The organism is Chelatococcus daeguensis, from assembly GCF_001887265.1.
GTDB lineage: Bacteria > Pseudomonadota > Alphaproteobacteria > Rhizobiales > Beijerinckiaceae > Chelatococcus_A > Chelatococcus_A sambhunathii.
In genome coordinates this window covers 225814-338111 of record NZ_CP018095.1, presented here as the reverse complement: position 1 = coordinate 338111, position 112298 = coordinate 225814, and the positions used below count along the sequence as shown (strand labels likewise).

Annotated in this window: 106 protein-coding genes, 1 tRNA gene and 1 pseudogene (2 of these 108 only partly in view); 53 read left to right on the top strand and 55 right to left on the bottom strand. The window is 68.3% G+C overall.

The features are described 5' to 3' along the window. From BOQ54_RS01560 to BOQ54_RS01550, 3 genes are all read right to left on the bottom strand, one after another. Window positions 1–868: the 5' portion of a mannitol dehydrogenase family protein gene (locus BOQ54_RS01560; RefSeq protein WP_071923116.1), read on the bottom strand. It extends 617 nt beyond the left edge of the window; 868 of the gene's 1485 nt are visible here — the first part of the coding sequence; it begins with the start codon at window positions 866–868; its stop codon lies off the left edge, out of view. Next, entirely contained in the window at window positions 865–2286 is a 1422-nt protein-coding gene (gene uxaC / locus BOQ54_RS01555) for a glucuronate isomerase (RefSeq protein WP_071923115.1), read from the bottom strand. Before uxaC ends, BOQ54_RS01560 begins: the two co-directional genes overlap by 4 nt. A 229-nt stretch (window positions 2287–2515) precedes the next feature. Next, complete coding sequence (locus tag BOQ54_RS01550; RefSeq protein ID WP_055459665.1) at window positions 2516–3187, bottom strand: GntR family transcriptional regulator; 672 nt, start codon at window positions 3185–3187, stop codon at window positions 2516–2518. A 310-nt stretch (window positions 3188–3497) separates the two neighbouring features. Here BOQ54_RS01550 and BOQ54_RS01545 point away from each other — a divergent pair, with 310 nt between their 5' ends. The 10 genes from BOQ54_RS01545 (at window position 3498) to BOQ54_RS01500 (ending at window position 11955) form a co-directional block, all read left to right on the top strand. Then, window positions 3498–4496, top strand: coding sequence for a sialic acid TRAP transporter substrate-binding protein SiaP (locus tag BOQ54_RS01545; protein ID WP_055459619.1), 999 nt, complete (start codon window positions 3498–3500; stop codon window positions 4494–4496). A 113-nt stretch (window positions 4497–4609) separates the two neighbouring features. Further along, window positions 4610–5107, top strand: coding sequence for a TRAP transporter small permease (locus tag BOQ54_RS01540; RefSeq protein ID WP_019402755.1), 498 nt, complete (start codon window positions 4610–4612; stop codon window positions 5105–5107). Further along, window positions 5104–6399: a TRAP transporter large permease gene (locus BOQ54_RS01535; RefSeq protein ID WP_055459618.1), complete on the top strand. Its 1296-nt coding sequence runs from the start codon at window positions 5104–5106 to the stop codon at window positions 6397–6399. The genes BOQ54_RS01540 and BOQ54_RS01535 overlap by 4 nt, the downstream gene beginning before the upstream one ends. 11 nt (window positions 6400–6410) lie before the next feature. Then, window positions 6411–7445: an aldo/keto reductase gene (locus tag BOQ54_RS01530; RefSeq protein ID WP_063186580.1), complete on the top strand. Its 1035-nt coding sequence runs from the start codon at window positions 6411–6413 to the stop codon at window positions 7443–7445. A 23-nt stretch (window positions 7446–7468) separates the two neighbouring features. Beyond that, window positions 7469–7918 (top strand): RbsD/FucU family protein, encoded by a 450-nt coding sequence (locus BOQ54_RS01525; protein WP_071923114.1) that lies wholly within the window; start codon window positions 7469–7471, stop codon window positions 7916–7918. Window positions 7919–8020: 102 nt separating this feature from the next. After that, window positions 8021–9547: a UxaA family hydrolase gene (locus tag BOQ54_RS01520; RefSeq protein WP_071923113.1), complete on the top strand. Its 1527-nt coding sequence runs from the start codon at window positions 8021–8023 to the stop codon at window positions 9545–9547. 70 nt (window positions 9548–9617) lie between these two features. Continuing rightward, complete coding sequence (locus tag BOQ54_RS01515) at window positions 9618–9830, top strand: antitoxin MazE family protein (protein WP_055459614.1); 213 nt, start codon at window positions 9618–9620, stop codon at window positions 9828–9830. Further along, window positions 9827–10150: a type II toxin-antitoxin system PemK/MazF family toxin gene (locus BOQ54_RS01510; protein WP_055459613.1), complete on the top strand. Its 324-nt coding sequence runs from the start codon at window positions 9827–9829 to the stop codon at window positions 10148–10150. Before BOQ54_RS01515 ends, BOQ54_RS01510 begins: the two co-directional genes overlap by 4 nt. A gap of 6 nt (window positions 10151–10156) precedes the next feature. After that, complete coding sequence (locus BOQ54_RS01505; protein WP_071923112.1) at window positions 10157–11299, top strand: glycosyltransferase; 1143 nt, start codon at window positions 10157–10159, stop codon at window positions 11297–11299. Further along, window positions 11296–11955 carry a class I SAM-dependent methyltransferase gene (locus BOQ54_RS01500; protein ID WP_055459611.1) on the top strand — a complete coding sequence of 220 codons (660 nt, stop codon included), beginning with the start codon at window positions 11296–11298 and terminating at the stop codon, window positions 11953–11955. The genes BOQ54_RS01505 and BOQ54_RS01500 overlap by 4 nt, the downstream gene beginning before the upstream one ends. A 2-nt stretch (window positions 11956–11957) precedes the next feature. On the opposite strand, the gene BOQ54_RS01495 is transcribed toward BOQ54_RS01500, so the two are convergent. The 3 genes from BOQ54_RS01495 to BOQ54_RS01485 are packed head-to-tail and all read right to left on the bottom strand — an operon-like array spanning window position 11958 to window position 14398. Next, window positions 11958–12503, bottom strand: coding sequence for an O-acetyl-ADP-ribose deacetylase (locus BOQ54_RS01495; protein ID WP_055459610.1), 546 nt, complete (start codon window positions 12501–12503; stop codon window positions 11958–11960). Window positions 12504–12524: 21 nt separating this feature from the next. Then, complete coding sequence (locus tag BOQ54_RS01490) at window positions 12525–13616, bottom strand: patatin-like phospholipase family protein (RefSeq protein ID WP_082464821.1); 1092 nt, start codon at window positions 13614–13616, stop codon at window positions 12525–12527. Then, window positions 13613–14398 carry a 3-hydroxybutyrate dehydrogenase gene (locus tag BOQ54_RS01485; RefSeq protein ID WP_071924356.1) on the bottom strand — a complete coding sequence of 262 codons (786 nt, stop codon included), beginning with the start codon at window positions 14396–14398 and terminating at the stop codon, window positions 13613–13615. The genes BOQ54_RS01490 and BOQ54_RS01485 overlap by 4 nt, the downstream gene beginning before the upstream one ends. 330 nt (window positions 14399–14728) lie before the next feature. On the opposite strand from BOQ54_RS01485, the gene BOQ54_RS01480 reads away from it, so the two are divergent. The 3 genes from BOQ54_RS01480 to BOQ54_RS01470 all read left to right on the top strand — a co-directional run bounded on the left by BOQ54_RS01480 (window position 14729) and on the right by BOQ54_RS01470 (window position 18787). Beyond that, the gene (locus BOQ54_RS01480) at window positions 14729–15280 is read left to right on the top strand and encodes a Fur family transcriptional regulator (RefSeq protein ID WP_245280540.1); all 552 of its coding nucleotides are present in this window, start codon (window positions 14729–14731) and stop codon (window positions 15278–15280) included. 59 nt (window positions 15281–15339) lie between these two features. Continuing rightward, complete coding sequence (ispG, locus tag BOQ54_RS01475) at window positions 15340–16632, top strand: flavodoxin-dependent (E)-4-hydroxy-3-methylbut-2-enyl-diphosphate synthase (protein ID WP_245316261.1); 1293 nt, start codon at window positions 15340–15342, stop codon at window positions 16630–16632. 274 nt (window positions 16633–16906) lie between these two features. Then, a complete protein-coding gene (locus BOQ54_RS01470; RefSeq protein WP_055459660.1) occupies window positions 16907–18787 on the top strand; it encodes a potassium transporter Kup in 1881 nt (626 codons plus the stop codon). A gap of 77 nt (window positions 18788–18864) precedes the next feature. Here BOQ54_RS01470 and BOQ54_RS01465 read toward each other — a convergent pair whose 3' ends face one another. Beyond that, complete coding sequence (locus tag BOQ54_RS01465; protein ID WP_071923111.1) at window positions 18865–19785, bottom strand: polyprenyl synthetase family protein; 921 nt, start codon at window positions 19783–19785, stop codon at window positions 18865–18867. Window positions 19786–19884: 99 nt separating this feature from the next. Between BOQ54_RS01465 and mtgA the strand changes: the two genes are divergently transcribed. The 3 genes from mtgA (at window position 19885) to BOQ54_RS01450 (ending at window position 22846) form a co-directional block, all read left to right on the top strand. Further along, a complete protein-coding gene (mtgA, locus tag BOQ54_RS01460; protein ID WP_425349133.1) occupies window positions 19885–20592 on the top strand; it encodes a monofunctional biosynthetic peptidoglycan transglycosylase in 708 nt (235 codons plus the stop codon). Window positions 20593–20740: 148 nt separating this feature from the next. Further along, window positions 20741–20926: a 50S ribosomal protein L32 gene (gene rpmF / locus BOQ54_RS01455; RefSeq protein ID WP_055459608.1), complete on the top strand. Its 186-nt coding sequence runs from the start codon at window positions 20741–20743 to the stop codon at window positions 20924–20926. 204 nt (window positions 20927–21130) lie between these two features. Continuing rightward, window positions 21131–22846, top strand: a complete 1716-nt coding sequence (locus BOQ54_RS01450; protein WP_071923110.1) for a bifunctional diguanylate cyclase/phosphodiesterase — start codon at window positions 21131–21133, stop codon at window positions 22844–22846. Window positions 22847–22854: 8 nt separating this feature from the next. Here BOQ54_RS01450 and BOQ54_RS01445 read toward each other — a convergent pair whose 3' ends face one another. The 3 genes from BOQ54_RS01445 to soxR all read right to left on the bottom strand — a co-directional run bounded on the left by BOQ54_RS01445 (window position 22855) and on the right by soxR (window position 25809). After that, on the bottom strand, window positions 22855–23928 hold the full coding sequence (locus BOQ54_RS01445; protein WP_055459606.1) for a lysylphosphatidylglycerol synthase domain-containing protein: 1074 nt from the start codon (window positions 23926–23928) through the stop codon (window positions 22855–22857). Between the two features lie 193 nt (window positions 23929–24121). Further along, a complete protein-coding gene (locus tag BOQ54_RS01440; protein WP_055459605.1) occupies window positions 24122–25216 on the bottom strand; it encodes an acyltransferase family protein in 1095 nt (364 codons plus the stop codon). 131 nt (window positions 25217–25347) lie between these two features. Beyond that, entirely contained in the window at window positions 25348–25809 is a 462-nt protein-coding gene (gene soxR / locus BOQ54_RS01435) for a redox-sensitive transcriptional activator SoxR (protein WP_063186567.1), read from the bottom strand. A gap of 126 nt (window positions 25810–25935) precedes the next feature. Between soxR and BOQ54_RS01430 the strand changes: the two genes are divergently transcribed. After that, window positions 25936–26514: an NADPH-dependent FMN reductase gene (locus tag BOQ54_RS01430; protein ID WP_055459603.1), complete on the top strand. Its 579-nt coding sequence runs from the start codon at window positions 25936–25938 to the stop codon at window positions 26512–26514. After that, entirely contained in the window at window positions 26511–27725 is a 1215-nt protein-coding gene (locus BOQ54_RS01425; RefSeq protein ID WP_245316260.1) for an MFS transporter, read from the top strand. Before BOQ54_RS01430 ends, BOQ54_RS01425 begins: the two co-directional genes overlap by 4 nt. On the opposite strand, the gene BOQ54_RS01420 is transcribed toward BOQ54_RS01425, so the two are convergent. The 8 genes from BOQ54_RS01420 to rpmH form a co-directional block, all read right to left on the bottom strand. Beyond that, window positions 27726–28472: a pyrimidine 5'-nucleotidase gene (locus BOQ54_RS01420; RefSeq protein WP_186438013.1), complete on the bottom strand. Its 747-nt coding sequence runs from the start codon at window positions 28470–28472 to the stop codon at window positions 27726–27728. It abuts the gene before it with no gap. Window positions 28473–28551: 79 nt separating this feature from the next. Beyond that, window positions 28552–28887, bottom strand: a complete 336-nt coding sequence (locus BOQ54_RS01415) for a DMT family transporter (RefSeq protein WP_055459601.1) — start codon at window positions 28885–28887, stop codon at window positions 28552–28554. Between the two features lie 45 nt (window positions 28888–28932). Continuing rightward, the gene (argB, locus tag BOQ54_RS01410; protein WP_055459600.1) at window positions 28933–29832 is read right to left on the bottom strand and encodes an acetylglutamate kinase; all 900 of its coding nucleotides are present in this window, start codon (window positions 29830–29832) and stop codon (window positions 28933–28935) included. A gap of 114 nt (window positions 29833–29946) precedes the next feature. Next, window positions 29947–30312 carry a DUF423 domain-containing protein gene (locus BOQ54_RS01405; RefSeq protein WP_055459599.1) on the bottom strand — a complete coding sequence of 122 codons (366 nt, stop codon included), beginning with the start codon at window positions 30310–30312 and terminating at the stop codon, window positions 29947–29949. A 39-nt stretch (window positions 30313–30351) separates the two neighbouring features. Further along, on the bottom strand, window positions 30352–31026 hold the full coding sequence (gene yihA / locus BOQ54_RS01400; RefSeq protein WP_071923109.1) for a ribosome biogenesis GTP-binding protein YihA/YsxC: 675 nt from the start codon (window positions 31024–31026) through the stop codon (window positions 30352–30354). Between the two features lie 201 nt (window positions 31027–31227). Beyond that, a complete protein-coding gene (yidC, locus tag BOQ54_RS01395) occupies window positions 31228–33057 on the bottom strand; it encodes a membrane protein insertase YidC (RefSeq protein WP_063186565.1) in 1830 nt (609 codons plus the stop codon). Next, complete coding sequence (gene rnpA / locus BOQ54_RS01390) at window positions 33054–33530, bottom strand: ribonuclease P protein component (RefSeq protein WP_063186563.1); 477 nt, start codon at window positions 33528–33530, stop codon at window positions 33054–33056. The genes yidC and rnpA overlap by 4 nt, the downstream gene beginning before the upstream one ends. 20 nt (window positions 33531–33550) lie before the next feature. Beyond that, the gene (rpmH, locus tag BOQ54_RS01385) at window positions 33551–33685 is read right to left on the bottom strand and encodes a 50S ribosomal protein L34 (protein ID WP_055459595.1); all 135 of its coding nucleotides are present in this window, start codon (window positions 33683–33685) and stop codon (window positions 33551–33553) included. A 381-nt stretch (window positions 33686–34066) separates the two neighbouring features. Between rpmH and BOQ54_RS01380 the strand changes: the two genes are divergently transcribed. The 4 genes from BOQ54_RS01380 to BOQ54_RS01365 all read left to right on the top strand — a co-directional run bounded on the left by BOQ54_RS01380 (window position 34067) and on the right by BOQ54_RS01365 (window position 38165). Continuing rightward, on the top strand, window positions 34067–34912 hold the full coding sequence (locus BOQ54_RS01380) for a TVP38/TMEM64 family protein (protein ID WP_063186560.1): 846 nt from the start codon (window positions 34067–34069) through the stop codon (window positions 34910–34912). Between the two features lie 31 nt (window positions 34913–34943). After that, window positions 34944–36380 carry a dihydrolipoyl dehydrogenase family protein gene (locus BOQ54_RS01375; protein ID WP_071923108.1) on the top strand — a complete coding sequence of 479 codons (1437 nt, stop codon included), beginning with the start codon at window positions 34944–34946 and terminating at the stop codon, window positions 36378–36380. Window positions 36381–36424: 44 nt separating this feature from the next. Next, window positions 36425–37885: a sensor histidine kinase gene (locus BOQ54_RS01370; RefSeq protein WP_082464819.1), complete on the top strand. Its 1461-nt coding sequence runs from the start codon at window positions 36425–36427 to the stop codon at window positions 37883–37885. Window positions 37886–38088: 203 nt separating this feature from the next. After that, window positions 38089–38165 (top strand) — tRNA-Arg (locus BOQ54_RS01365). Between the two features lie 74 nt (window positions 38166–38239). On the opposite strand, the gene BOQ54_RS01360 is transcribed toward BOQ54_RS01365, so the two are convergent. Continuing rightward, entirely contained in the window at window positions 38240–38899 is a 660-nt protein-coding gene (locus BOQ54_RS01360; RefSeq protein WP_145979702.1) for a hypothetical protein, read from the bottom strand. 22 nt (window positions 38900–38921) lie between these two features. Between BOQ54_RS01360 and BOQ54_RS19385 the strand changes: the two genes are divergently transcribed. Then, window positions 38922–39688, top strand: a protein-coding gene (locus BOQ54_RS19385; protein WP_145979701.1) for an IS5 family transposase whose coding sequence is annotated in 2 segments (ribosomal slippage) — window positions 38922–39246 and window positions 39246–39688 — 768 coding nt in all. Because the reading frame shifts where the segments join, the coding sequence is not laid out codon by codon here. Here BOQ54_RS19385 and BOQ54_RS01345 read toward each other — a convergent pair. From BOQ54_RS01345 to BOQ54_RS01320, 6 genes are all read right to left on the bottom strand, one after another. Further along, a complete protein-coding gene (locus BOQ54_RS01345; RefSeq protein WP_063186899.1) occupies window positions 39662–40051 on the bottom strand; it encodes a hypothetical protein in 390 nt (129 codons plus the stop codon). The two genes, BOQ54_RS19385 and BOQ54_RS01345, sit on opposite strands and share 27 nt — an antisense overlap. After that, window positions 40051–40611 carry a DUF6932 family protein gene (locus BOQ54_RS01340; protein ID WP_245316258.1) on the bottom strand — a complete coding sequence of 187 codons (561 nt, stop codon included), beginning with the start codon at window positions 40609–40611 and terminating at the stop codon, window positions 40051–40053. Before BOQ54_RS01340 ends, BOQ54_RS01345 begins: the two co-directional genes overlap by 1 nt. Window positions 40612–40812: 201 nt before the next feature. Further along, complete coding sequence (locus tag BOQ54_RS01335) at window positions 40813–41499, bottom strand: GNAT family N-acetyltransferase (RefSeq protein ID WP_071923105.1); 687 nt, start codon at window positions 41497–41499, stop codon at window positions 40813–40815. Beyond that, a complete protein-coding gene (locus BOQ54_RS01330; RefSeq protein ID WP_055459591.1) occupies window positions 41486–41998 on the bottom strand; it encodes a MarR family winged helix-turn-helix transcriptional regulator in 513 nt (170 codons plus the stop codon). The genes BOQ54_RS01335 and BOQ54_RS01330 overlap by 14 nt, the downstream gene beginning before the upstream one ends. Window positions 41999–42129: 131 nt before the next feature. Then, window positions 42130–42603 (bottom strand): low molecular weight protein-tyrosine-phosphatase, encoded by a 474-nt coding sequence (locus BOQ54_RS01325; RefSeq protein WP_071923104.1) that lies wholly within the window; start codon window positions 42601–42603, stop codon window positions 42130–42132. 106 nt (window positions 42604–42709) lie between these two features. Then, window positions 42710–43744 carry an aldo/keto reductase gene (locus tag BOQ54_RS01320; protein WP_071923103.1) on the bottom strand — a complete coding sequence of 345 codons (1035 nt, stop codon included), beginning with the start codon at window positions 43742–43744 and terminating at the stop codon, window positions 42710–42712. Window positions 43745–43877: 133 nt separating this feature from the next. Between BOQ54_RS01320 and BOQ54_RS01315 the strand changes: the two genes are divergently transcribed. The 3 genes from BOQ54_RS01315 to glpK all read left to right on the top strand — a co-directional run bounded on the left by BOQ54_RS01315 (window position 43878) and on the right by glpK (window position 48065). After that, window positions 43878–44786 carry a LysR family transcriptional regulator gene (locus BOQ54_RS01315; RefSeq protein WP_071923102.1) on the top strand — a complete coding sequence of 303 codons (909 nt, stop codon included), beginning with the start codon at window positions 43878–43880 and terminating at the stop codon, window positions 44784–44786. A gap of 139 nt (window positions 44787–44925) precedes the next feature. Next, entirely contained in the window at window positions 44926–46446 is a 1521-nt protein-coding gene (gene glpD, locus BOQ54_RS01310; protein WP_071923101.1) for a glycerol-3-phosphate dehydrogenase, read from the top strand. Window positions 46447–46565: 119 nt separating this feature from the next. Continuing rightward, window positions 46566–48065, top strand: coding sequence for a glycerol kinase GlpK (gene glpK, locus BOQ54_RS01305; RefSeq protein ID WP_071923100.1), 1500 nt, complete (start codon window positions 46566–46568; stop codon window positions 48063–48065). A gap of 3 nt (window positions 48066–48068) precedes the next feature. On the opposite strand, the gene BOQ54_RS01300 is transcribed toward glpK, so the two are convergent. Then, the gene (locus BOQ54_RS01300; RefSeq protein WP_055459585.1) at window positions 48069–49274 is read right to left on the bottom strand and encodes an alpha/beta hydrolase family protein; all 1206 of its coding nucleotides are present in this window, start codon (window positions 49272–49274) and stop codon (window positions 48069–48071) included. A 105-nt stretch (window positions 49275–49379) separates the two neighbouring features. Here BOQ54_RS01300 and BOQ54_RS01295 point away from each other — a divergent pair, with 105 nt between their 5' ends. From BOQ54_RS01295 to BOQ54_RS01280, 4 genes are all read left to right on the top strand, one after another. Then, complete coding sequence (locus tag BOQ54_RS01295; RefSeq protein WP_071923099.1) at window positions 49380–50420, top strand: NAD(P)/FAD-dependent oxidoreductase; 1041 nt, start codon at window positions 49380–49382, stop codon at window positions 50418–50420. A gap of 129 nt (window positions 50421–50549) precedes the next feature. Then, entirely contained in the window at window positions 50550–51317 is a 768-nt protein-coding gene (locus tag BOQ54_RS01290) for a glucose 1-dehydrogenase (protein ID WP_055459583.1), read from the top strand. Window positions 51318–51353: 36 nt separating this feature from the next. Then, window positions 51354–52103: an SDR family NAD(P)-dependent oxidoreductase gene (locus BOQ54_RS01285; RefSeq protein ID WP_055459582.1), complete on the top strand. Its 750-nt coding sequence runs from the start codon at window positions 51354–51356 to the stop codon at window positions 52101–52103. Window positions 52104–52153: 50 nt separating this feature from the next. After that, entirely contained in the window at window positions 52154–53410 is a 1257-nt protein-coding gene (locus BOQ54_RS01280) for an allantoate amidohydrolase (RefSeq protein ID WP_071923098.1), read from the top strand. A 303-nt stretch (window positions 53411–53713) separates the two neighbouring features. Here the strand turns inward: BOQ54_RS01280 and ugpE are convergent, their stop codons facing one another. From ugpE to ugpB, 3 genes are all read right to left on the bottom strand, one after another. Next, window positions 53714–54565 carry a sn-glycerol-3-phosphate ABC transporter permease UgpE gene (ugpE, locus tag BOQ54_RS01275; RefSeq protein ID WP_055459580.1) on the bottom strand — a complete coding sequence of 284 codons (852 nt, stop codon included), beginning with the start codon at window positions 54563–54565 and terminating at the stop codon, window positions 53714–53716. Window positions 54566–54577: 12 nt separating this feature from the next. Continuing rightward, window positions 54578–55462 (bottom strand): sn-glycerol-3-phosphate ABC transporter permease UgpA, encoded by an 885-nt coding sequence (gene ugpA, locus BOQ54_RS01270; RefSeq protein WP_055459579.1) that lies wholly within the window; start codon window positions 55460–55462, stop codon window positions 54578–54580. 67 nt (window positions 55463–55529) lie between these two features. After that, window positions 55530–56843, bottom strand: coding sequence for a sn-glycerol-3-phosphate ABC transporter substrate-binding protein UgpB (gene ugpB, locus BOQ54_RS01265; RefSeq protein WP_245280538.1), 1314 nt, complete (start codon window positions 56841–56843; stop codon window positions 55530–55532). Between the two features lie 149 nt (window positions 56844–56992). Here ugpB and BOQ54_RS01260 point away from each other — a divergent pair, with 149 nt between their 5' ends. The 3 genes from BOQ54_RS01260 (at window position 56993) to BOQ54_RS01250 (ending at window position 59658) form a co-directional block, all read left to right on the top strand. Beyond that, complete coding sequence (locus tag BOQ54_RS01260; RefSeq protein ID WP_055459577.1) at window positions 56993–58171, top strand: fumarylacetoacetate hydrolase family protein; 1179 nt, start codon at window positions 56993–56995, stop codon at window positions 58169–58171. 25 nt (window positions 58172–58196) lie between these two features. Further along, complete coding sequence (locus BOQ54_RS01255) at window positions 58197–59120, top strand: sigma factor (RefSeq protein WP_071923097.1); 924 nt, start codon at window positions 58197–58199, stop codon at window positions 59118–59120. A gap of 88 nt (window positions 59121–59208) precedes the next feature. Further along, a complete protein-coding gene (locus BOQ54_RS01250) occupies window positions 59209–59658 on the top strand; it encodes a carboxymuconolactone decarboxylase family protein (RefSeq protein ID WP_063186873.1) in 450 nt (149 codons plus the stop codon). Window positions 59659–59664: 6 nt separating this feature from the next. Here the strand turns inward: BOQ54_RS01250 and BOQ54_RS01245 are convergent, their stop codons facing one another. Further along, window positions 59665–60894: an NAD(P)/FAD-dependent oxidoreductase gene (locus BOQ54_RS01245; protein WP_071923096.1), complete on the bottom strand. Its 1230-nt coding sequence runs from the start codon at window positions 60892–60894 to the stop codon at window positions 59665–59667. A 134-nt stretch (window positions 60895–61028) separates the two neighbouring features. Next, on the bottom strand, window positions 61029–61952 hold the full coding sequence (locus BOQ54_RS01240) for a LysR family transcriptional regulator (protein ID WP_055459655.1): 924 nt from the start codon (window positions 61950–61952) through the stop codon (window positions 61029–61031). A gap of 162 nt (window positions 61953–62114) precedes the next feature. Here BOQ54_RS01240 and amaB point away from each other — a divergent pair, with 162 nt between their 5' ends. From amaB to BOQ54_RS01220, 4 genes are all read left to right on the top strand, one after another. Then, window positions 62115–63653 (top strand): L-piperidine-6-carboxylate dehydrogenase, encoded by a 1539-nt coding sequence (gene amaB, locus BOQ54_RS01235; protein ID WP_071923095.1) that lies wholly within the window; start codon window positions 62115–62117, stop codon window positions 63651–63653. Between the two features lie 90 nt (window positions 63654–63743). Further along, window positions 63744–64937 (top strand): acyl-CoA dehydrogenase, encoded by a 1194-nt coding sequence (locus BOQ54_RS01230; protein WP_071923094.1) that lies wholly within the window; start codon window positions 63744–63746, stop codon window positions 64935–64937. Window positions 64938–65147: 210 nt separating this feature from the next. Then, complete coding sequence (locus BOQ54_RS01225; protein ID WP_055459573.1) at window positions 65148–66350, top strand: CaiB/BaiF CoA transferase family protein; 1203 nt, start codon at window positions 65148–65150, stop codon at window positions 66348–66350. A gap of 4 nt (window positions 66351–66354) precedes the next feature. Continuing rightward, window positions 66355–68028 carry a thiamine pyrophosphate-binding protein gene (locus BOQ54_RS01220; RefSeq protein WP_071923093.1) on the top strand — a complete coding sequence of 558 codons (1674 nt, stop codon included), beginning with the start codon at window positions 66355–66357 and terminating at the stop codon, window positions 68026–68028. A gap of 45 nt (window positions 68029–68073) precedes the next feature. Here the strand turns inward: BOQ54_RS01220 and tal are convergent, their stop codons facing one another. The 5 genes from tal to BOQ54_RS01195 form a co-directional block, all read right to left on the bottom strand. Continuing rightward, window positions 68074–69045: a transaldolase gene (gene tal, locus BOQ54_RS01215; protein ID WP_071923092.1), complete on the bottom strand. Its 972-nt coding sequence runs from the start codon at window positions 69043–69045 to the stop codon at window positions 68074–68076. Window positions 69046–69080: 35 nt separating this feature from the next. Further along, window positions 69081–70415: a TRAP transporter large permease gene (locus tag BOQ54_RS01210; protein WP_425349137.1), complete on the bottom strand. Its 1335-nt coding sequence runs from the start codon at window positions 70413–70415 to the stop codon at window positions 69081–69083. Window positions 70416–70482: 67 nt separating this feature from the next. After that, window positions 70483–71052 (bottom strand): TRAP transporter small permease, encoded by a 570-nt coding sequence (locus BOQ54_RS01205; RefSeq protein ID WP_055459568.1) that lies wholly within the window; start codon window positions 71050–71052, stop codon window positions 70483–70485. Between the two features lie 92 nt (window positions 71053–71144). Further along, a complete protein-coding gene (locus BOQ54_RS01200) occupies window positions 71145–72134 on the bottom strand; it encodes a sialic acid TRAP transporter substrate-binding protein SiaP (protein ID WP_055459654.1) in 990 nt (329 codons plus the stop codon). Window positions 72135–72274: 140 nt separating this feature from the next. Next, window positions 72275–73198, bottom strand: coding sequence for a LysR family transcriptional regulator (locus BOQ54_RS01195; RefSeq protein ID WP_055459567.1), 924 nt, complete (start codon window positions 73196–73198; stop codon window positions 72275–72277). A 262-nt stretch (window positions 73199–73460) separates the two neighbouring features. On the opposite strand from BOQ54_RS01195, the gene BOQ54_RS01190 reads away from it, so the two are divergent. From BOQ54_RS01190 to BOQ54_RS01165, 6 genes and pseudogenes are all read left to right on the top strand, one after another. Beyond that, window positions 73461–74957, top strand: a complete 1497-nt coding sequence (locus BOQ54_RS01190) for a CoA-acylating methylmalonate-semialdehyde dehydrogenase (RefSeq protein ID WP_055459566.1) — start codon at window positions 73461–73463, stop codon at window positions 74955–74957. A 68-nt stretch (window positions 74958–75025) separates the two neighbouring features. Then, window positions 75026–75262, top strand: a complete 237-nt coding sequence (locus BOQ54_RS01185; RefSeq protein WP_055459565.1) for a FitA-like ribbon-helix-helix domain-containing protein — start codon at window positions 75026–75028, stop codon at window positions 75260–75262. After that, the gene (locus BOQ54_RS01180) at window positions 75259–75690 is read left to right on the top strand and encodes a type II toxin-antitoxin system VapC family toxin (protein WP_055459564.1); all 432 of its coding nucleotides are present in this window, start codon (window positions 75259–75261) and stop codon (window positions 75688–75690) included. Before BOQ54_RS01185 ends, BOQ54_RS01180 begins: the two co-directional genes overlap by 4 nt. After that, window positions 75687–76841, top strand: coding sequence for an isobutyryl-CoA dehydrogenase (locus BOQ54_RS01175; RefSeq protein ID WP_071923091.1), 1155 nt, complete (start codon window positions 75687–75689; stop codon window positions 76839–76841). The genes BOQ54_RS01180 and BOQ54_RS01175 overlap by 4 nt, the downstream gene beginning before the upstream one ends. 4 nt (window positions 76842–76845) lie before the next feature. Then, window positions 76846–77781: pseudogene (mmsB, locus tag BOQ54_RS01170) on the top strand (3-hydroxyisobutyrate dehydrogenase); the annotation flags it as partial. A gap of 135 nt (window positions 77782–77916) precedes the next feature. Beyond that, the gene (locus tag BOQ54_RS01165) at window positions 77917–79134 is read left to right on the top strand and encodes a hypothetical protein (RefSeq protein WP_071923090.1); all 1218 of its coding nucleotides are present in this window, start codon (window positions 77917–77919) and stop codon (window positions 79132–79134) included. Between the two features lie 15 nt (window positions 79135–79149). On the opposite strand, the gene BOQ54_RS01160 is transcribed toward BOQ54_RS01165, so the two are convergent. The 5 genes from BOQ54_RS01160 to BOQ54_RS01140 all read right to left on the bottom strand — a co-directional run bounded on the left by BOQ54_RS01160 (window position 79150) and on the right by BOQ54_RS01140 (window position 84875). Next, window positions 79150–80145, bottom strand: coding sequence for an ABC transporter ATP-binding protein (locus BOQ54_RS01160; protein ID WP_071923089.1), 996 nt, complete (start codon window positions 80143–80145; stop codon window positions 79150–79152). Beyond that, window positions 80142–81128 (bottom strand): ABC transporter ATP-binding protein, encoded by a 987-nt coding sequence (locus BOQ54_RS01155; protein WP_055459559.1) that lies wholly within the window; start codon window positions 81126–81128, stop codon window positions 80142–80144. Before BOQ54_RS01155 ends, BOQ54_RS01160 begins: the two co-directional genes overlap by 4 nt. After that, window positions 81125–82096, bottom strand: coding sequence for an ABC transporter permease (locus BOQ54_RS01150; RefSeq protein WP_063186856.1), 972 nt, complete (start codon window positions 82094–82096; stop codon window positions 81125–81127). The genes BOQ54_RS01155 and BOQ54_RS01150 overlap by 4 nt, the downstream gene beginning before the upstream one ends. Before the next feature lie 8 nt (window positions 82097–82104). Beyond that, complete coding sequence (locus BOQ54_RS01145; protein WP_055459557.1) at window positions 82105–83085, bottom strand: ABC transporter permease; 981 nt, start codon at window positions 83083–83085, stop codon at window positions 82105–82107. 194 nt (window positions 83086–83279) lie between these two features. Next, entirely contained in the window at window positions 83280–84875 is a 1596-nt protein-coding gene (locus BOQ54_RS01140) for an ABC transporter substrate-binding protein (RefSeq protein WP_055459556.1), read from the bottom strand. Between the two features lie 283 nt (window positions 84876–85158). Between BOQ54_RS01140 and BOQ54_RS01135 the strand changes: the two genes are divergently transcribed. Next, window positions 85159–86331, top strand: coding sequence for a M20 aminoacylase family protein (locus BOQ54_RS01135; RefSeq protein WP_071923088.1), 1173 nt, complete (start codon window positions 85159–85161; stop codon window positions 86329–86331). 29 nt (window positions 86332–86360) lie between these two features. Here the strand turns inward: BOQ54_RS01135 and BOQ54_RS01130 are convergent, their stop codons facing one another. From BOQ54_RS01130 to BOQ54_RS01090, 9 genes are all read right to left on the bottom strand, one after another. Beyond that, window positions 86361–86792: a potassium channel family protein gene (locus BOQ54_RS01130; RefSeq protein ID WP_071923087.1), complete on the bottom strand. Its 432-nt coding sequence runs from the start codon at window positions 86790–86792 to the stop codon at window positions 86361–86363. 283 nt (window positions 86793–87075) lie between these two features. Continuing rightward, window positions 87076–87792, bottom strand: coding sequence for a DUF4198 domain-containing protein (locus tag BOQ54_RS01125; RefSeq protein ID WP_071924352.1), 717 nt, complete (start codon window positions 87790–87792; stop codon window positions 87076–87078). Window positions 87793–87818: 26 nt separating this feature from the next. Then, a complete protein-coding gene (locus BOQ54_RS01120; protein WP_071923086.1) occupies window positions 87819–89039 on the bottom strand; it encodes a GTP-binding protein in 1221 nt (406 codons plus the stop codon). A gap of 75 nt (window positions 89040–89114) precedes the next feature. Beyond that, window positions 89115–89552 carry a MerR family transcriptional regulator gene (locus tag BOQ54_RS01115; protein WP_055459552.1) on the bottom strand — a complete coding sequence of 146 codons (438 nt, stop codon included), beginning with the start codon at window positions 89550–89552 and terminating at the stop codon, window positions 89115–89117. A gap of 57 nt (window positions 89553–89609) precedes the next feature. Then, the gene (locus tag BOQ54_RS01110) at window positions 89610–90704 is read right to left on the bottom strand and encodes a M48 family metallopeptidase (protein WP_245316329.1); all 1095 of its coding nucleotides are present in this window, start codon (window positions 90702–90704) and stop codon (window positions 89610–89612) included. Window positions 90705–90722: 18 nt separating this feature from the next. Continuing rightward, window positions 90723–91280 (bottom strand): LemA family protein, encoded by a 558-nt coding sequence (locus BOQ54_RS01105; protein WP_071923084.1) that lies wholly within the window; start codon window positions 91278–91280, stop codon window positions 90723–90725. Between the two features lie 94 nt (window positions 91281–91374). After that, window positions 91375–93306 carry an adenylate/guanylate cyclase domain-containing protein gene (locus BOQ54_RS19380; RefSeq protein ID WP_083585865.1) on the bottom strand — a complete coding sequence of 644 codons (1932 nt, stop codon included), beginning with the start codon at window positions 93304–93306 and terminating at the stop codon, window positions 91375–91377. Window positions 93307–93418: 112 nt separating this feature from the next. Beyond that, complete coding sequence (locus tag BOQ54_RS01095) at window positions 93419–93973, bottom strand: ActR/PrrA/RegA family redox response regulator transcription factor (RefSeq protein ID WP_055459549.1); 555 nt, start codon at window positions 93971–93973, stop codon at window positions 93419–93421. Between the two features lie 104 nt (window positions 93974–94077). Continuing rightward, window positions 94078–95388, bottom strand: a complete 1311-nt coding sequence (locus tag BOQ54_RS01090) for an ActS/PrrB/RegB family redox-sensitive histidine kinase (protein WP_055459653.1) — start codon at window positions 95386–95388, stop codon at window positions 94078–94080. Between the two features lie 309 nt (window positions 95389–95697). Here BOQ54_RS01090 and BOQ54_RS01085 point away from each other — a divergent pair, with 309 nt between their 5' ends. From BOQ54_RS01085 to BOQ54_RS01075, 3 genes are all read left to right on the top strand, one after another. Then, window positions 95698–96972: a polyhydroxyalkanoate depolymerase gene (locus BOQ54_RS01085; protein ID WP_055459548.1), complete on the top strand. Its 1275-nt coding sequence runs from the start codon at window positions 95698–95700 to the stop codon at window positions 96970–96972. Between the two features lie 65 nt (window positions 96973–97037). Continuing rightward, the gene (locus BOQ54_RS01080) at window positions 97038–97796 is read left to right on the top strand and encodes a M48 family metallopeptidase (RefSeq protein ID WP_071923083.1); all 759 of its coding nucleotides are present in this window, start codon (window positions 97038–97040) and stop codon (window positions 97794–97796) included. A 90-nt stretch (window positions 97797–97886) separates the two neighbouring features. Beyond that, window positions 97887–99053, top strand: coding sequence for a multidrug effflux MFS transporter (locus BOQ54_RS01075; RefSeq protein WP_083586013.1), 1167 nt, complete (start codon window positions 97887–97889; stop codon window positions 99051–99053). Between the two features lie 5 nt (window positions 99054–99058). Here BOQ54_RS01075 and BOQ54_RS01070 read toward each other — a convergent pair whose 3' ends face one another. Beyond that, window positions 99059–101098: a penicillin-binding protein 1A gene (locus tag BOQ54_RS01070; protein WP_145979794.1), complete on the bottom strand. Its 2040-nt coding sequence runs from the start codon at window positions 101096–101098 to the stop codon at window positions 99059–99061. Between the two features lie 609 nt (window positions 101099–101707). Between BOQ54_RS01070 and BOQ54_RS01065 the strand changes: the two genes are divergently transcribed. Continuing rightward, window positions 101708–103576: a potassium/proton antiporter gene (locus BOQ54_RS01065; RefSeq protein WP_071923081.1), complete on the top strand. Its 1869-nt coding sequence runs from the start codon at window positions 101708–101710 to the stop codon at window positions 103574–103576. Window positions 103577–103639: 63 nt separating this feature from the next. Here the strand turns inward: BOQ54_RS01065 and BOQ54_RS01060 are convergent, their stop codons facing one another. Both BOQ54_RS01060 and BOQ54_RS01055 read right to left on the bottom strand, forming a co-directional pair. Continuing rightward, window positions 103640–105283, bottom strand: coding sequence for a phosphoenolpyruvate carboxykinase (locus BOQ54_RS01060; protein WP_432431517.1), 1644 nt, complete (start codon window positions 105281–105283; stop codon window positions 103640–103642). A gap of 406 nt (window positions 105284–105689) precedes the next feature. After that, window positions 105690–106421 carry a HugZ family protein gene (locus tag BOQ54_RS01055; protein ID WP_145979699.1) on the bottom strand — a complete coding sequence of 244 codons (732 nt, stop codon included), beginning with the start codon at window positions 106419–106421 and terminating at the stop codon, window positions 105690–105692. Window positions 106422–106564: 143 nt separating this feature from the next. Here BOQ54_RS01055 and BOQ54_RS01050 point away from each other — a divergent pair, with 143 nt between their 5' ends. The 5 genes from BOQ54_RS01050 to BOQ54_RS01030 all read left to right on the top strand — a co-directional run bounded on the left by BOQ54_RS01050 (window position 106565) and on the right by BOQ54_RS01030 (window position 110435). Further along, the gene (locus BOQ54_RS01050; RefSeq protein ID WP_019403632.1) at window positions 106565–107263 is read left to right on the top strand and encodes a response regulator transcription factor; all 699 of its coding nucleotides are present in this window, start codon (window positions 106565–106567) and stop codon (window positions 107261–107263) included. A gap of 59 nt (window positions 107264–107322) precedes the next feature. Next, window positions 107323–109116 carry a sensor histidine kinase gene (locus tag BOQ54_RS01045; protein ID WP_055459542.1) on the top strand — a complete coding sequence of 598 codons (1794 nt, stop codon included), beginning with the start codon at window positions 107323–107325 and terminating at the stop codon, window positions 109114–109116. Continuing rightward, on the top strand, window positions 109113–109604 hold the full coding sequence (locus BOQ54_RS01040; protein ID WP_055459541.1) for an HPr kinase/phosphorylase: 492 nt from the start codon (window positions 109113–109115) through the stop codon (window positions 109602–109604). The genes BOQ54_RS01045 and BOQ54_RS01040 overlap by 4 nt, the downstream gene beginning before the upstream one ends. A gap of 88 nt (window positions 109605–109692) precedes the next feature. Further along, a complete protein-coding gene (locus BOQ54_RS01035) occupies window positions 109693–110094 on the top strand; it encodes a PTS sugar transporter subunit IIA (protein WP_026015389.1) in 402 nt (133 codons plus the stop codon). Between the two features lie 14 nt (window positions 110095–110108). Beyond that, on the top strand, window positions 110109–110435 hold the full coding sequence (locus BOQ54_RS01030) for an HPr family phosphocarrier protein (RefSeq protein WP_063186935.1): 327 nt from the start codon (window positions 110109–110111) through the stop codon (window positions 110433–110435). A gap of 41 nt (window positions 110436–110476) precedes the next feature. Here BOQ54_RS01030 and BOQ54_RS01025 read toward each other — a convergent pair whose 3' ends face one another. Then, a complete protein-coding gene (locus BOQ54_RS01025) occupies window positions 110477–111799 on the bottom strand; it encodes a bifunctional folylpolyglutamate synthase/dihydrofolate synthase (protein WP_055459539.1) in 1323 nt (440 codons plus the stop codon). Between the two features lie 29 nt (window positions 111800–111828). Continuing rightward, window positions 111829–112298, bottom strand: the 3' portion of a protein-coding gene (accD, locus tag BOQ54_RS01020) for an acetyl-CoA carboxylase, carboxyltransferase subunit beta (protein ID WP_055459538.1). 436 nt of this gene lie beyond the right edge of the window; the window shows 470 of its 906 coding nt (coding positions 437–906); the start codon falls outside the window, past its right edge — the gene reads right to left on this strand; its stop codon occupies window positions 111829–111831.

Here is a 112298-nt window from a genome sequence, read left to right as displayed (position 1 = left end):
GCGCGACGTCCGTGACGAGCGTCGCCCCCACCGTCTCCCAGGCGGGGCGGCCGGAGGGGAAATGGTCCTCGATCACCCATTGGGTGAAGGGCTCGGTCATCACCGGCCAGGCATCGGCGAGGCCAAGGCGCGCCGCCACGGCGGCCCGATCCTCGTCGGTCGTGGCCGGCACGATGCGGTCAACCATGCTGTCCGGGCAGGCGATCTTGTCGCGCACGTAAGCGCCGAGATCGGGCGAGACGAGCTCCGCGAAACGGGTGAGGATGCGATGCAGTGTCCGGCCGTTCGACGGCAGATTGTCGCATGAGAGCACGGTGAAGGGCGCAAGGCCGAGGCTGCGGCGGCGGGCGATGGCCGCGGCGAGGAAGCCGATGGCGGAGCGCGGCCGGTTGAGGTTGGCGAGGTCGTGCACCACGTCGGGGTGCTTCTCGTCGAGCCGCCCGGTCGCCGGATCGTGGCAATAGCCCTTCTCCGTCACCGTGAGGGTGACGACCTTCACGTCCGGATGGCTCATGCGCTCGACGAGCGCCGCTGGATCCTCCGGCGCAACCACGACCTCGCGAATGGCGCCGATGACGGCGAGCTTCTCTCCCTCGCCCGAGCGCACGGCGAGGGTGTAGAGCCCGTCTTGAGCCTTGAGGGCATCGCGGGTGTCGGGGCTGCGCAGGCTGGCGCCGACGATGCCCCACCGGAGGTCGCCGCCGGCGATGACCGCATCCGTATAGACCGCCTGGTGGGCGCGGTGGAAGGCACCGATGCCGAGATGGACGATGCCGGTCTTCATCGCCTTGCGATCATAGGCCGGGCGGGCGACATCGGGCGGCAGGTCCGCGAGGCGCGCGGTGTTGAGGCGGGCCGTCTGCGTCACAGCTTGTAGGCCTCCTTGGCCAGGCGATAGGCGAGATCGTGGGCGAGCTCGTGCGCCTCGTCCTCGTCGAGGCGGTGGGTGACGACGAGCTCGGCGAGGAAGGCGCAGTCGACGCGACGCGCCACGTCGTGGCGGGCGGGGATCGACGGGAAGGCCCGCGTGTCGTCATTGAAGCCGACGGTGTTGTAGAAGCCGGCCGTCTCGGTGACGAGCTCGCGGTAGCGGCGCATGCCTTCGGGACTGTCGAAGAACCACCAGGCCGGGCCGAGCTTCAGGCACGGATAGTGCCCGGCGAGCGGCGCGAGCTCGCGCGAATAGGCGGTCTCGTCGAGCGTGAAGAGGATGATGGTGAGCTCGCGCTCGTTGCCGAAGCGGTCGAGCAGAGGCTTCAGCGCATGGACATAGTCGGTCGCGGCCGGGATGTCGGCACCCATGTCGCGGCCGAAGCGGGCGAAGAGCCCGGCGTTGTGGTTGCGCATCGAGCCGGGGTGGATCTGCATGACGAGCCCGTCCTCGAGGCTCATCGCCGCCATCTCGGTCAGCATCTGGGCGCGGAAGAGCTCCGCATCCTCGCTCGTGACGTTGCTGTGCATGATGCGGGTGTACAGCGCCTCGGCCTCGACGGGCGAGAGGTCCGCCGTGCGGGCGCTCGGATGACCGTGGTCGGTCGACGTGGCGCCCATCTCCTTGAAGAAGGCGCGGCGCTTGCGGTGGGCCTCGAGATAGCCGGCGAAGGTCGAGACGTCGCAGCCGGTGAGTTCCCCCAGGGCCTCCACATTGGCCTTGAAACCGTCGAACTCCGGGTCGACGACAGGATCGGGCCGGTAGGCCGTGATGACGCGCCCTTTCCAGCCGCTATCGCGGATGGCCTTGTGGTGGACGAGCGGATCGAGGGGGCTCTCCGTGGTGGCGATGACCTCGATGTTAAAGCGCTCGAAGAGGGCACGCGGGCGATAGGCGGGCTCGGCCAGCCGCTCGGCGATGCGGTCGTAATAGAGATCGGCCGTCTCGGCTGAGAGTCGCACGTCGAAATCGAACAGCGTGGCGAAGGCGTGGTCGAGCCACGTGCGCGTCGGCGTGCCGCGGAAGAGATGATAGCGCTCGGCAAAGCGCCGCCAGATCCTGCGCCCGTCGGTCTCGACCTCGGTGCCGTCCTTCGTCGCGATGCCGAGATCCTCGAGCCGCACGCCCTGGCTGTAGAGCATGCGGAAGATGTAGTGGTCGGGCACGACGAAGAGGCGGGCGGGATCCGGGAAGGGCTCGTTCCCGGCATACCAGCGCGGATCGGTATGCCCGTGCGGCGAGACGATCGGCAGGTCCTTCACATGGGCATAGAGCCGGCGCGCCACGGCGCGTGCGGACGGATCGGCGGGAAAGAGGCGGTCCTCGTGGACGAGCGGCAGGCGGCCCTCGCGCATCGGCACTTCCTTTCCTGATAACGGCTTCAAGCCTTTTGACGAAAAGCGCCGCGGTGGCGCCGCCGCGCGTCGCGCGGCGAACCCTAACCAGCGGAGCAGCCGGTGTGAACTGCTTTCTCGGCGCCGTTTGAATCGATTTGGAAATAGCGTGTGCAGCCCGTCTGGGCAAGTCGACCGAGCGCGCCGGGGAGGAGGCGGGCGGGCCGACGGCGCAACCGTCCTGTAGCCGTCAGCGCAGGCCGAGCGCCCGGTTGCGGGCGTTGTCGATATGGGCCGAGAGGGCGGCCACGGCTTGCTGCGGATCGCGCGTCTCCATGGCGGCGATGATGCCGAGATGCTCGCGCATGACCGGCGCGACGAGGCCGTCGATTCGCACCAGCTCCTGCCGAATGAGGCGGATCTTGATGGAGTTGACCCGGTAGGCCTTGGCGATGATCTCGTTGCCGAGCGCATCGATCAGCATGTCGTGGAAGCCCCAATCGACCGCCTGGCCTTCCGCCACGATCTCGGGCGTGTCGCCCTCGGCTTCCGCCCGCGCCAGCACGTCCTCGTGCTGGCGGCGCAAGGCGGCGAGCGTCTCGTCCGAGGCCGACTGCACGAACAGGTCCATGGCGCCGCGCTCCATGAAGAGGCGGAACTGGAAGGCGTCGCGGATGAGATTGAGGTCGAGATGGGCAACCTGCATGCCGCGCTGCGGCACCGTCTTGATGAGGCCCTCGGCCTCAAGGCGGGGGATGAGCTCGCGGATGGCGCCGAGCGGCAGGTCGGTCAGGGCCACGAGCTCGCGCTGGGAGATGAACTGGCCTGGCCGGACGTTGCGCGCGAGCAGGTGCTGCGTGAAGCTGTCATAGGCCTTTTCGCGCAGCTTGAGAGGGGCACCATCGTCCGCTGGCCGGTCCATCTCGTCCTCCTCAATGTCTTCGGCGTCGGGGCCGATGGCGCGCCCTGGCCTCGCGATCCCCATAAAGCCGGTGACGGCATCGGCCAAGGCCCTTCGGGCGCAGCGCCCCGGACAGGGCCCCAGGGACAGGCCGTCGGGCAGAAGCGCCACGCGTGCCGACGACCTGCACAGGCCCTCGACGGCTCTTTTTCTCGGCTGACATGTTAGCTAGTTGTTTTTTGTTTGCAAGCACTCCGCCGCTTCGGCAATATGCCGATGATCGCGCCTGAACGGGCGCTCAAACAAGCCGTTTTTCGGGAGGATCTACACTATGGCATTCTCGCTGAGCCGCCGGCTCGTCCTCGGCCTTGCCCTCTCTTCGGCGCTCGTCGCCGGTCCGGCGTTCGCCGCCAACCCGGTCAAGCTGCGCATCTCGACCCCCGCCGTCGATTCCGACTGGCATGCCAAGATGCTCCCCGTCTTCAAGGAGGAGCTCGAAAAGCGCGCGCCCGGCCAGTTCGACGTCGAGATCCATCTCAATGCCACGCTGTTCAAGCAGGGCACCGAGCCGGCCGCCATGCAGCGCGGCAATCTCGAGATGGCGATGATCTCGGCCTTCGACATCGCCAAGCAGATCCCCGAGTGGTCGATCTTCACCGCCGGCTATCTGATCCGCGATCCCGAGCACCAGCAGAAGGTCTTCGCGAGCGACATCGGCGAGGAGATGTACAAGCTCGTCGAGGACAAGATGGGCATCAAGGTGCTCGCCGTCGGCTATCTCGGCACGCGCCAGCTCAACCTGCGCATCGAAAAGGAGGTGAAGACCCCGGCCGATCTCGCAGGCGTCAAGCTGCGCATGCCGGGCTCCGACACCTGGCTGTTCCTCGGCAAGGCGCTCGGCGCCAACCCGCTGCCGCTCGCCTTCGGCGAGATCTACACGGCGCTGCAGACCGGCGCCATCGACGGCCAGGACAACCCGCTGCCGACCGTGCGGGCCGCGAAGTTCTACGAGGTGACCAAGCAGATCGTGCTCACCGACCACCTCGTCGATTCCATCTTCCTCTCGCTCGCCGGCGCGACCTGGAACAAGCTCGACGACAAGCAGAAGGAAGCCGTGCTGGAAGCCGCCCAGGCCGCCGTGGCCTTCAACAACGAGGGGCGCATCGGCGAGGAGAGGCAGCTCGCGGCCGATTTCGCGCAGCAGGGCCTCAAGGTCTACCGGCCCGACGTCGAGGCCTTCCGCAGCCACGTGCAGAAGGCCTATCTCGAATCCGAACTCTCCAAGGCTTGGCCGAAGGGCATGGTCGAACGCATCAACGCAGTGAAGTAGCAGAAAGCTGACCTGCACATCGCCTGTCAGCCCCTCCGCCCCTCCCCGTGCGGGGAGGGGACACCGACTGCCCCCAAAACAGACCCTGCGTACCGGAGGCACCCTTGTCCGTTGTGGTGAAACGGCTGCGTTTCCTGGCGACGATCGCGGCGGCGCTCGGCTTCATGGCCATGTTCGCCGCCTTCATCCTGCAGATCTTCACGCGCTACGTCCTCAACGACCCGACGGCCTGGACGCAGGAAGCGACGCTGATCTCATATGTCTGGGTGGTCTTCTGGTGCGCGGCCTTCCTGACGCGCGACAAGGACCAGATCACCTTCGACATGGTGGTGCTCGCAAGCCCGCGCCGCGTGCAGCGCTGGCTCGCCTTCGTCTGCGCGCTCGTGACGCTGGGCGCCTTCCTCGCCGCCCTGCCGGCGACGGTGGACTGGATCAGCTTCATGCGCATCGAGAAGACGCCGGTCCTCGGCCTGCGCTACGACATCCTCTATTCCATCTTCATCGTCTTCGTCGTCTGCGTCGTCATCCGCCAGGGCCTGCGCGTCGCGCGCCTCCTTTCGCGCCGCTGGGGCGAGGTGCTTGACGAACGTCCTTCCGGTTTCAGCGAATGAGCGCATCCTTCGTCTTCCTGCTCGCCGCCTTCTTCGGGCTGGCGGCCATCGGCATGCCCATCGCCTATGCCATGTTCGTGGCGGCGATCGGCTATCTCTTCGTCACCGGCAAGGACGTCGGCCTCTTCTCCGAGCAGATCCTCAACAACCTCGTCGACAGTTTCGTGCTGCTCGCCGTGCCGCTCTTCATCCTCGCCGCCAACCTGATGAATGCCGGCGGTGTCTCCGAGCGCATGCTGCTCTTCTGCCAGGCACTCGTCGGGCGCTTCCGCGGCGGGCTCGCCCACGTCAACGTGGTGGCCAGCATCATCTTCGCCGGCATGTCGGGCTCGGCCATCGCGGATGCGGCGGGCGTCGGCAAGCTCCTCACGGAGATGATGGTCAAGACGAAGCGCTATACGCCAGGCTTCGCGGCCGCGATCTCGGCCGCCTCCTCGACCATCGGGCCGATCATCCCGCCGTCGATCCCGATGGTGCTCTATGCGCTCGTCTCGGATACCTCGGTCGGCTATCTCTTCCTCGGCGGCATCATTCCCGGCCTCATCATGGCAGGCGCGCTGATGGCGGCCATCGCCTGGGTCGCGCGCAAGCGCGACTTCCCGCGCGACGACACCGTACCGATGCGTGAATTGCCCCGCGCCACGGTGCAGGCCTTCCCGGCGCTGATGCTGCCGGTCATCCTGCTCTATGGCATCTATGGCGGTGCCGCGACGCCAACGGAGGCGGCCTCGCTCGCGGCCCTTTACGCGCTCATGCTCGCCGGCCTCGTCTACCGGTCGCTGACGATGCGGGAGACCTTCCGGCTTTTTGCCGAATCGGCGCGCTCGACCACCGTCGTCGCGCTCATCATCGCCGGCGCCTTCATCTTCAACTACATCGTCGCGAGCGAGAACATCCCGCAGCTCGTCGCCGGCTGGATGCGCGGGGTGGACGTGCATCCGCTCGTCTTCCTGCTGCTCGTAAACCTGCTGTTCCTCGCGCTCGGCTGCCTGTTCGACGCGACGACCATGCTGCTCGTGCTGGTGCCGCTGTTCCTGCCGGCGGCACGGGAGATGGGCATCGACCTCGTGCATTTCGGCGTCGTCATCGTGGTCAACATCATGCTGGGGCTGGTCACGCCCCCCTATGGCGTGCTGTTGTTCGTGATGAACGGACTGACGGGCATCCCCCTGCGCGACATCATCCGCGAGATGTGGCTGTTCCTCTTCATTCTCCTGGCCGCGCTCCTCCTGATGATCCTCGTGCCGGAGACGGTGCTGTGGCTGCCACGCCAGTTCGGCTACACCGGTTAGGGAGGATCTCGATGAGCCTGGCGACACGTACGCTCGGACGCAGCAACCTCAAGGTCACGGTCCTCGGCTTCGGCACGGCGCCGCTCGGCGACCTCTATGCGAGGCTCGACGACGCCACCGCCATCGCCACCGTCGAGGCGGCTCTTGGAGCCGGCATCATGCTTCTCGACACCTCGCCGCATTACGGCAACGGCCTTGCCGAGCACCGCTGTGGCACGGCGCTCCGGCGCCACGAGCGCAGCGACGTCGTGCTCTCGACCAAGGTCGGGCGGGTGATGGATCCGCGCCAGCGGCCGGCGGCGCCGGCAAGGAGCGACGTGGTCTCGCCCGGCTTCGCCGGCGGCCTGCCGCACAAGGCCTCCTTCGACTACTCCTACGACGGCGCGATGCGCTCCTTCGAGCAGTCGCTGCTGCGTCTCGGCACCGACCGCATCGACGTGCTGCTCATCCACGACGTCGACGTCTGGACGCACGGCGCCGACGGCATCGAGGCCCGCTTCAAGGAGGCGATGGACGGCGCCTACCGGGCCCTCGCCGACCTGCGCGACCAGAAGGTGATCAAGGCCATCGGCGTCGGCATCAACGAGGCCGACATGTGCGAGCGCTTCGCCCGCGCCGGCGACTTCGACTGCATGCTGCTCGCAGGGCGCTATTCGCTCCTGGAGCAGCCGGCACTCGAGGGCTTCCTGCCGCTGGCGCAGGACAAGAACATCGGCGTCATGCTCGGCGGCGTGTTCAACTCCGGGATCCTCGCCACGGGCGCGGTGCCGGGCGCCCGCTACAACTACGCCCCCGCGCCCGATGCCGTCATGGACAAGGTGCGCCGCATCGAGGCCGTGTGCCGCGCCCATTCCGTCCCGCTGGCGCATGCGGCGCTGCACTTCGCCCTCGGTCATCCTGCGGTCGCGAGCGTCGTGCTCGGTGGCGTGACACCCGAGGAGGTGAGCCGCAACGTCGCCGCCTTCGCCGCCTCGCCACCAGCGGGGCTGTGGCGCGACCTCAAGAGCGAGGGCCTGCTCGCTCCCGACGCGCCGATCCCCGCCTGACCGCCCTTACCGGAGCCGACACGATGCTCAAGGGTCTCGACCCCGTTCTGACGCCCGACCTCCTGTGGGTTCTCGCCGCAATGGGCCACGGCGACGACCTCGCCCTCGTCGACGCCAATTTCCCGGCCGAGACGGTGGCGCGCCGCACCACCTCGGGCGAGCTCGTGCGCATCCCCGGTCTCACCATGGCGCGTGCAGCCGAAGCCGTGCTGTCGCTGCTGCCCATCGACAGCTTCGTCGACGATCCGGTGCGGCGCATGGAGGTGGCGGGCGATGCCGTCACGGTGCCGCCGATCCAGAGGGAGGTGCAGGCAGTGATCGACCGGGCGGCCGGCAAGGCGCTGCCGCTCGTCGGCATCGAACGTTATGCCTTCTACGAGGTGGCGAGTTCAGCCTTCGCCGTCGTGCAGGTGGGCGACATGCGCCCTTACGGCTGCTTCCTCATCCGCAAGGGCGTCGTGCTCGCGGCGTGAAACCGTCACATGCCGGCAGGCTCGCATCGCTTGGCGCCGCGTAGTATAAAACGATTCAAATAACCGCATCAGCGGCCGATCAGCCCGCCCGGAAGCACGCCCATGGACCGTCCCGTCACCCCCCGTACCCTTCGCCTCAACGCCAGCGACAACGTCATCGTCGCGGTAGATGCGCTCGAGCCCGGCGCTTCCGTCGACGGCGTCGCGGTGACGCAGCGCATACCGCGCGGCCATAAAATGGCTGTCGTGCCGATGGCCGCGGGCGAGCCCATCGTCAAGTTCGGCCAGATCATCGGCTTTGCGTCGAAACCCATTGCCCCCGGCGAGTGGGTGCACGAACACAACGTCGAGATGCACGATTTCGCCCGCGACTACCGCTTCGCCGAGGCGGCGCGCAAGGAAGACATCCTGCCCGTCGAACAGCAGGCGACCTTCCAGGGCTTCCGGCGCGCCAATGGCACGGTCGGGACGCGCAACTACATCGGCATCCTCACCTCGGTGAACTGCTCGGCGACGGTGGCCCGCTACATGGCCGAGGAGATCCGCCGCTCGGGCATCCTCGAACAATATCCGAACGTCGACGGTGTCATCCCGCTCGTGCACGGCGGCGGCTGCGCCCTCGATGTCAAGGGCGAGGGCTACGAGGTTCTCAAGCGCACCCAGTGGGGCTATGCGACCAACCCCAACATGGCGGCGGTCGTCATGGTGGGCCTCGGCTGCGAAGGCTTCCAGATCGCCCGCTGGAAAGAGATCTACGGCATCGCGGAAAGCGACACCTTCCGCTCCTTCACCATCCAGGAGATCGGCGGCACGAAGAAGACGGTGGAGGCCGGCGCCGCCGCCATCCGCGAGATGCTGCCCGTCGCCAACAGGGCGCGGCGCGAGACGGTGCCGGCGTCGGAGCTGATGCTCGCCCTGCAGTGCGGCGGTTCCGACGGCTATTCCGGCATCACGGCCAATCCGGCTCTCGGCGCGGCCGCCGACCTGCTCGTCAAGCACGGCGGCACGGCGATCCTCTCCGAGACGCCGGAGATCTACGGCGCCGAACATCTCCTGACGCGCCGCGCGGCGACCCGCGAGGTTGGCGAAAAGCTCGTCGAGCTCATCAAGTGGTGGGAGGACTACACCACCCGCAACAAGATGGAGATGAACAACAACCCCTCGCCCGGCAACAAGGCGGGCGGGCTCACGACGATCCTCGAGAAGTCGCTCGGCGCCGCCGCAAAAGGCGGCACGACGACGCTCACGGACGTCTACCGCTATGCCGAGAAGGTCACCGCCAAGGGGTTCGTGTTCATGGACACGCCCGGTTACGACCCGGTCTCGGCGACGGGCCAGGTCGCCGGCGGCGCCAATGTCCTCGCCTTCACCACCGGCCGCGGCTCGGCCTACGGCTGCAAGCCGACCCCGTCGATCAAGCTCGCCACCAACAGCGAGATGTACCGGCGCATGATCGACGACATGGACATCAACTGCGGCGACGTCATCGAGGGCGTGTCGATCGAGGACAAGGGCCGCGAGATCTTCGAGAAGGTGCTGAAGGTCGCCTCCGGCGAGCGCTCCAAGTCCGAGGAGCTCGGTTACGGCGACGCCGAGTTCGTGCCATGGCAGATCGGCGCGACGATGTGAGAAAGAGGTGGGCGCGCTTGCGGTCCCACGGGCGACGACCTATGTTACATGTAACAGGCCGGAGGCTGGAATGGCAGGGGTCGCCAAGCGTGTGCAGCGCCATCGCGAGCGGTTACGGGCGGCCGGGTTGAAGCCTGTGCAGATCTGGATACCGGACCCGGCGCAGCCCGGCTTTGCCGAGGAGTGTCGACGCCAGTCACAACTCATCGCCAAGAGCGCCGAGGAAGACGAGATCCTCGATTTCATCGAAGCGGCCTCGGATCATCGGGGCTGGCGTGAATGAGGCGCGGTGACCTCGTCACCGTGGCTCTTCCCGGGGCCTATGGCAAACTAAGACCGGCCCTGATCATCCAGTCGGATCTCTTCAGCACGCATCCCTCCTTCACCTTGCTGCCGGTGACGAGTGAACTCGTCGCGGCGCCGCTCCTGCGCATCACGGTCGAGCCGAATGAGCGCAACGGCCTGCAGAAGGTCTCGCAGATCATGGTGGACAAGGCTCACACGGTGCCCCGCGGCAGGCTGGGCCAGTCTTTCGGCCGGCTCGACGAGACGGATCTTCTCGCGGTAAACCGCGCGCTCGCGCTCTTTCTCGGTTTTGCGTGAGGCATCGTGACCGACCGGCCCCGTTCCGTGCTCTTCCTCGTCACCGAGGACTGGTTCTTCGCTTCGCATTTCCTGCCCATGGCGCGGGCCGCGCGCGAGATGGGCCTTGCCGTGACGGTGGTGGCGCGGGTGCGGGCGCACCGCGAGGTGATCGAGGCGACGGGCGCGCGTGTGCTGGCGCTCGAGGCCGACAGGCGCAGCATGAGCCCGCTCGCCATCCTGCGCACCGTCGGCACCATGCGGCGGGTGCTCGCCGAGGAGCGCCCCGACATCGTGCACGCCATCGCGCTGCGCTCCATCGTGCTCGGCGGCCTTGCGGCACGCCTCGCCGGCATCGCCGCCCGCGTCTATGCGCTGACCGGCCTCGGCTTTCTCGGCGCGCGCCGCGATGCCTCCGCGCGCGTGGCGCGGGCCGGGCTGCGCCTCGTCATCCGCGGCGGGCTCGAAGGCCGCAGCACGCATTACCTCTTCGAGAACGATGACGACCCGCGTCTCATCGGGCTCGATCCGCGTGCGCCGAACGTGACCATCGTCGGCGGTGCCGGCGTGGAACCAGGGGATTATCCCGTCGCACCCCTGCCGCCGCAGCCGCCGCTCAAGATAGCCGTCGTCGCGCGCATGCTGTGGTCGAAGGGCATCGACCTTGCGGTGGAGGCGGTCCGCCGCGCCCGTGCCCGGGGCGTCGCGGTCGAGCTCTCGCTCTTCGGCGCGCCGGATCCCGACAATCCAAAGGCGGTGCCGGAGGCGACGCTCCGGCAGTGGTCCGACGAGCCCGGCATCGCCTGGCGCGGCCCGACGCGCGACATCGCCGGCGTCTGGCGCGAGCACCACGTCTGCTGCCTGCCCTCCCGCGGCGGCGAGGGCCTGCCGCGCACCTTGCTCGAAGGGGCGGTGAGCGGCCGCGCCGTCCTGACGACGGACGTGCCCGGCTGCCGGGCACTGGTACGCGACGGCATCGAGGGCCTCGTCGTGCCGCCGGACGACGCGGCGGCTCTCGCCGAGGCGATCGCGCAGCTCGCGGCCGATCCGCAGCGCGTCGCCGCCATGGGGGCCGCGGCGCGCGCGCGCGTGCTCGACGGCTTCACGGAGCGGCACGTGATGGACGGGCTGAAGGACCTCTACCGCCGCATGCTCGACGAGCGTCCATGAAGCGCCTCGCAACGGACAAGGCCGTCTTCGTCCGCACCCATACGCGGCTCCTGCCGGTGCCGCACGCGCCGGAGATCGTGCTGCATGTGGCGGATGAAGCGACGGCCTTGTGGGAAAAGACCGAGGAGGAACTCGGCGCCATGGGGCTGCCGCCGCCCTTCTGGGCCTTCGCCTGGGCCGGCGGGCAGGCGCTGGCGCGCTACATCCTCGATCACCCGGCCATCGTCGCCGGCAGGCGCGTGCTCGACTTCGCCTCAGGCTCGGGGCTCGTCGCCATCGCCGCCGCACGGGCCGGCGCGACACAGGTGGACGCCTGCGACATCGACGCCTTCGCGGCGGCCGCCATTGCGGTGAATGCGCAAGCCAACGGCGTCGCGCTGACCGTCCGCCAGGATCATCTCATCGGCACGGACGAGGGATGGGACTGTGTGCTGGCCGGCGACATCTGCTACGAGCGCGATCTTGCCGCCGCCGTCACCGACTGGCTGTCTCGCCTCGCCACGCGCGGCGCCACCGTGCTCATCGGCGACCCCGGCCGCAGCTATCTGGCGCGCGAACGGCTCGCCGCACTCGCCACCTATGAAGTGCCTGTGACGCGGGCGCTCGAAGACAACGAGATCAAGAAGACGAGCGTCTGGGCCTTTCGCGAAACCTGAGATCACCGCGTCAGGGCCTCGAGCGCCTGACGATGAAGCACGGCGCTTCCGGCAGAAAAGCAGCAGAAGACGACGTGCTCGACCGAAACATCCGGCAATCTCGCGAGCACGGTGCCGATGGCGATTGGCGCCGCCTCCTCCGCGGGAAAGCCGTAGACGCCAGTGGAGATGGCGGGAAAGGCGATACGGACGAGGCCATGCGCATCGGCGAGGGCGAGCGCATTGCCGTAGCACGCGGCGAGCAGCGCCGCCTCGTCCTGCCCGCCTCCCCGCCAGACGGGGCCAACCGTGTGGATGACGTGGGCGGCCGGCAACCTGTAGCCGCGCGTGATCTTCGCCTCGCCGGTCTCGCAGCCACCGAGGGTCTGGCATTCGGCGAGAAGCTCCGGCCCCGCTGCCCGGTGGATCGCACCGTCGACGCCACCGCCGCCGAGGAGCGTGCGGTTGGCGGCATTAACGACGGCATCGACGGCGAGGCGCGTGATGTCTCCCACCACGATCTCGATGGTGCCGCCGGCGACGGCGACACGATGCGGCCAGTCGCTCATGGCCGTTCCTTTCGCGCTGCGTCAGGCGAATTCGCGGCGCAGGTCGAGCGTCGACCGCACGCCGACATCATCATAGCTCTTCTTGAGCCATTTGCGGGCCGCTTGCCGCCCCAGGTCGGCAAGGCGCTGCAAGAGGTCCCAGTCCGCCGACAGGCGCGATGCCGCGGTCACACGCTTCATCAGGAGGTCGGCGTCGATGCGGTGCATGAGCACGCGCTTGTATTCGTCCTTTGACAGCTTGCCCTCATCGATGAGGCGCGTGACGAACTCGATGGCGCGCATCTCCCGCAGGAGCGTCGCGTTGAAGGTGATCTCGGTCAGGCGGTTCTGGATTTCGCGGGCGGTGCGCGGCGTCTCCTCCCGCTCGATCGGATTGATCTGCACCAGGAGCACGTCGTCGCTCGCCGCGCCGTAGAACAGTGGGAAGAGGGCGGGATTGCCCATGTAGCCGCCGTCCCAATAAGGCACGCCGTCGATCTCGACCGCCTGGAAGACCATGGGCAGGCAAGCCGAGGCCATGATGTGGTCCGCCGTCAGCTCCGGGCGCTCGAAGAGCTTGATCTTGCCGGTGCGCACGTTGGTGGCAGCGATGAAGAGCGAGACCGAGTTGCAGGCGCGCACCTTGTCGAAGTCGATCAGCTCCTCGATGAGATCGCGTAGCGGATTGATGTTGAGCGGGTTGAAGTCGTAGGGGCTGGCGAAGCGCGACACCATGTCGAACCAGAGGAGGCCGGGCGGTTCGTCGCCCCCGCCCCAGATGCCGAGCATGCGGTCGACGAGCGAGCGCTGCAGCGGCGACAGCGCCCCGTCGCGGCTGACGCGCCGCCAGAAGGTCTCGAGGTCGCGCCGCGCGCCGTCGATGCCGGCCTCGATGAAGCCTTGGGTCATGACGACGGCGTTCATGGCGCCGGCGCTCGTGCCCGAGATCGCCTCGATGGCGAGCCGGCCGTCCTCGAGCAGGGTGTCGATGACGCCCCAGGTGAAAGCACCGTGGGCGCCGCCGCCCTGCAGGGCGAGGCAAATGCTCTTCTCGGCCTTCGGGCCGGCGATACCGGCGAAGCCGCCTGCCGGCTGGCCGGCGGACTTGCGGGCACGGACGACGCGACCGGTCATTCCGCCGTCCAGCCGCCATCAATCGTGGCGAGCGCGCCGGTGATGGAGCGCGCGGCGTCGGAGGCGAGGAAGACGGCATAGGCCGCGACCTCGTCCACCGTCACGAATTCCTTCGTCGGCTGACCGGCGAGCAGCACCTTTTCCTTGACGTCCGCCTCGCTGATACCGCGGGCCTTCGCCGTGTCGGGGATCTGCTTCTCGACAAGCGGCGTCCAGACATAGCCGGGACAGATGGCATTCACCGTGATGCCATGGGTCGCGACCTCGAGGGCGATCGTCTTGGTGAGGCCTGCGATGCCGTGCTTGGCCGCCACATAGGCCGACTTGTAGGGCGAGGCAACGAGGGCATGGGCGGAAGCGGTGTTGATGATGCGGCCCCAGCGGCGCGTCTTCATGCCGGGCACGGCCGCCCGGATGGCGTGGAAGGCAGAGGAGAGGTTGATCGCGATGATCTGGTCCCACTTCTCGATCGGGAACTCCTCGACGGGTGCAACGTGCTGGATCCCCGCGTTGTTGACGAGCACGTCGACCGAGCCGAGCAACTTCTCCGCATCGGCGATCATCTGAGCGATCTCGGCCGGCTTCGTCATGTCGGCGCCGGAATAGACGGCCTTGACGCCGAATTCGCGCTCGATCGTCGCCCGTTCCCTCTCGATGGCGGCAGGCTCGCCAAAACCATTGATGACGACATGGGCGCCCTCGGCGGCCAGGGCCCGGGCGATGGCAAGGCCGATGCCGCTCGTTGAACCGGTGACGACGGCGGTGCGCGATTTCAGCGACATATGCTGCTCCCGATGGCTGCTGTTCTGGCTGATGGTCATGGACGCGACGAAGAACGCTTCTCGCAAGGCCTCTTCGCGGCGCAGTGCTGCCGCAGGGTGGCAACTGGGCTCACAGAGCCTATCTATGTTGCGCCGCAGTGCAAACCCAAGTTGCGCAGGAACCGGACAATGGCCGCCTCGGGCGACGCAGTGCAGAGGACCGTCAGGCCATACGCCCGGCGCGGTGCCTCGCCGGACGAGTAACGCTATAATGTTCACATTTGGATAGCGCATCATCACCGCCCGATGACGGTGAAAGCGGGACCGACCACGGAAGCAGACAGCGACGCGATGGACGAAAACGAGGCAGGCCACGGCCATGACCATCACCACGGCGATGACGCGGACTGCGCCCACGCCGCCGCCCGGCTGAAGGAGGCGCCAGCCGCGCTCGATGCGGCCGAGGCCGCCTGCCGAACGCGCGGCCAGCGGCTGACGCCGATCCGCCGCGCCGTGCTGGAGACGCTCTACGCCACGCACCGGCCGCTCGGCGCCTACGACCTCGCCGAGGCGCTGACCCGGCAGGACGAACGGCGGGTGGCGCCGATCACGATCTACCGCGCCCTCGATTTCCTCCTGGAGCAGGGCTTCGTGCACAAGCTCGAGACGAAGAACGCCTTCGTCGCCTGCCCGCACCATCACGAGCCCGGGGAACTCGTGGTCTTCCTCATCTGCGAGGCCTGCGGCGGGGTGGACGAGGCCGCCTCGCCGGACGTCGGCTCGGCTCTCAGGCGGGTGTTGACCGACGCCGCCTTCAAGCCAAGGGCCCAGGTCGTCGAGATCGCCGGCACGTGTGCCCATTGCCGGGAAGGCGCAAAAGGCGAAAGTCAAGCCTTGACCTGACGGCGCGAGAGGCGCAGCAAGACCTTCGATCGTCAAAACGAGCCTTCCGAGCTGATCGCATGACAGCTGACATCCCCCCCAGGCTGGGCCCCGAGACGCTGACGCCAACTCCCGCAGGCGCAGGCGCGCGGCACCGCACCGTCGGCGTCAAGGTCGGCTCCGTCGCAGTCGGCGGCGGGGCGCCCATCGTCGTCCAGTCGATGACGAACACCGACACGGCCGATGTCGAGGCGACAGTGCGGCAGGTGGCCGCGCTCGCGCGCGCGGGGTCCGAGCTCGTGCGCATCACCGTCGACCGGGCCGAGGCGGCGGCAGCGGTGCCGCACATTCGCGACAAATTGGCGCGGATGGGCATCGCAGTGCCCATCGTCGGCGACTTCCACTTCATCGGCCATAAGCTTCTTGCAGACCATCCGGCCTGCGCCGAGGCACTCGACAAGTACCGCATCAATCCCGGGAATGTCGGCTTCAAGGACAAGAAAGACCGGCAGTTCGGCATGATCGTCGAGACGGCGATCCGCTGGGGCAAGCCCGTGCGAATTGGCGCAAACTGGGGCTCGCTGGACCAGGAGCTGCTGACGCATCTCATGGATCTCAACGCGCACTCACCCCGGCCCGTCGATGCCCGTGCCGTCACCCGCGAGGCGCTGGTGCGCTCGGCCCTCCTCTCGGCCGAGAGAGCGGAGCAGATAGGCCTTGCACGCGACCGGATCATCCTCTCCGCCAAGGTCTCGGCGGTTCAGGACCTTATCGCCGTCTACCGGGACCTTGCCGCACGCTCCGACTACGCACTGCACCTGGGCCTGACCGAGGCCGGCATGGGCTCCAAGGGCATCGTCGCCTCGGCCGCCGCCATCGGCATCCTCCTGCAGGAAGGTATCGGCGATACGATCCGCTTCTCGCTGACACCGGAGCCCGGCGGCGACCGCACGCTCGAGGTCAAGGCTGCGCAGGAGCTGCTGCAGACCATGGGCTTCCGCACCTTCGTGCCGCTCGTCGCCGCCTGCCCGGGCTGCGGACGCACGACCTCCACCGTTTTCCAGGAACTCGCCCGCGACATCCAGGACTGGATTGCTACCTCGATGCCCGAGTGGAAGACGCGCTATCCCGGCGTCGAGGCGCTCAACGTCGCGGTCATGGGCTGCATCGTCAATGGGCCCGGCGAATCGAAACATGCCGATATCGGCATCTCCCTGCCCGGCACGGGTGAAATGCCGGCCGCCCCAGTCTTCATCGACGGGCAGAAGGCAACCACCCTGCGCGGGCCGACAATTGCGGCGGAATTCAAGATGCTGGTCGCCGACTACATCGAAAGGCGCTTCGGGCAGCGCCTGTCGCGGGCCGCCGAATAGCCGGCCGTTCCATCCTATCCTGTTGACAGTTCACACTTTCCGGCGATTGAAAAGTGAGGCGTTTGCCCGGCCTGCCGCTTGTGGTAAACACCGCCGGCCCAAAGGGCGCCTTCGTCACGGCCGAGCCGCCCCGAAGGACAACAGCGCGCCGTGCGGCCGGGTGCCGGCGGCCTTCTCGTGTGGCCAACCATAGGCCTTCATCCATATGGTTTCAGATACCAAAGCGTCCATGCTCGCAGGTCAGGGCAGCAGCAGTGAGCAGGCTGCCGGCGACATGGGACAGGCAGGCGCGCATGCGCCCTCCAGCTTCTTCGCCCTCGCGCTCGGGTCGGTCGGTGTCGTCTACGGCGATATCGGCACGAGCCCGCTCTATGCGCTGCGCGAGGCCGTGCATGCCGTCGCGGATGGCGAGGGGCCCATCGCCCGCGACACCATCATCGGCGTCCTGTCGCTCATCCTGTGGTCGCTCATCCTCGTGGTGACGATCAAATACGTGGTGATCCTCCTCAGGGCCGACAACAAGGGCGAAGGCGGGACCCTGAGCCTCGTCGCCCTCGCGCAGCGGGCAATGGGACGCTCGCACGCCCTCGTCCTCGCGCTCGGCATCACCGGCGCGGCGCTGTTCTACGGCGATTCCATGCTGACGCCGGCGATCTCCGTGCTGTCGGCCGTCGAGGGCCTCAAGCTCGCGGCGCCGGAGCTCGGCGGCTACGTGGTGCCGATCACCGTCGCCATCCTCATCGCGCTCTTCGCCGTGCAGAGCCGCGGCACCGGCAAGGTCGCGGCGCTCTTCGGGCCCATCATGGGCCTGTGGTTCGCGGTGCTGGCGATCACGGGACTCCTGCACATCATGGATGATCCCGGCGTCTTCCGCGCCCTGTGGCCGCACTACGGGCTGATGTTCCTCATCAACCACTCGGTCGTCGCCCTCGCGGTCCTCGGCGCGGTCTGCCTCGCCGTGACGGGCGCCGAGGCGCTCTATGCCGATCTCGGCCACTTCGGACGCGGCCCCATCCGCGCGGCGTGGCTGTGCTTCGTCTTCCCGGCGCTGGTGCTGAACTATTTCGGCCAGGGGGCGCTCGTGCTCGCCCACCCGGAAGCCATCGAGAACCCGTTCTACCGCCTGGTGCCGGACTGGGGTCTCCTGCCCCTTACCATCATGGCCACGATCGCGACCATCATCGCGAGCCAAGCCGTCATCACAGGCGCCTTCTCGCTCACGCGCCAGGCCATCCAGCTCGGCCTCCTGCCGCGGCTCGAGGTGCGGTTCACCTCTGCGTCGCACCAAGGCCAGATCTTCCTGCCGCGCGTCAACGCCATGCTGCTCATCGGCGTGCTCTTCCTCGTCGCCATGTTCGGGTCATCGAGCGGCCTTGCCCACGCCTACGGCATCTCGGTCTTCGGCGCGATGGTGGTGGACGGCATCCTCGCCATCCTCGTCATCTGGAAGGGCTGGCGCTGGAGCCTCGCCGCCGCCGTCCTGCTGATCGTGCCGTTCCTGACGATCGACATCGCCTTCTTCTCGGCGAATCTGCTCAAGCTGTTCTCCGGCGGCTATGTGCCGGTGCTGCTGGCGAGCGTGCTCATCGTCGTGATGTGGACCTGGGTGAAGGGCACCGCCATCCTCTTCGCCAAGACGCGCAAGGTGGACGTGCCGCTCGTCGAACTCGTCGAGATGCTGCAGAAGAGCCCTCCGCACCGCATCAAAGGCACGGCCGTGTTCCTGACGAGCGATCCGGAGACCGCCCCCTCGGCACTGCTGCACAACCTCAAGCACAACAAGGTGCTGCACGAGAAGAACGCCATCCTCACCGTCAAGACGGCCGATGTGCCGCGCATCAACGACGAGGAGCGCGTTAACATCGAGCCCATCGCCGACGGCTTCTGGCGGGTGGAAATGACCTTCGGCTATATGGAGATGCCCAACGTGCCCAAGGGCCTCGCCATCCTGCGCAAGCGGGGCTTCAAGTTCGACATCATGTCGACGTCGTTCTTCCTCTCGCGCCGCTCCATCCGGCCCGCCGCCCAGTCAGGCATGCCGATGTGGCAGGACAGGCTGTTCATCTCGCTCGCCAAGAACGCCAACGACGCGACGGACTTCTTCCAGATCCCCACCGGCCGCGTCGTCGAGGTCGGCACCCAGGTGACGGTTTAGGCGGGGCGCGGCGCATTGCCCCGTCCCCGCTGACGGGGGAGCGCCAAGGCCATCGCCGCGGCCGTTATCCGGAGGGGCTACTTGCGGCGCGTGGCGGCGAAGCGTGCCGCCGCGCGCAGCGTGTCCGCTGCCGGGCCGAAGGGAGCGAGCGCCGCCACGGCCTCTTCGGCGAGGCGGTCGCGCTCCGCCCGCGCGGCCTCGATGCCGAGCACGTCGACGAGCGTCGCCTTGCCCCTGTCGGCGTCCTTGGCGGCGCGCTTGCCGAGCACGTCCGTGCTCGCCTCCCGGTCGAGGATATCGTCGGCAATCTGGAAGGCTGCGCCGAGGGCCCGGCCATAGGCCGCGAGGCAACGCCGCTCCTCGCCACCCGCCCGCGCGACAACCCCGCCCGCATCGACGGCAAAGGCGATGAGCGCACCGGTCTTCATAGCCTGCAGGCGGCGCACCTCGATCTCCGCGAAGGGCGTGGACCGGTTTTCGGCCTCGAGGTCCAGCATCTGCCCGCCGACCATGCCGCCGAGCCCTGCCGCCCGGGCGAGACCGAGCACGAGCTCCGTACGCACAGCCGCGTCCGCCATCACGGCCGGATCGGCGAGCACATCAAAGGCGAGCGTCAGCAGCGCGTCGCCGGCAAGGATGGCGGTGGCCTCGTCGAAGGCGCGGTGCACGGTCGGGCGGCCGCGCCGCAGGTCGTCGTCGTCCATCGCGGGCAGATCGTCATGGACGAGGGAATAGCAATGCAGGAGCTCGATGGCGGCCCCGGCCCGCAGCGGCCCGTCGCCGGTCTCGCCGAAGAGCCGGGCCGTCTCGACGGTAAGGAAGGGGCGCAGGCGCTTGCCGCCGTCGAGCACGGCATGGCGCATGGCGGCGAGAAGGCGGGGCGGGCGGACGATCTCGCCGGCGAGCGGCGCGCTGCCGAGAAGCGCCCCGAGCAGTGGCTCCAGCGCGCGGGCCGCGGCCTCGAGACGCTCGGTGAAAGCGGCGCTCAAGCTCGCCATGGTCGTTTCTCCCAGGTCGCCACCGTAACGTGAAGGCAAGCGTCGCTTGCCCGAGACGCCCGGATCGGTCAAGCCTATGGGCCACGCCGGGGCAGGGAGATGACCGCAAACGTGCAAGCAAGAAGCCGGGGGAGGCTGGCCATCGGCCGGGCGGTGCTGCGCTGGACCATGCGCGCGGTGCTCGCCATCATGCTGTTCTGGGCCGTTTCCATCGTCGTCTACCGCGTCCTGCCGCCCGTCTCCACGCTGATGCTGGGGCGCTGGCTGACGCTGCAGCCGGTGGAGCGCATCTACATGCCTCTGTCGGACATATCGCCGCATCTCGCCCGGGCCGCCATCGCGGCGGAGGATTCGCGGTTCTGCATGCATGCGGGGATCGACTGGTTCGCCCTGCAGAGCGTCATCGAGGATGCGCTGGGCGACGGCGCCTCGCGCGGCGCCTCCACCATCACCATGCAGACGGTGAAGAACATCCTGCTCTGGCCGGGACGCTCCTACCTGCGCAAGGGGCTTGAGCTGCCGCTCGCGCTCGTTGTCGACACCGTCTGGCCGAAACGGCGGGTGATGGAGGCCTATCTCAACATCGCCGAGTGGGGAGAGGGCATCTTCGGTGCCGAGGCAGCCGCGCGGCGCCATTTCGGCAAGAGCGCGCGGGACCTGACACGGCGCGAGGCGGCCCTTCTCGTGGCAGCCCTGCCCAACCCAATCGCGCGCAACCCCGCCCGCCCGACGCGCTACGTGTCGACATACGCCTCACGCATCATGGGCCGCATGGGCAACGAGAACGTCTCCTGCCTCGGCGCGTAAAGGGAAAATCCCACTTTCTGCCGCCGAGGGCTAGCCAATCCGGCGCTGAGCCTGTATAAGCCCGCGTCCCAGAGACAGTTTCGTCAACGAGGGACCTGCGCCCCTTTGCGCGCGCAGGCCCGCAGAAGCCATCGACCGGAGTTGAGCCATGGCCGTTCCGAAAAGAAAAACGTCGCGGATGAAGCGCGGCCACCGCCGCTCCGCCGACGCGCTGCAGCAGCCCACCTATGTGGAAGACAAGGACTCGGGCGAGCTGCGTCGCCCGCATCACATCGACCTCAAGACCGGCATGTATCGCGGCCGGCAGGTGCTGAAGCCCCGCGCCGAGGCGTGAGAGGCGGGCGCTCCATCGAGCGATACGACAGGAAGGGCCGGTTCACCGGCCCTTTTTTGTTGCCGGCGTGCAGAGATCGCCACTCTTTACCGGCCGTTAACCCTTGCCGTTCATGATGCCCGCTAGCGTTTCTGCGCGCCGGTTAAGCCGCCGCCTCCGGTGCCAGACGCGGCAAGCTCCCAGATAGGCAGGACCCGGCAGCCGATGGCAGACTGGACAGGCGTCGCTCGTCGCGCGGATCATCCGGCGTCGCTCACGCCCGACGCCGCCGCCGCGCCGCTCGATCCCCGCCAGCTGCTGACGTCGCTCGGCGAGGTGGTCTATGACTGGGACCTTCGCAGCGACCGACTCAGCTTCGGCAGCAACGGCGCCGAGGTCATCGGCCTCGACTGCAGGGGCGCACTCGCGACCGGCGCGGCCTTCGACCGGCTGATCGACGTCGCCTCCGGCCCCGGCCGCTGCGCCTTCTTCCGTACTGCCGCAGGCGAGGACACCGGCGCCGGTGTGCCCTTTCGTCTCGCTTACCGTCTCAGGATCGGCGCCACGGATGTCGCGGTCGAGGACAGCGGGCGCTGGTATGCGGGGCCTGACGGCCACCCGGCCATTGTGCACGGCGTCATGCGCATCGCGCGCGAGCCCGCACTAGCCGGCGTCGCACGGACCGACGGCTGGGCGGATCTTGCCAGGACGATCGACACCCTCTTCGCCGGGGGCTGCGGCCGGCACAGGCCGCTGACGCTGATCTTCCTCGCCATCGACAATCTCGGGGCCATCAATGCCGCCCTCGGCTATGCGAGAGGCGACGACATCATCGCGGCCACAGCACAGGTCCTCACGCGGCAGCTGCGGCAGGGCGACCTGCTCATCCGTCACGGCAGCAACCGTTTCGCCCTCGTCATGCGCGGCTGCTCCGCCCAGCAGGCGACGGTCGCCGCCGCGCGTATGGCCGGGCTCGCCGCGGCGGCCGGCGGGGCTGTGGCGACGGTGCGCCTGCGCATGGGCGCCGCGACGGCGCCCCAGCATGCCGACGATGCGGAAACGCTGATGCGGAATGCCAATCTCGCCTTCGACGAGGCGCGGCGGCTGAGCGGCAGCGGCTTTGTCTTCTATGGACCGCAACTGGCCGCCACCATGACCGCACGCCGTGCTGCGGCGGAAGGAATCGATATCCTCGCCGCCCTCAACGAACGCCGCATCGTGCCCGCGCGCCAGGCGATCGTCGATGCCGAGACGCGCCAGCCAGCCTTCCACGAGGCTCTCCTGCGCGTCAGAATGCCCGACGGGGCTGCGGCCGGGGCCGCGCGCCTCGTACCCGCGGCCGAGAAGGCCGGCCTCATCGAGGCGGTGGACCACCGCATGCTCGAACTCATCACCGCCCGCATGACGGACGAGCCGGGGCTGAGAGTCGCCCTCAACATCTCGCCGCGCACGCTCGCGAGCCGCGCCTGGCTCGGCAATCTCGCCGCGCAGCTCGGCGCCTGCCCCGGCGTCGCCGAGCGGCTCATCATCGAGATCACCGAGACGGCGGCCGTCGAGGACCCGGGCGCCACGCGGGCCTCGCTCGACGCCATGAAGGCGCTCGGCGTCTTCATCGCCATCGACGATTTCGGCGCGGGACACACCTCCTTTCGGCACCTGCGCCATTTCCCCATCGACCTGCTCAAGATCGACGGCGCATTCGTGCAGAACCTCGCGCGGTCGAGCGACGACCGCTTCTTCGTGCGCACGCTCGTCGACCTCGCCCAGCATCTCGGCATCGCCACGGTCGCCGAATGGGTGGAGGACGAGGACACCGCCCGCCTCCTCACCCAATGGGGGGTCGACTACCTGCAGGGCGAGCACATCGCGCCGGTGACGGTCTGGCCCGAGCCGGCCGGCCTCACCGTGGAGCGAGCCAGGGAGCGGGCCAGGTCAGCCTGAGCCGGCCGTCAGCGCCGCCCCGGATCGCCCAGGCGCGCGCCGATTTCGTGAGCGCCGAGCAGCAGCAGCGCGAAGGCAAAGGGCACGAGATAGTAATACAGCCGGAACAGCAGCAGGGCGCCGAGGACGCCCTCGCGCGGCAGGTGCGACAGGGCGATCAGCATGGTCGCCTCGAAGACGCCGATGCCGCCCGGCGCGTGGCTGGCGATGCCCAGCATGCAGGCCGCGACATAGATGGCGAGAAAGGTCTCGTAGCTGAGGCCGTGACCGCCCGGCAGCAGCACGAAGAGGACGCCGGCCGCCGCGCAGACGTCGCCCGCGCCGAGCAGCATCTGCCCGATGGACAGTCGGAAGCCCGGCAGTTCGAGGCGCCAGCCCTGCACGCTGACGCTGCGCCGCTTGATGCCGACCCAGGCGAGATAGCCGCCGAGGGCGGCGACGATGGCAATGCCGAGCCCCTCGTTGAGCCGCACGACCGTGCCCGTCAGCGCCGCGACGGCGAGGCTCTCGCGCATCAGGCTCCAGGCGAGAACCGCGCTCATCCCGAGCCAGAAGGTGATGCCGGCAATGACGGTGAGGCCGACGATGGTCGGCGCCTTGATGCCGTAGGGCGAATAGATGCGGTAGCGCACGGCGCCCGAGGTGACGAGCGGAAAGCCAAGTGTGAAGCTGACGGCATAGCTCGTGAAGGAGGCGAGGGCGGTGACACGATAGGCGATGCTGCGGCCGAGCTGGCGCAGGGCGAGGGCGTCGTATCCCGTCAGCAGGAGGTAGCTGATGCAGGTGAAGAGGATGGCGAGCCCGATCTGCCGCACGCTCGCCGCCGAAAAGGCGTTCCTGAGCTCCGCAAGGCTGATCTCGCCGATGATGCGCCACAGCACGACCATTGAGGCGAGGAAGAGTGCGACGCTGACCACGGTGCCGATGAGCGACAGCCGGCGGCGCGTGTCGCCGGTGACCTCGACGGGCGGGCTCGGCGGGGGTGCGGCGAGGGCAGTGCCGGGCCCGGCTGCGGGCTGAATGGCCCCGGCACGTCCCCGGTCCCCGTCCACGGCGCCGGCCTCGTGCTCTCCTGCCTCCATGCTGCGGACGCGTCCCATCCCGTTTCACACGCGGGGCGCGGACCTCAGAGCGACACCGCACCCAGCCCGGTTATGGGGGCGAGGCGCCTCGAGTGCAAGGCAGTGTGCAGGGAAATCGGCCTTGGGCATGGCGCCCGTGCCGGGGCTGCACGGCTGGCCGGGGCGTCGCCTGCCGCGGTGCCCGGGTTCCGGGTCAGACGGTTTGCGCCGGGCGGCGGGCGAGATCGCGCGCCGTGCGGCGGCGGTACCTGAGGTCCAACGCGGGGCGCTCCACAAGGTGCCAGGAGACGAAGCCGGCCGCCAGCGCCAGCGGCGTCGCCATGAGGGAGATGGCCGTCGGGCCGACCTCGGGCCCGAACGCCCAGATCAGCAGTTGCTGCAGGGGGAAGGCGAACAGGTAGGCGCCGTAGGACATATCGCCGAACCGTTCCTTCACATCGAACGACGGCGCGCGCGCCAGGGCGGCATAGATGACGAGATAAGGCAGGGCGAGGAGATAGACGACCTGTGCACCCGGCCGGTTGGCAAAGGCGTAGAGCAGCATCAGGCAGACGAACGCGAGACCCGCGCTGACAGGGACGGCCGCCCGGTGCACCCACAGCGCCGCCCCGAGCGCGAAGACGAGGCCGTAGCGCAAAACCGGAAAGAGCGATGCGCCGGCCCACAGCTCGCCACCCATGTTCGACCAGGACAGGCCCCACACCTGGCTGCCCCAGAGAACGAGGCCCGCGACGGCGGCAACGAGCAGCAGCACGCCCCGACGCGACAGGAGCCCGCAAACCAAGGCAACCGGCAGGAGGAGGTAGAAGCCGCATTCCAGCGCCAGGGTCCAGATCGCGCCGTTGACCCCGGTATGGGGCAGGTTCGTGAAGACGCCGGGCAGATTGAAGGACACGCCGAACACGAAGATGTTGCGTGCGTGCTGCAGCGTCTCGGGATGGAGCAGGTAGTCGGCGAGGCCGAGGCTCGTGACCATGGGGCCCAGAAAAAAGATGTCGAACACCGTCACGAAGGCGAGGGCCGGCACGATGCGCAGGACACGGTTGAGCAGGTACTGGCCGGGGGCATGCACCGTGACCGACCGCGCCACCAGGAAGCCGCTGATGGCGAAGAAGATGGCGACGCCCATGCCGCCGCCGGTGTCGTAGCCGTTCGTCAGCCAGTGGAAAAGCTCCGGCCCCGTCCCGGTGAGGCTGTAGCTGTGGCTCCACAGAACCAGCAGCGCTGCCGCGAGGCGCAGGAGGTCGAAATTGTTGGCCCGCGTTTCGAATGCTTGCTCGATCGTCATTGCCCACCCGATCCGTTGTCGGCCCCTGTCGCACAGGGAGACGCTCTCAAAACGCGACTAGTTGGATACTATCAACCTGTAGGTGCAGAACGTCGCAGCCGGCGAGCAGCGAATCGCGATTCCTGCCGCGCTCAGTCCGGATCGAGCAGCCGCGCCCCGGGCCCTTCGCGGGCGAGGACATCATGTGGGTTGCGCAGGCGGCAGGCCTTCACGGAGAGGCACCCACAGCCGATGCACTCGTCGAGCTGGTCGCGCAACCGCATGAGCCGATCGATGCGCCGATCGAGCTCCTGTCGCCACATTAGCGACAGGGCGCGCCAGTCATCCTCGGTCGGCGTGCGCCCGTCGGGCAGCGCCGCCAGCGCCTCGCCGATGGCGGCGAGAGGAATGCCGACCCGCTGCGCCACCTTGATGACGGCGACGCGCCGCAGCACCTCGCGCGGGTAGCGGCGCTGGTTGCCGGCGCTGCGCAGGCTGCGGATGAGCCCCTTGCGCTCGTAGAAATGCAGGGCCGAAACGGCGACGCCACTGCGCCGCGCGACCTCGCCCACCGTCAGATCCCGGCCGACCGCCACAGGATCGGGCATCGTCATGCTCGCCCTCCAGATCTCAGGTCTTTCCAGGCTCGAAGCCGGGCATTGACCTCAAGCTAAGTTCAGGTTTTATCACTGCGGCTCCCCGCGTGCCAGCGCACGCCGAACCATGGAGCACCCACGCCGATGACCTTGCCCATCCGGCTCGCGATGATCTACGGCAGCAACCGCGAAGGGCGCCTGTGCGACACCGTCGCCGACTGGGCGGCGGCGGAAGTCGACAAGAGCGGCGCCTTTTCCCTCCTGCGCCTCGACCCGGCCGGGCTCGACCTGTCGCTGCGCCACCCGAGCCGCGATGATCCGACGGTCGCCGGCCTCAGGCAGGCGATCGCAGCGGCTGACGCCTTCCTCGTGGTGACACCGGAGTACAACCGCGGCTATCCAGCGCCGCTCAAGTTCATGATCGACTGCGCCAGTCACGAATGGCACGCCAAGCCCGTCGCCTTCGTCTCCTACGGCGGCATCTCGGGCGGGCTACGCGCCGTCGAGCAACTGCGGCTCGTCTTCGGCGAGCTGCATACAGCGACGATCCGCGACTGCGTGTCCTTCGCCCAGGCGCACGAGCGCTTCCGCCCGGACGGGTCGCTGCCGGAAGGGGACGGCGCCTACAAGGCCATGGCCCTGCTGCTCGCGCGGCTCGCCTGGTGGGCCCGCGCCCTGCGCGACGCGCGCCAGGCCTCGGCCTATAGCGAGGTGGCCGCATGAGGCCGATGCGCCAGGGCGAGCTCGCCGGCGGGGAGGCGGCTCCGGCCGCCGCCGGGCCCAGGGCCGGCGCCCGCAACGCGACACTGCTCGCGACGGGCGTGCTCACCATCATGTCCGCCGCCACCATCGCACCAGCGCTGCCGGCCATGCAGGCACATTTCGCCGGAACGGAACAGGTGGCCCTGATGACGCGGCTCGTCCTCACCATCCCGGCGCTCGCCATTGCGCTCGTCGCCCTGCCTGTCGGGAGCCTCATCGACCGCTGGGGCCGCCGCCCGTTCCTGATCAGCGCCATCGGCCTCTACGGTATCGCCGGCATGTCCGGGCTGGTGCTCGATTCGCTCGGCGCCATCCTTTTCAGCCGGGCGCTGCTCGGGGTCGCCGTGGCGATCATCATGACGACGGCGACAGCGCTCGTCGGCGATTATCTCGCCGGTCCGGCGCGCGATCGCTTCCTGGGCCTGCAATCCGCCGCCATCGGCGGAGGCGGGCTCCTGTGCCTCACGGGCGGCGGGCTCCTCGCCGAGATCGACTGGCGGGCACCCTTCGCCCTCTATGGCATGGCCTTCCTGCTCATGCCTGCGGTCATCGCCTTCATCGCCGAGCCGGCGCGCAGCGCTGCAAACCGATCCGCGCCAGGCGAGGCGCCAGCCGGCTCTCCGGCGGCGCTCGCCCTGCTGCTGACGGCCGCCGTGCTGAACAGCGTCATCTTCTATCTCGTGCCGACGCAACTGCCGTTCCATCTGCGCGAGCTCGGCCACGCGGCGCCGAGCCGGGCCGGCCTCGCCATCGGCCTCTTCACGCTCGCCCAAGCAGTCGTCGCCTTCGGCTTCGGCCGACTGCGCCGCAGTTGGTCGGGCACGACAATGTTCGGGATGGGCTTCGGTCTCATGGCGGCTGGCTACGGCCTCGTGGCGATGGCCGAAAGTTACGTCGCCGTGGTCGCCGCAATCATTGTCACCGGTTTCGGCATGGGGCTGGTGATTCCCAACCTCAGCGCCACCGCGCTAACCGTGGCGCCGCCGGCCTTGCGCGGGCGGGTGGCCGGGGGGCTCACGGCCAGCATCTTCCTTGGGCAGTTCCTCTCGCCGCTCGTCAGCCAGCCCTGGATCGGCGCTGCGGGCTATGCCGGCACCTTCCGCGACATGGCCGTCGTCCTCGCCGCCATGGCCATGATCGGCCTCGTCCTCGCCCGGCGCGGGCGCTCCTGATCAGGGGCCGGCGTCGGTCCGGCCGATGCCGGTGTTGCGCACCAGGAAGCCGGAGAGGTCGCGCGTCGTATATTCGATGTGGGAGGCAATCACCTCCTCCTGCTCGTGCAGCTCGCGGAAGGGGTCGGGCGTCTTCGGCAGCACGAGCACAGTCGTCATGCCGAGCCGATGCGGCTCGGCGAGGTTCTTGGCGAGGTCCTCGAACATCGCCGCGCGCGAGGCCTCGATGCCATGGCGGTCGAGGAAGCTCGCATAGGTCGCCGGCTCCGGCTTCGGCACGAAGCCGGCATCGGCAATGTCGAAGATATCCTCGAAATGCGCGCCGATGCCGAGCCGCTCCGCCACCGCCTCGGCATGACCGCGCGAGCCGTTGGTCAGGATGAGCTTGCGCCCCGGCAGGGCACCGATGGCGGTCGCGAGCGCAGGATCGGGCGCGAGCCGCGAATAATCGATGCTGTGGGCGAAGGCGAGGAAGTCGCGGGGGTCGATGCCCTGCTCCTCCATGAGGCCGCGCAGGGTCGTGCCGTAGCGGTTGTAATAGTACTTCTGCAGGGCGCGGGCCGAGAGGCCGTCCATGCCGAAGAAGTCGCAGACGAAGAGCGTGATGCGCTCGTCGACCTGCGGCCACAGCTGCGCCTCGTGCGGATAGAGCGTGTTGTCGAGATCGAAGATCCAGGTATCGACATGCGAGAAGCCGCGGCGGGCCGTGTCCGCCCCTGCGACCGGCCCCGTGTCGATCATCTTCATCTGCGCCCTCTCGCACGTGAAAGGAGGAAGGAGATGGGGTGCCGGAGCAGCAATTGCAAGCGCTCACGGGCCGGGGGCCTCAATGCGGCACGGAGGAGGAGAAGACGTTGATGACGACGACACCGGCCAGGATGAGGCCGATGCCGAGGAGCGCCGGCACATCGAGCGTCTGCTGGAAGGCTACGAGGCCAACGAGCGAGATGAGCACGATGCCGATGCCGCTCCAGATGGCATAGGCAATGCCGACCGGGATCGTGCGCAGCGTCAGCGACAGGCAGTAGAAGGCGATGCCGTAGCCGACGACGGTGACGAGGGACGGCAACGGCCTGCTGAAGCCCTCGGACGCCTTCAGCGCCGACGTGGCGATGACCTCACCGACGATGGCGATGAGGAGATAGAGATAGCCCGTCGCCATGGTCCGCCGTGCCTCGCCCGTTTCGCCGGCCGTCGCCGCCGCCTGTCAACGGCGGATGAGCGTGCCGGCGCCGTGGTCCGTGTAGAGCTCGAGCAGCACGGAATGCGGCACCTTGCCATCAAGGATGACGACCCCCTCGACGCCCTGCTCCAGCGCATAGATGCAGGTCTCGACCTTGGGGATCATGCCGCCGGTGATGGTGCCGTCGGCGATGAGGCGGCGGCAGTCCTCCACCGTGAGCTCGGGCAGGAGGTTCTTGTCCTTGTCGAGCACGCCCGGCACGTCGGTGAGCAGGAGGAGGCGCTTGGCGCGCATGGCCCCGGCGATAGCCCCGGCGAAGGTATCAGCATTGACGTTGTAGGTCGCCCCGTCGTGGCCGACGGCGACGGGCGCGAGCACCGGGATGAGCTCGGCCTTGAGCACCGCGTCGAGCACGGTGCGGTCGACCTTCTCGGGCTCGCCGACGAAGCCAAGGTCGACGATCTTCTCGATGTTCGAATCAGGATCGACCACCGTGCGCGTCACCTTGCGGGCAACGACCATGTTGCCGTCCTTGCCGCACAGGCCGATGGCCTTGCCGCCCTCAGCCGAGATCGTGCCGACGATCTGCTTGTTGATGGCGCCGGCGAGCACCATTTCGACGATATCGACGGTGGCCTTGTCCGTGATCCTGAGGCCGGCCGCGAATTCGGACTTGATGCCGAGCTTCTCCAGCATGCGTCCAATCTGCGGGCCGCCGCCGTGCACGACGATCGGCTTGACACCGGACTGCTCGAGCAACACGACATCCTCGGCGAAATCCTCCGCTGCCGCGGCGTCGCCCATGGCATGGCCGCCGTACTTGATGACCACGATCTCCTGGTCATAGCGCTGCATATGCGGCAGCGCCTGCACCAGCGTCTCGGCCTGGGTGTGCACGTCGGGTAGATCGGGAAGGTCGGTCATGTCGTGTCGCGGCGCAGGTTGAGGAAGAGGGTGCTTCGCGAGGCCGTCTTTTAGCAGGGCGGGAGGCGGCTGTCGCCCCCGCTCCGACGCCTCATGGCAAACGGGAGCACGCCTTCACAGGCGGCTCGAGACGAGGCCCGACGTGCCGATCGCCGCCCAGCCGAGCATCACGAGGATGCCGCCGGCCGGGGCGGCCATCGGGAAAAGGCCGCTATCGACGAGAGCGCGCAGCGTCAGGTCACCGGTAAAAAGTAGGACGCCTGCGGCGAGCAGCCAGCCGCCGACGCGCATCAGCCCCCGGTGGGCCACCCAGGCGTTGAGCGCGGCCGGCAGGGCGACGAGCAGCACGGCATGGACGAGGAGGATGCTCGCCGCCGTCGCCAGCATGCCGGTGCCGGCGATATGCGCCGCGGCGGCCGCCGCGGCGACACCCCAGAAGCCGAAGAGCCCGCCGACGAAGACAAAGAACCGGTCGCTCATGCCGCCCCCTTTTTGATCCCTCGCCGCCTTTACGGCACCCTAAAGCGCGCCGCGTTCGTCCATCAGCCGCGCCACCGCCTCGCGCAATTCGGTCATGCCCTCGCCGGTGCGGCTCGACGTTGGCAGGACGACCGGGAAAGCCGCCGCGCGCTTGGCGAGCGCGGCCGCCGTCGCCGCAAGCCGTTTATCGAGCTCGGCACGCGACAGGGCGTCGGCCTTGGTGAGCACGATCTGGTAGGAGACGGCCGCCTTGTCGAGCAGATCGAGGACGCCAGCGTCGATCGGTTTGATGCCGTGGCGCGCGTCGATGAGCACATAGACGCGGGCGAGATTGGCGCGCCCGCGCAGATAGGCGTGAATGAGGTCGGTCCAGGCGGCGACCTTCTCCTTGCCGACGGCCGCATAGCCGTAGCCCGGCATGTCGACGAGCGTCAGCTGGCGCGGGGCCCCGTCCTCCGGGCCGATGCGGAAGAAGTTGAGCTCCTGCGTGCGGCCGGGCGTGTTCGAGGTGCGCGCCAGCGCCTTGCGGCCGGTCAGCGCGTTGACGAGACTCGACTTGCCGACGTTGGAGCGGCCGGCGAAGGCGATCTCGAGCCCCTCCATGGGCGGCAGGCCGCCGAGGGAGGCGGTCGCCCAGATGAAACCGGCCTCGCCCGCAAACAGCTTGCGGCCGATCTCGGCATGGTCGGTGGCGTCGTCGGTTGCCTCGTTCATCGTCCGAGGCTTAGGCCGTCAGCGCGCCCGCCGCAAGGCATCGACGTCGTTGCCGCGGATGAGAGCGAGGTTGCGTGTGATTTTTGCCGCGTCCCCGTCCCGTCAGCTGACGGTGGTCCCCCGCTCCGTCGCCGCTGCAACAAAGGAGTGCGCCCGGCCAAAGCCGGGCGCGTTTCCGCAAATGAAGCCGACTCGTCCCGGTCAGGCCTTGGCGCGTCGCGAGAAGGTGTTGCGCAGGTTGCCCCACAGCTCGATCTTGACGCCGTTCTTGCGCATGATGAAGCCCTGCTGCAGCACCGAGAGCAGATTGTTCCACGACCAGTAGATGACGAGCCCGGCCGGGAACGACGCCAGCATGAAGGTGAAGATCACCGGCATCCAGGCGAACATCGTCTTCTGGATGGGGTCCGTCGGCTCCGGGTTCATCTTCATCTGCACGAACATCGTCAGGCCCATGATGATCGGCCAGATGCCCAGCATCAGGAAGTGGCCGATGACCGGCACCTGCGAGGGGTCCCACGGGATGAGGCCAAAGAGGTTGAAGACCGTCGTCGGATCCGGCGCGGCAAGGTCCCGGATCCAGCCGAAGAACGGTGCGTGGCGCATCTCGATGGTGACGAAGAGCACCTTGTAGAGCGCGAAGAAGACCGGGATCTGGATGAGGATGGGCCAGCAGCCGGCGAGCGGATTGATCTTCTCCTTCTTGTAGAGCTCCATCAGCGCCTGCTGCTGCTTCATCTTGTCGTCGGCATAGCGGTCGCGGATCGCCATCATCTCCGGCTGCACGGCCTTCATCTTCGCCATCGACACGTAGGAGCGGTTGGCGAGCGGGAAGAAGATGGCCTTGATGATGACGGTGACGAGGAGGATCGCCACGCCGAAATTGCCGAACAGCTTGAAGAAGAAGTCGATCACCCTGAACAGGGGCTTGGTGATGAAGTAGAACCAGCCCCAGTCGATGAGCAGGTCGAAGCGCTTGATGCCGAGCGCCTGCTCATAATGGTCGATGGCCGCGACTTCCTTGGCGCCGGCGAAGAGGCGGGTCGTCACCTCGGTCGTGGCACCCGGCGCGACCGTCTGCGGGCCGCCCAGCATGTCCGACTGGAAGCGTGGCCCACGCGCCCCCGGCGAGACCGAGAAGCGCCCGTCATAGGGCTGGTCCTGGTTGGGGACGACGGCCGCCGCCCAATACTTGTCCGTGATGCCGATGAAGCCGCCCGTCACGCCCTTGTAGACCTGGCCGCGCGTGTCGCCGGCAAGGACGGGATCCTTCTCGAGGCCGGAGTAGGAAACCTCCTTCAGGCCCTCGTCGCCGAGGACGCCGATGAGCCCCTCGTGCAAGATGTAGAAGCCTTGTGTCGTCGGCACGCCGTGGCGCGACACGAGACCGAAGGGATGGAGCGTGACGGGCTGCCCGCTTGTATTCTCGACACGATCCGTGACCGTGAACATCGCATTGTCGTCGACGGCGATCTGGCGCCGGAAGATCAGGCCCTCGCCGTTGTCGAAGGTGAGCGTGACAGGCTCGGACGGCGTCAGACGCTCCCGGTCCGCGCTCCAGATGGTGTTGGCGTCGGGCACCTTCACGGCCGTGCCCGCACCGGTCACCCAGCCAAACTCGGCGTAATAGGGATGGGGGCTGCCGGCCGGCGACAGCAGAACGATGTTGGGGCTGCGCGGATCTACCGTCTCGCGATAGGCCTTGAGCGAGATGTCGTCGATGCGGGCGCCGCGCAGAGACAGCGAGCCGGCGATCTTCGGCGTGTCGATAGCGACGCGGGGTGCCTGGGCCAGCGCCGCCTCGCGCGTCATGACCGCCGCAGGCGCCGCCCCCGCCGTCGGCGCGGCGGTGCCCCCGGCCCCGGAGGGTGCGGGCGCCGTGGAGCCGGCCTCGCCCTGCTGCAGGCTCTGCTGCTGCGCCTCGCGGCGCTGCTGCTCCATCTGCGGCACGCCGTAGAAATAATTCCAGCCGATCAGGACGATGACGGACAGGACGATGGCGAAGAGCAGGTTCTTGTTATCGCCGGTCATGGACGATCCGTTTCAGTTCCGGGAAAAGGTGCCGCGGCCAACGCCGACTGCGCCCGGGCACGCTTCGCGCCGAACGTTGTGGATGTGGTCTTTTCTGTCAGGGTCGCAAGGGCCCGGTCGAGATCCTCGACAAGGGCCGGAAAGGGAGCCGTCAAGGCGTCGCGCCGGGCCACCACCACGAAATCGATGTCGGCCTGCGGCCAGCGCGGAGCGAGTGCGCCGAGCGCGGCCCGCAGGCGCCGCCGGATGCGATTGCGCTCGACGGCACCTCCGGTCTTCTTCGTGACCGTGAGACCGAAACGTGGACCCGCGGGAATGATGCCTCCGCGGGGCTGCGCGCCGCGCAGCAAGGCCTGGACGCTCATGCGGCTCGTGTGAAACCGTCGGCCGCACGCCGCCGCCTTGAACTCGGCGCGCTTGCGCAGGCGGGGCAGGCGCCCGCGCCGCCGTCCGGCTGCCGGAGCGCCCTGCATGGCATCGCCGCGGGGCGGCCTCAGGCCGACAGACGCTTGCGGCCGCGCGCGCGACGCGCCGCGATCACCTTGCGCCCGCCCTTCGTCGCCATCCGCGCGCGGAAGCCGTGGCGACGCTTGCGCACGAGCTTGCTCGGTTGGTAGGTCCTCTTCACGGCCTCATCTCCGATCGTGGACGCCGTCGATCCGGTGGGACCGCCCGGCGCCGCGTGCCGTCACGCGGCACATCTGCTGCTTGTTCTTTTGCGTTGGCTGCCGCAAGGCGACGGGAGTTGTCGCAGAACGACAAGCGGCGCCCCGACGAGCGCCGCCCAACCTGCGCGGCTTATGGCGGATGGAGGCGGGAAAGTCAATGCACGGGCACGTCGCATTGGCCGGCCCGACGGAGGTCGTCGGCGAGACATCACGAGGCGGTGACGCGTCCCATGCCGGGCTGGCCGGCCCTGCCATCTTCCGGCAAGTTGCTCCGGGGGCTGACCCGTGGTTCGCCGCGGGCCCGGCAAGGACAAGAGAAGCAGGCAGGCAAGGAACCGGCAATGAGGGCTGACGGGGATCGGGGCACGAAGCGCGGCCCCCGGGCGCGGCATCCCGCGCGGCGGTTCCTGCCGCTCGCGATCATCCTCGCCGGCACGGCGCTCGCGCTCGCGTTCGGCCTGCACCGGCACCTGTCCTTCGACCAGTTGCTCGCCCGGCGCGTCGAGCTCAAGCACTATGTCGACGGAAACCTGGCCGCCGCGCTCGTGGCCTACGTCCTCGGCTATGCACTCGTCGTGGCCCTTTCGCTGCCCGGCGGGCTTGTGCTCACCATCTTCGGCGGCTTCCTGTTCGGCTGGCTGATCGGCGGGCTCGCCGCCCTCGTCGCGGCGACGAGCGGCGCGCTCGTCATCTTCCTCGTGGCGCGCACCTCGCTCGGCGACGTACTGGCGGCAAAGGCCGGGCCCTTCTTGCAGCGGCTTGCCGCCGGCTTCCGCCGCGACGCCGTGGCCTACATGCTCTTCCTGCGGCTCGTGCCGGTCTTTCCGTTCTGGCTGGTCAATATCGCCCCCGCCCTTTTCGGCGTGCCCTTCGCCACCTATGCGCTGACGACCATCGTCGGCATCGTACCCGGCACCTTCGCCTTCGCCTTCGCCGGCGCGGGGCTCGATGGCGCGGTCGCGGCGCAGCAGGAGGCCTACGAGGCCTGCCTCGCGGCGGCGCGCGAGGCGTGCACGCTGACGCTGAACAAGAAGACGCTGATCAACAAGCACATCTTCATCGCCTTCGGCGCACTCGGCTTCATCGCCCTCCTGCCGCCGCTGATGCGCCGGCTGTTCGCGCGCCGCCTCCAAGGGCTCGACAAAGGACTCGACAAGGGGCTCGACGACAACGGCCCGGTCCCGTAACCCTCGTTCCGAAGCAACCTGGGAGTGTGCCGTGGCGGAAACCTTGCGTCCGGACCTGTGCATCGTCGGCGCCGGCTCGGCCGGCCTGTCGGTCGCGGCGGCGGCCGCCGCCTTCGGCGTGCCGGTGGTGCTCATCGAGCGCGGGGAGATGGGCGGCGACTGCCTCAACGTCGGCTGCGTGCCGTCGAAGGCCCTGATCGCCGCGGCAAGGCGCGCCCACGACATCCGGCAGGCGGGCGCGTTCGGCCTTGGCACGCTCGACCCGCAGGTCAATTACGCCCGCGTGCGCGAGCATGTGCACTCGGTCATCGGCGCCATCGCGCCGAACGATTCGGCGGCGCGTTTCACCGCCCTCGGCGTGCGCGTGGTGCGCGCCAGCGCCCGGTTCGTGGCCCGCGACACGCTGGAAGCGGGCAACGTCATCGTGAAGCCGCGCCGCTTCGTCCTCGCCACCGGCTCGCGTCCGGCCGTGCCGGCCATCGCCGGCCTCGACAGCGTGCCCTTCCTCACCAACGAGACGGCCTTCGACCTGACGCGGCGGCCCGAGCATCTCGTCATCGTCGGCGGCGGCACCATCGGCCTCGAGCTCGCGCAGGCGCACCGGCGCCTCGGCGCGCCGGTCACCGTGATCGAGGCCGGACGCGCCCTCGGCCGGGAGGATCCCGAGCTTGCCGCCCATGTCCTCGCCGCCTTGCGCCGCGACGGCGTCGCCATCCGCGAGAACGCCACCGTCAGCGAGGTCGCGGGCGAGGATGGCGATATCCGCCTCGTCGTCGAGAACCGGGGCACCCGCACGGAGCTGAAAGCGAGCCACCTCCTCGTCGCCACCGGCCGGCGCCCCGCGACCGATGGGCTCGAGCTCGAGGCGGCCGGCATCGCCCATGACGAACGCGGCATCGCCGTGGACCAGCACCTTCGCACCAGCAACCGGCGCGTCTACGCCATCGGGGATTGCGCCGGGCCGGACGGCGGCGGCCGGCAGTTCACCCATGTCGCCAATTACCACGCGGGGCTCGTGATCCGCAGCGCCCTCTTCCGCCTCAGGCCGCGCGTCGACATGCGGGCGATGCCGCGCGTCACCTTCACCGATCCGGAACTCGCCGTGGTCGGCATGACGGAGGAGGAGGCGCGGGCGGACGGCGGACGCATCACCGTGCTACGCTGGCCGGTGGCCGAGAACGACCGGGCCCAGGCGGAGCGGCGGACAGAGGGCGAGATCAAGGTGATCCTCGGCCGCGGCGGGCGCATCCTCGGCTGCGGCATCGCCGCGCCTGGTGCGGGCGAGCTCATCACCCCCTGGACGCTGGCCATGACCCGCAATCTCCGGATCAGGGACCTCGCCGGGCACACCGTGCCCTACCCCACCCTCTCCGAAATCTCGCGGCGCGTCGCCATGTCATATTATACGCCGAGTGCCGCCAAGCCGATGGTGAGGCGGCTCATCGGCTTCCTGCGGCGCTTCGGCTGAACGGCGCGCGAGCGGACGAGGCAGAGCGACGAAGACGGAGCGTCATGGACGCAAGGCCCGACGAGAGCATCGACAGCGAGCGCACACCGACGGGTGACCCGCGCGGGTCCGTCCGTTTCGGCCTGTCGGCGCGCCTGCTCGTGCTCACCGGCCTCTTCGTCATGCTGGCGGAAGTGCTGATCTATGTGCCCTCGGTCGCCAACTTCCGCCGCAACTGGCTGAACGACCGGCTCGCCGCCGCGCAGGTCGCGGGTGTGGTGCTGGAAGCCGTGCCACCCGGCGGCGTTCCCTCCGGCTTCGAGGAGAAGCTGCTCGCCGGCGTCGGCGCCCGGGCCGTGGCGGTGCGCGTCGGCGGTGCGCGGCGCCTGCTCGCCACCGCCGAGATGCCGCCCGAGGTCGCCCGCGTCATCGACCTGCGCGACACCCACTGGGCGACGCTGATCGCCGATGCCTTCGAGACGCTCGTCTTTCCGGCCCAGGGACCGGTGCGCGTCATCGGGGCCGGCAAGGGCGGGGCGGATTTCGTCGAGATCGTGATGGACGAGCGGCCGCTCAGGGTGGCAATGCTCACCTTCTCGCGCAACATCCTCATCCTGTCGCTCGCCATCTCCGGCATCACGGCCTTCCTCGTCTATCTCGCGCTCCACCTCATCATCGTGCGCCCGGTGCGCCGGCTCGCGGCCAATGTCACCGCCTTCGAGCACAACCCGGAGGATGCGGAGCGGGTCATCCGCCCCTCGGAGCGGCGCGACGAGATCGGCGAGGTCGAGCGCGCGCTCGCCCTGATGCAGGAGACGCTGTCGCGCGAGCTCCTGCAGAAGAAGCACCTCGCCAACCTCGGCCTCGCCGTGAGCAAGGTGAACCACGACCTGCGCAACCTGCTGGCCTCGGCCCAGCTCCTCTCCGACCGGCTGAGCCAGCTGTCGGACCCGACGGTGCGGCGCGTCGCGCCCAAGCTCATCGCGACGCTGGGGCGCGCCATCGCCTTCTGCGAGGCGACGCTCGCCTACGGCCGCGCGGCCGAGCCCCAGCCGCGCCGGCGCGTCGTCAGGCTGGCGCCGCTGGTGCGCGACCTCGCCGATTTCCTCGACCTCGCAGGCAACGGCATCACCTTCGTCGTCGACATGGACGAGGACATCACCGTCGACGCCGACCCGGACCAGCTCTCGCGCATCCTCATCAACCTCGGCCGCAACGCGGTGCAGGCCCTGGCGCAGGCGGGCGCCGGCCCCTCCGTGCCGACCCTCACCATCGCCGCCCGGCGCGACGGCCGCTCCACCGTGATCCGCGTCGCCGACAACGGCCCCGGCGTGCCGGCAAAGGCGCGCGAGCACCTGTTCGAGGCCTTCCAGGGCACGAGCCGGCGCGGCGGCGTCGGCCTCGGCCTCGCCATCACGGCCGAGCTCGTCGCTCTGCACGGCGGCCACATCGTGCTGGAGGAGGAGGGCCCCGGCGCCGCCTTCCGCATCCACCTGCCGGACCGCACGAACGGCAACGGCGCCTGAGCGGGGGGCCTGCAGGCCGCGCGGCCGCGTGCCGGACCCGCCACGTCGAGTTTCGTCCAGCTCAGCCGCGCCTTCGAACGGCCGGCCGGCCGACCGGTGGACAACGCAGAGGATTATCGCACGGCAGGGCTTGCCAAGCCGCCCGCGAGGCTTTAATTGAACGGCCTCGTCGCCGGACACTTCGCGTGAAGCCGGCACTGGTTGCGCCCGTAGCTCAGCTGGATAGAGCACCAGACTACGAATCTGGGGGTCAGAGGTTCGAATCCTTTCGGGCGCGCCATTTTATCCTAGGAATTTGGACATCTGCTCCGCCCTTTGGCAGCCGTCGCCTTGAGGGTGACGTAAAAGGCTAGTTTAAGCCTCTTCGTGGCCAGACTTGGGTACCGATGGCTCAATAGCTTCTAATACACACCTCTCGCGAACAAGCCGTCCGTTGCGTCTCGTGCGGACGATTTTTACCTGAGCACGAACTGACTGGAGCAATAGCCGCTCCTTGAATGCTGCGTCGGAAGTGTATTTGAGGGCGAGATCTTCGGAGACTGCCCCCTCCATTATTGGCCCGCCTTCGCCCGGCAGCTTCAGCTCGAACTTCCGCGCTTCGGGTAGGACGCCCAGCAGCACGCCATCGATGGACTGTACGTCTTCCGAAACCTCCACCTCGCCCAAGCGACGCGACAGCCGCCCAACTTCGTCGGTGGACAACGAGAGCCGTCGATCTTCTCCGACAATGCGCGTGCTGGCGCCCGCCTCATGGAGCACTTTGGCAAATTTCTGGATGGCGGCCACTAGCCTCGGTTGCGTTCCCGCAAGCGTCGTCTCGAACTCCTCATCCGTCGCGCTGCTCAACGTTGAGATAAGCTGCGTGGTGTCCTCCACCGCTCCCTTAAGTTGGGTTGGCAGTATCTCATGTTGACCTGGAGGGATTTCCTCAAGGATGAACCCCATGGAGCCGCGCACTAGGCCGTAAACCCATAAACGGCTCTGGGTTCCCTGACGGTGGCGATTGTGATTCAAGCTCCTTTTCGGGAGCTTTGCGATGGGCCGCTACGATCTGACGGATTTCGAATGGGAGGCGATCCGGCCTCACCTTCCCAACAAGTCGCGGGGCGTGCCTCGCGTGGATGACCGGCGGGTGCTCAATGGCATCTTCTGGTGCCTGCGCTCGGGCGCGCCGTGGGCGGACATGCCGGCGCGCTACGGGCCGCCGACCACGATCTACAACCGCTTCAACCGATGGCGGAAGGCGGGCGTCTGGGATCGGCTCATGGACGCGATCACAAGGGCTTACGATGGTGACGTGCAGATGATCGACACCTCTGTCGTCCGCGTCCACCAGCACGGGGCGACGGCAAAAAGGGGGGTGTCGATCGATGTCTGGGTCGCTCCCGAGGCGGGCTCACGACCAAGCTCCACGCGCTCGTCGACAGCCGAGGCAGGCCGATCCTCCTCAAGCTCACGGCAGGCCAAGCCAGCGACCTCGCGAGTGCCAAAGACCTGATCGGGCATCTCGCGCCGGGCTCAATGCTGCTGGCCGACAAGGGATACGACGCCAACGACCTGCGCGCTGCCGTCGCCGAGCGGAACGCATGGGCGAACATCCCGCCCAAGCGCAACCGCAAGGACCCGATCTGCTTCTCCAGGCACCTCTACAAGGCGCGCAACCTCGTCGAGCGCTTCTTCAACAAGATCAAACACTTCCGCCGTATCGCCACCCGCTTCGACAAGACGGCGGAAAACTTCCTCGCCGCCGTGAAGCTCGCGTCCATCCGCATCTGGCTACGCGGTTATGAGTCTACGGCCTAGGTCGCGAATAAACAAGCGTGCCTGCTCACCGCCCGGCAAGCGACCACGGTCAGACATTTCGACGCCATTGCGTGCCGCCAGCGTCAACGCAACGACTTTCTGATAGCTGTCGAGAGCTTCGGTCGTGAAATCGAGTCGAATGTCTCCCGAGCCGATTACGGGGCTACCGTCGAAGATCAACGCAACCGTCGCGTAGTTCGATTTTGTGAGAGCAAGCTCCGCGATCTGCTGATTGATCTCCGCCAGCCGGTTCTGCCACATCAGACGCGCCGTGCCCCACGGGCTTTCGTCAGTGCCGGCAAGCTGCCGCTCGACATAGAGCTTGTCGGCTTCCAGAGCTTCGATGGACAGTAAGGTTGGCATCATGCGCTCCCCAACGCGGAGAGCGCGGCTTGGTCGCTGGCAGGGTCGAGGACGAGCCCAACGAAACCCTTCCACGCAAACGTGCCACGCTGATGGGAGAACAGGCTGTACCAGTAGATTATGTCGCGGATGAGGAGCGCCGGTCGCGCATGTAGGTCCTCGAAGATCACCGCGTACGTGTCGAGATCGAAGCGCTGCTTATTACGGTCGCGGTCGATTACCTCACCCTGCCAGAAGGAGAGGCCTGTGGAAGGCCAAAGCGAGGGGTTATCCCGATACTTTGAGGGCACATTTAAGATGCTGAAGACATCGATGTCGGTTGGGTTCCGACCCGCGACCATCTCGATATTCTCAACGAAGCTGCCGTCGATGAACTGGACTCCGCCGACATAGCCCCCCTCGGCGAGCAGGCTGCGATATGAAATCAAGTTCCGGAGCAACCGGCGACGATGCGGGGTTGTCCCGAACGCGTCCGCAAGCTCCGGCAAGCTGGCCCAGTATGGCGACCGATCCGAAGTGGTAGCGTCGATGCCTACGAAGGGCGGAAGCAGGCCGCGCAAGTCAAAAGATGGCAACGGCACAGCGACGCTCCCCCCGCTCGCAGTTATCCACAATTTGGATGCATCATGCCCACTCAACAGTAAACAACGCCTTTCGTCACCACAACTTGTGCCCGCGCCGCCCAATCGCCGAAATGATCGAGCCCCACCCGGCCCCTCGGGGCAGTGCCATTCTGCGCACACACTCACAACACCACCACATCAATCATCCACGCGCTCAATCACCGCGACCTGCATCGTCGTGCGCAAGGTGAAGCCGATCGATGCGTAGAGGCGGATGGCGGCCGTGTTGCTGGCGAAGGCGTGCAGGTAGGGCCGGTCTCCACTTTCCGCGATCCGTCCCGCCACGTAGCGCGACAGCAGACGGGCGAGGCCGCGGCCCCTTGCTTCGGGATGGGTGCAGACGCCGCTGAGTTCGACGTGACCCGGCTGGGCCATGCGCTCGCCGGCCATGGCGACCAGCCGGCCGTTCTCGCGCACGCCCCAGAAGCGGCCGATGTCGAGCGCCCGCAAGGTGAACGGGCCGGGCTCGGTCAGCGCGGCGAGCGCCAGCATGTCCTCGGCATCCGCCGGCGTGAGCCGCGCGATCCTGTCGTCCTCGAAGGGCGCGTGGCCGCCGTCGGCCAGCATCTGGACGCCTTCGGCGCGCCTGATCGCGCGAAGGCTCGCGGGCAGGCGGATCTCGCCGGCCTGCAGGAGGACTGCCGTGTCGCCCGGCTCCAGCAGGGTCCCGAGCGCTTCGAGGCTTTCCGGGCTGTCGTCGGCGCTTGCCGCGAACGGCACGATCGAAGTGCGATACCGCCGCGCCTTCGCATCTCCGTCGGCGAAGGCCTGGTGCCGCGAGGTCAGCGAAGCCCAGGCCGGGCGATCGAGCTCATGCGAGGTCATCCTGTCGCTCCTCCACGGCACGCGCCGTCAGCGGCTTTCGCGCGAGCCCGTCCTCGATGCTGCCGATATGCGCCAGAAGCTCGTCGCCGAATCCCGCGCAAAGATCGGCCACCGCCTTCTCGACGCGGAGCCAGACGCCCTCCCGCGCCGCAGCCACGAAGGCCACCCCGTCCGGCGAGAGGGAGACGAGCCGCCGGCGGCCGTCTTCCGCCGCGGTGGTGACCGCGACGAGGCCGATCCCGGCGAGCTGCCCGACAGCCCGGGTGATCCCCGGCTGCGCGACGCCGAGCAGCGCCGCGAGCTCGCCCACGGTCAGCGCGCCGTGCTTCGACAGCGCCGCCAGGAGCGGATGCTGGCCCGCGGCCACCGGCGGCGCCAGCTCGCTTAGGATCGGCTGCACCTCCGCCTGGAGCCGCTCGCCGAGCCGCTTCAACCGGCTGCCGAGCGTCATCAGGCCAAGAGAGCGTAGCGTGTCTTCGGAGGAGTTTTTATTTAACATGTTATATATCATGTTATATAAATAGCGGCATGTCAAGGTGGAGACCCGAGCGGCCGGGCATCATCTTGCGATCCGTGGCGCGAACGGACCGCTGACGAGTCCATCCCCCGGCACGGCCGTTTCCGCCCGCCTCACAAAACTCCCGACAGCCGCGCCACGAGCCCCCGCGCGCCCGCCGTTACATCCGCCCAGGTCGTGTCGAAGCCGGCCGCTTCGCCGTAATAGGGATCAGCCACCGCCTCGCCGGCGCGGCCGGGAACGTGGTCGAGCAGCAGGCTCACTTCGGCGCCTGCGCCTGCCGGGCGCAACGCGAGGAGCCGGGCGAGATTGTCGTGGTCGAGCGCCACGACATGGGTGAAATGCAAAAAGTCCTCGCGCACCACCTGCCGGGCGCGATAGCCGCTGATGTCGATGCCGTTGCGGGCGGCCACGGCCTGCGCCCGCCTGTCGGGCGCCTTGCCGACGTGCCAGTGCCCCGTGCCGGCCGAATCGACGAGGAGGTCGAGCCCCGCCCGCGACGCCTCGGCCCGCATGGCCGCCTCCGCCAGCGGCGAGCGGCAGATGTTGCCAAGGCAGACGAAGAGCACGGCGGGTCTATCGGGCATCGAAGCTTTCCAAGGCGGCGACGGCCGGGAGGGGGGCCGCCGCCCGTCCTTTACCACAATCGCCGGCCGCATCGCTCCTGCACCCCGGCGCGGGGCGGAACCGCCCTCACACCATCGGCGGGTTGAGCCGCGCAAAACCCTCCTGCCGGTGATAGGGGAAATGCGGATAGGGCGGCGTCACGCGGCTCGCCGCGTCGAGCTTCGCCATCTGCTCGGCAGTGAGGTGCCAGCCCACGGCGCCGAGGTTGTCGCGCAGCTGCGCCTCGTTGCGCGCGCCGATGATGACGGAGGCCACCGTCGGGCGCGCGATGAGCCAGTTGAGGGCGATCTGCGGCACCGTGCGGCCGGTCTCGGCGGCGATCTCGTCGAGCGCGTCGACGACGCGGTAGAGCCGCTCCTCCGGCACCGGCGGGCCGAAATCGGCGGTTTCGTTGAGGCGGCTGCCAGCGGGCACGGGCGCGCCGCGGCGGATCTTGCCGGTCAGGCGGCCCCAGCCGAGCGGGCTCCAGACGAGGGCGCCGACGCCCTGGTCCTGCGCAAGCGGCATCAGGTCCCACTCGTAGTCGCGGCCGACGAGCGAATAATAGGCCTGATGGGCCACGTAGCGCGGCCAGCCATGCCGCTCGGCAAGGGCAAGGGACTTCATGAGCTGCCAGCCGGCGAAGTTGGAGACACCGACATAGCGCACCTTGCCGGCGCGCACGAGCGCGTCCAGCGTCGCCAGCACTTCCTCCACGGGGGTGCCGGCATCGAAGGCGTGCAGCTGCAGGAGGTCGATGTAATCCGTGCCGAGGCGGCGCAGCGCATCCTCGGTCGCCTTCACGAGCCGGGCGCGCGAGGAGCCGGCGTCGTTCGGCCCCTCGCCCATGGGCAGCGCCGTCTTGGTGGAGATCAGCACCTTGTCGCGCCGGCCGCGGATCGCCTCGCCCAGCACTTCCTCCGAGGCGCCATCGGAATAGACATCGGCCGTGTCGAACAGGTTGAGCCCGGCCTCGAGGCAGATGTCGAGGAGACGGCGCGCCTCGTCGGCATCCGTGTTGCCCCAGGCGCCGAAGAGCGGCCCCTTGCCCGCAAAGGTCCCCGCGCCGAAGGACAGGACCGGCACCTTCAGCCCCGATGCTCCCAACCGCCTGAATTCCATCGTCCATCTCCTGCTCGTCTGGCCATCCGGCCGCTCGCGGTGAGAGATGGAACCGGCCGGCGGCGTGAACTAGCATGGTAGAAGGCACAGGATCTGTGACTTCAGTTCACATCGAACGGGATAGAACGGCGCCATGAGTCGTCTCGACATCAACCGCTCCGGCGAGATGGAGGTCTTCGCGCGCGTCGTCGAGCTCGGCGGCTTCTCGGCCGCGGCGCGCCGCATCGGCATGACGCCCTCGGCGGTCAGCAAGCTCGTGGCGCGGCTCGAAGGTCGGCTCGGCGCGCGGCTCGTGCACCGCTCCACGCGCCAGCTGCGGTTCACGCCCGAGGGCGAGGCGTTCTACGGCCGCTGCCGCGCCGTCCTCGCCGCGATCGCGGAAGCCGAGCGCGAGGTGGCGGCGGGCGCCGTGCCGCGCGGGCGGGTGCGCGTCAACAGCAACGTGCCCTTCGGGCTGCACTGGCTGATGCCGCTTGTGCCCGGCTTCCTCACGCTGTATCCCGAGATCACCCTCGACATCGTCGCGACCGACATGGTCATCGACCTCATCGACGAGCGCGCCGACGTCGCCATCCGCGTCGGGCCCATGCGCGCCTCGCCCCTCATCGCCCGCAAGCTCGGCGAGAGCCGCATGGCCGTCGTCGCCTCGCCGGACTATCTCGCCCGCCACGGCGCGCCGGCGACGCTCGAGGAGCTCGAAAGGCACAACCGCATCGCCTTCAACTTCACCCGCCTCGTCGCCGGCTGGCCTTTTCGCGACGCTTCAGGCGCGACCGTCACCGTGCCGCCCGTGGGCAATGTCCTCGTCGGCGACGGCGAGAGCGCGCGCCGGCTCGCGCTCGCCGGGGCGGGCCTTGCCCGTCTGTCGCATTTCCACATCGGGCCGGACCTCGCCGCCGGCCGGCTCGTCGAGGTGCTGGCCGACGTGAATCCCGGTGACACCGAGACGATCCATGCCGTCTTCATCGGCCAGGGCGCACAACTGCCAGCCCGGGTGCGCGTGTTCCTCGATTATCTCGCGGACCACGCGCGGGTCGGCTGAGCGTTCCCGACGCGATATCTTTCGTTTTCGCTTTCGTTGTGCCCGAATTGTTTTCGATAGGTATTTCGTTTATGCTGCCGCAGGTTGAACGAGCGCGGCTGGTGGCCGCGCGATCAGGGCAAGCGAACGGAGCCAAGGCGTGCAAGAGAAGGTCTTCGACCTCGCCATCATCGGAGGGGGCGTCAACGGCTGCGGCATCGCGCGCGATGCGGCCGGGCGGGGGCTTTCGACCATCCTCTTCGAGCAGAACGACCTTGCCAGCGCCACCTCCTCCGCTTCCACCAAGCTCATTCACGGCGGCCTGCGCTATCTCGAATATTACGAGTTCCGCCTGGTGCGCGAGGCGCTGATGGAGCGCGAGGTGCTGTGGAAGCTCGCGCCCCACATCATCCGGCCGCTGCGCTTCGTGCTGCCGCACCATGCCGGGCTGCGCCCCGCCTGGATGCTGCGCCTCGGCCTCTTCCTCTACGACCATATCGGCGGCCGCAAGCTGCTGCCGGCGACGCGCCGCCTCGACCTGCGCCACGATCCGGCCGGCCGGCCGCTCAAGGGCGGCTATGCCACCGCCTTCGAATATTCCGACTGCTGGGTGGAGGACGCGCGCCTCGTCGTGCTCAATGCCCGCGACGCGGCCGAGCGCGGCGCCGCCATCCACCCGCGCACGCGCGTCATCGGCGCCGAGCGGCGCACCGACCATTGGCTCGTCACCGCCGAGCGGCGCAGCGACGGCGCCCGGATGACGGCGAAGGCCCGCATGCTGGTCAATGCCGCCGGCCCCTGGGTGGCCGACGTGCTGGCCGGCATCGTGCGCGAGAAGGCCCCGGCGGGCGTACGCCTCGTGCAGGGCAGCCACATCGTCCTGCCGAAGCTCTTCGATCACGACCGCTGCTACATTTTTCAGAACAGCGACGGCCGCATCGTCTTCGCCATCCCTTACGAGCACGACTTCACGCTCATCGGTACGACGGATCGCGACTATCGCGGCGACCCCGCCGCCGTCAGGGCGAGCGAGGAGGAGATCGGCTATCTCTGTGCCGCCGCGAGCGAATATTTCGCCAAACCCGTGCGGCGCGAGGACGTGGTGTGGACCTATTCGGGCGTGCGACCGCTCTACGACGACGGCGCCTCCAAGGCTCAGGAGGCGACGCGCGACTACGTACTCAAGCGCGAGGGCGAGGGAAACGAACCCTTCCTCCTCTCCGTCTTCGGCGGCAAGATCACCACCTACCGCCGGCTCGCCGAGGCCGTGCTCGACAAGCTTGCGCCGCAACTGCCCGAGGCGGCGCGGGCCAAGGCCGGGTGGACGGCGGGTGCGCCGCTGCCGGGCGGAGATTTCCCGCATGACGGCTACGACGCGCTGACCCGCCGCATCGCGGGCGAGCATCCCTATCTCGGCGGTGGCATCGCGGCGCGCCTTGCTCGAGCTTACGGCACGCGGGCCTTCGCCATCCTCGAGGGGGCCCGCGCCATGGCAGACCTCGGCCGCCAGTTCGGCGCCGGTCTCAGCGAGCGCGAGGTGGACTATCTCATGCGCGAGGAATGGGCGATGACAGCCGAGGACGTCCTGTGGCGCCGCTCCAAGCTCGGTCTGCGCCTGACCCGGGAGGAGGCGGCCGCGCTCGACGATTTCATGGCCGCGCGGCTCAGGCAAGCGGCCTGAGCGGCTGCAGCCCGCTCCGATCAGGATCGGAGCGGTTCTGGTGCGGGCGATGCGCATCCGCTAGCGTCGGCCACAACAGGAAGCCGAACCGCAAGAAGCCGAACCGGAGGGAACATTCCTTGGCCACCTACGTTCTCGCCATCGACCAGGGCACCACCTCCTCGCGAGCCATCCTCTTCCGGCCCGACACCTCCATCGCGGCCGTGGCGCAACGCGAGTTCCCGCAGCATTTCCCGGCCTCGGGCTGGGTGGAGCACGAGCCGGAGGACCTGTGGGAGACGACGCTCGCGACCTGCCGCGAGGCGCTCGACAAGGCCGGCGCCGCGGCGCGCGATGTCGCCGCCATCGGCATCACCAACCAGCGCGAGACGACGGTGGTCTGGGACCGGGCGAGCGGCCGGGCCATCCACCGCGCCATCGTCTGGCAGGACCGGCGCACGGCGCCGCTCTGCGCCCGGCTGAAGGACGAGGGGCACGAGTCGCTGTTCACGGCGCGCACCGGCCTCATCCTCGATCCCTATTTCTCCGGCTCCAAGATCGCCTGGATCCTCGACAACGTACCCGGCGCGCGCGCGCGGGCGGAGCGCGGCGAGCTCGCCTTCGGCACTGTCGACAGCTTCCTCCTGTGGCGCCTCACCGGCGGAAAGGTCCATGCGACTGATGCGACCAACGCAGCACGCACGCTCCTCTTCGACATCCACAAGGGGGAGTGGGACGAGGATCTCATGCGCCTTCTCGGCGTGCCCCGCTCCATGCTGCCAGAAGTGCGGGACTGCTCGGGCAGGTTCGGCGAGAGCGATGCCGCGCTCTTCGGCGCGCCGATCAGCATCTGCGGCATCGCCGGCGACCAGCAGGCGGCAACCGTCGGTCAGGCCTGTTTCACGCCCGGCATGGTGAAATCGACCTACGGCACGGGATGCTTCGCGCTCGTCAACACGGGTGATGCCCCGGTCGCTTCCAGAACCAAGCTGCTCACCACCATCGCCTATCAGCTCGACGGCCAGCGCACCTATGCGCTCGAGGGCTCCATCTTCGTCGCCGGGGCGGCGGTGCAATGGCTGCGCGACGGGCTCGGCATCATCACCGACGCCGCCGCGACCGGACAGCTCGCCGAGGATGCCGACCCGACGCAGCAGGTCTATCTCGTGCCTGCCTTCGTCGGCCTCGGCGCGCCCTACTGGAACCCGGACGTGCGCGGCGCCCTCTTCGGCCTGACGCGCGGCACCGGCCCAGCCGAACTCGCCCGCGCGGCGCTGGAGAGTGTCTGCTACCAGACCGCCGATCTCCTCGCCGCCATGCGCGCTGACTGGCCGCAGGCGGACGGCGCCGAGACGGTGCTCCGGGTCGACGGCGGCATGGTGGCGTCGGACTGGACGATGCAGCGCCTCGCCGACCTGCTCGCCGCCCCTGTCGATCGGCCGGTGGTGAAGGAAACGACGGCGCTCGGCGCCGCCTATCTCGCCGGCCTCGCCGCCGGCGTCTTTCCCGCCCCGGCACAGTTCGCGGACTTGTGGCGGGTGGAGCGGCGCTTCGCGCCCGCCATGAGCGAACCGCTGCGCAAAGCCAAGCTCGCCGGCTGGCGCGAAGCGGTGGCGCGGCTCGTCATGCCGGTGGGTTAGGCCCTACAGCACCTCCTCCAGCCAGTCGTAGACGACGGCGAGGCCGAGCGGCAGGTTGCCGACTTGGCAATGCATGTCCGCCCCCTCGGCGCGGGTGAAGACGTAGCGCGTCACGCGGCCGCCGGCCCGCGAAGCAAAGACGTCGAGCTGGCGCAGCGCCTCCTCGCCCTCCCCTTCGCCGACGACGGCGAGCGTCGGGCAGGCAATGCGCTCGAGCCCCTCCTCAGCACGGAAGTCGGCGAGGCGCTTCAGCCAGGCATGCGTGCCGTCGACTCCGTAGCGGCGGCAGGCGGATTTGAAGGAGAGCTTCATCGTCACCGGCATCATCTCGTCCGGGATCTCGTCCACATAGGCGAGCGGCAGGTCCTCCATCTCCTCCGCGCCGGGCGGCATGAAGCCGAGGAGATAGGCCTTGAGATCGACGATGGGCGAGTTGAGGACGAGGGCCTTGAGCCGGGGATCGTGGATGGCGGCGCGCGTCGCGAAATAGCCGCCGAAGCTCACGCCATAGAGCCCGAGCCTGTCGCCGTTGATATCCGGCCGCGCCAGCGCCGCGTCGATGACGGCGGCGAGCGGCGCCTCGTAGTCCGGCCGGAAGACGAGGTCCGGGTAGCGGCGCATGGCCGAGACCTGCCCCGGCCCCTGGGCGAGCAGCACGTTGAAGCCGCGCTCCAGGCCGGCACGGGCCGCCGAAAAGAACATTTCCTCGTTTGTGCCGTCGAAGCCAGTGATGGCGACGAGCGTGCGCCCGTCGACGGCACCGCCCGCCGGCGCACAGAAATAGCCGGGCAGCAGCACGTCGCCGAAAGGGATGTCGATGGCGATGACGTTGTCGGCGAAGAGGGGCATCGCCGCGGCGAAGCAGCGCTGGCTGGCGAGCCCGTACTGCAGCGCCTCGCCGACGAAAGGGTCGCAGAAATATTCGGCCGACCGGTAGTACATCGAGGCCCGGCCATAATGCTCGCGCGCGCTGACGCGGTGGCCACGGCCGAGCGCGACATCGGCCATGCGCTCGATGCCGGCGGCGAGATCGGCGAAACGGCGCGGCCATTCGCGCGGCGTTTCGTCGAGCCCGGCCCGGGCGGCGAAGATCTCCCCCGGCGCGCCGCCGCCATAGCTGGCGGCGCCCAGCATGCGCATCAGCTGGAAATCGAGTTCGGGATTGGCAAATCCCGTAATGCGCGTCGCCGTGCGTTCGATGGCCACCATGCGTCTCTCCCGATACGTGTTGATCCCCGCCCCCGCGAGGGGGCATTAGTGGCAAAACTGGCTGATTGCGCGAAGCCGCGCGTGGAGCGGAGGCATCTTACGTCCATGAGCGACCGTATAGAAACCGATGTCGTCATCGTCGGCGCCGGGCCCGTCGGGCTCTTCGCCGTCTTCGAGCTCGGCCTCCTCGACATCCGGGCCCATGTCATCGACATCCTGCCGAAGGTCGGCGGCCAGTGCGCGGAACTCTACCCGGAGAAGCCGATCTACGACATTCCCGGCTTCCCCATGGTCACCGGCCAGGGGCTCGTCGACAATCTCATGGCGCAGATCGAGCCCTTCCACCCGACCTTCCATCTCTCGGAGATGGTGGAGACGGTCGAGAGCCTCGGCACAGCCGAGGCGCCGCTCTTCCGCCTCAGGACCGACGCGGGCACCGAATTCGTCACGAAGGCCATCATCATCGCGGCCGGGGGCGGCTCGTTCCAGCCCAAGAAGCCGCCGATCCCCGGCATCGAGGGCTTCGAGGGCTCCAGCGTGTTCTATGCCGTGCGGCAGATGGAGCCCTTCCGCCACAAGCGCATCCTCATCGTCGGCGGCGGCGATTCGGCCCTCGACTGGACGGTGAACCTCGCACCGCTGGCGAAGCGCCTGACGCTGCTGCACCGGCGCGACGCCTTCCGCGCGGCGCCCGATACCGTCAACAAGATGCGCGCCCTCGTCGCCGCGGGAGCGATGGACTTCCACCTCGGCCAGGTGGTCAAGCTCGAGGGCAAGGCACCGGTGCTGGAGGGGGCCGTGGTGCGCCGCGACGACGGGTCGACCTTCACCATCGCCTGCGACGTGCTGCTGCCCTTCTTCGGACTCACCATGAAGCTCGGCCCCATCGCCGATTGGGGCCTCAACCTCCACGAGAACCTCGTCCCGGTCGATACCGAGAAGTTCGAGACGAGCGTGCCCGGCATCTTCGCCATCGGCGACATCAACAGCTATCCGGGCAAGCTGAAGCTCATCCTCTCCGGCTTCCACGAGGGGGCGCTCGCCGCCCAGCGCGTGTTCCACTACGTCTATCCGGACAAGCGCCTGGTCTTCCAGTACACGACCTCCTCCACCAGCCTGCAGAAGAAGCTCGGGGTCCACGCCTGAGGCCGCCCTGCGTCGCGGACATGCCAACCCGGCTCGCCCGCGGCTTGACGCTGGCCGCCCCCGCGTCGTCACATGCCCTCAACGAGCATCCGGCGCACGGCGGCGGATGCCACTGACGGGGGAGGTGGGATGACACTATCGATCTTCGATCTGTCGGGCCGGACGGCCCTCGTCACGGGCTCGGGCCAGGGCATCGGGCTCGCCATCGCCCGCGGCCTTGCCGCGGCGGGCGCGCGCGTCGTCCTCAACGGCCGTGACGCGGCCAAGCTCGACAAGGCGGCCGGGCTCATCCGCGCGGCGGGTGGCGAGGCGGTGGCGATGCCGTTCGACGTGACCGACGCCACGGCGGCGCGCGAGGGCGTCGCCCGCATCGAGCATGAGGTCGGGCCGCTCACCATCCTCGTCAACAACGCCGGCATCCAGCGCCGCGCCCCGCTGGAGGATTTCGCCGACGAGGACTGGCACCAGATCATCCACACCAATCTCGACAGCGTCTATTACGTCGGCCAGGCGGCGGCGCGGCACATGATCCCGCGCGGCTACGGCAAGATCATCAACATCTGCTCCGTCATCAGCGAGCTCGCGCGTCCGACCATCGCGCCCTATGCCGCGAGCAAGGGCGCGGTGAAGATGCTGACCAAGGGCATGGCGGCGGACTGGGGCCGCCACGGCATCCGCGTCAACGGCATCGGCCCCGGCTTTTTCGCCACCGAGATGAACAGCGCCCTCGTCGAGAACGCCGACTTCACCGCCTGGCTGACCAAGCGCACGCCGCTCGGCCGCTGGGGCGAGGTGGACGAACTCGCCGGCGCCGCCATCTATCTCTCCGCGCCGGCCTCGGACTTCGTGACTGGCCACGTGCTCTATGTCGACGGCGGCGTCACCGCCTCGCTCTGATCTCGCGCTGAAACGTGACAACCGGGAAGGAAACGCATGAATCAAATCGATTTGAAGGGGCGTGTGGCAGTCGTCACGGGCGGTGCCCAGGGCATCGGCCGAGCCGTGGCCGAGCGCTTCAAGGCCTCCGGCGCGAAACACGTCGAGTTGTGGGACCGTGACGGCGCGCTGGCCGAAGCGACAGCCAAGGAGATGGGCGCGGACGTCTCGGCCCGCGCCGTCGACATCACCGACTATGCCGCTGTCGAGGCTGCCGCCAGGGCGGCGGAGGCGGCGCATGGGGCCGTCGACATCCTCGTCAACAGCGCCGGCATCGCCGGGCCAACCTTCAAGGCCTGGGAATACCCGCTCGAGGAATGGGCGCGCGTGCAGCGGATCAATGTCGACGGCACCTTCCATTGCTGCCGCGCGCTGGTGCCCGGCATGCGCGCGCGCAACTACGGCCGCATCGTGCTGGTCGCCTCGATTGCCGGCAAGGAGGGCAATCCCAATGCCTCGGCCTATTCGGCGTCCAAGGCCGCTGTCATCGGCTTCACCAAGTCGCTCGGCAAGGAGCTCGCCGACCGCAACATCGCCGTCAACTGCATCACGCCGGCCACCGCCAAGACGCGAATCCTCGAGCAGGTGAGCGAGGAGTTCATTGAATACATGCTGTCGAAGATCCCGCGCGGACGCTTCGTCGAGGTGGAGGAAGTAGCAAGCATGGTGGCCTTCCTCGCCTCGGAGGACAACAGCTTCACCACGGGCGCCGTCTTCGATCTGTCCGGCGGGCGCGCCACCTATTGATCTATTGATGGCGCTTGAGCGGCATGGCGTGGCCCGCTAGCTTGACCCCCATGATCGCCATGCCGCCCCTGCCCACCACCGTGCTCGGCGAGCGCCTGATGACGCTCGCCGCCGATCTCAATCAATATACCGACGAGCCGGGGCGCCTGAGGCGCCTCTACCTGTCGCCGGCCCATCGCGCCGCCGCCGAAGCGGTGATGCGCATGATGGAGGCGGCGGGCATGAGCGCGCATATCGACGCCGCCGGCACTGTCGTCGGCCGCTACGAGGGGATCGAGCCGGGCGCGCCCGCGCTCCTCGTCGGTTCGCACATCGACACCGTGGTCGATGCCGGCAGCTATGACGGCATGCTCGGGGTGCTGGCTGGCATCGTCGCCGTCGAGGAGCTCGCCCGGCGCGGGGAGCGCATGCCCTTTGCCATCGAAGTGCTGGCCTTCGGCGACGAGGAGAACGTCCGCTTCCCCACCAATCTCTCGACCTCGCAGGCGATCGCGGGCACCTACGACCGAGCCTGGCTCGATGGCAGGGACTACGACGGGATGAGCCTGCGCGAGGCCCTGCTCGCCTTCGGCGGCGACCCCGAGGCCGTGACGCAGCTCGGCCGCGATCCGAGCTCCGTCAAGGGCTACATCGAATTCCACATCGAGCAGGGACCGGTGCTGGAGCGCGAGAACCTGCCGGTCGGCATCGTCAGCGCGATCAACGGCATCACCCGGGCGCGCGGCGTGGTGACGGGCGAGGCCGGCCACGCCGGCACCGTGCCGATGGCGCTGCGGCGCGATGCCTTCGCCGCGCTGAGCGAGATGAACCTCGCCGTCGAACGCATCGGCGCCCGTGATCCCTCGACCGTCGCGACGATCGGCATGGCCAAGGTGGCGCCCAACGCCTCCAACGTCATTCCCGGCCGCGTCGACTTCATGCTCGACGTGCGCGCGCCGGACGATCCCGTGCGCCACGCCATTGTCGAGGAAATGGTGGCCGAGATGCGCGACATCGCCGCCCGGCGCCATGTGGCGCTCGATCTCGACCTCTATTTCGACGCCCCTGCCACCGCCATGGACGCCGGCCTGATGCGCGCGCTGGAGACGGCCGTCACGGGCCAGGGCATCGGCGCGCGGCACCTGCCGTCGGGTGCCGGCCACGACGCCATGGCCATGGCGCGCCTGTGCCCTTCGGCAATGGTCTTCGTGCGCTGCAAAGGCGGCATCAGTCACAATCCGGCTGAGTCGATCACCGTCGACGACGCGGATGTCGCCGTGCGCGTCCTTGTGGACGCCATCAAGGCTTTTGCCGAGCACAACGGGTGAGGGCAGGGAACGGCTGGGACCTGCCGCCCTGTCCGGCTAGAAACGCATAAAGGTGCTTCGTCAGCGGTCTGTCATCGGTCCCGTCGTCATGGCCGCGCTTGTTGCGGGCATCCGCACCTTGAAAGTGCGAGCAACGCCAAACGCGTCGATGGCCGGGACAAGCCCGGCCATGACGAGCGGTGCGGATTACGCGCTCTTCGCATCCACGCAATGCACAAGCCGGCCATCCGCGTTTTCATGGCCCACGGTCGTGCGGTCGGTCGGGAGGGGCGCGTGCCGGCACCCCGCCGCCGGGGCCGCCGCCTACTTCTCCGTCTCGACCAGCCCCTTCACGAAGAGGCGCTGCATCGCAATGACCACCACGACGGGAGGCAGCATGGCGAGGATGGTCGTCGTCATGACGAGGTGCCATACGGGATCGGCCTCGGCCGCCGCGGCCGCGAGGCGCTGGATGCCCATGACGATGGTGTAATAGCTCTGATCCGTGGTGACGAGCAGCGGCCACAGATACTGGTTCCAGCCGTAGATGAAGAGGATGACGAAAAGCGCGGCAATATTGGTGCGCGACAGCGGCATCAGGATGGACCAGAAGAAGCGTAGCGGCCCCGCCCCGTCGATGCGCGCCGCTTCCGTCAATTCGTCTGGTATAGTCATGAAGACCTGACGGAACAGGAACGTCGCCGTCGCCGAGGCGATCAACGGAATGGCGAGGCCCGAATAGCTGTTGAGCATGCCGAGATTGGCCACGACCTCGAAGGTCGGCAGGATGCGCACCTCGACCGGCAACATCAGCGTGATGAAGATGAGCCAGAAAGCCGTGACCCGGAAGGGGAAGCGGAAATAGCAGATGGCGAAGGCCGACAGCAGCGAGATGGCGATCTTGCCGATGGCGATCGCCATGGCCATGACGAAGCTGTTCCACAGCATCGGCCCGACGGGCGGAAAGCCGGAGACGCTGGAGCCGGTAAACAGCGCCTCCTTGTAGTTGGCGATGAGGGCCGCACCCGGCAGAAAGCCGATGCGGCCAGTGAGGAAGTCCGTGCCGGGATGGGTGGACGCCACGAAGGCGAGCCACACCGGCAGCACCATGGCGGCAACGCCGAGGATGAGCGCCGCATGGGCGGCGAAAGTCAGCTTGCGGCCGGATTCGACCATGTCCCCGCCCCCTCAGTAATGGACCTTGCGCTCGATATGGCGGAACTGCAGCGCCGTCAGGCCGATGACGATGACGAGCAGCACCACCGACTGAGCGGCGGAAGCGCCGAGATTGAGCGATTCGAAGCCGTCTTTGAACACCTTGTACACGAGGATGGTGGTGGACTGGCCGGGCCCGCCGCCGGTCGTCGCGTGGATAATGCCGAAGGTGTCGAAGAAGGCGTAGACGATGTTGACGACAAGCAGGAAGAAGGTCGTCGGCGCGAGCAGCGGCCAGACGATCTTGCGGAAACGCAGCCAGGGGCCCGCCCCGTCGAGCGCCGCCGCCTCCACAAGCGTGCGCGGAATGGCCTGCAGTCCGGCGAGGAAGAATAGGAAGTTGTAGCTCACCTGCTTCCACGAGGCGGCGAGAATGACCATGATGAGCGCATCGGTGCCGTTGAGGTGGTGGTTCCAGTAGATGCCGATGGCCCGCAGACCACGCGCCACCACGCCGACCGACGGATCGAACATGAACCACCACAGGATGGCAGCGACCGCCGGGGCCACGGCATAGGGCCAGATGAGCAGCGTCTGGTAGACCATCGCCTTGCGCCCCACCTTGTCAGCGGCGAGCGCGAAGAGGAGCCCGAGACCGAGCGAGATGGCCGCGACCGACGCGGAGAAGACCACAGTGATGGCGAAGCTCGACCGGTAGCTCGGATCCTCGAACAGGGCGACGAAATTGGCGAGGCCGACGAACTGGCGCGACAGGCCGAAGGCGTCTTCGGCAAAGAGCGAGGTGTAGAGCGCCTGGCCAGCGGGCCACAGGAAGAAGATGATGGTGATGGCAAGCTGCGGCGCAAGCAGCAGATAAGGCACGATGCCGCCGCCGAAGGTGACCCGTTTTGCCTGCATCGGCCCCCCAGAAGGAACAGGGCGGCGCCCGATGCAGTCCGGGCGCCGCCATTCTACATTACATTATTCAGGAGTTGGACTTCTCGAACTGGCGGAGCAGCTCGTTGCCGCGCTTCGCCGCCGCGTCGAGCGCGTCCTTCGCCGACTTCTTGCCGGTTAGCGCGTTCTCCAGTTCCTCCTCGATCATGTCGCGGATCTGGACGAAGTTGCCGAGACGCAGGCCCTTGGAGTTGTCGGTCGGCGGGTTGAGGTTCATCTGCTTGATCGAGATGTCGGAACCCGGGTTCTTTTCATAGAAACCTTCTTTCTGCGACAGCTCGTAGGCGGCCTTGGTGATCGGCAGGTAGCCGGTCTGCTGGTGCCACCAGGCTTGCACCTCGGGCTTCGACAGATAGGCGAAGAACTTCGCCGCGCCCTTGTATTCCTCCTTCGGACGACCGGCGAGGACCCAGAGCGTCGCGCCGCCGATGATGGAGTTCTGCGGGGCGCCCTGCACGTCCGGCCAGTAGGGCTGCATGCCGTAGCCGACGCCGAACTTGGCATTGGCCATGATGTTGGCGCGCGCCGCCGAGGAGGCGAAGGTCATGGCGCATTCGCCGGAGAGGAACTTGGGATCCGACTTGCCCTGGCGGCCACCGTAGTCGAAGATCTTCGACTTCTGCCAGTCGACCAGCGCCGTCCAGTGCTTCTCGAGCGTCGGGTTGTTGATCTTGAGCTCGGTGCCGAGGCCGCCGAAGCCGTTGGCCTCGGTCGACAGCGGGATGTTGTGCATGGCCGAGAAGTTCTCGACATGGACCCAGGACGGCCACTGGGTGGTGAAGCCGCACGCGATGCCCGCCGCCTGCAGCTTCTTGGCGAACTCCTCCACCTCCGGCCAGGTCTTGGGCGGGGTGTTCTCGTCAAGGCCGGCCTTCTTGAAGTGATCCTTGTTGTAATAGAGGATCGGCGTCGATGAATTGAACGGGAACGACAGCATGTTGCCCTGCGTGTCGCTGTAGTAGCCCGTCACCGCCGGCAGGTAGGCCTTGGGATCGAACGGCTCGTTCTCGTCGGCCATCAGCTTGTAGACGGGATAGACGGCGCCCTTGGCCGCCATCATGGTCGCCGTGCCGACCTCGAAGACCTGCACGATCGTCGGGTGCTGCTTGGCGCGGAAGGCAGCGATGGCGCCCGTCATGGTCTCCGGATAGCTGCCCTTGAAGACCGGGACAACCTTGTACTCGCTCTGCGAGGCGTTGAAGTCGCTGGCGATCTTCTCGAGCTTCTCGCCGAGCGCGCCCGACATGGCATGCCACCACTGGATTTCAGTCTGGGCAGCAGCCGGTCCTGCCGCGGCGATGAAAGCCGCCGCACTTGCCATGGTTACAATACGAGATGCCATGATAGCCTCCCCATCTCCCGGAGCCCCCCTCGGGGACCCTTCTCTTCGTTGCTAGCGAGCATAGCATGACAATGACATGACAGTTCAATGAATAATCGACGACAAACGCAAGCGAAACGAAATTTGAGTCTTCAGCGAGGAGCGCATCCATGGGGGGCCTGACCCTTTCCACAGCCACCACCCTGCCGACCGATTTTGCGAGGGCCGCCTTGGCCGGCCGCGTCTTCCGGCCCGATGTTGCCGGCCCTTCGGTGGTGACCGTCCGCGATGGCGAGGTTTTCGATATCAGCCGCGCTTTCGCGACGATGCGCGACCTATGCGAAACTTCCGCACCTGCGGCCGCCCTGCGCGACGCCAAGGGCGAATCATTGGGTCCGCTCGAGGCCATCCTCGCCAATTCCGTGGAGGCGACGCGTGATTCCACCCGGCCCTACCTCCTCGCGCCCATTGACCTGCAGGCGGTGAAGGCGGCGGGCGTGACCTTCGCCGTCTCCATGCTGGAGCGCGTCATCGAGGAGCGCGCGCGCGGCAATGCGGACGCCGCGGCGGCCATCCGCGAGGAGATCAACCGCCTCGTCGGCGATGACCTCGCCCGCCTCAGGCCCGGCTCGCCCGCGGCCATGCGCCTCAAGGAGGTGCTCGTGGCCCAGGGCGCCTGGAGCCAGTATCTAGAGGTTGGCATCGGGCCGGATGCCGAGATCTTCACCAAGGCCCAGCCCATGTCGAGCGTCGGCACGGGAGCGGATGCCGGCATCCACGCCATCTCCACCTGGAACAATCCCGAGCCCGAGGTGGTGCTGGTCGTCGCCTCGGACGGGCGCATCGTCGGCGCCACCCTCGGCAACGATGTCAACCTGCGCGACGTCGAGGGCCGCTCGGCCCTGCTCCTCGGCAAGGCGAAGGACAACAACGCGAGCTGTGCGGTCGGCCCCTTCCTGCGCTTCTTCGACGACGGCTTCTCGCTCGACGACGTGCGCCGCATGCACGTGACGCTGACCGTCGAGGGCGAGGATGGCTTCCGCATGGAGGGCTTCTCCACCATCGAGAAGATCAGCCGAGACCCGGCCGACCTCGCGGCTCAGATGATCGGCAGGCATCACCAGTATCCGGACGGGGCGGTGCTCTTCCTCGGCACGCTTTTCGCGCCGGTCGAGGACCGCGATGCGCCGGGCAAGGGCTTTACCCACAAGGTGGGCGACGTCGTCACCATCGCCGCCCCGCAGCTTGGCAGCCTCGTCAACCGCATGCGCCACAGCCAGGACTGCGCACCGTGGACCTTCGGCACCGGGCAGCTGATGCGCAACCTCGCCAAGCGCGGCCTCCTCTGAGCCGCCCCGCGGACCGGAACCGGACGTGAACCAGCACCGCCGACCGCCAGCCTCCGGGAACGCCGCCGGCGATGCCATCGCAGACGATGGAGCGGCCGCGTTCCTCGCCGTGCGGCCGCGGCTCCTTGCCATCGCCCATCGCATGCTCGGCACGATGAGCGATGCCGAGGACGTGGTGCAGGATGCCTTCCTTCGTTTCCATGCCGCCGGCGGAACAATCGACAGTCCGCAGGCCTGGCTCGTCACGGTGACGAGCCGGCTCGCCATCGACCGGCTGCGGGCCGCACGGCGCGAGCGCGCCGCCTATGACGGGCCTTGGCTGCCCGAGCCCTGGACGGGACCCGACGACGGCGACGCCTTCGCCGGCGACCTGCCCTATGCCGTCCTCGTGCTAATGGAGCGCCTCGGCCCGGTGGAGCGCTGCGCCTTCGTGCTGCGCGCGCTCATCGACATGCCCTATGCCCGCCTCGCCGAAGTGCTCGGCCGCAGCGAGGCGGCCTGCCGGCAGATCGTCGCCCGGGCGCGGCGACGACTCGGCGACGGGCAGATCCCGGCAGCGCCGGGGGATGCTCTGGCACGCCGTCGGCGGCATGAAACCCTCATGGAAGAGTTCCGCCTCGCGCTCGCCGCCGGGGATGCCGATCGCCTCATCCGCCTGCTGGCGCCGGAAGCGACCATCACGACGGACGGCGGCGGCAAGGTGCTCGCCGCCCGCAACATCGTGCGCGGCGCGGGGCGGATCGTGCGGCTGGTGCTGGGCGTCGCCCGCAAGCTCGGCCGTGGCCGCATCGAGCGGCCGGCGCGCTTTGCCGGCGAAGCGGGCTTCGTCACCTACGATGGGGAACGCCCGGTGCGGATCGTAATGGCGGCGAGCGACGGCGAGCGGATCACGGCCGTCTATTTCGTGCTCAACCCGGACAAGCTCGTCCGCATCCCCACCGAAAGCTGAGCCGACGTTTTTTGCGGTCCCCTGTCACAAGGCGTGCCGTGCTGCGTCTTGGAGGCATGCGGCCTCGCTCGGCCGCGCAGAGGAGTACATGACGATGAGGACCATCAACGCCTACGGTATCATCCCCGATGTCTTCGGCACGGCGCGTCGACTCAACAGCGACATCGAGGGGCTCGGCCTCGACATGACGCTCGTCGAGCTCGTCAAGACGCGCGCCTCGCAGATCAACGGCTGCGCCTATTGCGTGCACATGCACGGCGGCGATGCGGTGAAGAAATACGGCGAGAAGCCGGAGCGGCTGTATCTCCTGCCGACATGGCGGGAATCGCCCGCCTTCGATGCGCGCGAGCGCGCCGCCCTCGCCTATGCGGAAGCAATGACGCGCATGGACGACCATGACGCCCTCGTCCAGGCCGCAACCGCCCTCGACGATCATTTCTCCGAAAAGGAGGTCGTGGCGCTGACGGCGCTCCTTGCCATGATCAATTTCTGGAACCGCATCGCCGTCGGCTTCGGCACCCAGCACGCGCCGGTCTGATCGGCCTCAGATGACGTTCGCCTCGCGCAGCGGCCGCTCCGCGAGGATGCGGCCGTAGCCGAGATCGGCGAGATCGAGCGTCACGAAGCGCCCGTGCACGATCTCCTCGGCGATGCCGCGGCCCACGGCAGGCGACTGCTGCAGGCCGTGCCCCGAGAAGCCGTTGGCGAGGAAGAGGTTCTCGACCTCGCCGGCGCGGCCGACGATGGCGTTGTGATCGAGCAGGTTCATGTCGTAGGGACCGGACCAGGCCCGGCCGGGACGGATGTGCTCGAAGGCGGGCACGCGCATGGCGAGCGCCGGCCAGATCACCTCCTCAAACAGCGACCAGTCGACCGTCTCCGCATCGCCGTCCCACTCGGGATCGGCCTCGGGCTCTGGCGAGATGCCGCAGATGAACATCTGCCCGTCGGCGCCGCGGTGCCCCTCGGGCCGCACGTAGGCGCCGGAGGTGTCGATCATCAGCGGGCAGTTGTCGACCGGCCCCTTGCAGGTGAAGCTGAAGACATAGCGCTTCCTCGGGTACACGGGGATGTCGATGCCGGCGCTCGCAGCGATGCGCCGCCCATCCGAGCCGGCGCAATTGACGACCGCGCCGCAGGCGATGCGGCTACCGTCCGCAAGGTGCACCGCGACGATGCGGCTACCCTGCCGCTCGAGACGGGCGACCTCGCCGGTACGATACTCGGCCCCGAGCGCCCGCGCCTTCTTGCGGAAGGCCTGCAGCAGGCCCCAACCGTCGAACCAACCCTCGCCGCTGCGCCCCCAGGCCCCTGCAAGGAGATCGTCCGTGACGAGCCACGGGAATCGGTCCTTGAGCCCAGCGGCATCGAACAGGACGATGTCGGCGCCCTCGGCTTCCTGCACCGCGTGGTTGCAGGCGAGCGTCTCGGCCCCTTCGGGCGTCGCCGCAAGATAGAGATAGCCGCCCTCGATGAAATCAATCACCGGCCGCTCGTCGCCGACGGCAAGGCGCGCGCCTATGTCGCGCAGAAAGGCGACGCCGTAGAGCGAGATGCGGATGTTGACCGGGCTCGAGAACTGCTGACGGATGGAGGCCGCCGACAGCGCCGATGCCGAGCGCGCATAGGTCGGATCCTTCTCGATCACGAGCACGCGACCGGAAAAGGCGGGATCGGACAGGAGATGGAAGGCGACGGAGGAGCCCATCGCCGCGCCGCCGACGATGACGACGTCGGCGGTCTCTGGGGTGGAACGATTGGGGGTCTGGGACATGATCCTGGCAGCGCCGAAATGAGCGGAGGCGAAGCGTTGCGGGTGGCTGCTTCATGAGCAGCCCGCATGATTGCCGCATGCGACGTGGCTTGTCCATGGGCTGCGGCTGTCGCAGCTGCACAGGGCAATATCCCTCACTCCGTCCGTCCGGCCGTTTCCGTCCCGCACTCCGCCAGAAGCCAGTCGCGAAAGGCGGCAAGCGCCGGGCGGTCGGCCTTCTCCTCCGGATAGACGAGATAATAGGCCTCCTCGCTCGTGATCGGCCGCTCGAAGGGCACGACGAGGGCGCCGGCGCGCAATTCGTCCTCGACGAGGAAGCGCGGCACGATGGCGAGGCCGAGGCCGGCGACGGCCGCCTGCGCCACCATGGCGAACTGCTCGAAACGCGGGCCCATGACCGCCCTGTCGGCCGAGAGCCCCTGGGCTGCAAGCCACAGGCCCCAGGCACGTGGCCGCGTCGCCTGTTGCAGCAATGGAACAGTGAGAACGTCCGCCACCTCGGCGAGTTCGTGGCGGGCGACGAGCGCCGGGCTCGCCACCGGCACGATCACTTCGCCCATCAGCCGGTGCATGCGCGCGCCGGGCCATACCGCCTCGCCGAAATGGATCGCCGCGTCGAACCCTTCGCGCGCGAAGTCAAAGGGCAGGATGCGCGTGGCGAAGTTGATGGTGACGCCCGGATGGCGCTGGAAAAAGCCGGGCAGCCGCGGGATCAGCCAGCGCGTGCCGAAGGTCGGCAGAATGGCGAGATCGAGGATGCCGCCCGCCCCGCGGAAGGCCATGGCATTGACCGTCGCGGCGGTGAGCCGCGCCAGCGCTTCGCGCACCTCCCCGGCATAGGCGCTGCCGGCCGCTGTCAGCACCACGCGCTGGCGCACCCGCTCGAAAAGCTTCAGGCCGAGCTGTGCCTCCACCGCCGCCACCTGTCGGCTGACGGCACCCTGCGTCAGGTTGAGCTCCTCAGCCGCCTTGGTGAAGGACAGGTGCCGCGCCGCCGCCTCGAAAGCGGCGAGCGCCGTCAGCGAAGGCAGAGCGAGGCGCTGTTGAACGTCGCGCATCATTCATTCCGTTTCTTCATGAACTCGTGAGAACATATCGTTTGAAACGCGGACATGAAACCGCCATCCTGTCGCGACGACGAGACCCGCATCCGCGATGCATCAGACGGCGGCCGCCTCACCGGATTGAGGCAGGGGCCGCACAACGCTCCGGGAAGAGACATGACCGTTCACACCGCCGCCGCTTCCGCCCGCGAGGAAGCGCTCGCCATTCTGAAGCGCCTCGGCGTGTCCGACACCGCCTTCGCTTCGACGGGCCTCGCCGCCCGCTCGCCCGTCACCGGCGAAATCATCGCCCACATCCGGGAGGCCGGCGCCGCCGAGACCCGCGCGGCCGTCGACCGCGCCGAAAAGGCCTTCGCCGAATGGCGCAGGGTTCCGGCGCCGCGGCGCGGCGAGTTCGTTCGCCTCCTCGGCGAGGAGCTGCGCGCCGCCAAGGAGGACCTCGGCCTTCTGGTGACGCTGGAAGCGGGCAAGATCGTCTCCGAAGGCCTCGGCGAGGTGCAGGAGATGATCGACATCTGCGATTTCGCCGTCGGCCTCTCGCGCCAGCTCTACGGCCTCACCATCGCCACCGAGCGGCCGCACCACCGCATGATGGAGACCTGGCATCCGCTCGGCCCCGTCGGCGTCATCACCGCCTTCAACTTCCCCGTCGCCGTCTGGTCGTGGAATGCCGCGCTCGCTTTCATCTGCGGCGACCCGGTGATCTGGAAGCCGTCCGAGAAGACACCGCTCGCCGCGCTCGCCGTGACCGCCATCACAGAACGGGCCGCCAAGCGCTTCGGCGGCGTGCCGGAGGGGCTTTTCGAACTCATCATCGGCGGCCGCGAGGCGGGTGAGGCCCTGGTCGCCGACGAGCGTGTGCCGCTCGTCTCGGCCACCGGCTCCACCGCCATGGGCCGCAAGGTCGGCCCGAAGCTCGCCGAGCGCTTCGCCCGCGCCATCCTGGAGCTCGGCGGCAACAACGCCGCCGTCGTCGCCCCCTCGGCCGTCCTCGACATTGCACTGAGAGCGATCGCCTTCGCCGCCATGGGCACGGCGGGCCAGCGCTGCACGACGCTGCGCCGGCTCATCGTGCACAGCAGCGTCTATGACAAGCTGGTGCCGCGGCTCGCCAAGGTCTACGGCAACGTCGCCATCGGCGATCCGCGCGTGAAGGGCACGCTCGTCGGCCCGCTCATCGACAAGGCCGCCTTCGACGGCATGGAGAAGGCGCTCGCCGAGGCGAAGAGCCTCGGCGCCACGGTGCACGGCGGCGGGCGCGTCGCCGGCATCGGCGGCGAAGAGGCCTATTACGCCCGCCCGGCCCTCGTCGAGATGCCGGGCCAGAGCGGCCCGATGCTACGCGAAACCTTCGCGCCCATCCTCTACGTGGTGAAATACGACACGTTCGAAGAGGCGATCGCCCTGCACAACAGCGTCGGCGCCGGTCTCTCCTCCTCCATCTTCACGCTCGACATGCGCGAGGCCGAGCGTTTTGTCTCGGCGGAAGGCTCCGACTGCGGCATCGCCAACGTCAATATCGGCCCCTCCGGCGCGGAGATCGGCGGTGCCTTCGGCGGCGAGAAGGAGACGGGCGGCGGCCGCGAGGCGGGCTCCGACGCCTGGAAAGCCTACATGCGCCGCGCCACCAACACCATCAACTACGGCACGGCCCTGCCGCTGGCGCAGGGCGTGACCTTCGACGTGGACGCGTGAGCGACTGGGCGCAATCTTCTCCCTCCCGCCGGGAGGGAGCGCGAAGGGCCGCATCAGATACTGAACAGACCTGCCGAGGACGAAACGCAGATGGCCAAGGATACAGTGGGCTCCTTCAACTGGGCCGATCCCTTCCTGCTCGACGACCAGCTGACTGACGACGAGCGGATGATCCGCGACACGGCCCGTGCCTATGCACAGGAGAAGCTGCAGCCGCGCGTGCTTGAGGCCTATGCCCACGAGAAGACGGACCGGGCCATCTTCAACGAGATGGGGGAGCTCGGCCTTCTCGGCGTTACCATCCCGGAGGAATTCGGCGGCGCGGGCGCAAGCTACGTGGCCTACGGCCTCGTGGCGCGAGAGGTGGAGCGCGTCGATTCCGGCTACCGCTCGATGATGAGCGTGCAGTCGTCGCTCGTCATGCATCCGATCAACGCCTACGGCAGCGAGGAGCAGAAGCGCAAGTACCTGCCGAAGCTCGCTTCCGGCGAATGGGTCGGCTGCTTCGGCCTCACGGAGCCCGACGCCGGCTCCGACCCCGGCGGCATGAAGACCCGCGCCGAGAAGATCGACGGCGGCTACCGCCTCATCGGCTCGAAGATGTGGATCTCCAACTCGCCCATCGCCGACGTCTTCGTGGTCTGGGCGAAGTCCGCCGCCCATGACAACAAGATCCGCGGCTTCGTGCTCGACAAGGGCCTCAAGGGCCTCTCGGCGCCGAAGATCGGCGGCAAGCTCTCGCTGCGCGCCTCCATCACCGGCGAGATCGTCATGGACAATGTCGAGGTCGGCGAAGAGGCGCTGCTGCCGAACGTCTCGGGCCTCGCCGGGCCCTTCGGCTGCCTCAACCGCGCCCGCTACGGCATCTCCTGGGGTGCCATGGGCGCGGCGGAGGACTGCTGGCACCGCGCCCGGCAGTACACGCTCGACCGCAAGCAGTTCGGCCGGCCGCTCGCCGCCACGCAGCTCATCCAGAAGAAGCTCGCCGACATGCAAACGGAGATCGCGCTCGGCCTGCAGGGGTCCCTGCGCGTCGGCCGCCTCTTCGACGAGGGCCGGATGGCGCCGGAGATGATCTCCATCGTCAAGCGCAACAACTGCGGCAAGGCGCTCGACATCGCCCGCATGGCGCGCGACATGCACGGCGGCAACGGCATCCAGGAAGAATACCACGTGATGCGCCACGCCCAGAACCTCGAGACGGTCAACACCTACGAGGGCACCCACGACGTGCACGCCCTCATCCTCGGCCGGGCGCAGACGGGCATCCAGGCGTTCTTCTAAGGTGGACGCCGAGCGGCAGAGGATCCCTACCCGTCTCGGTCCTGCGGGCTGATCCACCCTCCCCCGAAGGGGATCGAAGCGCGAGCGAATGGAGCTGGCCGTGGGCGGGGATGACGAGGCGGTGACCGGGAACGTTGATCCCTCCCCTCAAGGGGAGGGATCAGTGCCGCGCGCCCTCGAGAGCCGCGACGCCAGAGAAGGGTCCGACACATGACCATCCTCCCCCTTCAGGGCCTCAAGGTTCTGGAACTCGCCCGCATCCTCGCCGGGCCGTGGATCGGCCAGCAGCTCGCCGACCTCGGCGCCGATGTCGTCAAGGTCGAGCGGCCGGGCAGCGGCGACGACACGCGCGGCTGGGGGCCGCCCTTCGTGCCGGCGGCCGACGGCGGCGACCTGTCGGCGGCCTATTTCCACGCCTGCAACCGCGGCAAACGCTCCATCGCCGTCGATTTCGAGACGGAGGAGGGGCGCGGCATCGTGCGGCGCCTCGCCGCCGAGGCCGACGTCCTCATCGAGAACTTCAAGGTCGGAGGCCTCAGGAAGTACGGGCTCGACCACGAGAGCCTCAAGGCCGTCAACCCGCGCCTCATCTATTGCTCCGTCACCGGCTTCGGCCAGGACGGGCCGTACCGCGAGCGGGCCGGCTACGACTTCATGATCCAGGGCATGGGCGGGATTATGGACCTGACCGGCGCGCCCGACGGCGAGCCGCAGAAGATCGGCGTCGCCTTCGCCGACATCTTCACCGGCCTCTATTCCACCATCGGCATCCTCGCCGCCTTGCGCCGGCGCGACACGACGGGCGAGGGCGGGCATGTCGACATGGCGCTGCTCGACGTGCAGGTGGGCGTGCTCGCCAACCAGGCGATGAACTACCTCGTCTCGGGCAAGGCGCCGCGCCGGCTCGGCAATGCCCATCCCAACATCGTGCCCTACCAGGTCTTCGAGGTGGCGGACGGACACGTCATCGTCGCCGTCGGCAATGACGGGCAGTTCCGCCGCTTCTGCAACGTCATCGGCATGCCGGCGCTCGGCGAGCAGAGTGAATATGCCACCAACAAGGCGCGGGTCGAGAACCGCGGCGCCCTCGTCGCAATCCTCTCTGGCGCGCTGAGGCGCCTCAAGCGCGACGAGTTGCTTTCCCGCCTCGAAGCCGAAGGCGTGCCAGCCGGGCCGATCAACTCGGTGGCGGACGTCTTCGCCGACCCGCAGGTGATCGCCCGCGGCATGCGGGTGGACCTCCCCTGCCCCGAGGCCGAGGGCGGCACGATCCCGACCGTGCGCTCGCCCATCGTCATCGACGGGGCGCCGATGGTCGCCGGGCGGCCCTCGCCGCGGCTCGGCGCCGATACCGACGACGTGCTAAACGATCCGGCCTGGGGCGCAGAAGCGCCCCGCCAGCAACAGGGATGAAGCCATGAACGCGCGCACCGGCGGGCAGATCCTCGTCGACCAGCTTCTCGTCCACGGTGTCCGTCACGCCTTCTGCGTGCCGGGCGAGAGCTATCTTGCCGTGCTCGACGCGCTGCACGATGCGTCGATCGACGTCACCGTCTGCCGGCAGGAGGGCGGGGCGGCCATGATGGCCGAGGCCCACGGCAAGCTCACCGGCCGGCCCGGCATCTGCTTCGTCACGCGCGGGCCGGGCGTCACCAACGCCTCGCCCGGCATCCACATCGCCAAGCAGGATTCGACGCCGCTCATCGTCTTCGTCGGCCAGATCGAGCGCGGCATGCGCGAGCGCGAGGCCTTCCAGGAGCTCGACTACCGCGCCGTCTTCGGCACCATGGCGAAGTGGGCGACCGAGATCGACGATGCCGCGCGCATTCCGGAGATCGTGGCGCGCGCCTTCCGCGTCGCCACCTCCGGTCGGCCGGGGCCGGTCGTCATCGCACTGCCGGAGGACATGCTGGTCGAGTCGGCCGCGGTCGCCGATGCCCTGCCCTACGAGCCGGTCGAGACGCATCCCGCCCTCGCCCAGATGGCGGAGCTGCAGAAGCTCCTGTGGGCGGCGAAGGCGCCGCTCGCCATCCTCGGCGGCACGCGCTGGAGCGAGAAGGCGGTGGAGCGCTTCGTGCGCTTCGCCGAGCGCTTCGACCTGCCGGTCGCCGTCTCCTTCCGCCGGCAGATGCTGTTTCCCGCCGACCACCCGAACTACATCGGCGACATCGGCTTCGGCGCCAACCCGGCGCTCGTCGCCCGGGTCAAGGCGGCCGACACCGTGCTCCTCGTCGGCGGACGGCTGTCGGAGGTGCCGAGCCAGAGCTACTCGCTCTTCGGCATCCCCGAGCCGGGCTGCACGCTCGTCCATGTGCACCCGGATTCCGGCGAGCTCGGCCGTGTCTATCGCCCGGCGCTCGCCATCAACGCCTCGCCCTCGGCCTTCTCGGCCGCGCTCGAAGGCCTGCAGCCGCCTAAGGCGATCGGCTGGGGCGGCAACCGTGAGGAGGCCCGCGCGGCCTATCTCGCCTGGAGCGATCCGGCGCCCGTGCGCACGCCCGGCACCCTGCAGATGGGCGAAGTGATGGCCTACCTCGAGGAGAAGCTGCCGGCTGACGCCATCATGTGCAACGGCGCCGGCAATTACGCCATCTGGCTGCATCGCTTCCACCGCTTCCGGCGCTTCGGCACGCAGCTCGCGCCCACCTCCGGCTCCATGGGCTATGGCGTGCCGGCGGCGGTCGGCGCCAAGCGGCTCCATCCGGAGCGCACCGTCGTCGCCTTCGCCGGCGACGGCTGCTTCCTGATGAACGGACAGGAATTCGCCACGGCCGTGCAATACGACCTTCCCATCGTGGTCATCGTCGTCGACAACGGCATCTACGGCACGATCCGCATGCACCAGGAGCGGGAATATCCCGGCCGCGTCTCGGGGACGATGCTGAAGAACCCGGATTTCGCGGCCTACGCCCGCGCCTTCGGCGGCCACGGCGAGCGCGTGGAGCGCACGGAAGAGTTCGCCCCCGCCTTCGAGCGGGCGCTCGCCTCCGGCAAGCCGGCGATCATCCACTGCCTCATCGACCCGGAGGTCATCACCCCGGCGACCACGCTCTCGGCCATCCGCGAGAAGGCGCTCAAGGCGAAGGGGTGATCAGCAGGAAAACGAGAAAGGCCCGGCATCACCGGGCCTTTTACGTTACGCCGCCTTCGCCTGTTCCAGGCGCTTGGCGACGAGCCCGCGCAGGGCCCGCAGGTCCTTGACGAAGAGGCGGATGCCCTCGGAGAGCTTTTCGGTGGCCATGGCGTCCTCGTTGAGGAGGAAGCGGAAGGTCTTCTCGTCCACGCTCATCTTCGCAGGGGCCTCGCTGGCCTTGGCGGGGTCGAGCCGGCGCGGCAGCGGACCCTCGTCGGCGGCGAGCTGGTCCATGAGGGCGGGGCCGATGGTCAGCCGGTCGCAGCCGGCGAGCGCCTCGATCTCGGCCGTGTTGCGGAAGGAAGCGCCCATGACAACGGTCTTGATGCCGTGGGCCTTGTAATAGGCGTAGATGGCGCGCACGGACTGGACACCGGGATCGGTCTCCGCCGTGTAGGGGCCGCCGCCGGCCTTGACGTGCCAGTCGAGGATGCGACCGACGAAGGGCGAGATGAGAAAGACGCCGGCATCGGCGCAGGCGGCCGCCTGCACGAGCGAGAACAGCAGCGTCAGGTTGCAGTCGATCCCCTCGCGTTGCAGCTCCTCCGCAGCGCGGATGCCCTCCCAGGTCGCGGCGACCTTGATGAGGATGCGGTCGCGCGAAACCCCGCGCGCCTCATAGGCGGCGATGAGCGCCCGCGCCTTGGCAATCGAACCCTCCGTATCGAAGGACAGGTCCGCGTCCACCTCCGTGGAGACGCGGCCGGGCACGATCTTCGTCAGCTCCGTGCCGAAGGAAACCGCAAGCCGGTCGCAGATCGCAGCGGTCACGGCCTCCGCGGAGCCGGCCTGCTTGCGGCCCCAGTCGATGGCTTCATCGAGCAGGTGGACATAGGCCGGAGTCTCGACGGCCTTGAGCAGCAGCGTCGGGTTCGTCGTGCAGTCCTGCGGCTTGAGGCGTCGCACGGCCTCGATGTCGCCCGTGTCGGCGACGACGATCGTCATCGCGCGCAGCTGATCGAGCTTGGAGGGCATCGGTCTTCTCCCGTCAATTTGTCACTGCGGTTGGATCACAGATACCCATGGGCCTTCAAGACCTCAGGCAGCCACGTCGTCGTCGCAGGCACGAAGGTGATGAGGGCGAGGACGAGGAAGAGCGGGATCAGGAAGGGCGCCACCGCCTTCACGCAGTCCTCGAAGGAGATGCTGGCGACGCGCGAGAGCACGTAGAGCACCATGCCGACCGGCGGCGTCAGCAGGCCGATCATCAGGTTGAGCACCATGATAATGCCGAAGTGCACGGGGTCGATGCCGAGCGTCAGCGCCACCGGCAGCAGCACGGGCGTCAGAATGGTGATGGCCGCGATCGTCTCCATGAAGCAGCCGACGACAAGCAGGAAGACGTTGACCAGCAGCAGGAAGGTGACGGGATCGCTGGCGACGGCGAGGATCCAGGCGCCGAGCGCCTCGGTGGTGCGCGTCGTGGTCAGAACCCAGCCGAAGATGGAGGCGCCGGCGACAATGAAGAGGACGACCGCCGTCGTCTCGATGGTGTCCATCGTCACGCGCACGAACTGACGTAGCGACAGGACGGAATATTTTGCCGGCCGGCCGAAGGCGGCCATGGCAAGGTTGAGGACGCGGTGGATGACGACCGAGAGCAGCAGGGCGTAGGCACAGGCGAAGACAGCCGCTTCCGTCGGCGTGAAGATGCCGAAGCTCATGCCACCGATGATGATGGCCGGTGTCAGCAGCGGCAGGAAGGCGTCAACGAAGGTGACGCCGAGGCGCTTCACGGAAAAGCGGGCATCGGCGCCGATCTTCTTGCGATGGGCGTATATGGCCACCGTCGCCGAGAGAAAGAGCGCCATTAGCAGGCCGGGCAGGATGCCCGCGACGAAGAGCGCGTTGATCGAGGCATTGGCCACGACGCCGTAGATGACGAGCGGCAGCGACGGCGGAATGATGGGTCCGATGGTCGAGGAGGCGGCGGTGATGCCGACAGCGAGCTTGGCATCGTAACCATGGTCGCGCATCGCCTTGATCTCGATGGTGCCGAGGCCGCCGGCGTCCGCCACCGCGGTACCCGACATGCCGGCGAAGATGACCGAGCCCGCCACATTGACGTGGCCGAGGCCGCCCTTCAGCCAGCCGACGGCTGCCGTGGCGAAATCGAAGATCTGCTTGGTGATGCCGGCCGAGTTCATCAGGTTGCCGGCCATGATGAAGAAGGGCACGGCGAGCAGCGGGAAGGAATCGACGCCGTTGACCATGCGGTGGATGACCGTGATCTCGGGCGCGATGCCGGAGAGGAAGATATAGAGCAAAGACGAACCGGCCAGCGCCACGGCGATCGGCACGCCGAGGACGATCATGGCGAAGAGCGCGACGAACATGAGGGCGATCAACATACGCGCTGGCCTCCAGTGGCGGGGGTCACGGCCGGGTCATCGGTTGAAGGGGGGCGGCAGGTCAGTCGAGGACGGCGCCCGAGGTCTCGTCCTCGAGCTGTCCCCTCAGTCGCTGGACGAAGCGGATGGCGGCATGGACGGTCATGGCGGCAAGGCCGGCGGACACGACCCAGTAGATGACCGATTTCGGGATATCGACCGAGACCATGTAACCGGGCGCACGGGCGCCGAGCTCATAGCCATACCAGGCCATGGCACCGCAGAAGAGAGTGACGAGACCGTCGATGAGGACGAGCGTCCAGTGCCGTACCGCTTTCGGCGCGAGCGTGATGACGGCCTCGACAGCGATGTGCGAGCCCTTGCGCATGGCCGTCACCGAGCCGATGAAGGTGACGGCGATGAGCAGGTAGCGGGCGATCTCCTCGGTCCAGCCATAGGAATCATTGAGGACGTAGCGCGTCCAGAACTGCAGCAGGACGACGGCGAAGAGCGCCCAGTAGATCAGGAAGACGATGCCGTCCTGCGGGCGCAGGTCGTCGAGCGGCACGCGGCTTTCCTGCTCGCGCCACTGCTCGAACATGGCCTCGGTCGTGTCGACCTCCGGACTGTCCTTGTCGTTCGATTGCGTCACGCGTCGCCCCCGCATCCGGCGTTCGGGAAGCCCGGCGCCGCGCGCCGGGCCGTGCCAAGCCGGGGCGCAGCGAGCGCCCCGGCGCAGTCTCGTCAGTTCGAGGCCGCGAGGCCCTGCAGCTTGTCGTAGGTGGCCTTGTCCCAGGTCGCGTCAGGCCCATTGTGCAGCTTGACGGTCGCCTCTCGGAAGGGTGTGCGATCCACCTCGACCACGTTCTTGCCCTGTTCCTTGAACCACCCGACGAGCTCCTTCTCGGCCTTGACGATATCGTCCGTGCATTTGTCCGCCGCTTCCTTGAGGATCGCGACGAGCGTCTGGCGCTCCTCGTCGTTCAGGCGCTGCATGGTGCCGCTCGAGACGATGGTGAGCAGGGCATCGGTGATGTGGCCGGTGAGGATGATGTTCTTCTGGACCTCGTAGAACTTCTTGGCCTGGATGGTCGGCAGGGGGTTCTCCTGCGCATCGGCCACGCCCTGGGAGAGGGCGAGATAGACCTCGGCGAAGGCGATCGGCGTCGGGTTGGCGCCGACGGCGCGTGGGAACATGGTATAGAGCGGCGCGTCGGGCACGCGGATCTTGAGACCCTTCATGTCCTCCGGCTTGGTGATGTCCTTGTTCGCCGTGACATGGCGCTCGCCGTAATAGGTGAGGGTGACGACGTCGTGGCCGGTGCGCTTCTTGTAGCCCTCGCCCAGCTCCTTGAAGAGGTCGGAATTGCGGAAGGCTTTCCAGTGCGCAAAGTCGCGGAACATGTAGGGCGCGCCGCCGATGGCAAGCGGGCCATAGGCACGGCCGGCGAAGAGCTGGCCCGTATAGATGATGTCGACGGTACCGAGCGATAGGCCCTCGTTGATATCGGATTCCTTGCCCAGCGAAGAGGCCGGGAACACCTCGACGGCATATTTGCCGTTGGTGCGCTTCTTGAATTCCTCCCCGGCCCACAGGGCCCACTTGTGATAGGGCTCGCTCGCCTCGTAGACGTGGGCCCACTTGAGGGTCGTCTGGGCGGCGGCGGGGCCGGCGAGGCCGAAGGATGCGGCAAGGGCGAGCGCGCCGAGGGCGGCGCGGCGGGTCAGATCCATCATTGTCTCCTCCAGAATGCGATCCGCCGGTCTGCGCCGGCTTTCAGCTGAGCGATTTAAAGGCTCTCTGAATCGTTTAAATCGGTGTGAAGCGAAAATGCAAGCTGCTTCACACGGCATGCACAAGGGCCCCGCAATGCTCAGGCGGCGCCCGCCTCGACCTCGTCCTGCGGCATCAGGACGGCCCGCGCCGCCTTGGCCTCGCGCACGAGGAAATCGACCGTCGCCCGGACGCGCGCGACGTCGCGCAGATCGGCGTGGACGATCAGCCAGAAGGAGCGCACCAGCTCGACCTCGCGCCGCAGCACGGGGACGAGGCGCGGATCGCCCGCGGCCATGAAATCGGGCAGCACGCAGAGGCCGGCGCCGGCGATGGTCGCATGCATCTGCGCGATGAGGTTCGAGCTCTGCAGGCGCGGCCTGAGGCCCTTGGCGATGTCGTCGAGATAGTCGAGCTCGGGCGTGAAGATGAGGTCGTCGATATAGCCGATGAGCTGGTGCTCGAAGAGATCCTGCGGCGCGATGATGGCCGGGTGGGCGGCGAGATAGGCCGGCGCCGCGTAGAGGCCGAGGCGATAGTCGGCCAGCTTGCGGGCGACGATCTTGCCCTCCTTCGGCGGGTTGAGGGAGATGGCGATGTCCGCCTCACGCTTGGAGAGCGAGAGCAGCCGCGGCATGGCAACCAGCTGGATCTCCAGCTCCGGGTAGCGCTCGGCAAGCCGGCCGATGCGCGGCGCGAGGAAGAAGGTGCCGAAGCCGTCGGGAGCGCCGATGCGCACGGTGCCGGACAGGGCAAGATCCGCCCCGCCGATCTCGCTCTGCGCCGCGAGCGCCTCGCTCTCGATGGTCTCCGCCTTGGCCAGCAGGCGCTCGCCATGCTCGGTGAGGGCATAGCCCTGTGGCCGGCGCTCGAAGAGCTTGGCCTTCAGCGCATCCTCCAGTGCCGTGATGCGGCGCGACACCGTCGCATGGTCGGCCCCGAGCCGCCGCGCCGCCACGGTGAGGCGACCTGCGCGGGCCACGGCGAGGAAGAAGCGAAGGTCGTCCCAGTCGAAGCGATTCATGCCCAGCTTGCCTCCCGTTTTGGTATCTTTGCACGCACCGGATTTGAAATGTCCTATAGTCGTGCGCGAATGACAATGGTAGTGCGGAAGGACCGACGGAACGTCATCGGCACGTTGGCTTTCGCCGATTTCGCTCCCACTATCGAAGACAAGGGCCGGCGCCGGCCGATGCGAGGGAGCGCTCCGGCGCCCCGTCCCGCAAGGCATCGCGCCCAGCGCCGGCACAGCAGAACAGAACCGGCAGAGCATCGGAGAACGCAAGATGCGCACGATCGGACATTTCATCGGGGGGCGCGAGGTCGAAGGGCAATCGGGACGTTTCGGCGACGTCTTCACGCCCATGACGGGTGAGGTCGGCGCCAAGGTCGCCCTCGCCTCGGCGGCCGAGGTCCGGGCCGCCGTCGAGAATGCCAAGGCCGCCCAGCCGGCCTGGGGCGCGACGAACCCGCAGCGCCGCGCGCGCGTGATGATGAAGTTCCTCGAACTCGTCCAGCGCGACTACGACAGCCTCGCCGAGCTGCTCGCCCAAGAGCACGGCAAGACCATTCCCGACGCCAAGGGCGACATCCAGCGCGGGCTCGAGGTGGTCGAGTTCGCCTGCGGCGTGCCGCATCTGATGAAGGGCGAGTATACCGAGGGCGCCGGCACCAACATCGACGTCTATTCCATGCGTCAGCCGCTCGGGGTGGTGGCCGGCATCACGCCGTTCAACTTTCCGGCCATGATCCCGATGTGGAAGTTCGCGCCCGCCATCGCCTGCGGCAACGCCTTCATCCTGAAGCCGTCGGAGCGCGACCCGGGCGTGCCGATGCGCCTTGCCGAATTGATGATCGAGGCCGGGCTGCCGGCAGGCATCCTCAATGTCGTCAACGGCGACAAGGAGGCGGTCGACGCGATCCTGGACGATCCCGACATCATGGCGGTCGGCTTCGTCGGCTCGTCCTCGATCGCCCAGTACATCTATTCGCGCGGCTCGGCCAACGGCAAGCGCGTGCAGTGCTTCGGTGGCGCGAAGAACCACATGATCATCATGCCCGACGCCGACATGGACCAGGCGGTCGATGCCCTCATCGGCGCCGGCTACGGCTCGGCCGGCGAGCGCTGCATGGCGATCTCGGTCGCCGTCCCCGTCGGTCAGGCGACGGCGGATCGGCTGGTCGAGAAGCTCATCCCGCGCGTCGAGAGCCTCAAAATCGGTCCCTCGACCGATCCGAGCGCCGACTACGGCCCGCTCGTCACGCGGGCCCATCTCGACAAGGTAAAGGCCTATGTCGAGCTTGGCGTCGCGGAGGGGGCGAAGCTCGTCGTCGATGGCCGCAACTTCACGCTGCAGGGCTACGAGAACGGCTTCTACATGGGCGGCTGCCTGTTCGACCACGTGACGCCGGACATGCGCATCTACAAGGAGGAGATCTTCGGCCCGGTCCTGTCCATCGTGCGCGCCCACAACTACGAGGAGGCGCTCAAGCTGCCGTCCGAGCACGAATACGGCAACGGCGTCGCCATCTTCACCCGCGACGGCGATGCGGCACGGGATTTCGCCGCCAAGGTCAACGTCGGCATGGTCGGCGTCAACGTGCCCATCCCGGTGCCGATCGCCTATTACACCTTCGGCGGCTGGAAGCGCTCGGGCTTCGGCGACCTCAACCAGCACGGGCCGGATTCGATCCGCTTCTACACCAAGACGAAGACCGTGACCTCGCGCTGGCCCTCCGGCGTCAAGGAGGGGGCGGAGTTCGTCATCCCGACGATGAACTGATGCGGCGGCCGGCAGCATGACCTGCCGGCGGTCACATGCTATCATTTTTGATAGCATTGGAGTCACAGATGGGACAGGTGCTCATCCGCAACCTCGACGACGAGGTGATCGAGGGATTGAAGGTCAAGGCTCGCCTGGCGGGTGTCTCCTTCGAGACCTTCATGCGTGATCTCCTCAAGACGATCGCGCCCCTGTCCGCCGACGAGAAGATCGCGCTCATCGAGGAATTCCGGCGCCAGCACGGGCCGCTCGGGATGAGGACGCCTCCCGAGGATCTCATCCGCGAGGAGCGCGAGCGGCGATGATCGTGGTCGATGCGAGCGCGGCGATCCGATGGTTCATGCCGGCAGATCCCGGCGGCGAGGTATACGGATTGCCTCGGACGGCGGCAGCCCTCGTCGCGCCCGATCTCTTCATCGCCGAAATTCGCAGTGCGGCTCTCCGCTATGTCCGCAAGAAGGAGCTTACGCGCGATGCCGCGATGGCGATGGTGGAAACGATCGACCGTCTGATGGCGGGATACGTGCCGCTACAGGAGCTGCGCGAAGGGGCGTGGGCGATGGCTCTGACCTATGATCATTCGCCCTACGGCTGCTTCTATATCGAGCTCGCCCGCAGCATGGGCTCCTGTCTCATCACGACGGACGGCCATCTCATCCGCAAATTCGCAGGCTCACCGCTGGCGGGCCATATCGTAGACCTCGCCGACTGGCGCCCCGAGCAACGGCCATGACCCAGTTCACCCTCAACGACGACCAGATCGCCATCCGCGACATGGCGCGCGACTTCGCCGCGCGTGAGCTTGCTCCCCATGCCGTGCGCTGGGACGAGGAGAAGCACTTTCCCGTCGACGTTCTCCGGGAGGCCGGCGGGCTCGGCATGGGCGGCATCTATGTGCGCGAGGATGTCGGCGGCTCCGGCATGACGCGGCTCGACGCCGCGCTCATCTTCGAGGCGCTGGCCACCGGCTGCCCCTCGGTCGCGGCCTATATCTCAATCCACAACATGGCGACCTGGATGATCGATCGCTTCGGCGGCGACGAGCAGCGCCGGCGCTTCATCCCGAAGCTCGCGACGATGGAGCATCTCGCCAGCTATTGCCTGACCGAGCCCGGCGCCGGCTCAGACGCCGCGGCGCTGAAGACGCGCGCCGTGCGCGACGGCGACCATTATGTCATCGACGGCGTCAAGCAGTTCATCTCCGGCGCCGGTACCTCCGACATCTATGTCGTCATGGTACGTACGGGCGAGGCCGGCCCCGGTGGCATCTCCACCTTCGTCGTGGAGAAGGACACGCCGGGCCTCTCCTTCGGTGCCAACGAGAAGAAGATGGGCTGGAACGCGCAGCCGACGCGGCAGGTCATCCTCGAAAACTGCCGGGTGCCAGCGGCGAACCGGCTCGGCGACGAGGGCATCGGCTTCAAGATCGCCATGGCCGGGCTCGACGGCGGGCGGCTCAACATCGGCGCCTGCTCGCTCGGCGGCGCCGGGGCCGCGCTCGACAAGAGCCTCGCCTATATGCGCGAACGCAAGGCCTTCGGCCGCAATCTCTCGGATTTCCAGGCGCTGCAGTTCAGCCTCGCCGACATGGCGACCGAGCTCGAGGCGGCCCGCACCTTCCTGTGGCGCGCGGCGGCGGCGCTCGACGCGCGCGATCCGGAGGCGACGCGGCTGTGCGCCATGGCCAAGCGCATCGCCACCGACCGCGGCTTCGAGATTGCCAACCAGGCGCTGCAGCTGCATGGCGGCTACGGCTATCTTGCCGACTACGGCATCGAGAAGATCGTGCGCGATCTCCGGGTCCACCAGATCCTCGAGGGCACCAACGAGATCATGCGCCTCATCGTGGCGAGAAGCCTCGTCGGACGCGGCAGCGGCAACTGAGAACAGACCCGCCGAGAGCGCGGGCAGGGAGGAACCCATGACCACCATCGCCTTCATCGGCCTCGGCCACATGGGCGGCCCCATGGCCGCCAATCTCGCCAGGGCCGGCCACAAGGTCCTCGGCTATGACCTCGTCGCATCTTTGCGCGAGGCTGCGGCGGCGGACGGCGTCACCATCACGGCGAGCGCGGCGGAGGCCGTCGCGGCGAGCGAAGCGGTCGTCACCATGCTGCCGGCGGGCAAGCACGTCATCGCCGTGTGGAAGGAGATCCTGCCGGCGGCGAAAGCCAGCACGCTCTTCATCGATTCCTCGACCATCGACGTCGAGAGCGCGCGCCGCGTCCATGCCATGGCACACGAGGCGGGAATGGACGCGATCGATGCTCCGGTGTCCGGCGGCGTCGGCGGGGCGAAGGCCGCAACGCTGACCTTCATGGCCGGCGGCACGGATGGCGCCTTCGCGCGGGCCAGGCCGATCCTCGAGGCCATGGGCAAGCGCATCGTGCATTGCGGCCCGGCCGGCAACGGCCAGGCGGCCAAGATCTGCAACAACATGATCCTCGGCATCTCGATGATCGGGGTGTGCGAGGCCTTTGCCCTCGCCGAGAAGCTCGGCCTGTCACACCAGGCGCTGTTCGACGTTGCCTCCACCTCCTCCGGCCAGTGCTGGTCCCTCACGACCTATTGCCCGGTGCCGGGCCCGGTCCCGGCATCGCCGGCCAACAACGGCTACAGGCCGGGCTTCGCGGCCGACCTCATGCTGAAGGACCTGCGGCTGTCGCAGGATGCGGCGCTGGCGAGCGGCGCGGCAACGCCGCTCGGCGCCGCCGCGGCCCAGCTCTACGCTCTCTATACCGGCGCCGGCCACGGCGGCGAGGACTTTTCCGGCATCATCCACTTCCTGCGCGGACTTGCCGGCGTCGAATCGACGAAAGCATAAGGCCAGTTGGGCCATACGGCCGCATCGCGGCGGCGAGTGTTGCATTCGCCCTACAGCATCACGGCGGCAGGCACGCTAGCGTGCCCGGAATGCGGGCGGCACGGTGCCGCCAGCCGGTTGGTTGAAGCGTAGGCCATGCGTTCGCCCACACCCGCTCTCGATCCGGCGCTCGACGCCGCCATCCTGCTGCGCCGCATCGGCTTTGCGACTCTCCTCGTCGCGGTGCCGATCACGGCACTCGTGGCGCGCCGCGCGGCCGTTGTCCTGGTGCCGATCGGGATCATCCTCATGGTCCTCGCGGCGCTGATGGACGGCGCAAACGGTGGCTTCAACCGCAGCCTCCGGCGCGCCTTCGTGTCCCCGGCGGGTCTTGCTGCGCTGCTGCTCATCGGCTGGGCCGCGCTCTCGATCGCTTGGGCGCCGCAGGCGAACACTGCCTTCGACAAGTTGCTCAACGCTCTCGGCGCCGCCGCCATGGCCTTTGCCGGCATCGCCGCCCTGCCAGAGCGCATGCGCGCCTCCAACCTCTATCTCACCGGCATCGGCGCGGCCGCCGCGTCCATCTTCGCCATCCTGGTCGCTCTCGGCCTTCTCGGCCGCGACACGATCGATCCCGGCAGCCTCGAGCGCGGTCTCATCACGCTTGCAATCCTGCTGTGGCCGGCGATCGGCTGGCTCGTCTCGCGCGGGCACGGGCTCGTCGCGCTGGCGCTCGGCGCGGTCGCCGGGCTCGCCGTCGTCATCGGCGGCAGTTTGATCCCACTCCTTGCGCTCGCCGCCGGCGCGACGATGTTCTTGCTGACATCGTGGCGGCCACTCGTCGGCCGGGACGTGCTGCGCGTCGCGATCGCGGCCGTCATCCTCGCTGCCCCGCTCCTGCCCTTTCTGCTGCGCCCCCTCGCCAAGGCGCTGATGGGCACGGCGAGCCCGGCGGTGCAATCGATCCGCGTGTGGGCCGACATCGTGCGCAGCGATCCCCTGCGTCTCATCACCGGCCACGGGCTCGACGCCAGCCTGCGCGGCCGTCTCGTCGGCGTCGTGCCACGCGAGGCGCCGCTCTCACTGCCGTTCGAGATCTGGTACGACCTCGGCATCGTGGGGGCGACGACGCTGGCGGTGCTGCTCTACTTCGCCATCCGCGCTGCCGGCGGCATGACGGCCTCGCTCGTTCCCGCAGCCATCGCCACCTTCACGGTCGCCTTCGTCGTCGCCACGTCAGGCATGGCGACATCGCAGGCCTGGTGGCTGACGCTGATCGGAATCGCCGTCATCGCCTTCCTCGCCATCGAGCGCGGCCAGTTCCGTACGACGCGGCCCAAGGCGCGGCTGTTCGGCCGTCTCGGCAAGCCCTGAACGGCTGCGGCCCTGTCAGGCCGCAGCGATGCGCCCCTCGGAGACCGCATGGCAGGCGACGCCCGCCTCGAGCGGCGGCACCTCGCGCCGGCAACGGTCGAAGACGAAGGGGCAGCGCGGGTGGAAAGTGCAGCCCGACGGCGGGTTGATGGGGTTCGGGATTTCGCCCTGCACCGCCTCGCGCAGCCGGCCCGTCATGGCGATGTCGGGCACGGCGTTGAGCAGCATGCGCGTGTAGGGGTGCTGCGGTCGGACGAAGAGGTCGCGCCCGCCGCCGATCTCGACGATGCGGCCGAGATACATGACGCCGATGCGGCTCGCCATGTGGCGGACCACCGCGAGATTGTGGCTGATGAAGAGATACGTCAGGCCGAAGCGGTCCTGCAGGTCGCGCATCAGGTTGAGGATCTGCGCCTGCACCGACACGTCGAGGGCCGAGGTCGGTTCGTCGCAGACGATGAACTCGGCCTTGGAGGCAAGCGCCCGGGCGATGGCGATGCGCTGCCGCTGGCCGCCGGAGAACTCGTGCGGAAACTTGGCCCCGTCCGCCGGATGGAGGCCGACGAGCGTCAGCAGCTCGCCCACCCGCTCGTGCACCTCGCGGGCGCTGGCGCTCAGGGAAAAGGCCCGGATCGGCTCGGCGATGATGCGCTCCACGCGCCAGCGCGGATTGAGGCTGGCGTAAGGATCCTGGAAGATCATCTGGATGCGCCGGCGCAGCGCCCGCACGTCCGCCGCGCGGCGCGGATCGTTGATCGGCACGCCGTCGATGACGACCTCGCCAGCCGAGGGCGGCATCAGGCCGACGACCATGCGCGCCACCGTGGACTTGCCGGAGCCCGATTCCCCGACGAGCGCGAAGGTCTCGCCGCGCCGGATGGTGAAGCTGACGTCGTCCACCGCCGTCAGATATTGCTTCTGCCCGCCCTCCAGCATGCGGTTGAGCCAGGGCTTGGAGACGTCGAAGACGCGCCTCAAATTGCGCACCGCGACGAAGGGGGTCTCGGTCATGACGCAATCTCCGCATGCGCCTCGTCATAGAGGTGGCAGGCGACCTTGCGCCGGTCACGGTCGAGCGGCTCGGGCCGGTCCACCGCGCAGCGGGCGAAGGCGCGCTCGCAGCGCGGATGGAAGGCGCAGCCCGGCGGAATGGCGGAGAGGCGCGGCATGCTGCCCCGGATCTGCACCAGCCGGTCGGCATGGGTCTCGAGCGAAGGGATGGCGCCCATCAACCCCACCGCATAGGGGTGCAGCGGATGCTTGACCACGTCGCGCACCGGGCCGATCTCGACGATACGGCCCGAATACATCACCGCCACCCGGTCGGCCGTCTCGGCGATGACGCCCATGTCGTGGGTGACGAGCATGACAGCGGTCCCGCGCTCCGCGCACAGGCGCTTGATGAGCGTGATGATTTGCGCCTGGACAGAGACGTCGAGCGCCGTGGTCGGCTCGTCGGCGATGACGAGTTCGGGCTCGGCCGAGAGCGCGAGCGCGATGACGACACGCTGGCGCATGCCGCCGGAGAACTCGTGCGGATAGCCGTCGATGCGCCGGTCGGGCGCCGGGATGCCGACCTCGGCCAGGAGATCGATGGCGCGCCGGCGCGCCTGTCCGGCCGACAGGGGCAGATGCGTCCTGATGGTCTCCACCAGCTGCTCGCCGACGGTGTAGAGCGGATTGAGGCTCGTCAGCGGATCCTGGAAGATCATGCCGATGCGCTTGCCGCGCACGCGGCGCATCGCCTCGGGCGCGAGGTTGTCGATGCGCTCGCCCTTCAGGCGGATCTCGCCCCCGGCGATCCGGCCGGGCGGCTCGATGAGGCCGATGACGGCCGAGCCCGTCACCGACTTGCCGGCACCCGACTCGCCGACGACGCCGAGAACCTCGCCCGGCGCGATATCGAAGGAGACGCCGTCGATAGCTTTCAGCACGCCGCGGCGGGTGACGAATTGGACCTTGAGGTCACGGACGGAGAGGACAGGTTCTGTCATCGGAGCTTCGGGTTCAGGGCATCGCGCAGCCAGTCGCCGAGGAGATTGACGGCGAGGACGAGGGCCGCAAGCGTGAGACCGGGGAAGGCGACGATCCACCACTCGCCGGAGAAGAGATAGTCGTTGCCGATGCGGATGAGGGTACCGAGCGAGGGCTGCGTCGGCGGCAGGCCGACGCCGAGGAAGGACAGGGTCGCCTCGGTAATGACGGCGAGGCCGAGGTTGATCGTAAGAATGACGAGCACCGGCCCGATGACATTGGGCAGCACGTGCCGCGCCATGATGACGATGGGCGAAAGGCCGACGAGCCGTGCCGCCTGGATGTAGTCCTTGTTCTTCTCCACCAGCGTCGAACCGCGGATGGTGCGCGCGTACTGCACCCAGAATGACAGGCCGATGGAGAAGACGAGCACGCCGAAGGCCGTGTCCTCCCGACTCGCTCCCTTGAGCAGCGCATGCACCACGCCGTCGACCAGGAGTGCGATGAGGATGGCCGGGAAGGTAAGCTGCACGTCGGCGATGCGCATGATCACTGCATCGACCCGTCCGCCGACATAGCCGGCGACGAGACCGAGCGTGATGCCGATGGCGGCCGCCATCAGAACGCCGAGCACGCCGATGATGAGCGACACGCGCAGGCCGTAAAGGATGGCCGAGAAGAGGTCCCGCCCCTGGTCGTCCGTACCGAGCAGGAAGCGGGCGTCGCCCGCAGGCAGCCAACGCGGCGGGTTGAGCGAATCGATGAGGAAAACCTGCGCCGGGTCGAACGGATTGTAGGGTGCGATCAGCGGCGCGAAGAGCGCGAGAACCGCGAGCGCGAGCGTGACGAGGGCGGCGAGCACCGTGACACGCGAGGCGAGGAAGCTCGCCGTGAGGTCATGGTCCATCACCCGCGCGAACCAGCCGGGGGACCGGCGCGCCGCCGCCGGCGGGGGCGACTTGGCTTCTTCCTGCGTGACAGAGGGCATCTCGTTCCTCATGCGGCGCGCACCGTGACCTTCAGGCGCGGGTCGACGACCGCGTAGAGAAGATCAACGGCGAGGTTGATGACGACGAAGAGGAAGGCGATCAGCAGCAGGTAGGCGGCCATGATGGGAATATCGACGTTCTGCACCGCCTGCAGGAAGAGCACGCCCATGCCCGGCCACTGGAACACCGTCTCGGTGATGATGGCGAAGGCAATGATGGAGCCGAGCTGCAGGCCCGTGATGGTGATGACCGGCACCAGCGTGTTCTTGAGCGCATGGCCGAAGTTTATGGCCCGGCGCGTCAGCCCACGGGCGCGGGCGAACTTGATGTAATCCGTGCGCAGCACCTCGAGCATCTCGGCACGCACCAGGCGCATGATCAGCGTCATCTGGAAGAGGCCGAGCGTGATCGACGGCAGGATGAGCGCCCTGAGGCCGGAGGTGGTGAGGAAGCCCGTCGTCCACCAGTCGCCAAGCCGCACCACCTCGCCCCGCCCGAAGGAGGGCAGCCAGCCGAGGGTGACGGCGAAGACATAGATGAGCAGGATGCCGATGAGGAAGGTCGGAAGACTGACGCCGACGAGTGAAACCGCCTGAAAGAGCTTGGCGAGCCAGCTGTCGCGCCGGAGCGCCGTGTAGACGCCCATCGGGATGCCGACGACGAGGGCGAAGACGGCGGAGACGAGCGCGAGTTCCAGGGTTGCCGGCATGCGCTCGCCGAGCAGCTTCGTGACCGGCTGGCGGAACTGGTAGGAGATGCCGAAGTCGAGCGTCGCCGCCCGGCCGACATAGCGGGCGAACTGCACGACGAAAGGGTCGTTGAGGCCGAGGCTCTCGCGGATCTGCGCCCGCTCCTCGGCCGAGGCTTCGATGCTGACGATCTGGTTCACCGGATCGCCGACGAAGCGGAACATCGCGAAGGCGATGAAGGCCACCGCCAGCAGCACGCCGATGGACTGGACGAGGCGGCGGATGATGAAGGCAAGCATGGACTGCTCTTCGTGTTGGGCGACGGCGGCCCGCAACCGAGGATGCGGGGCACCGCTCCGGCGCCGGCTCCCGCCGGCCAGATAAACCGCCGCCCTTCCCGTGCCCGGCATCAACGGGCACGGTATTTACGCGAGAACGCGGGGGCGGTTCGCCTTGGACAAGGCTGCACGCCGGCGTGCAGCCTTTCGCCCCCTTACTCCTTGGTCACCCAGTAGAACAGGAACTGGTTGTCGGCGCGCTGCACCACCTTGGTGTTTTTGGCGACACCCCAGGCCAGCGCCTGCTGATGCAGCGGCACATAGCCCCAGTCCTCTTCCTGGCCGAGGGTATAGGCCGCTTTGATGAGCTCGTTGCGCTTCTTGGTATCCGTCTCGCCGAGGACCTGCTTGATCAATTCCTCCATCTTCGGGTTGCAGTAGTTGCCGAGGTTGTTGTTGCCGCCGTTGCCCTTCTCGTCGCGGCAGCGGTACATGTTGGCGAGGACGTTGTAGGAATCGAAGGAGCCCGGCGTCCACCCCAGCAGGTAGAACGAGGTGTCGTAGCCGCCGGCGGCGAGCACCTTGGCGAAGTACTTGGCCTTGGGCTGGGCGTTGAGGTTCACCTTGATGCCGACGCGTGCCAGCATGCCGACCACCGCCTGGCAGATCCGCTCGTCGTTGACGTAGCGGTCGTTCGGGCAGTCCATACCGACCTCGAAGCCCTCGCCGTAGCCGGCCTCCGCAAGAAGCTTCTTGGCCCCTTCGGGATCGGCTGCAGGTCGCTTGAAGTCCTCCGACAGGTCGAACAGCAGCGGCGAGATCATCAGCGCGCTCGGCGTCGCGGCGCCGCGCATGACCTTGTCCTTGATGACCTCGATGTCGATGGCCTTGTACACGGCCTCGCGCACGCGCTTGTCCTTGAAGGGGTTCTTGCCCTTCACGTTGGAATAGAGGAGTTCGTCGCGATACTGGTCGAAGCCGAGGAAGATGGTGCGCAGTTCCGGCCCCTGCATGACCGAGGCGTTGGCGCTCGCATTGACACGGTCCACGTCCTGCAGCGGCACGGGGTCGATCCAGTCCACCTCGCCGGAGAGAAGGGCGGCGACGCGCGTCGCATCGGAGGCGATCGGCGTGAAGATGGCCTCGGTCAGATTGTGCTGCGGCTTGTCCCACCAGGCCGGGTTGGGTTTCCAGACGGTCTTGACCCCGGGCTGGTGGCTCTCGACCACGAAGGGACCGGTGCCGTTGGCGTTGAGCGCCGCATAGCTCGGCGTGGTCGCGGCAGCGGGGGTCGGCTTGCCGGCGTTGTTCGCCTCCGACCACTCCTTGTCCATGATGTACCAGGTATCCCACTCGTAGTGCAGGATCGGGTTGGGGGCCGGCAGTTCCACGTCGACCGTGTAGTCGTCCACCTTGACGAACTTGGCCTCGGGCGGGATGCGGGTCTTGAGGTCGGACCCGTCGGCACGCACGCGGTCGGCCGAGAACAGCACGTCGTCGGCATTGAAGGCGTTGCCGTTGTGGAATTTCACGCCCTGGCGCAGGTAGAAGCGCCAGCGCTTGCCATCGTCCAGGACCTCCCAGCGTTCGGCGAGGCCCGGAATGATCTTGAGCTCGGGATCGCGTTTGGTGAGGCCCTCGTAGGCCGCGGCATGCATGCCAAGGGTGAAGGTCTCGTTGAGCGTATAAGGATCGAGCGACTTGTAGTCGCCCTGAAAGGCGAAGCGCAGCGTCTTGGCCTGCAGCGGCGCACCGGCCAGCAACAGGCCGGCGAAGGACGCCACGGCAGCCCCCCTGACGAATTTCAGCATGATGGTCCTCTCTGGCACGACCCGTCTTGGCGCGGGTCAAGGCTCGATCTGGGTGGCGGACGCGCCGCCGGCCGTTTCATTCGGCTCTGATGCGAACAATAGACAGTGTCACCTGCAACGGTCTAGTGGCCATTCGGTGCCGTGTCGGACTGCGCATGCGCGCACCGGGCCCTGCGGCCCCGGCCCATGCGCGCTGCGCGGTTGACCTTGCCGGACGGCTTCGTTTTGCTGAGCAAAGCGCGCCCGACCGGGCGCGAGCCAGCCACGAGGGGCCGTTTTTCCCATGCCGAACACCGACCGCATCGCCGCGCTCAAGGACGAGATCACCGCCTGGCGCCGCGATTTTCACAGCAATCCCGAGCTGCTCTACGACGTGCACCGCACCGCCGGCATCGTCGCCGAGAAGCTGGCGTCCTTCGGCTGTGACGAGGTCGTGACCGGTATCGGCCGAACCGGTGTTGTCGGTGTCATCCGCGGGCGCAGGAGCGGCTCGGGCAAGGTCATCGGCCTCAGGGCCGACATGGACGCGTTGCCGATCGAGGAAGAGACGAACCTGCCCTATCGCTCGAAAGTGTCCGGCAAGATGCATGCCTGCGGCCACGACGGCCATACCGCCATGCTGCTCGGCGCGGCACGCTATCTCGCCGAGACGCGCGACTTCGACGGCACCGTGGTCCTCCTCTTTCAGCCCGCCGAGGAAGGCGGCGGCGGCGCGCGGGCCATGATCGAGGACGGGGTGATGGACCGCTTCGGCGTGCAGGAGGTCTATGGCATGCACAACATGCCGGGACTTCCCGTGGGCTCCTTCGCGCTGCGACCCGGCCCGCTGATGGCGGCGGCGGACCGCTTCCGCATCCGCGTCGAGGGCAAGGGCGGCCATGCCGCCAAGCCCAACGAGACCATCGACACCCTCCTCGTTTCGACCCACATCGTCACGGCCCTGCAGTCGATCGTCTCCCGCAACGCCGACCCGCTCGAATCGGCGGTCGTCTCGGTCACCGCCTTCAAGGCGGGCGAGGCCTTCAACGTCATCCCGCAGACGGCCGAGCTCATGGGCACCGTGCGCACGCTGACGCCGGAGCTGCGCGACCTGTGCGAGACGCGGCTGAAGGAGATCGTCACCACCATCGCGCGGGCCTTCGGCGCCACGGCGACGGTCGAGTACGAGCGCGGCTATCCGGTCACGCGCAACCATGCGGCGCAGACGCAATTCGCCGCGGGCATCGCCGCCAAAGTGGCCGCGGGTGCAGGCGCGGTGGACCTTGAGGTGCCGCCGACCATGGGCGCGGAGGACTTCTCCTTCATGCTCGAAGCGCGCCCCGGCGCCTTCATCTTCATGGGCAATGGCGATTCGGCGGGCCTGCACCACCCCGCCTACGACTTCAATGACGAGGCCATCCCCGTCGGCGTCGGCTACTGGGCGACGCTGGTCGAGACGGCAATGCCCGCAAACTGAAGAAACGGGCGCGGCACCTATGCCGCGCCCTAAGCCTTCTCCAGGCCGAGCCGGCGGGCTGCACGCTGCAGCGCGCCGAAGATGAGCGCTGTCGACCAGCCGAAGAGGAGCACGCCGTTCGCCGCCGCCATCGGGCCGAGAAGGCGCCATCCCTCATCGGGCAGGAGGTCGCCGTAGCCGAGCGTCGTATAATTGATGAAGGCGAAGTAGAAATCATTGCCGCTCGCGGGAGCCGCGCCGATGAGGACATAGACGAGGGCCCACAGCGCCACCTCGGCCATGTGCGTCAGCGTCAGCAGGCCGCCGGTGGCACCCATGACGACGGCGAGCGTCAGCCGGCGATGGCGCCGGTGACCGAGGCCGAGCCGGTCAAGCCAATGGACCAGCGCCACCGAGACGAGGGCGTGCAGGCCGACGTTGATCATGCTGACCAACAAGCCGACCGCGATATTCGCCATCATGCCGCTGTCCCCGGGGATCCGACCGCCCGGTCAGGGCGGCCCGATCCGCTATAGCGTCCCGGATGCGGGACCGGAAGGGGGCGATCGACGCCCTGATCCTCCCCGGCACGGGGGAGGTGGCGCTGCGTAGCAGCGACGGAGGGAGCCGCGGCTCAGATTGTGAACACCATTCCCGTCTTGACCCCACCCGTCTCGCGCCTACGGCGCGATCCACCCTCCCCCAAAAGAGGAGGGATCAATTCGCTCCTCATATGCGATTGACCTGATCGCCGCCGTGCCCGGCCTACTCGACGTGCGGCAGCATGAAAGACAGGGTGGCGAACAGGCCCTTGCGGTCGACGTCGGCATCGCCGGGCATCGGCTCGGAGGCGGAGACGGCGATGACGTTGAGGCCGTCGTTGCGCACCACGACGACCACCTTGCCCTCGGCGTCCGTCGTCATCGGCGCGCCGTGGCTCTCGTTGACGTAGTCGGCCATGACGCCCACGCCCGCCAGCGGCTTGCCGTCCTTCAGCACCTGAACGGGCAGGTCGTCACCCGGCTTCAGCGTCATCGGGTCGGCGAGCGGCACGATCTCGAGCGGCAGGCCCTGCGGTGCGAGCGGGCCGCCGGTGCCGGCGAGGACCGTCGTGTTGTATTTGAGCGAATGGCTGACGTTATCCGCATCGGGGACCTCGCGGCGCCCCTTGTTGACCCACTTGCCCTCCCTGGTCTTCGCCCAGAAGCCGCCGTCGAAGACGACGGTGACGACGGCCGCCTCCTCGGCCGGGGCGATGACGACGTTCCTCTCGCGCCGGGCGATCTTCACGGGTGCCGAGGCGCCCGCGGCCGTCCGGGCCGCGACCGCGCTGACCTTGGCAGGATCGTAGGCATCGTCGGAGCCGCCATGGCCGTAGACAATGGCGAGTTCGCCGGTCCGCTGGGCAATCCAGATACCGTGCGCCTGGGCGACCGAGGGAAGGGCGAGCGCAAGCGCCGCCGCGAGAGATAGAAGACGCATGAAATGCTCCCAGAAGAAGAAGGGCGTCACGCCGCCATGGCGCGGCGCCAGGTGGGGAAGGGATCGGCCAGGCCGGCGAAATCGGCGGGGTTGAAGCGCAGGGCATCCGGGCGGCCGACGAGACATTCGTCGAGCGCGGCGCGGATGGTCGCCTCGTCGAGGCCGGCGCCGATGAAGACGAGCTCCTGCCGGCGGTCGCCCCACACGCGGTGCCAGTGGCGGGCGATGAGCCCCTTCCAGCTCTCGTGCTGCGGCCATTGCGCGCGCGGGACCGCGGCCCACCAGAAGCCGAGCGCCTCCGTGCGGCAGATGGCGCCGGCGAGGCTCATCTCGCCCACCCAGTCCGGCCGCGTCGCCAGCCAGCAATGGCCCTTGGCACGGATGAGGCCCGGCCAGGTGCGGGCGAGAAAGGCGCTGAACTTTTCGGGATGGAACGGCCGTCGCGCCCGGTAGACGAAGCTCGTAATGCCGTATTCCTCGGTCTCCGGCACATGGTCGGCATGGCCGAAGAGCTCCTTGTACCAGAGCGGATGGCGGGCGGCCTCCTCCTCGTCGAAGAGGCCGGTGTCGAGGATGGCCTCCGGCTCGACGCGGCAGAAATCCGTCTCGATCAGCCGGGCCGTCGGATTGAGCGCCTTGACGATGGTGCGGGCGCTCTCGCGCTGCCCGGGCGTCGCATCGCCGACCTTGTTGAGGACGATCACGTCGGCGAACTCGATCTGGTCGACGAGCAGGTCAACGAGCGTGCGCTCGTCCTCCTCGCCGGCGGTCTCGCCGCGGTCGCTGAGAAAATCGCGGCTGCCGTAGTCCCGGGTCAGGTTCACCGCATCGACGACGGTGACCATGGTGTCGAGCCGGGCAACGTCCGACAGCGAGCGGTTCTCGCCATCGCGGAAGGAGAAGGTCGCCGCGATCGGCAGCGGCTCGGCAATGCCGGTGCCCTCGATGACGAGATAGTCGAAGCGCCCCGCCTCGGCGAGGCGGCGCACCTCCTCGAGCAGGTCGTCGCGCAGCGTGCAGCAGATGCAGCCGTTGGTCATCTCCACGAGGCGCTCGCCCGTGCGCGCCAGGTCGGCGTCGCCGGCACGCACGAGGTCGGCATCGATATTCACCTCGCTCATGTCGTTGACGATGACGGCCATGCGCCGCCCGTCGCGGTTGTTGAGCAGGTGATTGAGCAGCGTCGTCTTGCCGGCACCGAGGAAGCCCGAGAGGACGGTGACCGGAAGACGACCGTCGACGGTCATGGCAATCTCCAGAATGTAATGTTGTAACGTTACATATCCAAGTCGCCGGACAATGGCAAGAGGGGCCGCAGCCCGTCAGGCCGGTGAGCGATGGTCCTCGTGCAGGCACTGGCCGTGGTCGGCCAGAATCTCGATGACGCGGCAATCGGCGATGGTGCCGTCGCCGCAATGGTCGAGCATGCGGGCGATCTCGTCGCGCAGGGCCACGAGCTGGGCGATGCGCCGCTCGACATCCTTGAGATGCGCACGGGCGATGGCGTCGGCGCCCGAACAGGAGGCTGCCGGGTCGGCCGCCATGGCGATGAGATCGCGGATCGCGTCGACGGAAAAGCCGAGGTCACGGGCGTGCCGGATGAAGCGCAGGCGCCGCACCGCCGTGCCGTCATAGCGCCGCTGCCGGCCCTCGGTGCGCGGCGGCGGCAGCAGGAGGCCGATCTTCTCGTAATAGCGGATGGTCTCGATATTGACGCCCGTCGCCTGCGACAGGGCACCGATCGACAGGTCCTCGGGCATCGTCGTCTCCATACCTGTAAACGCTACAGATATGGACGGACCAGGCGGCCCGCAAGCTCAGCCCCACGGGCCATGCGGCGGCGCCGTGCCGGAGGGAGATGGGTCGGCGTCTGGCCGCCCTGTGATGTGAGGTACTGTCTCGGCCGGCTCGGGCCGCCGGCCGCCGGCAAAGCGCACGAGGGCATCGATACGATCCTCGATGGAGGGATGCGTCGCGAAGAGGTCCGCAAAGCCCGAGCGCGGGTTGTCGACGCACATCTCCATGAGGCCGGACGGCACGTTCGCCAATTCCCCGCGGCCCGAGATCTTGAGCAGCGCCCCGATCATGGCATCCGGGTTCTTGGTGAGCTCCACCGCCCCCGCATCGGCGAGATATTCGCGCGAGCGCGACAGCGCAAAGCGGATGAGGATCGACAGGAACCACGAGAGGAGGATGAGGACGACGGCGATGAGGATGGCGATGGCCGCCGCCCCGCCGCCGCCCTTGCGGCCGCCCGACGATGAAGAGGAGGACGGCCGGGACGACTCGCCGCGCCAAGAGCCGCGCCACGACATGCGCGTCAGGCCGCGGAACATGAGCTCCCCGAAGAAGGAGACGACCCCCGCGATGACGACGGCGATGACCATCAGGCGCACGTCGCCGTTGCGGATATGGGTGAGCTCGTGCGCGAGCACGGCCTCCATCTCGGCATCGGTCAGCGCGCCCATGAGCCCGCGCGTCACGGTGACGGCATATTGCTCCTCGTTGAGCCCGGTGGCGAAGGCGTTGAGCGCCTCGCTCTCCATGACGCTGAGGTGCGGCATGGGCAGGCCGCGCGAGATGCATAGGTTCTCGAGCAGGTTGTAGAGCTTCGGCTCCTCCTCGCGCGTCACCCTGTGCGAGCCGGTCAGAAGCGCGATCATGCCCTGGTGGAACTTCCAGGCGACGGCGAGCCACAGTCCCGTGCCGAGGGTGACCCACGGAAAGGCGGTGAGGAGACCGCCGAACGCACCGCGCAGATAGCCGTCGAGCGTGTCGTCCCGCGTCATCGCCTCGGCAATGAGCGCCCCGGCATAGGTCAGCACATAGACGAGCAGGAACAGCCCGGCGAGCAGCAATCCCGAGCGGATGCGGTTGTTGCGGATGTGGCTGTAGAGGCCGAAGGCGGGCAGCATGCCCGGCCCCCCTCGTCAGAACTTGACCTGCGGGGCGATGTCGAGCTGCTGGCGCGCCGTTTCGCCCACGTCGAAGAACTCGCGCTGGGTGAAGCCGAAGCTCGCGGCGAACAGCACGGCCGGGAAGGCCTGGATGGCAGCGTTGTATTCCGACACGGCATTGTTGAAGAAGCGCCGCGCCGCCGCGAGCTTGTTCTCGATGTCGGAGAGATCGACCTGCAGCTGCTGGAAATTGGTGTTGGCCTTAAGGTCGGGATAGGCCTCGGCGAGGGCGATGAGGCGCCCGAGTGCGCCGCTCAGGGCCTGCTCGGCCGCCGCCTGCTGGGCCGGGCCGTGCGCGCCGAGCGCGGCATTGCGGGCCTGCACGACGGCGTCGAGCGTGCCGCGCTCGTGGGCGGCATAGCCCTTCACGGTCTCGACGAGGTTGGGGATGAGATCGTGCCGCTGCTTCAGCTGGACGTCGATGTCGGCAAAGGCCTGGTTGACCCGCTGACGCAGCGACACGAGGCCGTTGTAGACCATGATCGCATAAAGCACCGCCACGACGACGATGCCGAGAATCGCCCATTCCATCGCAAGACCCTCCTCTGCGCCGCGGCCGGCCGCAGCGGGGCGACGATGCCACGCGCGCAGACGCGCGAAAAGACCGCGTGCGGCATGAGATCATTCAGTCCCGGGCGGCGGGCCGGCGGAAGGTCTCCACCTGCGAGCGGCTGCCGTCGGCGAAGACGAGTTGCACGGAAACGGTGCGCGTGTCGTCGGGGACGATGAGATAGGGCCGCACGTTCGCCGGCACCGCATAAGGATTGCTCTCGTCGCAGGGCGGCAATGGCAGCACGGTCTCCAGCGGACCGCCGTCGATGCCCATCACCGCCCTCTGCAGAGCGCAGCGGTAGCTGACGAGGTGGGTATAGTAGACGAGCGTCGGCCCGTCGGCGCGGAAGGCGATCCAGGCGCCCGGGGTCTGCCTGAGCGCGTCGCGCTGGCCGGCGACGAGCGCCGCATGCGGGTCGAAGTCGATGACGAAGGGCCCGACCGGCCGGCCGGCCGCATCGTCGTACATGACGTAGACGGAGGTCTTCTCCTGGTCGGCCGGCAGGGGAAAGCTCGTCAGCGGCGCCGGCTTGCCGGTGCGCGGGTCGAGGACCTGGCTCGTGCCCGTTACGCGGAATTCGCCCGTGTCGCCAATTCGGTAGCTGATGGCCGTCGCAGGCTCGGGCATGGACAGCGCGGCATGCCAGCCGGCGTTCGAGCGCGTGAAGGAGGCGACCGGCCGCGTCGTGCCGGTGGAGAAGAAGGCCTCCGTCTCGCCCCGGCGCCGGCGCGCATCGTCGAGCCACTCGGCCAGCACCGACTGGTCGAGGAAGAAGGGCGGCAGCCGCCCCTCCTCGTCGGCGGCGAGGAAGCGCTCGAGCGCCTCGAATTCCAGCCGCCGGTCGGTCAGCGTGCGGGTGCCGAGGCGCCCTTCGCCATATTCGCCGGCGAGCAGGTAGAAGGTCGGGGCGAAATCGGGATGGGCGGCGGCGAAGGCCTCGACCTTCGTCCGCCGCTCGGCCCCCTCGAACTGCAAGGCATGGACGAGGGCGGCCGCGCGCGTCGCGCGACGCGCGAGAAGCTCGCCGAAAACCTCCCGCGCGCCGGCCCGCCCCTCCCCTGCGCGCAGCAGCGCCGCAAGGCGCAGGAGGGGATCGATCTGCTCGCCGCCGAGGCGGGCGAGGGCGAGATAGGCACGGCGTGCCTCGGGTGTGTCGCCGCGCGCTTCATAGAGTCGGGCGTTATGGTAGAGTTCGGCGGCGGTCGAGGCGTCGGGCACGATGCCGCCGCGCCGGGCAAGGGCGGCGAAGGCGGCGGCCGGGTCCTGCTCGTCGGCCCCCGCGGCGCCGGTGGCATGGCCGGACGGCGGCGTGCCTGCGGTCAGCGGGGTTGTCGAGGGCGCCCGGCCGGTCAGCGCGCCGGCGGCCCACAGGACGACCGCGACGGCGACAACCACGGCCGCAGCAAGCGCCATCAGCATCGGGGCGCCGGGCCGCGGCAGGGCCGCGAAAAGGCCCCCCAAAGCGCGCCTGTCGGCGACCTCCGCGACCTGCTGCGGCCAAGCGACGACGAAGGCGTGCACGGGCTGCGGAATGTTCTTCACCTCACGCGCGCCGATGTCGCGGAAGGGCACGGAAATCTTGTTCGCCACCGTCTCGTGCACCGAGCGCGAGACGCAGATGCCGCCGGGCTCGGCGAGGCTCTCGAGGCGCGCGGCGATGTTGACGCCGTCACCCAGCATGTCGCCATCCCGCTCGACCACGTCGCCGATGCTGATGCCGATGCGGAACTGCAGCCGCCGATTGGCGGGCAGGCACAGGTTGCGGGTGCGCAGCGATTCCTGGATGTCGATGGCGCAGCGCGTCGCTTCCACTGCGCTGTCGAAGGCGCACATCACCGAATCGCCGGCTGTGTTGAAGATGCGCCCACCGTGCCGGCCGACGAATTCGTCGAACACTTCGCGATAGGCGGCGAGCCGCTGCAGTGTCTCCTCCTCCGCCTCGGCGACGAGCCGCGAATAGCCGGCCACGTCGGCGGCGAGAATGGCGGCGATTCTGCGCTTCATGCCCGAAGGCTCCGGTCCGGCGATGAGCAAGAACTAGAGCAGGCCCCGACCGCCATCCGTGCCGAAACGCACATCCCGGCGCGCATCGCCCGCCCTCCTGCTTGCAACCGGCTCAGCGCGGCGCGCGCTTGGCGAGGATCCGCTGCAGGGTCCGCCGGTGCATGTTGAGCCGCCGCGCCGTCTCGGAGACGTTGCGGCCGCACAATTCGTAGACCCGCTGGATATGCTCCCAGCGCACCCGATCCGCCGACATCGGGTTTTCGGGCGGAGCGGCGCGAACCCCGCCACGCGCCATCAGGGCGGCGTGGATCTCGTCCGCATCGGCCGGCTTGGCGAGATAGTCGTAGGCGCCGAGCTTCACGGCCGAGACGGCAGTGGCGATATTGCCGTAACCGGTCAGCATGATACCGCGGGCGTCGGGCCGGCGCTCCTTGAGGCGCGTGACGACATCGAGGCCGTTGCCGTCGCCGAGCCGCATGTCGATCACCGCGAAGGCCGGCGGATCCTCGTCGATGGCAGCGAGCCCCTCGGCCACCGACTCGGCGGTCCGCACGGAATAACCTCGGCTCTCCATGGCGCGCGCCAAGCGCGTCAGGAATGGCCGATCGTCGTCGACTATGAGGAGGCTCTGGTCGGAACCGGGCTCGCTCGCACTCACCTGCATCATCAACCTCGCTTTGACAGCTGCGCGCGTGCGCGCCAGCTGCACATTTCGACCTCCCGACCCTATAGATAGGACGTTTCGCCTTCCTGTCACGAAAAACCGTGCCGTCAGGCCGCCACACTGGTGCGTTCGAAGGCCGCGCGCGGCCAGGAGACCGTCACGACGGCGCCCTGGGCCGGTGCGGCTGCATTGCGGAAGGCAAGCGTCGCGCCCGAGCGCTCGAGCAGCGTCTTGGCGATGAAAAGGCCGAGGCCGAGGCCCGAGGCCTCGCCGCCGGCCCGCCGGCCGACGCCACGGGTGGTGACGTATGGTTCCCCGAGGCGCAGCAGCACCTCCGGGGCAAAGCCGGCCCCGTCGTCGGCCACGGTGATGGCTACGGTCTCCGCGTCCCAATGGGCGCGGATGTCGACCCTGGAACGGGCGAAATCGAGCGCGTTGTCGACGAGATTGCCGAGCCCGTAGAGCATGCCGGGATTACGGCGGCAGACCGGCTCCGGCGGCTCGCCCGACAAGGACACCGAGATCGGCACGCCGAAGGGCCGCTGCGGCCCGGCCACTTCCTCGATGAGGTGGTGCAGGGTCAGGCTTTCCAGCGGGCTCGCGTCCTCCGTGCCGAGGGAGGTGAGCTTGCCGAGGATGCCGCGGCAGCGCTCCACCTGCTCGCGCAGCAGCGCGATGTCCTCGCCCATGGCGCTCTCGGGGGAGGCCTGCCGGCTGAGCTCCTTGGCGACGAGCGCGATGGTGGCGAGCGGCGTGCCGAGCTCGTGGGCGGCGGCGGCCGCAAGACCGTCGAGCTGCGATAGGTGCTGCTCACGCGCCAGAACCAGCTCGGTCGCGCTCAGCGCGTCAGCGAGCTGGCGAGCCTCCTCAGCGACACGCCAGGCATAGATGCCCGTGAAGCTCAGCCCGAGGAAAATCGCGGCCCAGATACCGGCAGTATAGAGAAAGGGCAGCTGGAACACCTCACCGGGCTGCCAGGGAAGCGGCTGATGCAGGAAGGCGAGTCCGGTGGCGCAGGCCATGGCGAGGAGCCCGAGCGCCAGGGTCCGCCAAGGCGGCAGCGCCGTCGCCGAGATGAGGACCGGCGCGAGGAACAGCAGCGAGAACGGGTTGTCCAGCCCGCCCGTCAGATAGAGCAGCGCCGCAAGCTGCAGGATGTCATAGCCGAGCAGCACCGATGCCGCGCCATCGCCAAGGCGGTGACTGACCGGATAGCGGATGCGCAGGGCGATGTTGAGCCAAGCCGAGACGGCGATGACGAGGAAGCACAGGCCGAACGGCAGGGGAAAACCGAGGCCGAAGTGAACGCCGGCTACCGCCGTGCTCTGGCCGATGACGGCTAGCCAGCGCAGGCGCACCAGCGTGTCGAGCCGCAGTTGCTGCGCGTGTCGGAAGTCGACGAAGGCTTTGTCGGCCATCGGCATGTCCTGCCCTTCTCGCTGCCATCTCTGCGCGCGGCATGAAACGGGCATCGAACCCTGCCCGGTGCCTACCAAGCACGCTGCGCGCGCGGGCACAATGATCGCCTCGTATTCCCATGTGCGTTGCAATAGGCGACAGGCATTCTTTCCGATGGATCAAAGCTGTCCCTTGGACGATTGTTTAATAGGTTGTTGATAACTTAAAGGTTTGAATCGATCCAAATCGGCGATACAGTCGAGGCGATATTGCACTGCAGCATCGCATGTGATTCGCTGCAGCGCGCAAACGAATCTAAGGAGGTGGGAATGAATCTCGCCTACTACTGGTACGAGGCGGCGCATGCGGCGGTCGGTCCCGCCCGGCTCCTGTCCGGCGCGACCCAGGCCGTCTTCTCCGACCCTGCCAACCCCTTGACGAACACTCCCTACGGGCGCTCGGTCTCGGCGGCCTGCGAATTGTTCGAACGGTCGACGCGCCGCTACGGCAAGCCCGAGTTCGGCTTCACGACCACTGCCGTCGGCGGGCAGCGCGCCCGTGTGCGCGAACGCATCGTCTGGCAGCGACCGTTCTGCAATCTCGTCCATTTCGACCGGTCGATGCCGGGAGGTACCCCGAACCAGCCGAAGATGCTCGTGGTGGCGCCCATGTCGGGTCACTATGCGACGCTGCTGCGCGGAACGGTCGAGACCTTCCTGCCGACGCACGAGGTCTACATCACCGACTGGGCGGACGCGCGCATGATCCCGCTGTCCGAGGGCCGGTTCGACCTCGACGACTACATCGACTACGTCATCTCCATGCTGCACGTGCTCGGCCCGGACGTGCATGTCCTCGCCGTCTGCCAGCCGGCGGTGCCGGTGATCGCGGCCATCGCGCGCATGGAGGCGCAGAACGATCCGTTCGTGCCGCGCTCGATGACGCTGATGGGCGGTCCGATCGACACGCGCCGCTCGCCCACCGCCGTGAACAAGCTCGCCGAGGAACGCGGCACCGAGTGGTTCCGCCGCAACTGCATCTTCCGCGTGCCGTTCCCGAACCCGGGCTTCATGCGCTCGGTCTATCCCGGCTTCCTGCAGCTCTCGGGCTTCATGGCCATGAACCTCGACCGGCACATCTCGGCCCATCTCGAGATGTTCAACCACCTCGTCGAGGGCGACGGCGATTCGGCCGACAAGCACCGGGACTTCTACGACGAATATCTCGCCGTCATGGACCTCACGGCGGAGTTCTACCTGCAGACGGTCGACACGGTCTTCGTCCGCCAGGCCCTGCCGAAAGGCGAGATGATGCACCGCGACAAGCCTGTCGACCTCACCGCCATCCGCCGCGTCGCGCTGATGACGGTGGAGGGCGAGAAGGACGACATCTCGGGTGTCGGGCAGACCGAGGCGGCACACGACCTGTGCGTCAACATCCCGGTGGAGATGCGGGTCCATCACCTGCAGAAGAGCGTCGGACACTACGGCGTGTTCAACGGCTCGCGCTTCCGCGCCGAGATCGCGCCGCGCATCGCCGATTTCATCGCCACGATCGAAGCGATGCACGGCAAGAGGAAGCCGCGGCGCGTCGCAGCCGAGTGAGCGGACGGGCCACGGCCCTCCGCATTTCTGGTGACGGGTTCCGGCCGAATCGCCATCATCCGCTCATGCGAAGCCTCTTCCGGCGCATCAAGCCTCCCGACGATCGCACCGGCGATCCGGACCATATCCTCGTCCGCCATGCGGGCGAGGACTACCGGGTCAGGGTGAAGCGGCGCGCCGGCGCGCGGCGGATCACGCTGCGCGTCTCGGGGGCGACCGGCGAGGCCATCCTCACCTTGCCCGAGCGCACGCCCTTCGCGCGCGCCCGGCAATTCGCCGACGCCCACGGCGGCTGGCTGGCGACGCGGCTCGAGCGGGTGCCGGAGCGCGTGCCCCTGCTGCCCGGCGCGCTGGTGCCGCTACGCGGCGAGCCGCACCGCATCGTCCACCTTGCGGGACAGCGCTCGCCCGCTGCGGCGGGCCGCGACGGCGACGGGGCGGCCATCATCAGCGTCGGCGGCGAGGCGGCGCACGTGCCGCGGCGGCTGCGCGATTTCCTCGTGCGCGAGGCCGAGCGCGACCTGCGGGCAGCGGTCGAGCGGCACACGAACACCCTCGGCCGCAAGGCGAGCGCCGTCACCATCCGCGACACGACGAGCCGCTGGGGCTCATGCAGCGCCGCGGGGCGCCTCAACTTCTCCTGGCGGCTTATCCTCGCGCCGCCCTTCGTGCTCGATTATCTCGCCGCGCACGAGGTGGCGCATCTCAAGGAGATGAACCATTCCGTGCGCTTCTGGCGGCTGACGAAGGCATTGTGCCCGCGTACGGACGAGGCCGAGGCCTGGCTCAAGCGCCATGGCACCGCCCTCCATCGCTACGGCTGAAGGCTCGACAGGCGCCCGCGACGCCTAGAGGATGATGCCCTCACTCCCGGCTGACCGGTTCCCATGCGCCTTTCACCCGACACCCTCGCGATGACCGCGACGCTTGCCCTGCTGACCGCGCTCGGGCCACTGTCGACGGACATGTACCTGCCCTCGCTGCCCGCCATTGCCGCCTTCTTCAATACCGGCGCGGCCGAGGTGCAGATGACCTTGTCCGCCTTCCTCTTCGGCTTCGCGGCCGGCCAGTTCGTGCACGGGCCGCTGTCCGACCATTACGGCCGCCGGCCGGTGCTGCTCGCCGGACTCGGTCTCTTCGCCGCAGCGACCGCAGCCTGCGCACTGGCTCCCTCGATCGAATGGCTGACAGCTGCGCGCTTCGCCCAGGCGCTCGGCGCCTCGGGGCCGATCGTGCTCGCCCGCGCGGTCGTGCGCGATCTCTACGAGGGGCCGCGGGCGGGACGCGAACTCTCCCGCATGGGCACGATCATGGGCCTCGTGCCAGCGCTCGCTCCTGCCCTCGGCGGCGTCCTGCAGGCGCACTACGGCTGGCGGGCGAGCTTCGTCGTCGCCCTCGCCTGCGGTCTCGTTCTCGCCGCCGTCGTGGCCGCAGCCTTGCCCGAGACCCTGCGGCGCCGCCCCGAAGGGCAGCTGTCGCTGGCCCGCATCGGCGGCGAATTCCGCATCGTCATCGCGAGCCGGCTCTACCGCGTCTACGTCGGCCTCGCCGCCCTGACCTATGCCGGGCTGTTCAGCTTCATCTCCGGCTCGTCCTTCGTGCTGCAGAATCTCTATGGCCTCGGCGAGATCGCCTTCGGCCTGTCCTTCGGCACGGTGGTGATCGGCTATATCAGCGGCACGGTGCTGGCCCAGCGGCTCGTCGGCCGACACGGGCTCGACGGCACCATCGCCCTCGGCACGGCCTGCCTCGCCGCCGGCGGCCTCGTGATGCTGGCGTTCGCGCTCGCTGGCGTCGCCTCGGTCTTTGCCGTGGTCCTGCCCATGGCCGTCTACACCTTCGGCGTCGGCCTCGTGATGCCGCAGACAGCAGCGTCAGCCATGATGCCCTTTCCGGAGCGGGCAGGTGCGGCCTCCTCCCTGCTCGGCATCTGCCAGATGACATTTGCGGCCCTCATCGGGCTCTATGTCGGCCACGTCGTGGCCGACTCCGCCGTGCCACTCGCGGCGATCATCACGATGATCGGGGTCGGGGCCCTTGCCCTCTTCACGGGTAGCCGGCACATCCGCGCCGGGGCCTGATCGCCTCACCCGCCGAAGAGCATCTCCAGCAGACCGCGCTGACGCTGTGGCGCAGCAGCCTGGGCAGGCGGGCTGCCGACGGCCGCCGGCGGAGGAGCACCGGCATAGCCACCATCAGCGACGAGCGCTTCGTCGTCGGCGGGCGGCAGGCGGTTGAACGGCCCACCGGGCAGCGGCACCGGAGATTGGCCCTTCAGGGCCGCGGTCATGTAGGTCTTCCAGATCTCGGCGGGCAAGTTTGCGCCCGAGGCCTTCTTCGTCGGCTTGCTGTCGTCGTTGCCGAGCCACACACCGGTGACGAGGCTGCCAGTATAGCCGAGGAACCACGCGTCACGATATTCCTGGCTGGTGCCCGTCTTGCCTGCGGCTTCCCAGCCGGCGAGCTCGGCGCGGCGGCCGGTACCCGTCAGCAGGGTCTGGCGCAGCATCATGTTCATGTCGGCCACATGCTGCGGTTCGATGACGCGGCCAAGATCGGTCGGCGTGCGCTGGAACAGCACCTTGCCGTCCGGCGTCTTCACCTCGCGGATGAGATAGGGGATGACACCCGTGCCACCATTGGCGAAGGCGGCATAGGCGGCGACGAGCTCGATGGGCCGCACCTCGGAGGTGCCGAGCGACAGCGACAGGTTGGGCTGCAGCGGCGAGGTGATGCCGAGGCGCTGGGCCGTCCGCACCACCGCCTTCGGTCCCATCTCGGCGATGAGCTGCGCCGTGACCGTGTTGATCGACCGCGCCAGTGCCGTCGTCAGCGTCACGGGGCCGGCATATTTGCGGCTCGCATTCTCGGGGCGCCAGCCGTTGAGGTTGACCGGCCCGTCCTCGCGCACCGTGTCCGGCGTCAGCCCGTTCTCGAGCGCGGCGAGATAGACGAAGGGCTTGAAGGAGGAGCCCGGCTGGCGCATCGCCACGGTCGCGCGGTTGAACTGGCTCTGGCCGTAGTTGCGACCGCCGACAAGGGCGCGGATGCCGCCGTCGGTGGCGAGCGAGACGAGGGCCCCCTGGCCGACGCCGTACTTGCCGCCCTGCTTGTCGAGCGCCTCGACGAGCGCTCTCTCGGCCGCGCGCTGCATGCCGACATCGATGGTCGTCTCGACCACGACGTCCTGCTGGACGGGACCAATGAAGTCTTCCAGCACATCCATGACGTAATCGGCGGCATAGTTGGCCGAGCCGGCGCCGCGCGGCTTGATGGCCGTGGCCGGCTCCATCAGCGCGCTCTTGGCCGCGACCTCGGTGATGAAGCCCTCGTCCGCCATGGCCGAGAGCACGAGCTGGGCTCGCTTCTCGGCCCCGTCCGGGTTGCGGTTGGGGGCAAGGCGCGACGGGGCCTGGACGAGGCCGGCCAGCATCGCCGCCTCGGACAGGGACACCTCGCGGGCCGACTTGCCGAAATAGCGCAGAGCCGCCGCCTCGACGCCGTAGGAGCCGGCACCGAAATAGACCCGGTTGAGATAGAGCTCCAGGATCTCGTTCTTGGTGAACTTCTGCTCCAGCCACAGCGCCAGGATCGCCTCCTGGATCTTGCGCGAGATCGTGCGGTCCTGGGTGAGGAAGAGATTCTTGGCGAGCTGTTGCGTCAGCGTGGAACCGCCTTGGGTGACGCCGCGCGAGGTCACGTTGCGCAACATGGCGCGCGTGATGCCGAGCGGATCGACGCCGAAATGGTCGTAGAAGCGCCGGTCCTCGATGGCGATGAAGGCCTTCGGCAGATAGGGCGGCAGTTCGGAAAGCTTCACCTCGCGCCCGCCCATGTCGCCGCGGTTGGCGATCAGTGTTCCGTCGGAAGCGGCAATGGCGACGTTCGGCGGACGCTTCGGCACCGTCAGCTGGTCGATGGGCGGCAGCTGCGCGAAATGATAGGCGACGACGCCCGCAACGGCGATGCCGCACCAGATGGCGAGCACGACGCAGCTGCGCACGACCCAGCCGAGGAACGAGCGCCGCCGGCGGCCGCCGCCGCGACGCGCCCCGCCCGAGCCACTACCCCCCCTGCCGCGCCCGCCGCCCTTGCGGAAGCGGTGACCCGCCGCATGCCTCGCCATGACGTCATCCTCGTGGAAAAGGTCGTCCTCGGGAAGGCCCTCCCCCAGGTTGCCGCCGGGAACCTCCGTGCGGGCAGGTGCCGCCGAGAACGCTGGCTCGCGCCGCTCCTGCGGACGGTCCGGCGACGGGCGGGCCGTGCGGCGCGGCGCGCCGATGGCGATACCAGTGGGCCGGTCGTCCGGCGACAGGCGCAGGTCGAACCCGTCATTGACGGTACCGGGCCGCGTCTGACCCTGCGAACCGGGCATGGGCCGCCGATCGTGCCATTGGTTGAACGCCATGTCTCTCCGTTTGCGCGAGCCGCAACGCGCGGCCACTTGCAGGGCAGCGTCTCAACCAAGCTATAAATGTGGCGGATTAAGGGGCGGTTACCCCGGCGTCGCCCGGGGACCGCTGGAGTGCGGCACAGCCGCAACACCCGCAGAACAATACGGCCTGCCGTACCATTCTGCGCGATTTTGCCTGAATTCCGGCTTTACGGGCTGTCATATGAAAGAGCGATTCGGCATTCGCCGGATTCTGGTTCAACCTCAGGTAACATTCCTTCTTCCGCCGGCCGGCGCGATTTCGCTCCGGGCGGCAGCAATGGCGCCCGCTCCGAAAGACGCATGACCAGCATCGTCGTTCTCAACTCTCTGCTTCTGTTCGGCGCGGGCCTGGTCGTCGTGGGCATCGCTTCGAGCCTCGTCGCCTCGCGCTTCGGCGCGCCGCTGCTGCTCGTCTTCCTCGCCATCGGCATGCTGGCGGGCGAGAACGGCATCGGCGGCATTCACTTCAGCGACTACCGCGCCACCTATCTCGTCGGCTCGCTGTCGCTCGCCATCATCCTCTTCGACGGCGGGTTGCGCACGCGTTTCGCCGGCATCCGCGGGGCCGTCGCGCCGGCAGCACTGCTGGCCACGGCCGGGGTCGTCATCACGGCGGGGCTCACCGGGTTCGTCGCCATGCTGGTGCTGGACCTGCGACCGATCGAGGCGCTCCTCGTCGGTTCGGTGGTCGCCTCGACGGATGCGGCTGCGGTCTTCTTCCTGCTGCGTGCCGGCGGCCTGCAGCTGAAACGACGGGTCAACGCGACGCTGGAGGTCGAATCGGCGACCAACGATCCGGCCGCCGTTTTCCTCGTCGTCCTTCTGGTGCAGCTCATCGGCGCGGACGGCACCTCGTCCGTGGCCGACCTCGTCGATCTCCTGCTGCGTCAGGGCATTGTCGGTGCGGCGGCGGGGATCGCGGGCGGCTTCGCCATCACCTTCGTGCTCAACCGCGTCACCTTTCCCTCGGGCCTGCACCCCTTGCTCGTCGTCGCCAGCGCCGTCGCGATCTATGCGATGACGTCGCTCGCCAGCGGGTCGGGATTTCTCGCCGTCTACCTCGCCGGAATCATCGTGGGCAACCGGCCCGTCAGGGCCTTCGCCTCGATCCTGAGCTTTCACAACGCGGCGACCTGGCTGTGCCAGATCGTCATGTTCCTGATGCTCGGCCTGCTCGTGACGCCCGCCGATCTTCTCGGGCATGCCGTGCCGGCGCTGGCGATCGCACTCTTCCTCATCTTCATCGGACGCCCCGTGGCGGTCTGGCTTTGTCTGACGCCCTTCCGCTTCCCGGTGCGCGAGAAGCTCTTCATCTCCTGGGTCGGCCTGCGCGGGGCCGTTTCGATCTTCCTTGCCGCCATCCCCATGTTGTCGCAGCTGCCGCAGGCTGAGGTCTATTTCAACGTCGCCTTCTTCGTCGTGCTGGTCTCATTGCTTCTGCAGGGCTGGACCGTGACCCGCGCGGCGCAGAGCACCGGCGTGGCGCTCGCCGACCCGGCGCCGGAGGTGAGCCGCGTCGAGATCGACCTGCCGGGCCAGCTCGACTACGAGATGGTTGGCTATCCCGTGCTCGCCGACAGCCCGGTGATGGACCGGGGCGGGCTGCCGCCCTGGGCGCGCGCGGTGCTCATCGTGCGGCGCAACGCCGTCCTCACCCCGGAGGAGGCCGGGGTGCTGCGCGTCGGCGACTACGGCTATTTCCTGGCACCGCCGCAGCGCGTCAACCGGCTCGACCGCCTGTTCGCCCCCTTCGAGGGCCACCAGGGGCGGGCCTCGGCCGGCGTGTTCAGCTTCGGTCCGGAGATCAGGCTGGGTGAGCTTGCGCAAACCTACGGCATCGCAGTCGACGAGGACATCAGCGACCAGACGGTTGGTAGCCTGTTCAGCGACACCTTCGAGGAGGGGGTGCGCGAGGGCGACCGCATCGCGCTCGGCCCGGTGACGCTCGTCGCCCGCGGCGTCGACGACGGCGTCGCCCATACGATCTCGCTCATCCTCGACAGCGAGGATGCGGATGTGGCCGCCGTTGTACCGACGACGCGGGTGGAGCGCCTGATGGCCGGGACGCTCGCGCGCCTCGCCCCGCTGCAGGTCCGCCTCACCGGAATCGCCGGCCGTCTCGCGCACCGACTGCGAGCCGCTCTCTCGAAGCGCGACGAGCGCCTCTGACGGGCCCGCTTTAGGGCGCCGCCCGGAGGCGCGGGCGCGTCTCGCGCACCGGCAAGCCGTTGATCAGGCCGCGATCGACAGATCGGGGCCGGCCGAACGCACGTCGGCGTCGACGTGATCCTCGAACTTCTTGAAATTGTCCCGGAACATGCTGACGAGGCGCTTCGCCGTCTCGGCGAACTCGGCCTTGCTGGCCCAGGTCTTCACCGGATAGAGGATGTGCGGCTCGACACCGGGCACTGACGTCGGCACGGCGAAGCCGAAATAGGGATCCTGCCGGAAGTCGGCCCGGTTCAGCGAGCCGTCGAGCGCCGCCGTCAGGAGCCGCCTTGTGACGCGGATCGGCATGCGCCGGCCGACGCCGTACTTGCCGCCCGTCCAGCCGGTGTTGACGAGCCAGCAATCGACCCCGTGCTTGGCGATGAGGTCGCGCAGCAGATTGCCGTAGACCGAGGGGTGGCGCGGCATGAACGGCGCGCCGAAGCAGGTCGAGAAGGTGGCCTCAGGATCCTTCACGCCCTTCTCCGTGCCGGCGACCTTCGCCGTGTAGCCGGAGAGGAAGTGATACATGGCCTGGGCCGGCGTCAGCTTGGCGATGGGCGGCAGGATGCCGAAGGCGTCACAGGTGAGCATGACGATATTCTTCGGCATGCCAGCGCGGCCCGTTGCGCTCGCATTCGGGATGAAGTCGAGCGGATAGGCGCAGCGCGTGTTCTCGGTCTTCGAGCCGTCGTCGAAATCCGGCGCGCGCGTCAGCGGATCGAGCGCGACGTTCTCGAGGATGGTGCCGAAGCGCTCGGTGGTCGCGTAGATCTCGGGCTCGGCCTCGCGCGACAGGCGGATGGTCTTGGCATAGCAGCCGCCCTCGAAATTGAAGACGCCGCCGGCGCTCCAGCCGTGCTCGTCGTCGCCGATGAGCGTGCGCGAGGGATCGGCCGATAGCGTCGTCTTGCCGGTGCCGGACAGGCCGAAGAAGACCGCGACATCGCCGCGCTCGCCGGCATTGGCGGAGCAGTGCATCGGCATCACGCCCTTTCCGGGCAGGGCGTAGTTGAGGAAGGTGAAGACCGACTTCTTCATCTCGCCGGCATAGGACGTGCCGCCGATGAGGACGATGCCGCGCGAGAAATCACAGGCGATCACGGTCTGCGAGCGCACGCCGTGGCGCGCGGGATCGGCCCGGAAGGACGGCAGGTCGACGATGGTGAGCTGCGGCGCGAAGCGGGCGAGCTCACTCTCGTCGGGGCGGATCAGGAGGTTGCGGATGAAGAGCGAGTGCCACGCATATTCCGTGAAGACACGGGCATTGACGCGATAGGCCGGGTCGGCCCCGCCGTAGAGATCCTGTGCAAAGAGTTCCTTGCCCTCGGCATGGGCGAGGAAATCGGCGAGCAGCGCGTCGAACTGATCCGGCGTGATGGCGCCGTTGTTGTCCCACCAGACCTCATCGCGCGTCGCATCGTCCTTGACGATGAACTTGTCCTTCGGGCTGCGGCCGGTATGGACGCCGGTCTCGGCCGCAAGGGCGCCGCCCCTGGCGAGCATCGCCTCGCCGCGCTTGAGCGCTTCCTCATAGAGGCGCGGGGCCTCGAAGTTCCAGAAAACGCGCTTGAGCCGTTTGAAGCCGAAGCTCTCGGCGCCGCATGCGCCGTTGAATACGCCGACGTTGTCCACGAATGACCTCCTTGCGCCCCCGCCGCCACGCATGATGGACCTTGAAGCCGCGAGACTTGTATCCGCGCGCCGCAGCCGCCGGAACCATCGATGCCCGGCATATGGCAGACTTTCAAGTGCGGTGACAGACCGCTCGTTCCATCGAATCGATTGAAGGGAATTGCTCCCTTGCCGGCAACGGCGTGCGGCCGCGAAGCGTGACCGGTGAAGATCCGACGCTCCCTTCTGGCGGCGCCGCGGCGTTGAAGCACAATCGCACCCGCCGTCATGCCCGCGCTCGTCGCGGGCATCCACGCCTAGAAAGTTCTACAACGTCAAAGGCGTGGATGGCCGGGTCAAGCCCGGCCGAGACCGTGGAAAGGTCTGCGCTGCATTGCCGACGCCGTCAGCCACTCGGGCTAAAGCCGGACAGGCCGGCCGGCGGTATCTGTCGCATGCGTCAGCGCCGGCGCGCCTCGGCGGCGAGATCCTTCAGCACCTGCCGCAGTTCGCCCGGTGCCCCGATCGGGGCCGGGAAGTCCAATCTCCCGGTCAGATCGCCGCAGACGAGATCGAGGCCGCGCCGGTCGATGCCGCTCGCGCGCCAGTTTCCCTCGGGCAGGCCGAGCAGCTTCGTCGCATAGAGGGCGAGGGCATCGGCATGATCCTCGTTCATATGCGCGACGGCGCCGGCCTCGTTCTCGACGAGGTGCTCCGCGCCGGCCAGGTCATCGACGAGGTCCTGCGGCGCAAGGTCGACGATGCGGCCGAAGCCGGCGACGAGATGGGCTCCGGTGATCTCGATGCGGTAGAAGGCGAAATCCTTGAAGCCGGCATAGCCGGCCGACAGGGGATGGCGGGCGAGAAAGCGGCGCTTCAGAGCCTCGTCGTCGCTCGCGACGGCGCGGCCGGCGAGGGTGATGCGCGGATGGGCGCTCGGATCCCCTGCGCCAACCTGCGTCAGGAGCAGCGACACGCGCGCGTCGCGGGCGATGTTCTGCGTGTGCAGGGCGAGCGTCGAGATGAGAGTGACGGGCGTGCCGTCGATCGCCGTCGCGACATTGACGAGGGACACATAGGGCGCGCCGTCGGCCGCGAGCGTCCCCAGGGCACCGAAGCGGGCACGGCGCAGGAGGTGGGCGGCAGCGGAGCGCGGATCGAACGCGGCGGTTGAATCGGCGGCGGCGAACATCAATATTGTCTCCGGTAAAGGGGCGGACATGGCGTTATGCGCCCGAACGCTGTAGGATCACCCGGCAGTCATCGTCATATTTCGGCCGTCCTCGTCCCGCAGGAGGCTCGGCTTCACTGATGCCTGCGAACGAGCGAGCCAGTATGCCGACAATCGCCCTCGTCGACGACGACCGCAATATCCTGACCTCCGTTTCCATTGCACTGGAAGCCGAGGGGTACCGCATACAGACGTATACGGACGGTGCGTCGGCCCTGGACGGCCTCAAGGCCAACCCGCCGGATCTCGCCATCCTCGACATCAAGATGCCGCGCATGGACGGCATGGAGCTGCTGCGCCGCCTGCGCCAGAAGACGGACATGCCCGTGATCTTCCTCACCTCCAAGGACGAGGAGATCGACGAGTTGTTCGGACTCAAGATGGGCGCCGACGACTTCATCCGCAAACCCTTCTCGCAGCGCCTCCTCGTGGAGCGCGTTAAGGCCGTGCTGCGGCGCGTGAGCCCGCGAGAGCAGGGGACGGTTCGCGAGAGCGACGCGAAGGTGCTGGAGCGAGGCCTTCTCAAGATGGATCCGGAGCGCCATACCTGCACGTGGAAGAACGATCCCGTCACGCTGACGGTGACCGAGTTCCTCATCCTGCAGGCGCTGGCGCAGCGCCCCGGCGTCGTGAAGAGCCGCAACGCGCTGATGGACGCGGCCTATGACGACCAAGTCTATGTCGACGACCGCACCATCGACAGCCACATCAAGCGCCTGCGCAAGAAGTTCAAGGCCGTCGACAACAGCTTCGACATGATCGAGACGCTGTACGGGGTCGGCTACCGATTCAAGGAAACCTGACGGCAGATGGGCACGAGAGTCGCCGGCCACTGGCCGGCGCGATGCGGTCGCGAGGAAGAATGACCGCCGAACCATTCGACGAGACCCGGACAGCGGCCGACGGTGCCGAGGCGGGTACACGGGTGCCGGCCCGTGCCGGCCTTGCCCGCCGGGTGAGCCGCGTCGGCCAGGCGGTCGTCACGCGCCTGTCGTCGAGCCTGACGCGGCGCATCGTCGTCCTGAACCTCGCCGGGCTCGTCGCCCTCTTCCTCGGCTTCCTCTATCTCAACCAGTTCCGCGCCGGCCTCATCGACGCGCGCGTGCAGAGCCTGCTCACCCAGGGCGAGATTATCGCCGGCGCCATTGCCGCCTCGGCGACGGTCGAGACCGACACGATCACCATCGATCCCGACAAGCTGCTGCAGCTTCAGGCGGGCGAGAGCTCGGGCCTGCAGGAGGATTTCTCGCCGCTCGAGTTCTCCATCAATCCCGAGCGTGTGGCGCCGCTGCTGCGCCGGTTGGTGACGCCCACGCGCACGCGCGCGCGCATCTACGACCGGGAGGGCTACCTTCTGCTCGATTCGCGCAATCTCTATTCGCGCGGTGACATCCTCAGCTTCGACCTGCCTCCGATCTCGCAGGATGAGCCGACGTTCCTCGAAAGCGGCTGGAAGTGGCTGAAGCGCCTCTTCGGCCGATCGGGCACGCCCTTCGCCGACGACATCACGGCAACGAGCGGCAAATCCCTGCCCGAGGTGCAGAAGGCGCTGACCGGCCTGCCGGGCAGCGTCGTGCGGGTCAACACCCGCGGCGAGACGACCGTATCCGTCGCCGTGCCCATCCAGCGTTTCCGCACCGTGCGCGGGGCGCTCGTCCTCTCCACCCAGGGTGGCGACATCGACACCATCATCGCCGCCGAGCGCTGGGCGCTGCTCCGGGTCTTCGCGGTCGCGGCCGCCGTCATGCTCGTGCTGTCGGTGCTGCTCGCCGGCACCATCGCCGGCCCAATGCGCCGTCTCGCCGAGGCCGCGGAGCGGGTGCGCCGAGGCATCAAGTCGCGGCAGGAGATTCCGGACTTCACCGACCGCTCGGACGAGATCGGGCATCTCTCGGGCGCCCTGCGCGACATGACGCGGGCGCTCTACAACCGCATCGAGGCCATCGAGACATTCGCGGCGGACGTGGCACACGAGCTCAAGAACCCGCTCACCTCGCTGCGCAGCGCCGTCGAGACGCTGCCGCTCGCCCGCAACGAGGAGTCGCGCAAGCGACTGCTCGCCGTCATCCAGCACGACGTCAAACGGCTCGACCGCCTGATCAGCGACATCTCGGACGCCTCGCGGCTCGACGCCGAACTCGCCCGCGCCGAGGCCGAGCCGGTCGACCTGCGCCGGCTGCTGGAGGCCGTGGTGACGGTGGCCAACGAAGTGCGCGGCGCCGAATCGGCCCCGATCCGCCTCGTGATCAAGGACAGCCCGCAGCGCGACGCCTATCTCGTCATGGGTCACGACAGCCGGCTCGGCCAGGTCGTCAACAACCTCATCGACAACGCGCGCTCCTTCTCGCCGCCGGGCCACGAAGTACGCGTAACGATGCAGCGCATCCGCGGCGAGATCGACATCACCGTCGACGACGACGGGCCGGGCATTCCGCCCCATGCCCTGGAACGCATCTTCGAGCGCTTCTACACCGACCGGCCGGAACAGGGCTTCGGCCAGAACTCGGGCCTCGGCCTGTCCATCTCCCGTCAGATCGTCGAAGCGCACCGGGGCCGTATCTGGGGCGAAAACCGAATGGCACCCGCCGCCGGCGCGGAGCCGCAATGCCTTGGCGCCCGCTTCGTGGTACGCTTGCCGGCTGCCGTGCGTTCATGACCGCCGCTGCCGCCCCGGCCCCGCCTGCGACAATCCATGCCGGCTGCGTCCTCGTGGACGAGGCGGGCATCCTTATCCGCGGGGCGTCGGGGAGCGGCAAGTCGCGGCTGGCGCTCGCCCTCGTCGCCGGAGCGCAGGCGAGCGGGCGCTTCGCCTGCCTCGTCAGCGACGACCGCTGCCGCGTGAGCGCCTGCAACGGTCGGCTCGTCGCCCGTGCCCCGATGGCTCTTGCGGGCCTCCTCGAGGTGCGCGGCCTCGGAATCGTCACCATGGAGGCCGAGGGCGCGGCGGTCGTGCGCCTCGTGGTCGATTGCGACATCGAGCCACCGGAACGATACCCGCAATTCACAGACCGGACGGTGACCGTCGAGGGCATCACCTTGCCGCGAATGCGGGTTCTTGGTGGCGACGCAGGCGTGACGGCCGCCATAATCCTTGGCATGCTGGCGCGATTCGAGCGTCCGATGCTGCACCTTTTGTCTGAATGATGACCAAATGGTCGCAGGCACTTGCACTTGCCGCCGCAATGCACAAAATGGGCGCTTCCTTTTGGGTGGCGGGGCCACGGGTTCTTGAATGATCGGTCTTGTGCTGGTGACCCACGGCTGCCTGGCGACGGAATTTCGCGCCGCGCTGGAGCACGTGGTTGGCCCTCAGAAACAGTTCGAAACCATCACCATCGGTCCGGATGATGACATGGAGAGCCGCCGCAGGGACATTCTGGCGGCAGTAGGCCAGGTCGACACGGGCGAAGGGGTGGTCGTGCTCACCGACATGTTCGGCGGCACCCCCTCGAATCTCGCGATCTCGGTGATGAACGGGCGCAAGGTCGAGGTGGTGGCGGGCATCAACCTGCCCATGCTCATCAAGCTTGCCAGCGTCCGCGACGAGAAGCCGCTGGAAGATGCCGTGCTGCAGGCGCAGGAAGCGGGCCGCAAATATATCAACGTGGCGAGCCGGGTGCTCGCCGGCAAGTGACGGCGGTTGTCGCAATGGACATCGACGCCTTCGACAACGACGACTGCCCCCCGGCGCCGGTGCCGGACGGCGCGCTGGCGCGCGAATTGCCGATCATCAACCGCAAGGGTCTGCATGCCCGTGCCTCGGCCAAATTCGTGCAGACCGTCGAGCGTTTCGGCGCCGACGTCACGGTGACCCGCTGCGGCGAAACCGTTGGCGGGCGTTCGATCATGGGTCTCCTGACCCTTGCCGCCGCGCAGGGCACCAGCATCACCGTGACGGCCAGGGGCGAGGATGCGCAGGCCTGCCTCGACGCCATCACAACCCTGCTCGCCGAGCGCTTCGGCGAGGACGAGTAGCCGCGCCCGCTCGGCCGCCGGGGGACGTTCGCGATCCGAGCCTATTGCGGAAGGGTGCCGTTGGCCGCCAGCACGTCCCCGGCGAGATAGAGCGAGCCCGTCACGAGAATGCGCGGCGGGCGTTCCCGCTCCGTCGCCCTCAACCCCGCGAGCGCCGCCTCGACGCTGTCGCTGGCCCGCGCCTGCAGGCCGACGGAGCGGGCGATACCCGCGACCTCCTCGGCCGGGCGGGCGGCGAGCTGCGAGGGGATCGGCACGGCGATGAGTTCCTGAGCGAGGCCCACGAAAGGCTTCAGGAAGCCGTCGGCGTCCTTGGTGCCGAGCATACCGACGATCATGACGAGCGGGGCGGGATGCCGCTCCTCGAGTTCCGCGAAGGCGGCGGCGAGCGCGCGGCCTCCGTCCGGATTGTGGCCGCCGTCGAGCCACAGCTCCGCCCCGTCCGGGGCAAGATCGACGAGGCTGCCCTGGCGCAGACGCTGCATGCGGGCGGGCCATTCGGCGCGGCTCATGCCGGCCTCGAAGGCCTCCGCCGGCAGGCGCCCATAACCGGCCGCCCGCAGGGTGGCGAGCGCCGTTCCCGCGTTGACGAGTTGGTGACGGCCGGCGAGCCGCGGCAGGGGCAGGTCGATGAGCCCCTGCTCGTCCTGGTAGACGAGGCGCCCGCGCTCCTCGTGCACATGAAAGTCCTGTCCGCCGACGAGGATCGAGCGGGCGCCGACGCGCTCCGCCGCCGCTTCGAGGACGGCCGTGGGCTCCGGCTCCTGCGGCGCGATGATCGCAGGTGCGCCGCGCTTGAAGATGCCGGCCTTCTCCGCGGCGATGCGCATGACGTTGTCGCCGAGATAATCGGCATGGTCGAGCGAGACCGGCGTCACGACACAGGCTTGCGGCGTCTCGACGACGTTGGTGGCATCGAGGCGTCCGCCGAGCCCGACCTCGAGCAGCAGCACGTCGGCCGGCGTCTCGGCGAAGAGCAACATGGCCGCTGCCGTCGTGATCTCGAACACCGTGATCGGAGCACCACCATTGGCGTCCTCGCAGCGCTCGAGAGCCGCGACGAGCCGGTCCTCGCCGACGAAGCGGCCACCGCCGGGACGGCCGAGCCGGATGCGCTCGTGGAAGCGCACGAGATGCGGCGAGGTGTAGACGTGAACGACGAGCCCGGCCGCCTCCAGAACCGCTCGCATGAAGGCGATTGTCGAGCCCTTGCCGTTGGTCCCGGCCACGTGGATGACCGGCGGCAGCTGGCGCTGGGGGGCACCGAGGCGCGTCAGCAGCCGCTCGATGCGGCCGAGGGACAGATCGATCGTCTTGGGATGCAGCGCGAGAAAGCGCGCGAGCATGGCATCGGACGATTCCATGGCGGTCCCCGGCCGTCTGGGGCTGATCGTTATTCCGCGGCGGCGTCGAGCGCCTGCATATCCGCAGGAGGCGCGACGACGGCGGGCTTGTCCTGCTTCATCAGCAGGCGGCACAGCCTGGCGACGGTCGCCTTCACGTCCCGGCGGTGAACGACCATGTCGACCATGCCGTGCTCCCGGAGATATTCCGAGCGCTGGAAGCCTTCCGGCAGCTTCTCGCGGATCGTCTGCTCGATGACGCGCGGACCCGCGAAGCCGATGAGGGCGCCCGGCTCGGCGATGTGCACGTCGCCCAGCATGGCGTAGGAGGCGGTGACGCCGCCGGTCGTCGGGTTGGTCAGCACCACGATATAGGGCAGACGGGCCTCGTTGAGCTTGCGCACCGCCACCGTCGTGCGCGGCATCTGCATGAGCGAGAGTATGCCCTCCTGCATGCGCGCACCGCCCGAGGAGACGAAGAGCACGAAGGGCGTGCGGCGGGCGAGCGCGGTTTCCATGC

Coding starts and splice junctions, on each gene's coding strand:
- uxaC (WP_071923115.1), bottom strand. CDS start 2,286: ATGCGCGAGGGCCGCCTGCCGCTCGTCCACGAGGACCGCCTCTTTCCC.
- BOQ54_RS01550 (WP_055459665.1), bottom strand. CDS start 3,187: ATGGACCGGCCAGCGGACGATGGTGCCCCTCTCAAGCTGCGCGAAAAG.
- BOQ54_RS01545 (WP_055459619.1), top strand. CDS start 3,498: ATGGCATTCTCGCTGAGCCGCCGGCTCGTCCTCGGCCTTGCCCTCTCT.
- BOQ54_RS01535 (WP_055459618.1), top strand. CDS start 5,104: ATGAGCGCATCCTTCGTCTTCCTGCTCGCCGCCTTCTTCGGGCTGGCG.
- BOQ54_RS01530 (WP_063186580.1), top strand. CDS start 6,411: ATGAGCCTGGCGACACGTACGCTCGGACGCAGCAACCTCAAGGTCACG.
- BOQ54_RS01525 (WP_071923114.1), top strand. CDS start 7,469: ATGCTCAAGGGTCTCGACCCCGTTCTGACGCCCGACCTCCTGTGGGTT.
- BOQ54_RS01520 (WP_071923113.1), top strand. CDS start 8,021: ATGGACCGTCCCGTCACCCCCCGTACCCTTCGCCTCAACGCCAGCGAC.
- BOQ54_RS01515 (WP_055459614.1), top strand. CDS start 9,618: ATGGCAGGGGTCGCCAAGCGTGTGCAGCGCCATCGCGAGCGGTTACGG.
- BOQ54_RS01510 (WP_055459613.1), top strand. CDS start 9,827: ATGAGGCGCGGTGACCTCGTCACCGTGGCTCTTCCCGGGGCCTATGGC.
- BOQ54_RS01500 (WP_055459611.1), top strand. CDS start 11,296: ATGAAGCGCCTCGCAACGGACAAGGCCGTCTTCGTCCGCACCCATACG.
- BOQ54_RS01495 (WP_055459610.1), bottom strand. CDS start 12,503: ATGAGCGACTGGCCGCATCGTGTCGCCGTCGCCGGCGGCACCATCGAG.
- BOQ54_RS01490 (WP_082464821.1), bottom strand. CDS start 13,616: ATGACCGGTCGCGTCGTCCGTGCCCGCAAGTCCGCCGGCCAGCCGGCA.
- BOQ54_RS01485 (WP_071924356.1), bottom strand. CDS start 14,398: ATGTCGCTGAAATCGCGCACCGCCGTCGTCACCGGTTCAACGAGCGGC.
- BOQ54_RS01480 (WP_245280540.1), top strand. CDS start 14,729: ATGGACGAAAACGAGGCAGGCCACGGCCATGACCATCACCACGGCGAT.
- ispG (WP_245316261.1), top strand. CDS start 15,340: ATGACAGCTGACATCCCCCCCAGGCTGGGCCCCGAGACGCTGACGCCA.
- BOQ54_RS01470 (WP_055459660.1), top strand. CDS start 16,907: ATGGGACAGGCAGGCGCGCATGCGCCCTCCAGCTTCTTCGCCCTCGCG.
- BOQ54_RS01465 (WP_071923111.1), bottom strand. CDS start 19,785: ATGGCGAGCTTGAGCGCCGCTTTCACCGAGCGTCTCGAGGCCGCGGCC.
- mtgA (WP_425349133.1), top strand. CDS start 19,885: ATGACCGCAAACGTGCAAGCAAGAAGCCGGGGGAGGCTGGCCATCGGC.
- rpmF (WP_055459608.1), top strand. CDS start 20,741: ATGGCCGTTCCGAAAAGAAAAACGTCGCGGATGAAGCGCGGCCACCGC.
- BOQ54_RS01450 (WP_071923110.1), top strand. CDS start 21,131: ATGGCAGACTGGACAGGCGTCGCTCGTCGCGCGGATCATCCGGCGTCG.
- BOQ54_RS01445 (WP_055459606.1), bottom strand. CDS start 23,928: ATGGAGGCAGGAGAGCACGAGGCCGGCGCCGTGGACGGGGACCGGGGA.
- BOQ54_RS01440 (WP_055459605.1), bottom strand. CDS start 25,216: ATGACGATCGAGCAAGCATTCGAAACGCGGGCCAACAATTTCGACCTC.
- soxR (WP_063186567.1), bottom strand. CDS start 25,809: ATGACGATGCCCGATCCTGTGGCGGTCGGCCGGGATCTGACGGTGGGC.
- BOQ54_RS01430 (WP_055459603.1), top strand. CDS start 25,936: ATGACCTTGCCCATCCGGCTCGCGATGATCTACGGCAGCAACCGCGAA.
- BOQ54_RS01425 (WP_245316260.1), top strand. CDS start 26,511: ATGAGGCCGATGCGCCAGGGCGAGCTCGCCGGCGGGGAGGCGGCTCCG.
- BOQ54_RS01420 (WP_186438013.1), bottom strand. CDS start 28,472: ATGAAGATGATCGACACGGGGCCGGTCGCAGGGGCGGACACGGCCCGC.
- BOQ54_RS01415 (WP_055459601.1), bottom strand. CDS start 28,887: ATGGCGACGGGCTATCTCTATCTCCTCATCGCCATCGTCGGTGAGGTC.
- argB (WP_055459600.1), bottom strand. CDS start 29,832: ATGACCGACCTTCCCGATCTACCCGACGTGCACACCCAGGCCGAGACG.
- BOQ54_RS01405 (WP_055459599.1), bottom strand. CDS start 30,312: ATGAGCGACCGGTTCTTTGTCTTCGTCGGCGGGCTCTTCGGCTTCTGG.
- yihA (WP_071923109.1), bottom strand. CDS start 31,026: ATGAACGAGGCAACCGACGACGCCACCGACCATGCCGAGATCGGCCGC.
- yidC (WP_063186565.1), bottom strand. CDS start 33,057: ATGACCGGCGATAACAAGAACCTGCTCTTCGCCATCGTCCTGTCCGTC.
- rnpA (WP_063186563.1), bottom strand. CDS start 33,530: ATGCAGGGCGCTCCGGCAGCCGGACGGCGGCGCGGGCGCCTGCCCCGC.
- BOQ54_RS01380 (WP_063186560.1), top strand. CDS start 34,067: ATGAGGGCTGACGGGGATCGGGGCACGAAGCGCGGCCCCCGGGCGCGG.
- BOQ54_RS01370 (WP_082464819.1), top strand. CDS start 36,425: ATGGACGCAAGGCCCGACGAGAGCATCGACAGCGAGCGCACACCGACG.
- BOQ54_RS01345 (WP_063186899.1), bottom strand. CDS start 40,051: ATGCCAACCTTACTGTCCATCGAAGCTCTGGAAGCCGACAAGCTCTAT.
- BOQ54_RS01335 (WP_071923105.1), bottom strand. CDS start 41,499: ATGACCTCGCATGAGCTCGATCGCCCGGCCTGGGCTTCGCTGACCTCG.
- BOQ54_RS01330 (WP_055459591.1), bottom strand. CDS start 41,998: ATGTTAAATAAAAACTCCTCCGAAGACACGCTACGCTCTCTTGGCCTG.
- BOQ54_RS01325 (WP_071923104.1), bottom strand. CDS start 42,603: ATGCCCGATAGACCCGCCGTGCTCTTCGTCTGCCTTGGCAACATCTGC.
- BOQ54_RS01320 (WP_071923103.1), bottom strand. CDS start 43,744: ATGGAATTCAGGCGGTTGGGAGCATCGGGGCTGAAGGTGCCGGTCCTG.
- BOQ54_RS01315 (WP_071923102.1), top strand. CDS start 43,878: ATGAGTCGTCTCGACATCAACCGCTCCGGCGAGATGGAGGTCTTCGCG.
- BOQ54_RS01300 (WP_055459585.1), bottom strand. CDS start 49,274: ATGGTGGCCATCGAACGCACGGCGACGCGCATTACGGGATTTGCCAAT.
- BOQ54_RS01295 (WP_071923099.1), top strand. CDS start 49,380: ATGAGCGACCGTATAGAAACCGATGTCGTCATCGTCGGCGCCGGGCCC.
- BOQ54_RS01290 (WP_055459583.1), top strand. CDS start 50,550: ATGACACTATCGATCTTCGATCTGTCGGGCCGGACGGCCCTCGTCACG.
- BOQ54_RS01285 (WP_055459582.1), top strand. CDS start 51,354: ATGAATCAAATCGATTTGAAGGGGCGTGTGGCAGTCGTCACGGGCGGT.
- BOQ54_RS01280 (WP_071923098.1), top strand. CDS start 52,154: ATGATCGCCATGCCGCCCCTGCCCACCACCGTGCTCGGCGAGCGCCTG.
- ugpE (WP_055459580.1), bottom strand. CDS start 54,565: ATGGTCGAATCCGGCCGCAAGCTGACTTTCGCCGCCCATGCGGCGCTC.
- ugpA (WP_055459579.1), bottom strand. CDS start 55,462: ATGCAGGCAAAACGGGTCACCTTCGGCGGCGGCATCGTGCCTTATCTG.
- ugpB (WP_245280538.1), bottom strand. CDS start 56,843: ATGGCATCTCGTATTGTAACCATGGCAAGTGCGGCGGCTTTCATCGCC.
- BOQ54_RS01260 (WP_055459577.1), top strand. CDS start 56,993: ATGGGGGGCCTGACCCTTTCCACAGCCACCACCCTGCCGACCGATTTT.
- BOQ54_RS01250 (WP_063186873.1), top strand. CDS start 59,209: ATGACGATGAGGACCATCAACGCCTACGGTATCATCCCCGATGTCTTC.
- BOQ54_RS01245 (WP_071923096.1), bottom strand. CDS start 60,894: ATGTCCCAGACCCCCAATCGTTCCACCCCAGAGACCGCCGACGTCGTC.
- BOQ54_RS01240 (WP_055459655.1), bottom strand. CDS start 61,952: ATGCGCGACGTTCAACAGCGCCTCGCTCTGCCTTCGCTGACGGCGCTC.
- amaB (WP_071923095.1), top strand. CDS start 62,115: ATGACCGTTCACACCGCCGCCGCTTCCGCCCGCGAGGAAGCGCTCGCC.
- BOQ54_RS01230 (WP_071923094.1), top strand. CDS start 63,744: ATGGCCAAGGATACAGTGGGCTCCTTCAACTGGGCCGATCCCTTCCTG.
- BOQ54_RS01225 (WP_055459573.1), top strand. CDS start 65,148: ATGACCATCCTCCCCCTTCAGGGCCTCAAGGTTCTGGAACTCGCCCGC.
- BOQ54_RS01220 (WP_071923093.1), top strand. CDS start 66,355: ATGAACGCGCGCACCGGCGGGCAGATCCTCGTCGACCAGCTTCTCGTC.
- tal (WP_071923092.1), bottom strand. CDS start 69,045: ATGCCCTCCAAGCTCGATCAGCTGCGCGCGATGACGATCGTCGTCGCC.
- BOQ54_RS01200 (WP_055459654.1), bottom strand. CDS start 72,134: ATGGATCTGACCCGCCGCGCCGCCCTCGGCGCGCTCGCCCTTGCCGCA.
- BOQ54_RS01195 (WP_055459567.1), bottom strand. CDS start 73,198: ATGAATCGCTTCGACTGGGACGACCTTCGCTTCTTCCTCGCCGTGGCC.
- BOQ54_RS01190 (WP_055459566.1), top strand. CDS start 73,461: ATGCGCACGATCGGACATTTCATCGGGGGGCGCGAGGTCGAAGGGCAA.
- BOQ54_RS01185 (WP_055459565.1), top strand. CDS start 75,026: ATGGGACAGGTGCTCATCCGCAACCTCGACGACGAGGTGATCGAGGGA.
- BOQ54_RS01180 (WP_055459564.1), top strand. CDS start 75,259: ATGATCGTGGTCGATGCGAGCGCGGCGATCCGATGGTTCATGCCGGCA.
- BOQ54_RS01175 (WP_071923091.1), top strand. CDS start 75,687: ATGACCCAGTTCACCCTCAACGACGACCAGATCGCCATCCGCGACATG.
- BOQ54_RS01165 (WP_071923090.1), top strand. CDS start 77,917: ATGCGTTCGCCCACACCCGCTCTCGATCCGGCGCTCGACGCCGCCATC.
- BOQ54_RS01160 (WP_071923089.1), bottom strand. CDS start 80,145: ATGACCGAGACCCCCTTCGTCGCGGTGCGCAATTTGAGGCGCGTCTTC.
- BOQ54_RS01155 (WP_055459559.1), bottom strand. CDS start 81,128: ATGACAGAACCTGTCCTCTCCGTCCGTGACCTCAAGGTCCAATTCGTC.
- BOQ54_RS01150 (WP_063186856.1), bottom strand. CDS start 82,096: ATGCCCTCTGTCACGCAGGAAGAAGCCAAGTCGCCCCCGCCGGCGGCG.
- BOQ54_RS01145 (WP_055459557.1), bottom strand. CDS start 83,085: ATGCTTGCCTTCATCATCCGCCGCCTCGTCCAGTCCATCGGCGTGCTG.
- BOQ54_RS01140 (WP_055459556.1), bottom strand. CDS start 84,875: ATGCTGAAATTCGTCAGGGGGGCTGCCGTGGCGTCCTTCGCCGGCCTG.
- BOQ54_RS01135 (WP_071923088.1), top strand. CDS start 85,159: ATGCCGAACACCGACCGCATCGCCGCGCTCAAGGACGAGATCACCGCC.
- BOQ54_RS01130 (WP_071923087.1), bottom strand. CDS start 86,792: ATGATGGCGAATATCGCGGTCGGCTTGTTGGTCAGCATGATCAACGTC.
- BOQ54_RS01125 (WP_071924352.1), bottom strand. CDS start 87,792: ATGCGTCTTCTATCTCTCGCGGCGGCGCTTGCGCTCGCCCTTCCCTCG.
- BOQ54_RS01120 (WP_071923086.1), bottom strand. CDS start 89,039: ATGACCGTCGACGGTCGTCTTCCGGTCACCGTCCTCTCGGGCTTCCTC.
- BOQ54_RS01115 (WP_055459552.1), bottom strand. CDS start 89,552: ATGCCCGAGGACCTGTCGATCGGTGCCCTGTCGCAGGCGACGGGCGTC.
- BOQ54_RS01105 (WP_071923084.1), bottom strand. CDS start 91,280: ATGGAATGGGCGATTCTCGGCATCGTCGTCGTGGCGGTGCTTTATGCG.
- BOQ54_RS19380 (WP_083585865.1), bottom strand. CDS start 93,306: ATGAAGCGCAGAATCGCCGCCATTCTCGCCGCCGACGTGGCCGGCTAT.
- BOQ54_RS01095 (WP_055459549.1), bottom strand. CDS start 93,973: ATGATGCAGGTGAGTGCGAGCGAGCCCGGTTCCGACCAGAGCCTCCTC.
- BOQ54_RS01090 (WP_055459653.1), bottom strand. CDS start 95,388: ATGGCCGACAAAGCCTTCGTCGACTTCCGACACGCGCAGCAACTGCGG.
- BOQ54_RS01085 (WP_055459548.1), top strand. CDS start 95,698: ATGAATCTCGCCTACTACTGGTACGAGGCGGCGCATGCGGCGGTCGGT.
- BOQ54_RS01080 (WP_071923083.1), top strand. CDS start 97,038: ATGCGAAGCCTCTTCCGGCGCATCAAGCCTCCCGACGATCGCACCGGC.
- BOQ54_RS01075 (WP_083586013.1), top strand. CDS start 97,887: ATGACCGCGACGCTTGCCCTGCTGACCGCGCTCGGGCCACTGTCGACG.
- BOQ54_RS01070 (WP_145979794.1), bottom strand. CDS start 101,098: ATGGCGAGGCATGCGGCGGGTCACCGCTTCCGCAAGGGCGGCGGGCGC.
- BOQ54_RS01065 (WP_071923081.1), top strand. CDS start 101,708: ATGACCAGCATCGTCGTTCTCAACTCTCTGCTTCTGTTCGGCGCGGGC.
- BOQ54_RS01060 (WP_432431517.1), bottom strand. CDS start 105,283: ATGCGTGGCGGCGGGGGCGCAAGGAGGTCATTCGTGGACAACGTCGGC.
- BOQ54_RS01055 (WP_145979699.1), bottom strand. CDS start 106,421: ATGTTCGCCGCCGCCGATTCAACCGCCGCGTTCGATCCGCGCTCCGCT.
- BOQ54_RS01050 (WP_019403632.1), top strand. CDS start 106,565: ATGCCGACAATCGCCCTCGTCGACGACGACCGCAATATCCTGACCTCC.
- BOQ54_RS01045 (WP_055459542.1), top strand. CDS start 107,323: ATGACCGCCGAACCATTCGACGAGACCCGGACAGCGGCCGACGGTGCC.
- BOQ54_RS01040 (WP_055459541.1), top strand. CDS start 109,113: ATGACCGCCGCTGCCGCCCCGGCCCCGCCTGCGACAATCCATGCCGGC.
- BOQ54_RS01035 (WP_026015389.1), top strand. CDS start 109,693: ATGATCGGTCTTGTGCTGGTGACCCACGGCTGCCTGGCGACGGAATTT.
- BOQ54_RS01030 (WP_063186935.1), top strand. CDS start 110,109: ATGGACATCGACGCCTTCGACAACGACGACTGCCCCCCGGCGCCGGTG.
- BOQ54_RS01025 (WP_055459539.1), bottom strand. CDS start 111,799: ATGGAATCGTCCGATGCCATGCTCGCGCGCTTTCTCGCGCTGCATCCC.